This is a genomic window from Desulforapulum autotrophicum HRM2 (genome assembly GCF_000020365.1).
In the GTDB taxonomy this organism is placed as follows: Bacteria; Desulfobacterota; Desulfobacteria; order Desulfobacterales; family Desulfobacteraceae; genus Desulforapulum; species Desulforapulum autotrophicum.
This window is the reverse complement of record NC_012108.1, coordinates 3,055,739-3,171,081: the sequence shown is the minus strand read 5'-3', so window position 1 is coordinate 3,171,081 and position 115,343 is coordinate 3,055,739. Positions and strand designations below refer to the sequence as shown.

The following is a 115,343-nucleotide window of genomic DNA, read 5'->3' as shown; positions in this document are numbered from 1 at the left end:
TTTTACGTTTCATGGACGGATTTTATCGGGAGAACCGGTTGATGATGTCATTCCATTCCCCCCTGGTCTTAAGTATTAGTTCACACACCTCCCGGACGGCCCCACCCCCCCCGTTTTTACGGGTTACCAGGTGGGCTGCTTGTTTGACCTCGTCTGTTGCGTCTGCCACAGCTATGGCAAGCCCAACCCGTGCCATGACGCAGATGTCTGGAAGGTCATCGCCTGCAAAAGCGGTTTCAGAGGCGTTGAATCCGGTTGTGTCGAGTATGGTTTCAAGGGCTGTCACCTTGTTTTTAATCCCGTCGTACAGTAGATTGATCCCCAGGTTGTTGCACCTTGCAGTAAGGGCCTGGGATTTTCGGCCCGTGATGATTCCCACCCTGATGCCGGCATCCATGAGAAGCCGCAGGCCAAGTCCATCCTTTACGCTGAACCGTTTTATCTCATCGCCCTGGTCCGTGTAGGTAATGGCACCGTCGGTCAGGACGCCGTCCACGTCCAGGAGCAGCAGCTTGATCTGTTTTAGTTGGGCTTCAAGACTGGGGTGTGTTTCAACGTTCATGTCAGGATGCCTGGATCAGGGGGGCCACCACGGTTCGGATGGCAATAAGGGGTTCAAGAAACGACTGCATCTGAGCAAGGGGGACGGAGTTGGGTCCATCACAAAGTGCCCGGTCAGGGTCGGGATGGGTCTCAATGAAAAGTCCGTCGGCACCAGCTGCAATGGCGGCCCGGGCCAGGGTGGGGGCAAATTTTCGATCCCCTGCAGAGGTGGTTCCAGCGCCCCCCGGGAGCTGTACGCTGTGGGTTGCATCAAAGACAACCGGTACACCGAGGCTTCTGATGATGTCAATGGCCCTGAAGTCCACCACCAGGTTGTTGTATCCAAAGCTTGATCCCCTTTCAGTAATGCTTAACCGGGTGCATCCAGCTGCTTGGGCTTTTTTGATGATATTGCGGCATTCCAGGGGTGCCAGGAATTGACCTTTTTTGATGTTCAACGGTTTTCCCGTTCGGGCCGCAGCAGTGATGAGGTCTGTCTGACGGCATAAAAATGCAGGGATCTGAAGTACGTCAAGGACCTTTGCAGCAGGCCCTGCCTGTTCGGGCAGGTGGATGTCGGAAATGATCTTTACGCCAAGTTGTTGCTTGATGGCTGCCAGGATCTCAAGGCCCTTTTCAAATCCAGGCCCCCGGTATGAGTCGATGGAACTCCGGTTGGCCTTGTCAAAGGATGATTTAAAGATAAAGGGGATACCCAGCCCATCGGTTATCTTTTTAAGTTGGCTTGCCGTATGAAAGGTGGTGTCATAATCTTCGATAACGCAGGGGCCTGCAATGAGAAGAAATGAATCGCCGGCAGCGGGTGTCTGGGTGGAAAAAAAGGTGTCCATTTGTAAACGCTCCAAGGTAAATGTTTCACATAGGCTATCTTTTGGTGGTTGAAAAGTCAACAATGGAAAATGCCTTGATAACTTGGTCTATTGCTGTTATTTTACTCCAACTTTCATTGGGGTTAAATTTTTTTTGGTTATAGGTGTGTTGAGTGAAAAAGCTTTTGTTTATTACCTTTATTTTGGTGGTTGTCCTGCCTTTGGGATGGTTCTTTTTCAGCGAATTTGAGGGCAGGGCGCCGGTTGTTGAGGTGGCGCTTCCTTCGCCCTACTTAAAACAGGATTATACTGTTTCTCTCAGGGCTCGAGATGTCGGAACCGGTCTTCGCCATTTAAATGTGGCGCTTGTTCAAGCGGGCAAGGAAGTGACCCTTTTAGATAAGCATTTTCAACCCCTTGGTTACCAGGGGCTTTTCATGGGTTCCCAGGTGCTTGACCAGGCTGTTGAAGTGCCTGTGGCGTTTAAAAAGTTCGGGATGCAGGATGGTGAAGCTGTTTTAAAGATAATTGTCTCCGATTACTCCTGGCGGGGTTGGAATAGGGGCAATACCGTGACTGTCGAACGAACGGTGACCATTGATACCCGACCTCCCCGGATTGAGGTTTTGACCACCAAACACAATGTGACCCGGGGTGGAGTAGGGCTCATTGTGTACAGGCTTTTTGAAGACAACATTACCAGTGGCGTGGTGGTAGGGGATAATTTTTTTCCGGGCCACCCCGGTATGTTCAAGGATAAGAATGTTTTTGCCGCCTTTTTTGCCCTAAGTTTTGAGCAGGGGCCGGGGACAGAGATGAAAGTCAAGGCCGAGGATCTTGCCGGAAATGTTTCCAGGCGGGGGTTCTTTCACTACATTCGGGACCGGAAGTTTAAGACCGATACGTTGAATATTTCCCAGGGTTTTTTAGCCGAAAAGATACCCGAGTTTGACGTTGACATCAGTGGTACGACCTTTGACTCAACTGAAAATCCCCTGCTTGCAAAATATCTCTACATCAATACGGTGGTAAGAAAAGGAAACGTTAAAACCGTGCTTGAACCGGTAAAGGCAACTGAGAATACGCTCTTCTGGAAGAATGCGTTTTTACGGCTGCCAGGGTCTGCCAATCGGGCAAATTTTGCCGATCACAGAATTTACAAGTTCAATGGCAAGGAGATTGACAGGCAGATTCACATGGGTATTGATCTTGCCTCGGTTTCAAGGGCACCTGTCCCTGCTGCCAACAATGGACGAATCCTTGCAACTGAACATGTGGGGATTTTCGGCAATACCGTTCTCATTGACCATGGATTCGGACTCACCACCCTGTATGCCCATTTAAGTGCTATTTCAGTATCCAAGGGGGATATAGTCAAAAGGGGCGATATCATTGGAAAGACGGGGGAAACAGGCCTTGCCGGCGGAGATCATCTTCATTTTGGCGTAGCCGTCAACAACGTGTTTGTAAATCCTGTGGAATGGTGGGATACTACCTGGATCAAAAACAATATTGAGTACAACATAAAAGGGGTTGAAACCCAGTTGAAATAATTGGTAGGGCCGGAACATGGTATCTGTTCTGACCGTAGCAAATGATACACGCCTCTGATTGCAATGCATCCGATTGCAATACATCTGTGGGCGTTTCATATGAAAATGGGTCAAAAAAAAATATTTATCTCAAAATATTATCTCAAACAGAGGCATCAGTGAAATGGGTGATTATAAAATCAACAAGACCTATCAAGAGATCAACGAGCGGATCAGAAATGGCAAGGCTGTTGTTGTAACAGCCGAAGAGATTATAGACATAGTGAAAAATGAGGGTCCTGTCGAGGCGGCAAGGGCCGTTGATGTGGTCACCACAGGTACCTTTGCACCCATGTGCTCTTCGGGTGCATTTATCAATATCGGCCAGTCAAAGCCCCTTATTCGAACGACTGAAACCTGGTTCAACAAGGTGGCGGCCTACTCGGGTCTGGCAGCGGTTGACTGTTATCTTGGCGCCACCCAGACATCCGAGGATGATCCGTTAAACAAGCTTCACCCGGGTGAGTTCAACTATGGTGGCGGCCATGTGATCCAGGACCTTGTGGCGGGAAAAGAGATCGAGCTTGTGGCAAAGAGCTATGGAACGGATTGCTATCCCAATCGGAAAATTGAAAAGATTGTGACCTTTAATGATCTTCCCAGCGCAACGCTTTGCAATCCGAGGAACGGTTACCAGAACTATAACTGTGCCATAAACCGTTCCAACAAAATCAAGTACACCTATATGGGCACCCTTAAGCCCGACATGGGCAATGCCAGCTATTCCACCGCCGGGGCCTTAAGTCCCTTGTTCAATGATCCTTATCTCAAGACCATCGGACTTGGAACGAGAGTCTTTCTCGGGGGCGGCCAGGGGTTTGTCACCTGGCAGGGGACCCAGCATAAAACAGCCGTGGACCGGACCCCGAATGGGGTTCCAGTGACACCCGCTGCAACCCTCTGTCTCATGGGAGATCTTAAACAGATGTCACCCGAATGGCTGGTGGGTCAGAGCCTCCGGGGGTATGGGGTCTCTTTGTCCGTGGGACTTGGCATTCCCATTCCCATCCTCAACGAGGAGATGGTCAAATTTACGGCAGTGTCTGACGATGAAATTTTTACCCAGGTGGTGGATTATGGTCATGACTATCCCCTGGGAATTTCAAAGAGCTACGGCCAGGTAAGCTATGCAGAACTCAAGAGCGGAACCATCATGATCCAGGGCCGAAATATTCAGACCGTGCCCCTGTCGAGTATGGTCCGGGCAAGGAAAATAGCTGCCATGCTCAAGCGCTGGATCCAAAAGGGCGAATTTTTTCTGGGCGAACCCCAGTATCTTTTTAATAAATAAACGGCATGGTATTGGAGCAGGGTACCGGATCATGTTATTAGATCATGGTATTTGATCTGGCCACAGCGAAATTTGAAACGCCGCCAATGGTGATATTCCAGCGACTGTTTCCCCAAAGAGAAGACAATTAAATGAGTATTGAGAAAAAAAAGAGCAGTCTGCGTGAAAATCTGGAAGCCATCATTATCGCCGTGATCCTGGCCCTGTTCATCAGAACCTTTATTGTCCAGGCGTTCAAGATTCCTTCTGGATCCATGAAAAATACCCTCCTCATTGGAGACCATATCCTTGTCAACAAGTTTATTTATGGGATAAAGATTCCCTTTACCGACAAGACCCTTGTTCACATCACAGATCCTGAGAGAAAAGATATTGTTGTCTTCAAGTATCCGGAAGACCCGAAAAAGGATTTTATCAAACGGGTCATCGGCGTTGCCGGAGACACGGTTGAGATAAAAAACAAGCAGCTCTATGTGAATGATGTACTCCAGGAAAACGAAACCTACGCCATCCACAAGGATCCCCGGATCATTCCGGTTCAATTTACAGTACGGGACAACTTTGGGCCGGTCACCGTTCCTGCCCATTCGCTTTTCGTCATGGGCGATAACCGTGATAACAGCCATGATTCAAGGTTCTGGGGTTTTGTGGATCTAAAGGCCGTTCGGGGAAAGGCGTTTGTCATTTACTGGTCGTGGAACAAGGAAGCCTTCGGGGTCCGCTGGAACCGACTTGGAGATATTTTAAGATAGCAGGTAAAAACTTCAGTTTAAAATCAGGGGACAGGAAAGAGCAAATGCGTTTTGAACATAAAGACATCCTTGATATGGAATCCCTGTCGGTCCAGGATATAACCATGATTCTGGACACGGCCGAAGGAATGAAGGAAATTTCAAAAAGACCGGTTAAAAAGGTGCCGACCCTCAGGGGCAAGACCATTGTTCTCCTGTTCCAGGAACCCAGTACCCGGACAAAAAGCTCGTTTGACATTGCGGCCAAAAGGCTCAGTGCCGACTCAATCTCCCTGTCCAAAAGTACCAGCAGTATTGTCAAGGGTGAAACCCTGATCGATACGGCCAGGAACCTGGAGGCCATGAATCCGGATATCATTGTTCTTCGCCATCCGTCATCCGGAGCTCCCCATCTGATTGCAAAGCATGTAAATGCATCGGTCATCAACGCCGGAGACGGCATCCATGCCCATCCCTCCCAGACGCTTCTTGACCTCATGAGCGTGAGGGAGAAAAAGGGGGAGTTACAAGGCCTTAACATTTCCATTGTGGGGGATATCAGTCATTCCAGGGTGGCCCGGTCCAACATCACAGGTTTTACCAAGATGGGGGCCAACGTCACGATTTCGGCACCGGCAACCATGATTCCAAGGGGGATTGAGGCCCTTGGCTGCAAGGTTGCCCCGGACATGGACTCCTGCATTGAAAATGCCGATGTCATTATTATGCTGCGCATTCAGAAGGAGCGACAGGAGAACATTCTCTTTCCAACGGAACGCGAATATGCGGCCCTGTTCGGGCTCAATGCCCAACGGCTCAAGCTGGCAAAACCGGATGTGATTGTCATGCATCCCGGCCCTTTGAACCGGGGCGTTGAGATTTCAAACCAGGTGGCCGACGGCAGGAACTCTGTTATTTTAGACCAGGTGACAAACGGTGTGGCCGTAAGAATGGCCCTGTTTTACCTGGTTGCAGGAGGTAGTCGAAATGCTGATACGATTTAAGGGTGCACACATTGTTGATCCTGGTAATATAAATGAGCAAAAGGATCTCCTGGTAAAGGATGGGCTCGTCCATGCCCTTCTGGACCCCGGGGCCGCGGATCCAGAACCCGGGATTGACACCGTGGATGTCACAGGGATGTTACTTGTTCCCGGTCTGATTGATCTTCATGTTCACCTGAGAGAACCCGGCCACGAGTACAAGGAGACCATTCAAACGGGTCTCATGGCTGCCGCAAAGGGCGGGTTTACGGCAGTATGTCCCATGCCCAACACATCCCCTGTGAACGACAATGCCCAGGTGACACGGTTTATCCTGGACCGGGCAAAGGCGGCTGGTCTCAGCCGGGTCTATCCAGTGGGAGCCATCACCCTTGGACTTAAGGGCGAAACCCTTGCCGAGTATGGGGAGATGAAACAGGCGGGCATGGTCGCCATCACCGACGATGGACGACCCGTTGAAAATGCAAGGGTGATGCGCCGGGCCATGGAGTATGCCACAGGCCTTGGCCTTCCCGTGATGTCCCATTCAGAGGATCTTTCCCTTGCACGGGACGGGGCCATGAACGAGGGAAGCTTTGCCACAAGGATCGGCATCAAGGGCATCCCCAATGCTGCCGAAAGTATCATGGTCATGCGGGAGATTGCCATTGCAGAACTCACCCATGCCCGGGTACACATCGCCCATGTGAGCTGTGAAGAGTCGGTGGATGCCATCCGCCACGGCAAACAACGGGGGGTCCAGGTGACCTGCGAGACAGCTCCCCACTATTTCACCCTTACGGACAAGGCTGTGGGTGATTACGACACCCATGCCAAGATGAATCCGCCCTTGAGAAGTGAGGCGGACAGGCTTGCCGTCATCAAAGGCTTGCAGGACGGCACCATTGACTGCATCGCAACGGACCACGCCCCCCACTCTCCCCTTGAAAAAGCGGTTGAGTTTGACCAGGCAGCCTTTGGCATCATTGGTCTTGAGACGTCCCTTGTGCTCTCGTTAAAGCTTGTGCAGGATGAACTCCTCTCCATGGAAACCCTGGTGGAAAAGATGTCCAGAAATCCGGCCCGTTTTCTTGGCCTCGACAACCGGTTGATCCCTGGTAACCCTGCCGACATCACAGTTATTGACCCTGACAGGGTACACGTTATTGATCCTGAAACCTTTGTCTCAAAGAGTCGAAACACGCCGTTTGCCGGTATTGAGGTCAAGGGAGAGGTCTTGCTCACCATGGTTGAAGGGAGAATCATTTACCAGAGGGAGATTTAGGTGGCTTCTGCAGTTCCAAAAATTTTGGTGGTTGACGATGAGTTGAGCATGCGCGAGTTTCTGGAGGTGCTCCTGGTCCAGGAGGGGTATGATGTCAGCTTAGCAAACAACGGCAAGCAAGCCGTCGCCTTGATTGAAAAACACAGTTTTGACCTTGTTCTGTCCGACATCCGACTGGGGGATCTCACCGGGCTGGATGTGTTACGGGCCGCCAAAAAAAAAGATTCTGAAACTGTTGTGGTTCTTATCTCCGCCTATTCCACCACGGAGATAGCAGTCGAAGCCATGAACGAAGGCGCCTTTGATTTTGTTCCCAAGCCCTTTGACAACTCAGAGCTTAAAGCCACCCTTGGAAAGGCCCTGGAGTTAAAACTGTCGGGGGACAAAAAAACATCCCCTTCCACCCAACCTGAAATACACCTTCACTTTGGCAAGATCATCGGAAACAGCCCCGGCATGATGCGCATTTACGACATGATCAACCAGGTGGCAAAAACCAAAACCAACGTTCTGATTTCAGGGGAGAGTGGAACAGGTAAGGAGCTCATTGCAAGGGCCATCCACGACATGAGCGACCGTTGTGACCATCCCTTTGTGGTGGTCAACTGCGGTGGTATTCCAGAGACCCTGATTGAAAGCGAATTCTTCGGCCATGTCAAGGGCGCGTTCACAGGGGCTGTGGCGGAAAAAAAAGGCCTGTTTGAGGCGGCCCATACGGGAACTATTTTCCTTGATGAAATTGGGGAATTACCCCCCATGCTCCAGGTAAAGCTGCTCAGGGCGGTTCAGGAGACGGTTGTGAAACCCGTTGGGGGCACCCGGGAGATCACCGTTGACGTCAGGATCATTTCAGCCACCAACAAACGGCTGGAAGAGGAGGTGATTGACGGCAATTTCAGGGAGGATCTGTTTTTTCGCCTCAACGTGATTCCCCTCAAGGTACCGCCCCTGCGGGACAGAAAGGGTGATGTTCAACTCCTGGCCAATTTCTTCACGGAAAAGTACGCCAGAACAATGGGCAAGGATATCTCAAAGCTTTCGTCCTATGCCATTGATTTTTTGAACAAGTACAGCTTTCCCGGCAATGTCAGGGAACTTGAAAATTTGATCGAACGAAGTGTGGCCCTTTCTTCCACCAACATCATCCTGCCAGAGAGTCTTTCCATTTCCATGCACAAAAAACGACGATGGATCGAAGGCATCAAAGGGTGCCGGTACGACCTTGATGATGTGGCCCAGGGGGTTGATCTTGACAAGATTCTCCTGACCATTGAGGATGCCTATCTTAAAAAAGCCATGGAACTTGCCGGTGGATACAAGAACAAGGCGGCAGAGCTTTTGGGGCTGAGCCTCAGATCCATCCGGTATCGGTTGAGCAAGCAGGAGGAGGGGGAAGAAAAATAAAAAAACGATCAATCAGCATTGAGGTGTTTAAAGAAATCAGAATGGACAAGTTTGGTTGTGTTGATAACTCAAATTTAGCTTTTAATCCCATAGAGCAATGAAGGCATTGTTAAAGGTGAGTTTACAATCCTTTAAATCTAAATTGTTGATGGCGTTTCTTGTTTTACCCCTTGGTATCCCACCATTTTTTTATCAAGGCTCAACCTTTGATTTCAGGATTGTCCAGAGTTCTTTTGAATTGATCTTTATCCTTTTGTTTTCATTCGTTTATATTCAAAGAAAAACCTTTTATATTCTGCCAAAAACTGAATTTTATATGTTTATCCTATGGGTTGCATGGGCAATCCTTGCTGTGGCCCTTTCACAAAGAGTTGCACCCTCAATTGTCCGCCAGTGGGAATGGTTTTGCAAAATTTTATTTTCTTTTTGCCTCTGGGGATACCTTAGAGAAAGCCCAAACAGGGTTGTTTTTGTGCATGGAATAATTGTTGCGGGATTCTTGCTGATCTGTGCTGCTTTTTTTTGTTTTTGGTATTATCTGCCAAATCCTGTCACCTATAACTGGTTTAATTACCCTCCCCACTTCAATCACATACGACATTTTGGTCATTATTGCACGGCATCCCTATGTTTGAGTTTATCTCTGGTCTTTGTTGTGGATAAAAAATTTGGATATTCAGCATTGTTGTATCTTTTGCAGTCCATTTGCTGGGGATTCCTTCTCTGGAGCGGTTCCAGAGGTGGGATTGGATCGGCAGTCATTGGGGTTTGCATTGTGTTGCTGTTTAACACAAAAAACAGAAAAAAATTTTTGATGATTCTTTTCTTCGCCATCCTGACCGGCTTGATCTGTTCTAATCTTTTTGCCGTGGATCATCCTGGTATGGGGGGGATAAAATCCATTGAGAGAAGTTCAAATAGTATGATGACGGGAAGACCTCTTTTGTGGACGACTTCTTTTGCCAAATGCAAGGATTCATTGATACTGGGGTTGGGGCCAGATTCGTTTCGGTTTTTTCCTGAATTTAGATTTAGCATTTACCATCCCCACAACGCTTTGATTCAATTTATTCTTGATTGGGGACTGGTGGGTGCCTTTTTTTTCATCCTGATGTATTTTAAATTAATGCGCAGGGGAGTGACAGGCATCCTAGGTGAAAGGGATCAATTGTTGAAGGGGGTAAAGGTTTCTGCCTTTGCTCTTCTTTTAGCCTTTGTTTTTTATGCAACAGTGAGTGGTGTGTTTTATTTTGCCATCCCCTTGACGCTCATGGCCTATGCCTTTGCCGTTATTTTATTGCCGGCTTCCGCCAACCACAAAGAAAAAGTGAATCAATCCTATTTCAGGATCAATGGGATTGCAGTGCGATCCGTTGCCCTGATTTTAACCTTTGTGCTTGTCCTGCACCTGGGGGTGATTCAGAGTGTTAAAAGTACGAATGTTCCTTCTCCATTTAGTTTTAAGGGAAGATTGGTAAGATTGTTTCCATCTGAAACAAATGGTTTGGAGCGATGGGTTGAGGTCTGGAAAGAGACCAATCCCGACGTTGCTCTTTCTGCTTCAATAAAATTTGCCAATTCAAGCATGGAAAGTTTAAAATTCTGGAAAATTGCAGTTTCCTTATGTCTTGATAAAAAAGATTTCAACAATGCCAACCGCATGGCTGAAAAGGCACTCGATGACAGCAAAAAAAAGAAACGCCCAAAACTACTCAAGGAATTCCAGGCCCAGGGCTTACTTGTTGATTATACCATTGAACAAGATTAGTGCTGCTCGATCATTCGACTGGTGGTGTAGACCCGGTTGTTTTCCATGATAATGTATTTTCCGCCATGGGGATCCTTGGGAATGGCTGTTATAAATCCTGCTTTCACGAGATCCTCCAAATGTTTTGGAAAAAGGCCAAATCTGCCTTTATAATCCATCATGGCTTTTTCAAGAACAATCAAGTGGTTGATGGTCTCAAGTCTCATTTTGAGCTGTTTGACTAGGGCTTCGTTCCGGGTGGTCCTGATCATCTGTTCAAGAAATGCAGCGGCAGTCTTGTGGTTGGCAGAATAGACCGAGAGCCGGGTGGCAAGATAGGGCAGGTAGCTCGGGCTTCCAGGAAGCTTTGACGCCTTGATCATGTATTCAGCGGCTTTTTCGTTGTCCTTTAAAAAATAGTAATAGTTGAAGCCTTTAAAATATGAGGGTCTGTAGTCGTTGGGAAGATTGGTTTCCGCCTTGGTCAGGATGGTGTTGGCCTTTTCAGGCTCTCCAAAGTTCCAGGCAAGCATCAGGCTCGCAAACAGATAGGGGTCCCAGAATTTCGGGTCAAGATCTGTGATGGTGTCCACCGAAGCCACAATGTAGTTGATCATCTCCCTGTCTATCTTTTTTCCCCGGCCCAGTTCATCTCCTGCATCGGTGATGGCCTTTAAAAAAAGATAGTTTGCAACCACCCCCTTGAATTCAAGGGCGGCTGGTGCTGTAAAGCTTGATGGAATGGCATAGTGGATGGGTGTCTGATCCAGGAAGGCCAGGCGCTGGGTGGATACAAAGGTGTAGACCCCCCAGTAGGCGACCAGGGCAAGAGCTGTCAGCAAGATCTGTTTTCTGGCAGGCGGTTTTACAATGGGTTTTGTCATAAACAGCCCTTTTAAGAAAAATTGCGTTTGCCAAAGATAAAAGTGGATGCCCCGGCAAGAAGGCCTGAATAGACAAGGGCGTAAAGGGTGATTGCCAGCAGATAGGTGCCTGAAACGGGAAGACTGTGGGCGGCCATGGCTTTAAGATCAAACACTGACAGGTTAGGCGCTGCATAGTGGAGAAAATCAATGGTGGTTTTCACAAAACCCGACAGCGGAACGGTCTCGGACTGGTGCTGCAGAAAAAGATAGACCTCTTCAATGGTCTGGCCTGCAATATAGGTGGATACGCTGAATAGGAGTGTCAAGAAAGAACTTGATGTCAGGGTGCTGAAGAAAACCACAATGGCGTTTAAAACGGTCAGCATCAGGATGTGGCCATACACGGCAATGAAAAATCCCGGCCAGGTAAAATGACCAAAATGCTGGGGGTAGATACTCTTTGTGATGAGCACGCTGGCAAAGGCTGCAACGGACAGCACTCCAACGGCCGTAGTGCTCAGTATAATCAATCCGCCAAGCTTTCCAAGGATGTACTCCCCCCTTGAAAAGGGCTTTGACAGCACAAAAAAGATGGTTTTTCGTTCCATATCCTTTGCCATGAGGTTGACAGAAACAAAGAACAGCAGCAGCAAGGATGAAAACGAGACAGCTGCAAGGTTAAAATCCACGGAAATCTTGTCAAGGTCCCGCATGAAAAAACCGGTGATGGGAATGGAAACAGATGAAAAGACCAGGGCGGCAAGACCGATGCCGTAGATGGCCCGCTCCCGGATGCCTTCTTTAAAGGTGAGGACGGCAAGGGCCTGTATGCGCAGGATTCGTTTGTTCAAGGGGCTCATAGAAAGGCTCCTGACAGGGCAGTATCGGGCAGGGTTTGGGAAACGGCCTCAAGGAAGATGGTTTCAAGATCCCTGGTGTCCTCGCTAATTTCTGCTTTGGTGAGTTGTTTTTTAACCTTTCCCTTGGCCATGATCGTGATGGCATCGCATAGCTTTTCAACATCGGTCAGGATGTGGGAGCAGAAGAGAACGGTTTTTCCCTTTTCTTTTAGATCGATTATCAGGTCAAATACCATTTTTCTGCCAATGGGGTCAAGGCCAGACATGGGTTCATCCAGGATGACGATGTCCGGATCATGGATCAGGGCAAAGCAGAGGCCGGCCCGCTGGGTCATGCCCTTGGAGTAGGTCGAAAGTTTTGATCGCCTTGCTTCGGTCAGACCGGTGATCTCAAGAAGTTGGTTTGCACGGGTTGCAAAGTTTTCTTTGTCCATGCTTGCGGTTCTGGCGCAAAATAAGAGCAGCTCGTCGGTTGTGAGATGATCATAATAATAGGGATTCTCAGGAAGATATCCCATGGTATCTCTGGATTCAGGATCCAAAGGGGAAAGACCGTTGATCTTGATGCTCCCTGAGTTCGGGGCGGCAAATCCGAGGATCATCTTTAAAAGGGTGCTTTTCCCGGCACCGTTTGGGCCGATGATTCCGAAGATTTGTCCCTTGTCCACCTGGAGGGAGATTCCTTGAACCGCCTTGATCTCAGGTCTTCCGATGTCTGATTTAAAGGTTTTTTTAACAGATTTTATTTTTATCATGGAATCAGCGTCGTTCCCCATCGGTGAAACAGCCCACCAGAAGCTGTATTATAATTTCTGGTGAGCTGTTTAAATCAGTTTTGGCTTTGGTCGAAAGTTGATTAGATACTTTCTGATTGTTTATATGTTTTAGCTGCTGCTGCCCATGAGTGTCCAATTAGCTGGGGTGATCGTAGCCGGAGGAGCAGCATCGGCTGCTCCCTGTGTTTTTTGATAATATCCTGTAATGTCCTGCGACATCCCATATTCCATGCCGTTTGACATGTCTGTTTTTGAGCATCCTGAAGTTATGTCATAAGTCAACGCAGTGCTTGTTCCGTTTATTATTGTATTTCCAGAAGGTGTGAAGCTTAATGTGGCAAGGCCCTTTGTTCCTGCAAAAGTAACCGTATCGCCAGCACCACCCGTTTGTACAGCCGTACCGGCGTAAGCAAAGCCCGAAAGGCCAGTAATGATAACAGAAATAACTGCTATTTTAATTAAAGAATTCATAATTTGCTCCTAATTTAAGGTTTAAAATTTTAAAATGAAAAGATCTTATCAATTTGGATATGCATCCCAGGTTGCATTGTATCCTTCAAACTCGAGTCTCAAGTTGTGAAGGTCGGACAGGGAGCCTGCATTGTACGCCTTTGCCTTGTAGGTCATGAACTGGGGGATGGCAATGGCTGCCAGAATACCGATGATGGCGATGACGATCATCAGCTCGATCAGGGTAAAACCTTTGCTGTTTTTTGCCTTTTCTCTTAGTCTTTTAAACATGTGGTGCCTCCTCTTTGTTGTGGTTAATTTGGGTCTATTCTTGTTTCGTTGGTTTCTTACATTACAACAATGATGCCAACTTGAAAAAAATGTATTTATTTTCTTTCAACAGTCTGTTTTCTTAAGCTTTTTTATTAAAATGTTGTTTTTAATCGTGAAAAAACCGGCATTCTTTTACGGCCAACCGAACAAAAAATTGTAATGGAGGGTGCAAAAATTGTCAGCTGTCATTGTTCACTGTTTTTCGCTTTATGTCGTTAAAGTGGTTAAATATAGATGTGTTGATTTTTTTTGACTGGATGAAAAAAAGGAAATGCAAGCTAAAAGTAGTTGTGTTAACTGTTATTATCTGTAAAAATCAAAACTTGATAGTTCGTTTGCACTATTCTTGCAACTTTGATTTAACAACTTATATGGGGATATGCTTTAGAATGGTTTTGAATCATACATTAAAGGAACGTCAATGGGGGTTCACCCTGTTGGAACTGCTGATTGTTATTGCCATTCTTTCCATTTTAACGGCAATAGCAGTTCCGTCGATTATAAAAAGGATTCCTGATTATCGGCTCAAGAGTGCTGCAAGGGATGTGGTCTCCTGTCTCCAGCAGGCGAAAATGAGGGCTGTAAAAGACAATAGTGATGTTGTCATTGCCCTGGACCCGGCAAACAATCATTATATTGCCTATGTTGATATGGTAAAGGCAGCCTCCGGTAATCCGCCTGTGTTTGATTTTGATGGTACAGATCCGGATGATTTTAAAATTATGGAAAAGATTATGCCGGCCGGGGTGGATTTTTATAACTCCAGCTTTCAAACCCATGGGGCATCGGCCCTGACCTATGTCTCGTTTGACAGCAGGGGCATGCCCAGTCAGATTGATGGCGGAACTGGTTTTGGCAATGGGTCTATTTTTATGAAAAATAATAATTCCCTTTATCTTCGGGTCATCGTTAACTTATCAGGCAATATCAGGATTCAAAAGAGTATGGATGGTACCAACTGGCATTAACCTTGTTGCTTTAGGGAAAAGATAATGGATTTCGGGAAAAACAACCAGGGGTTTACATTGATTGAGCTAATCATTGCCATGTCCATTTGCGTAATGGTAATAGCCGGTATTGTTTCAGCTTTTCGAAGTCAGGAAACCACCCAGCTCACCCAGGAACAGGTTGTTGAAATGCAGCAGAACCTCAGGGGGGCCCTTGAAATAATGTCAAAGGAGATCCGGATGGCAGGGTATGATCCAGATGTCAAGTATGGCGCAGGCATCAACAGGGCAGGAGATGGAACTGCGGCAGATCCTCTGATTTTTTCCATGGTTGCCGATGATGATGGTAATGATAATTATACCATGAATGCGGCCAATGACGATAATCAAATAAGCGTTAACGGTGCGGATGAAAAGGGGGAGCTTAAATACATCATCTATTCCCTTTATGATGCATACGGGGATGGTGACCTTGACCTTGGCAGAAAAATAGATGGTCAAAAAGAGGCCATTGCCGAAAATGTTTCAGGATTGATCCTTGCCTATTATGATGAAGACGGAAACGTCACAGCAGATACCACTGCCATTCGGTCGATAAAAATCACCCTTGAAACCCAGCCGGACGTGAATGCAACCAATTTTGTGGGTGGAGGCACCCGTACACTCACGGAAACCATTAAATGCCGTAATTTGGGATTAAAATGATTTTTAATAAAAAAAACAGAACCTGCCTGGTTAAAACTGACGCCTGTGGTTTTACCCTTTTGGAGGTAATCATTGCCATGGCAATTCTTGCCATTGGCATTCTGGGCCTGACTAAAATGCAGATGTCTTCCATCAAAGGAAATGACACTGCAATGGAATTTACCAGGGGCGCGACCTGGGCTGCTGACAATATAGAGACCTTGATGGGGGTTGACTATGCTGACCCCGGATTTGTGGATGGAACGGACAATGAGGGAAAATTCACCATAAATTGGACAATCACCCCTTCAGACCCTGTGCCCAATGTTAAAAAGATAACCATGGTTGTCACCTGGAACGACAAGGGACAGGCTAAAACCTTTACTGCAGATTATTATAAGGCCATTACTTTTTGACGATGACAAGGAATAGAACAGGTATGGATTTTGTAAACAACGACAGCGGTTCTGCGCTGATTATGGCCCTTTTAATTCTCACTGTCTTGACCATCATCGGCATCTCTGCCGTGACCACTTCAACCATTGAAACCAAGATCGCCTCCAACGACATGCTCCACAAGAAAGCATTTTATTCAGCAGACGGTGGAACCGAAGTGGGAAGGGAAGTCCTTGAACAGAACGTTGCCTGTCCTGCAGGGTTTAAGACAGAGCCCCTGACAATCGGAACTGCTGTGATTGAAAATAAAAGTTTTGCTTTAGAAGAAAATGAACCGGGAAGTGAATACCCCACTGACACTGTTCGGGATGTTCATTTTCCTGCCGATGATACCCAGCCCCATACCAACATCATTGCCTTTGGAAATACACAGCTGTCCAAGGGAAGCGCCCTTCAGATGGCAGCAGGGTATGAGGGAAAAGGCAAGGGGGCTGCAGGCGGCGGCGGAGAGATTATTTATAGTCTTTATGCCAAGTTTCAGGGCAAACGTAACAGTCGGTCATGCATTATGATTCATTATCGCCATTTGATAGGCCATGAGGGGGAATGCAACTATTGACCCTGTTTAAAACGTTTAAAATGTTATTCAGATTATTATTCTTTCGAAGGAGGAGAAGGTGCCAAAGAGATTAATTAGATTACTGTGTATTGGATATTATACGTTAATGGCAATTGTCTTTTCCGCTGTCTGCTTGCCCTTATCTTCTTTTGCAGCCAAATCATCAGATTATAAGTCGGTTCCTCCCTTTGTTACCGCAGGCGTTCCCCCCCTTGTCATGCTTGTTATGGGCAGAGATCATAAACTTTATTATGAAGCATATAATGATGCGTCGGACTTGAATGACGATGGTACGCTTGATGTGGGTTACAATCCCTCCATCGAATATTATGGATATTTTGATTCCTATAAAGAGTATGAGTATGATTCGGGAAACAAACGATTTGAACCAGTTGATTATACCACAGATAAGAAAGTAACTGCCGCTGGACGATGGAGTGGTGATTTCTTAAACTATTTGACCATGTCACGGATCGACTGCATCAGGAAGGTTCTTTATGGAGGAAAAAGATCTGTTGATACTGCAACTGAAACAGTTCTTGAAAGAGCTTATATCCCCAACGACGCCCATTGCTGGGGAAAAGAGTATGTTGATGGGTCTGGTTATTTAATCTCTGATTATACTCCATACACCCAGCCGACAGCAGGAACCCGTCATCTGTTTGCAAGCGGTTCGCTTGCAACCAATGGTCCACCGTTGTTGAGGGTGAAACTAAATAGTAATTATCGCATATGGAAATGGGTTTCGGCTGAAAGTGGTGACGGCATCCTGGGCGATGGACTTGTGGGTAAACCTGTATCTCAATATGAGGTTCGGGTCAAAGTTGGCGTTTCCTCTTTGCCTGATTTGGAAAGTGAAAGATTATACACCGATCACAACACTTCGGCAACTGTATATAAGCCCACCGGTTTTCTACAAAACAAAGGTGAGTCCAATCAGATTTATTTTGGTTTAATTACCGGCTCTTATGAAAATCATCTCTCCGGTGGTGTTCTGCGTAAAAATATCAAATCCATAAATGATGAAATCAATCCTGATACCGGAGAGTTCAACTATAAAGATACCAATGGTATTGGCGGTATAATTAAGACAATCGATAATTTTCGAGTCATCGGCTTTAACCATAGTACTCATAAATGGGACCATACAACCTATGCGGGTCCGATTGCAGAGGGTCAAAATTATATGTGGGGCAATCCCACGGGTGAAATGATGTATGAAGCGTTGCGTTATTTTGCCGGGACTAAATCGGCAACCACGAATTTTGTTTCTGGAGTTGGTGACGGTAATGATCGGGGTATTGATCTGCCTTTGGAAAGTGCATGGGATGATCCCTATGAAACAAACTATTCCTACTGCGCTAAGCCTTTCATGATGGTAATCAGTGATATTAACCCCTCCTATGACACCGATCAACTGCCCGGCGTCGACACCAATTTCAGCACAAGTTTTACCGGCACATTGGGAACGATGAATGTCAGCAACCTGGCAGATACCATCTCCATTGGTGAGGGAATAAATGGAAGCTATTATATAGGCCAAAGCGAAGCAGATTTTGATACTGCCTGTTCACCCAAAACTGTTACAGGTTTAGGCAACATTCGTGGATTATGTCCGGAAGAGCCGACCAAACTTGGCGGTTACTATTCTGCTTCTGTTGCCTATTATGGAAATACAACCGATATTAATACCAATGCCTCGCAGAACCAGAAGGTCTCAACCTATGCGGTAGGTCTTGCCTCAACCCTGCCAGAAATTGAGATCTCAATGGATGGCAACAATCTTATTACATTGGTTCCCTTTGCAAAAACAGTTTATTCAACGGCAGGGGGAGGGGTTACTGCAGCCCGTGGGGATTTTCAACCCACCTGTGCCATTACCGATTTTTATGTCGATAATATTGGACCGGCTTCTGGAAAATTTAGAGTGACATACGAACACGCTGAACAGGGGTCTGACTATGATATGGACTGCATGGTTACGTATGAATATACAAAAACTTCTGCCACCACCGTGCAAATTAAAATATCCAGTTTGGATGCCGTATACGGTGGTGGTTCGAAACAGCATTTTGGATATATTATATCTGGTACCACCGCAGACGGCGTTTATCTCGAGATAAAAAACAATACCCAACCGGACCATGAGGATAAAGATTACTATTTGGATACTCCGGGTACATTCGGACCGAATCAAGGTGTGGCTGATACCAACTGGGATGACAACACTAATTTGCCCAATGAAAAAACCCGTGTGTTTACCGCAAGTTCTTCTGGTTCAACGGCAACTCTTCTAAAAAATCCTTTATGGTATGCTGCCAAATGGGGGGGGTTTGAGGATTCTAACGAGAATAACCTTCTTGATCTTAATGAGGAGTGGGATAAGGATAATGATGGAGTCCCGGATACCTACTTTTACATACAGAATCCTTTGATGCTTGTGGAGAAGTTCGACAAGTCATTTGAAGATATCTTGAAAAGAACCGCTTCAGGAACGGCAGCTTCGGTTATCTCCCAGACCCGGTCGGGCGAGGGGGCCGTTTACCAGGCCGTATTTTATCCTGAATTTAAAGGTCCCCTTGGTAATACCGTAACTTGGGTCGGGGAGCTTCATTCTCTTTTTGTCGATTCCTATGGAAACATGAGGGAGGATACCAACGGGAATGCCAAACTTGATATAGACAGCGACAGGGTTATTGTCTTTGACGGTACAACGATTTTTAAGTACGACGACCATGACGGAAATGAAATCATAGATGAAGACCAAACACCTGTCTTTACAGGTACCATAAATGACGTTAAATATCTGTGGTCCTCTTCAAACTGGCTCAATGAGATGCTTGATAACGAGGCCGTATCCCAGAGGATTTACAAGACTGCCACAAGAAACAGATACATTTTCACCTTTGTTGATGTGAACAATAATATGGTTGTGGATTCAGGTGAGCAGATTCCTTTTATATCCGAAAACCCTCCTTCAGTGGCAAATCTCACCGACACCTCAACCATTTACCCCTATCTCACCCTTTTCCCCACCTTTGGCGATGAACCTTCGATCGTTTCTGATGGCAACGATGTTTCCATAGACAATCTCAGAGCCAATTCAGGTTTGTTTAATGAGTTTCTCATAAAGCAGAGCAGCAGGGTTGCCAACTACATCCGGGGTATTGACCAGCCTTCTTTTACCTCAGCTACCACCCCATCTTATACCCTGCCCGAATTCAGGTCTCGCCAGGTTGATTATGACGATGATGGAACCCTTGAGACCTGGCGCATGGGAGACATTGTTTACTCAACCCCCACAATTGTGAGCAGACCCGCAGAAAACTATCATCTTCTGTACCGGGACGCTTCCTACGCAACCTTTGCCGACCGTTTTAAAAACCGGCGTCACGTGGTTTATGCAGGTGCAAATGACGGTATGTTCCATGCCTTTAATGGAGGCTTTTACGACGCTTCCAACAAAGAATTTAAAAAAAGTTTTAAAACCGGGGGGGACAAAGAGGTTGAATACGATTTTGGTGCAGAACTTTGGGCCTATGTGCCCTATAATCTGCTCCCACATCTATACTGGCTGACCGAATCAGATTATCCCCATGTCTACTATTGTGATCTTAAACCAAAGGTTTTTGATGCAAAGGTTCTGCCGGATGGCTCGTTTGACTGGAACAATGATGGGTTTATCGATGCGGGTGATGAGGATGGAGAACCCGATTGGGGAACATTTCTGGTTGCGGGCATGCGTTTTGGCGGCGGTGAAATTGTGGCTGATATGGATAAAAGCGATGGCGATAGTGCCAATGTGGACAAGGATAGAACCATGTCTTCCGCCTATTTTATTTTTGATATAACCGATCCTGAATCGGAACCAACGGTCGTTGCTGAGATCAAGATGGAGGATCTCGGGTATACCACATGCTATCCGGTTGTCGTTCCCATGAAGGATAAAAGGGATGTGTCTGACCCCCTGGATGGCAAAGAAACTATTAATGAGAACGAGTGGTATCTGGTCTTTGGCTCAGGCCCGGCCTCGGCCGATGGAAAGGCTGATGGGAACAATCTTTCTGGAGCCTTAGAACAGGCAATAAGCAAGCAGAAAGGCAAGTTGTATGTTGTGGATTTTAAAAAGCTTGTTCTTGAGGATGAGCTTAAAACCCTTGAGGCCGCCAATGGGGTTTTCACAACCGCACCTGCTGCAACAGGTCACGATTACTATCAGGAGCTTGATGATAATTCCTTTATCTCCGATCCGGTTGCAGTTGATTTTGACCTTGATTTCAATGCCGATGCCGTCTATTTCGGAACTGTCAGTGGTGACGGCACAGGTGCAAACCCGTGGGGGGGAAAACTGAGGCGTATTGTAATTGACAATCAAACAGATCTATCCCAATGGGATGGGGACAGCATTTTTATGAACCTTGATTCGGAGTCTGTCCCGGCTCTTACTCCGGGCCAGCCCATCGTTGCTGCTTCGTCCGTGGGATTGGACAATCAGGGGAATAGATGGGTGTTCGTTGGCACCGGGCGTTTTTTTTCCAGAAACGATTCCGCCAATACCGATCAGCAGTCTTATTACGGGCTTAAAGAACCATTCACAGATGCTAATAATAATAAACTCTGGGACTCGGGTGAACTCATGACCTGGGGCACGGTACCCAGATCATCCCTTTTGAACGTGACAAATGGCCTTGTTTCTGATGACAGGACGGTTGAGGGTGTTGTGTCGCCAACTGCCGTTGCCATCACAGATTGGGACACCCTTGTAAAGGAGGCGGAAGAAACCACGTCCAATGGCTGGCATATGAATTTTCTTCCTTCGGCAAACAAGGAGAGAAACCTTGGCCAAGCAACCCTTCTGGGAGATCTTCTCACCTTTACCACCTATATCCCCTCGGCTGACATCTGTTCTTTTGAGGGGAAAAGTAACCTGTACGCAGTTTATTATAAAACCGGAACATCCTATTTTGAGTCTGTCATAGGGTATCTCGATTCAAATGGCAACGGCGACATCGATGCCGGTGAAAACAAACTTCAAAAGAAGATTTCCCTTGGCAAGGGACTATCCGTGACTCCCAATGTTCATGTGGGTAAACAAGAGGGTTCCAAAGCCTTTGTTCAAACCAGCACCGGCGCCATCAAAACCATTGAACAGAAAAACCCCGGGACAACCAAGTCTGGTGTTACCTCATGGGAGGACGTGGAATAATCCATAGGGGCGATTTTAAATCCGTGCCCATGGGGCTTCTGGGATTTGACTTTTAGACCAAATAGTTTTAGAAGTGATCTGTAATTTGGTCGTTTTTTGTTTGTCCGGTTAAACTATATTAGGCAATTACCCAAGGAGATTTTATGAAAATTACAAATAGCGTTCGACCCTTTGCCCCCATTCTTTTTGCCCTGCTGGTATCGGTTGCCGTAACAGGCTGTTCCAACCTGAACCTGGGAGGGAATAAGAATGCCTCAAACACCACCCCGACCATGACCCGGGAGACAACAGCCGTGTACTATGACTTCAAGGATGTCCTGATTCCAAAAGAATTAAAGGTGCTGGATGGTTCAACCGTTGTTGTGAGCACTCCAGGCTACACCTCGGGAATCATCTCCCTTAAGGGCAGGATCGAGTCCCGGTCCCTGTTTAATTTCTTTTCCAACAACATGATCAAGGACAACTGGAACATGATTTCAAACATCAAGAGTCCGGCTTCCACCATCATGATATTCCAGAAAGAGTCCCGCTGGGCAGTCATCACCATCCGTGAAAAGGATTTCAATACCTATGTTGAGGTGGGGGTGGCTCCGACCATTGGCAAGGTTGAGAAGGCTCCGGAATCTAATCTTTTCAACTGAGGCCTTCCATGACGCTCAAAGGAAAAAACGTCATCCTTGGGGTGTGCGGCGGCATTGCAGCCTACAAGGCTGTGGAACTTTTGAGGCGCTTAAAAAAAGCCGGTGCACACGTTCAGGTGGTGATGACCCGGGCGGCCCTGGCCTTTGTGGGCGAGACCACCTTCAGGGTATTGTCTGAAAATGAGGTGTGCACGGGGCTGTTTAACACCAATGAGTCATCGGTGAGACATATTGAATGGGCAACTGCAGCAGACCTGGTGGTGGTTGCGCCTGCCACGGCCAACTTTATCGGGAAAATGGCCCATGGTATTGCCGATGATGCCCTTACCACCATGCTCATGGCTGTGACGGTTCCCGTGGTTGTTTGTCCGTCCATGAATACCTATATGTACGAAAATCTTGCCGTTCAGAGAAATCTGGACACCCTTGAGGGGGACGGGGTGTCGATTGTGGAGCCCGGCACTGGGGAGCTTGCCTGTAAAACCACCGGGGCAGGACGATTGCCCGACCCTGCCCTTATCCTTGATCGAATGGTTGCAGCCCTTACGAAAAAGGATCTTGAGGGGATAAAATTTCTGATATCGGCAGGCCCCACAAGGGAGGCCATTGATCCTGTGCGCTACATCAGCAACCACTCGTCGGGTAAGATGGGGTATGCCATTGCAGCGGCAGCAGAGAAACGGGGTGCCATTGTAACCCTGGTGTCGGGTCCTGTTTGCCTTGAACCGCCCTTTGGGGTTGATTTGATAAATGTGGTGTCTGCCAGGGAGATGGCCGACGCCGTGCTTGACTGTTTTGACGGTTGCGATGTGCTTGTCAAGGTTGCCGCTGTTGCCGATTATCGTCCGTGTGATCCGCAGACAAAAAAGATCAAGAAAAACGCTCAGAACCACAACCCGGAACACTCCCAACAACACTTTACCCTTACCCTGGTGGAAAACCCCGATATATTAAGGCTTGCAGGCCAGAGGAAAACCCATCAATTTGTGGTTGGATTTGCCGCTGAGACCAATGATCTTGAGGCAAATGCCCTGATCAAGATGGAGAAAAAAAACCTGGACATGATTGCTGGCAATCTTGTGGGGGTCGAAGGCTCCGGATTTGGCAGTGATTTCAACAAGGTTAAACTTTTTTTCCGGGACGGCACCGTGCGGGATATCCCTGCCATGGAAAAGGAGGATGTGGCCAATCATCTCCTTGACGAGATCCGATCAAGGAGATTGGGCAAGGCTGGCATGGAACAATGAATGTTGCCAATCCAAAAGCCGCCTTGGGGGCTGAATTTCTTGAATTGATTAAAGGGGCCAAAGCGTACCTTATGTTCAGACAGGGGATCTCTCCCTGTGATCTTGACATTTCCAGGCAATCCCTGGATATTGTCCGTTCCTGGAATCTTGCCGCCAAAACTGCTGAGCCCCAGGGTTCCAAAAGGGTTGCTCCCGGTTTAAGGGGAGAGGGAGATCCCAATGCTGAGCTGTTTATTGTTACAGAACAAAGCCAAAGGGGTGTTTCCCCCTATGCAGGCGATGCAGGCGAACTTTTTTTAAAAATTCTTGGAGCCATTGATCTTACCCGGGAAAAGGTTTATATCACAGCGCTTCCAGCGTCCGGCCCCATGACTGGCGCCCTTGAACGTATCAAGCGGGAAATTAATCGGGTCAACCCGACGGTTATCTGCACCCTGGGCGGCCGGGCCGCACAGGCCATGCTTGACCGGCGAGACCCCCTTCAGGAGTTAAGGGGCAGGTTCCATGATTTTAATACCATTCCTTTGATGCCCACCTTTCATCCGAAAACCCTGATCCATGACGTGGCGCGTAAAAGACCGGTGTGGGAGGATATGAAGATGATCAAGGCAAGGCTTGGATCCTGACATGGTTGTTACTCAATTCCTGCAGACACTCTCGTCGGAAAAAGGATATTCCCCCCACACCATCAGAGCCTATGGGGGTGACCTTACCGCCTTCCTTGGATTTTGTTTTCCCGGTAAGCCGGTGGCGGCCATTACGGATGAACAGCTGCTGAAAGAGATTCGCGACAGCGAGACAAACCCTGTTCGGGGGTTTTTAATGGACCTTGCAAAAAAAAAGGTCACACGTAGAACCATTTCACGGCGGCTTTCAGCCCTTAAGAGTTTTTTCAACTATCTGGTGGTCGTTGGAAAAATCGAGGTTAACCCTGCCCAGGGCGTCTCAGCACCTAAACTGCCCCGATCCATTCCCCAATTTCTAACGGTGGACGAGCTGTTCACCCTCCTTGATTCCATCAAGACAAGAACCGTGGTGGATAAGAGGAATCGGGCCGTGTTTGAACTTTTTTATTCTACGGGCATGCGGGTGTCGGAACTGTCCAACCTCAATGTTGGAGACATTGACCGCGAGAGTCACCTGGTGCGGGTCAGGGGAAAGGGAAACCGTGAACGGCTGGTGCCGGTGGGTGATCGGGCCTTAAAGGCTGTTGACGACTACCGAACTTGTATTGACGGGGAGTTTGGGGCACTTTTTTTGAACCGGGACGCCCATCGGTTTTCTGACAGCTCCATTCGAAGGGTGCTTTCCGTGCTTGTCAAGGCGTGCGGGCTGGGTGTGCCAGTTTCCCCCCACACCCTTCGCCACAGCTTTGCAACCCATATGCTTGATGCCGGGGCCGATCTTCGGGGGATTCAGGAGATTCTTGGCCACGCCAGCCTCTCATCCACCCAGATCTACACCCATGTGACCTATGCACGGCTCATGGAGGTCTATGACCGGGCCCATCCACGACGTTAATTTTACGAGGTAATTTCAATGACAGATACATTTCATGGTACAACCATACTCGCTGTTCGCCACAAGAATTGGGTGGTTGTGGCAGGTGACGGCCAGGTGACCCTTGGCACCATTGTTACAAAACACAAGGCAAAAAAGGTGCGGCGGATTTACAACGACAAGATTATCACGGGATTTGCCGGTGCCACGGCCGATGCCCTCACCCTTTCTGAAAAGCTTGAACAAAAACTTGAACAGTATAACGGCAACCTCACCCGCAGTGCAGTGGAGCTTGCAAGGGAGTGGCGCACGGACAAATATCTAAGACGCCTCGAGGCCATGATGATTGCGGCGGACGAGAAAAATACCTATCTGCTGTCCGGCAACGGGGACGTGATTGAGCCTGACGACGGGGTGATCAGCATTGGCTCAGGCAGCACGGCAGCCCAGGCTGCGGCCCAGGCCCTGGTGGTTCACACCGACCTTGACGCCCGGACCATCGTGACCGAGGCCATGAAGATTGCTGCGGCCCTGTGTATCTACACCAACAATTACATAACCATTGAAGAGATGAAACAATGAGTGACCTTAAGCCCATGGAGATTGTCCGGGAACTTGACCGGTACATCATCGGTCAGAAAAACGCCAAAAAATCCGTAGCCATCGCCCTTAGAAACCGGTGGCGCCGCCGCCAGGTTCCCGATGATTTAAGGGACGAGATCGCTCCCAAGAACATTATCCTCATCGGCCCGACCGGTGTTGGAAAAACCGAGATTGCACGTCGGCTTGCCCGGTTGACGGACTCTCCCTTCTATAAGGTGGAGGCCTCCAAGTTCACGGAGGTCGGGTATGTGGGAAGGGACGTGGAGTCCATGATCCGGGACCTTATGGAATTGACGGTGAACACCCTCAAGGTCCGGCAACAGGAAGAAGTCCAGGAAAAGGCGGCGGCCATGGCCGAGGAGAGAATCCTTGATCTGCTGCTGCCCGAGTCGGGCGGGCCTGAAGGTGCAACCCTTACAGAACCCCATCTGGAGGTCGTTTCGTCATCCTCGTCCAAGTCTTCCACCCGGGAAAAGCTGAGGAAAATGTTAAATAACGGCAAGCTCGATTCTCGGTTTGTTGATATTGACGTGACGGGAAAGGCTTCGCCCATGATCGAAATTTTTTCCAACACGGGCATGGAGGAGATGGGTATCAACATGAAGGACATGCTGGGAAATCTTCTGCCCAAGAATACCAAGCGTCGTAAGGTCAAGGTGGCCGAGGCCATGAAGATTCTTACCCAGGATGAGGCGGCCCACCTGGTTGACATGGAAAAGGTAACCGCCGACGCCGTTGAAATGGTTGAACAGTCAGGCATCATTTTCCTTGACGAGATCGACAAGATTGCCGGCAAGGGAAATTCCCAGGGGCCGGAGGTGTCCAAGGAGGGGGTCCAGCGGGATCTTTTACCCATTGTCGAGGGAAGTTCAGTCCCCACCAAGTATGGCACGGTAAAAACCGACCATATTCTGTTCATCGCCTCGGGTGCCTTTCACATTGCCAAACCCTCGGATCTCATTCCCGAACTCCAGGGCCGGTTTCCCATACGGGTTGAACTTACAAGTCTTGGCAAGGACGAGTTCGTAAGGATACTCACCGAGCCCAAGAACGCCTTGATTCTTCAGTATATTGCCCTTTTGCGAACAGAAGGGGTTGAGCTTGAATTCACCGAGGATGCCATCGATAAAATTGCCTCCATTGCCGTTGACGTGAACGAAAGAACCGAAAACATCGGCGCCAGAAGGCTTCACACCATCATGGAAAAGCTGCTCGAAGAAATTTTGTTCCACGCTCCGGATGTTGAGGAGAAAAAGATGGTTGTGGACGCAGACTTTGTGGACAAACAGCTCATGGAGATTGTCAAGGATGAGGATCTTTCGAGGTATATCCTATGATGAACATGAATGTGGCAGACATTCTGATCGAGGCCCTTCCCTATATCCGGCAATTTGCAGGTAAAACCATTGTGGTCAAGTACGGCGGCCATGCCATGGTGGATCCGGGACTTAAACGTGACTTTGCTCGGGACATTACCCTGTTGAAGTACATCGGGTTCAACCCCGTGGTGGTCCACGGGGGCGGCCCCCAGATCAACCGGGTCCTTGACGCCATGGGCATCACCTCCACCTTTGTCAGGGGGATGCGCTACACCGACGATAAAACCATGGATGTGGTGGAGATGGTCCTTGGGGGCAAGGTCAACAAGGAGATTGTGTCCGGGATCAACGCCCAGGGTGGCAGGGCCGTGGGGTTAACCGGAAAGGATGGGGGGCTTATCATTGCTGAAAAGATGACCATTGTGGACGCGTCCAACACGGAAAAACCGCCTGAAATCATAGACCCCGGAATGGTGGGGCGTGTCACGGCTATTGATCCGGAGATTATTCATACCCTTACCTGCAAAGGGTTTATTCCGGTAATTGCCCCGGTGGGGGTGGGTCGATCAGGCGAGACCTACAATATCAATGCGGATCTGGTGGCGTCAAAGATTGCATCGGCCCTGAAGGCGGAACGGCTTATCCTGATGACGGATGTGGACGGCCTGCTGGATGCTTCAGGTACCCTTGTGTCATCGGCAGCGGCAGAGAAAATTCATACCATGATCGAACGAGGTGAAATAAAGGGGGGTATGATTCCAAAAATGGAATCGGCCCTTTCCGCCCTTGAAGGCGGTGTTGAAAAAACCCATATCATTAACGGAACAAGACCCCATGCCCTGCTGCTCGAACTTTTTACAGATTCCGGCATCGGCACCCAGGTCTTTTTGCAGGGCCAGGAGGATTAAAGAAACAACCCATGGATACTATCGAAAAAACCAACACCTATGTGTTTAATACCTATTCCAGAATTCCCACTGTGTTTGTCAAAGGGGAGGGGGCGACCCTCTGGGATGACCAGGGTAAGGCCTATACGGACTTTCTTGCAGGGATTGCCGTTGTCAGCCTTGGCCACTGCCATCCCCAGGTAACACGGGCCATTGCTGATCAGGCCGCAACCCTTGTACACGTGTCAAACATTTTCTATACCGAACCCCAGGCTGAGCTTGCCCATCAGCTGGTGGAAAAAAGTTTTGCCGACAAGGTCTTTTTTGCCAATTCCGGTGCCGAGGCCAACGAGGCTGCCATCAAGCTTGCCCGGCGCTATTTTAATGAAAAAGGGGAGCCTGAACGGTTCAGGATCATTACCATGACCCAGTCTTTCCACGGCAGGACCATGGCCACCTTGTCCGCCACGGGTCAGGATAAGATCAAGCAGGGGTTCTCCCCGCTGGTGGGCGGGTTTGTCCATTGTCCGTTCAACGATATTGGTGCCTTAGATGCCCTGGTGGACAACACGGTTTGCGCCGTTATGATGGAGTGCATCCAGGGGGAGGGAGGGATTATCCCTGCCGATCAAGATTATATTAAAGCCGTGCGCAGGCTGTGCAATGAAAGGGGAATTTTCCTCATCTTTGACGAGGTCCAGACGGGTATGGGGCGGTGCGGTTCCCTGTTTGCCCATGAGCTCTTTGGCGTTACGCCTGACATCATGACCCTTGCAAAGGCCCTTGGCAACGGGCTTCCCATCGGGGCCATGCTGGCCTGCACTGAAGCGGCCAAGGGGTTCACCTTTGGCAGTCACGCAACCACCTTTGGCGGTACACCCCTTGTGACCCGGGCTGCCCTTGAGGTTCTAAAGATCATTTCGGACCCTGATTTTCTCCAACAGATAAGGGCGAAGGGGGCATACCTCAAACAGGGGCTCACGGCCCTTATGGCCCGCCATAAAACCATCAGGGCCGTCCGGGGTGAGGGGCTGCTTGTGGGCATGGAACTGGATGGAAATGCAGGAGAAATTGTGGTCGAGGCCATGAAAAAAGGCTTTATTCTTAATGCGATTCAAGGTAAAGTTATCAGATTTGCTCCTCCCCTTGTCATCACACGGGAGGAAATTGATGCCGTTGTCAAGGCCCTTGACGACCTGCTTGAATAAGGAGAATTTTAATGAAAAAAGACCTGCTCTCTCTTCTTGATCTTGAGAAGGACGATTTTATCCATCTGTTTGAACTGGCCCTTCAGTTTAAAAAAAGGTCCCGACAGGGCATCTCTGACAGGCATCTGGCCGGAAAGAGCCTGGGCCTGATATTTGACAAAAAATCCACCCGCACCCGGGTGGCCTTTGAGACGGCCATGATTCAGCTGGGGGGGACGCCCATCTACATGAGCACCCAGGATACCCAGATTTCAAGGAACGAACCTGCCTGTGACACGGCCAGGGTGCTTTCCCGCTACATAGACGTCCTTGCCATGCGAACCTTTGACCACGGGTTGGTGGAAGAGTTTGCAGCATCCTCGACCATTCCTGTGATAAATGCCCTGACCGACCTTTATCATCCCTGCCAGATTTTAAGCGACATCATGACGGTGATCGAGCATAAGGGTGGTTTCCAGGGCAAAAAAATCGTATGGGTGGGCGACGGCAACAATGTTGCCAATTCATGGGTCAATGCGGCGGCGGTTCTTGACCTCAACCTTGTGGTGGCAACCCCTGAAGGGTACGGCGTCAAGGACGAAATCAAGGCAAAGGCCCTTGAACGGGGAGGGCGGCAGATTGTTTTCACCCATGACCCCAAGGATGCAGTTAAAAATGCCGATGTGGTGTATACGGACGTGTGGGCCAGCATGGGACAGGAAGAGGAACAGGCAAAACGGGTTACTGCTTTTAAAGGCTTCCAGGTGAACCGATCCCTTCTATCCCAGTCAAAGCCAGATGTGACGGTTTTGCACTGCCTTCCTGCCCACCGGGGGGAAGAGATCTCAGAGGATGTCCTTGAAGCGCCCGATGCCGTGTTCTGGGACCAGGCTGAAAACAAACGCCACATGCACAAGGCCATTCTTGAGACCCTGATACTGGCCAATGGAAAATAAGCTAACTTGTCAAAAGAACAATTAAAAAATAAAGGATATTACCCATGTCTGACATAAAAAAAGTGGTCCTTGCCTATTCAGGCGGCCTGGATACCTCGGTTATTTTGAAATGGTTGATTGAAACCTATCACTGTGAGGTGGTTACCCTTACGGCGGATCTTGGCCAGGAGGAGGAGCTTGACGGGCTTGAGGCAAAAGCGCTTAAAACCGGTGCTGTTAAGGCCTATGTCGAGGATTTAAGGGAAGAGTTCATTCGTGATTATGTGTTTCCGGCCTTCAGGGCCAATGCCATCTATGAGGGGCAATACCTGCTTGGTACCTCCATTGCCAGACCCTTGATCGCAAAACGACAGATCGAGATAGCTGCAGCCGAAGGGGCCGATGCCGTAAGCCACGGTGCCACGGGCAAGGGCAACGATCAGGTACGGTTTGAGCTTGGCTATTTTGCCATGAATCCAGCCATCAAGATCATCGCCCCCTGGCGGGACTGGGATCTAACCTCCAGGACCCGCCTGATGCAGTTTGCAAAAGAACACAACATACCCGTACCCCAGACCCCGTCAAAACCCTACAGCACGGACCGGAACATGCTCCACATCAGCTATGAGGGAGGCGTGCTTGAGGATCCCTGGGCCCAGGCCACCGACGACATGTACACCATGTCCGTTAAACCTGAGGATGCTCCGGACAAAGCTGAAATTATCGAGATCGATTTTAAGAACGGTAATCCTGTGGCCATCAATGGCCGGCCCATGTCCCCTGCAACCCTTTTCAAGGAACTCAACACCCTGGGCGGCAGGAACGGCATCGGCCGTATCGACCTTGTTGAAAATCGTTTTGTGGGAATGAAATCAAGGGGCGTTTACGAGACACCCGGCGGCACCATTCTGAGGCTTGCCCATTTAAACATGGAGTCCATCACCCTGGATCGTGAGGTGGCTCACCTCCGGGATTCTCTTATCCCCAAGTATGCCGAGCTTGTGTACAACGGGTTCTGGTTTTCTCCTGAAATGGCCCTTCTCCAGAAGATGGTTGATGAAACCCAGACCTGCGTTTCAGGAACGGTAAGGCTTAAACTCTACAAGGGTAATTGCTATGTTCTGGGTCGGCGATCCGACCAGAGCCTGTATGACGAATCCTTTGCCACCTTTGAGGATGACAATGTCTACGCCCAGAAGGATGCTGAAGGGTTTATCCGTCTCAACGCCCTTCGGCTGCGAATCAGAAAGATTGCCAATGACAGGAGAAAGGTGTGACATGGGAAAAAAACCGTGGAGTGGCAGGTTCTCCCAGGATACGGACGCCATGGTCGAACGGTTTACCTCGTCCATTGACGTTGACAAGGCGCTCTACGCCTATGACATCGAGGGCAGCATTGCCCATTTAACCATGTTGGCCCACGTGGGGATTATCACCCAGGATGAGGCGGCAGCGCTTCGCACGGGGCTTGGCCGGGTCAAGGCGAAGATCGCCGGCGATGACTTTGAATTTTCCGACGCCCTGGAAGACATCCATATGCATGTGGAGAGTGCCCTGGGAGATGAAGCAGGAGATGTGGCAAGGAAACTGCACACGGGAAGGAGCCGCAATGACCAGGTGGCCCTGGACATCCGCATGTATTTAAAGGCCGAAATCAAGGGCATCATTGCCCGGCTGTTTGCCCTGCAGCGGGTCCTGGTTAAAATGGCAGATCAGTACAAGAGAGTGGTCATGCCAGGTTACACCCATCTGCAGCGGGCTCAGCCTGTCCTTTTTGCCCACCATCTCATGGCCTATTACGAGATGTTTAAACGCGATCAGGAGCGCATGGCAGATTGCCTGAAGCGCACCGATGTAATGCCCCTTGGGGCTGCTGCCCTTGCCGGTACCACCTTTCCCCTGGAGCGGGAGTATACCCGGCAGCTGCTCGGTTTTGCAAAGGTGTCGGACAACAGCATGGATTCAGTGTCCGACCGTGATTTTGCCATGGAGTTCATCTCGGCCGCCTCTATTGCCATGATTCATCTGTCTCGATTTTCCGAGGAGCTGGTGCTCTGGTCTTCGTCTGAGTTTGCCTTTATCACCATTTCGGATGCCTTTACAACCGGATCGAGTATCATGCCCCAGAAGAAAAATCCGGATGTCGCAGAGCTTGTCAGGGGGAAAACTGCCCGGGTGGTGGGCAATCTCATGGCTATTATCACCCTCATGAAATCCCTGCCCCTTGCCTATAACCGGGACATGCAGGAGGACAAGGAGCCGCTGTTTGACACGGTCAACACGGTCAAGGCCTGTCTGGACGTTTACACCCGGATGCTGCCCAACATCAAGGTGAACAAGGAAACCATGCTTGCAGCCTCGGAAAAGGGGTTTCTCAATGCCACGGATCTTGCCGACTACCTTGTTTTAAAAGGTGTGCCCTTCAGGCAGGCCCACTCCATTTCTGGAAAGGCAGTGGCCTTTGCCCTTGAACATTCAAAGGAGCTTCACCACCTTACGGTCCAGGAGTTTAAAACCTTTTCAGAGGTTATTGAACCGGATATTTTTGAGTATCTTTCCATTGAGCATATGATTTCAAGGCGTGGGACCCATGGTGGCACTGGATACGATAATGTACTCAAGGCCATTGATCGGGCAACCCGGGATCTTGATGAACAAACAGCGGGAACAGAGGGATGAACCCATTTTCAAGGAATGTTTTCAGAATTTTTGTTCTGTGCGCGTTTGCCATTGTTCTGGCTGTAACCGGTCTGGGTTGTGGCAAAAAAGGACCTCCCTTGCCGCCCATCCAGGAGATGGTAGCCCCTCCCAGTAACCTGGCATTGTCCCTTGCTGGAACAACGGCAACCCTTACCTGGTCTTATGGGGTAAAAAAGGGTGTACCTCCCATTGCCGGGTTTGAGGTCGACCTGGCAACCCAAGGGGGGGGGGCAGACGATTGCAAGGGATGTCCCCTGCGGTTTACCCCCCTGGATACCACCGGTGCTAAAACCTTTGAATTTGCCGTTGAAATTAAGCCTGGAACAAGCTACTACTTTCGTGTCAGGGCCTATACCGGCTCAGGGGTGTTCAGCGGTTCTTCTAATACTGTTCAGGTGGAACTATAAAAATGAATCCCATGGCGATTGCATATCTCTCCATCGGCTCAAATCTGGGCAATCGATACGATAACTGCATCAGGGGCAGAAAAACGGTTGACACACTTGACCAGACCCGTGTTGTGGCGACCTCACCTTTTTACCGAACCGAGCCCGTGGGTTTTCTCGACCAGGCATGGTTTGTCAACGGAGCACTTAAGATCGAAACCCGCCTTGATCCTTTTGAGCTTATTGACGGATTAAAAAAGATCGAACTGCTTTTGGGGCAGGGTGAAAAAGAGGTGAGGTTTGGTCCCAGGATCATTGACCTTGATATCATCCTTTATGGGGAAAGGGTTGTCCAGACCGACAGACTTATTCTTCCCCACCCGCGCATGCACAAAAGGTGCTTTGTCTTGAAACCCCTTTGTGATATAGCTTCTGGAATTGTCCACCCGACAATGGAAAAAACCATGGAGCAGCTTTTACTACAAATAGAAAATAACCCCGGCCAGGAGGTCAGGGTTTATGTCAAAGGAGACGCATAATGAAGTTTTTTATAGATACAGCCAACATTGATGAGATCAAAGACGCCCTTGCCATGGGCATGGTTGATGGAGTCACGACCAATCCGTCACTCATCGCAAAAGAGGCCGGCGAGTTCACCGACATCATCCGGGAAATCTGTTCGATTGTAGAGGGGCCTGTGAGCGCCGAGGTGATCAGCCTTGATTATGACGGCATGGTCAAGGAGGCAAGGGATCTTGCCAAGATTGCCGACAACATTGTTGTCAAGATTCCCATGACCGTTGACGGTCTCAAGGCCGTGCGGACCCTGACCAATGAGGGCATCAAGACCAACGTCACCCTGATTTTTTCTGCAACCCAGGCCCTGATGGCAGCTAAGGCCGGTGCCACCTATGCAAGTCCTTTTGTGGGTAGAATAGACGATCTTGCCCTTGACGGTATGAACCTTATTGAGGAGATTGCCGAGATCTATTCAAACTATATGTTTGATACCCAGATCATTGTTGCAAGCGTCAGGAACCCCCTGCATGTGTTGAACTCTGCCCTGATCGGGGCTGACATTGCAACCATACCCCACAAGGTGTTGAGCGCCCTTGCATCCCACCCCTTGACAGACAGGGGCATTGAGTCCTTTATGGCAGACTGGAAAAAAAAAGAGAATAAATAATCCCTATGACCTGGCAGGAAACGATTAAAAAAAACGTGGAAAAATGTCCGGAAAAATTTAAGAGTACCATGGGGAGCTGGATGCGCAGGCTGATGAAGATTGTCATGAATCCCAACTTCATGACCCTGTCAAGGATTGTGGCTACCCCCATTCTTGTGGGCCTTTTGATGTATCCGGGTAAAATGACGGCATTTCTGGCGGCCCTGGTCTTTTCCCTGGCCGCCATCACCGATTATTTTGACGGCTATCTTGCAAGAAAGCTGGGACTTGTCTCAACCCTTGGAAAAATCCTGGACCCCCTGGCGGATAAACTTCTGGTCTCATCGGCATTTATCATGCTGGTCTCCCTGGGGTTCATGCCGGCCTGGATCGCCTGTGCCATCATCGGCAGGGAACTTGCCGTCACAGGGCTTCGGTGCGTCATTATTGAGCAGGGAGAGGATGTGGCAGCCTCCTGGCTTGGGAAATACAAGACAGGCTTTCAAATAGCCTGTATTATTCCCCTCCTCATCCATTACCCCTACATGGGGATCGATTTCCACGCCATTGGCATGGTGCTTCTCTATGGCGCCCTTGTCTTTACCCTCTGGTCCGGGGCGGATTATTTCATCCGGTTCAGAAAACTGATATCCTTTTAGAATTATGGGTTGACAAACCCTGGGGATAAGGGTATAAACCTTTTGTTTCAACGCTGAGCGGGAATAACTCAGTGGTAGAGTGCGACCTTGCCAAGGTCGAAGTCGCGGGTTCAAATCCCGTTTCCCGCTCCACCCATGGCGGCTTGGCCAAGTGGTAAGGCGACGGCCTGCAAAGCCGTTATTCTCCAGTTCGAATCTGGAAGCCGCCTCCAAAAAAAACAAGGGGTCAGGATGAAAATCCTGATCCCTTTTGTTATTGGGCTTTTGTCGTTGCTGATTATCATTGCATTAATCATATAAGTTTTGGTCTTGAAAATAATTTATTTATACTATTCAAATAGTGAATATTCTTGCAAGGTTTTGACAGATGATCAACATATGGATCCTTTTTCATCAAATATTTAATAGACTCTAAAAATTCTATATTGCCTGAAATAAACAGGATCGGAATGGTTTTGTCTGACGCTCTGATATGATGATACATATCCATCCCATTAATATCTCCCGGAAGAATATAGTCCAAACTTATGAGGTCATATTCATTTCTGTCAAACAAATCCATTGCTACCTGACCATTATTGGCAATATCAACTTTGTGGTTACAGGGCGCCTGCGTTAGTATCCTGTATTGTACATCTGCGATAGCTGTTTCATCTTCAACAAGAAGGATATATTTTTCAAAATATGCCGTTCCTGTTTGAGTTTTTATTCTCTCATCACTTGTCAATTCTTTTTTAATGACCGGCAGACTGATTGTAAACTTAGTCCCTGAGCCATATTCCGACTCAATTGAAATAGTTCCCTTGTGTTGCTCAATATATTTTTTTACATTCGACATCCCATAACCAGTCCCTTTAATGCCGGTTTTATATGAACCTGCTACATCCCTGCTTCCTTTTAAAGTAAAGGATGGTTCATAAATATTTTCCAGGTTTTCTTTTGAAATGCCACATCCATTGTCTTCGATTTCAAAGCATATCTGGTTCCCACGGCTGTATGTTCTAACAGTGATTCTGGGGTGTTCAACCATACTTAAGGCATGGATTGAGTTTTGTATCAGATTTACAAGTGCATGCTCTATCATTCCAGGGTCGGCGAGCAGTTCGGGAACACCCGGGCTTTCTTGTTTTATCAGCTCAATTCCTTCCAGATCCTTTCTCATCAGATTTATAACAAGATTAATTTTTTCGCTGATTCTGAAAAATTCCTGTTTAAGTTCCTGGTCTTTAGCAAAAGCAACCAGGTTTTTTGTCAAATTTTTACCACGTATGGTTTGTTCATAGATCAATTCAAGCGTTTTTTTCGTTTTGGGTTCCTTGCAATATAACAAGGAGAGTTCGGTATTGCCCATAATAATTCCAAGGATATTATTGAAATCATGGGCCATTTTCCCTGCTATCTGGCCAACCAAAGCCAGTTTCTCATTGTCACCTGCAATTTTCTGGGCTGCAATCTTCTCTTTTTCAGCCTGTTTACGATCGGTAATATCCTGATAGGTTCCCAATATCCCTATGATCTTCTGCTGTGCATCCCGCATGGGCACCTTGCTGGTCAGAAGCCAGTTTGTTTTGCCGTCTGGTCTGTCCTGGGGTTCTTCATAAAATAATTTGGATTTCCCGGAACGGATTACTTCTTTTTCATCCCGTTGGAACACTCCTGCCTGTGCAGAAAATGCAAGATCATGATCGGTTTTCCCAACCAGATCGTCGGGTGAACGCAAGCCGGCATCTTCGGCAAAAGCCTGGTTCCCGCCCAAATAGATGCTTTGTGTATCTTTCCAAAACACCCGAACCGGAATACTGTTTAAAACAAGTTTCAGTATTCGATTGGATTTTATTTGTGCCTCTTCAGCGTCTATCCGATTGGTTATGTCCATCAGGATGCCGTGATAATGGGTGATCTCTCCTGTATCATTTCTTTTGATGTAGGTACGGTCTTCTACCCATCTGATGTTTCCGGATTTTGTAATGATCCGGTAGGGCCTATGGATGAAATTATTACTTTTTTTCTCAAAATTGGGTTTGCCAATTTCATGTCCAACTCTTTTCAAATCATCCGGAAAAACAATCTGGTCGTACCGAATGGTATGGCTTAACAATTCATCAGGATGATATCCAAATACATTTTCTATATTTTCAGTCACAAACTCAACCGGCCATCCCTGTTCGTTCTTCCAGATAAACGCCACCAAAGGACTGCTGTTGATGATGCCATATGCATCATCCCGGGCTTTTTCCAAAATTTTATGTTCATTGATATCTGAATGGGTACCGATGAAACGAACAGGTTTGTTCTGTTTATCCCGGACAGCTATCTTACCTTTTGACCGTATCCATTGATAGTCACCATTCTTATTTAACATTCTGAATTCCTGATGAAAAATGTCGATTTTCCCGGATAGATAGTTTTCTATTGCATTTTTTACCCCGACAATATCATCTGAATGAACTCGTTTTTCAAACGCTTCAAAGCTACTTTGAAATTCATGGGGTTTATATCCAAGCATGACGTAATAGCGGGTGTCATAATGAACAGAACCGGTTTCCAAATTCCAATCCCAGATTCCATCATTGGCACCGGCCAGTGCCATTTCAAGCCGTTCTTCACTCAGCCTCAGGCGGTTCTCACTGGCCTTCAGATCGGCTGTACGTTCAATTACCCGGTCTTCAAGCGTCATCTTTGCCACTGTCAAATTCAGAAAAAGCCATACCGCCATCAAAACTAAAACCAGACAAAGGAAAATATAAAAATAGGTAAAGACAGCTCTGTTCTGCCAGTCGATTGTAATTTTTCCAATATGCTTTTTGTTATAAAATATATTTTTTTCCAAATGGTACACCGGTAAAAGCCCGGCATTGGTTAAAAAGTCTTCTGCTGTTTCTTTGTCGGTATTTTTTATTTCAATAAATGCATTGCTGGAATCATCGAATACAGATACCTTTTTATAGTGAAGTGCTTTGGCAGCCAGTTTCAGGTACTCAATCGGTGTGCTTTTCTCATATCTCCAGAGGGCATCCGCTATGATAACCGCATGGCCGTCAAGCGCAAGATCAGCCTTGTGCTGGGTCGATTTCTGGTAATATACAACAAACGAAAGAAAAATCGCTGTAAGGACAATCAAAACAACCGTAAATATAACTTTATAATTTTTTATCATCTAAAAAAATCGCCGTTTTATCATTTGAGGGCAGATACCGGTAATCACATTATTTAATAATATTTTACAATAATTCTTTTTATCGTTCCATCATCCAGCATTCTTTGTATGACATCGTTAAATCCGGCAAGGATATGTGTATAACCGGATTGCTTGCCAATCAGCAAATGAAATGGCATGGATGAAAGCAATACACCGGTTTCAACAATCTTATCGGCCAGGCCGTCCTTGTCAAGGCTGGCCTTTACCCCAACCGGCCATTCAATGACAAGATCTCCTCTTTTTGCCGCCAGCATTTTCCAGACATTATGAACCTCACTTGTTTCAAAAGAGGGAATACCCAGAGTGGTGATATTATCCGTGTTCCACCCGTTGCCGCTGTATGTGATAACGGTATAGCCTCCTTTTTTGATATCTGCTATGGATCCAATCTGCTGTATCTCGTTAAGTCGTTTATGCCCTTTATAGGTAAATAGTTTTAACTCTTTCAGGTAAAACGGGTCCGGGTGGGTATCACAATACGTAAGCCGTTCCTCTGTGGGGAAGGTGATCATTGCATCCATTTTGCCGATTCGGACCTGGTTTTGACACCTTTTCCACGGCATTTGAAACCATTGTGTATGAATTACCATGCGATGTTCCAACGCTTCTGTCAGAATCTCATAGAAAAAACCTTCTATTTTTCCGTTTTGGGGCTTTGAAAAAAACGGATAAAATTCCGGATACGCTATCTTCATTGTATTTCCAGAGATGGAGCATATGGGGAAAAAAAATAAAAAAAGGATGACCAAAACTATTATTTTCACCCTAGGGCGGGTCATATTTTATCCTCCTCCTCAAATTCATGCGATTCCATTTTTGGAAAAGCATTTTTACTGTTAAGTTCAAGCAGTTCTCGACGAATTTAAATCATATGCTTTAAGTATTGTCCGGCAAAAGTGAATGGAAGTAGAAAAAAGATCAATCAAGAAGATCCTGGGTATGGGTTTTTTATTTTTCAGGTTAAATTTAATTGATTCAAGGATACAATAAAAAATTGGGAGCGACCATATATTTAGGCCCATGATCAAAATAAAACCTCCCACATGGCTTGTCTTTTAAGCCGTCTTCTTCGTTGCCTTAATGGGCACATATTTCAATATGCTCCCATTAACGCGCCTTGAGTACGACTTAAAATCCTACGCCATGTTTTGGAAGATTTTATTCTGATCATGGGCCTTAATGAAACTGATTTCCATGAAAAATATGGCCTCAACCGTCCGTAAAGTGCTTGATGGTGCTCGGCTGAGTTAGGACTGCAACGTTGTTTGGTTCCTATTTTAACGAAAACGTCACCCGGCATGATTGATCTGTGGTTGAACTGTCCGTTTCAACCGGTTCCAGCAAAAAGATTCTCTCTTTTTCCACCTTGCCGGTTGAAATGAGATAGCCTTTGATTTTTTCTGAACGGGTCATGGCCAGAAGGCGAAGGTCATCTTTTTTTACATCAATATTTGTCATTAAAAGTTTTTTCTTTTCGTTCAGGTCAAGTTCTTTTTCATTGCCGGCCTCATCCCTTGGTTTTGGAAATTGGGCCTGCTCATAGGTTGTACTGATATAGCTGTCCATGTCCTGCTGATCGATTGCCACCTGGTCCACTGTTCGAGGAGCAGTTCCCGAATCTGTGAGATTTTTTAGTTTCACAGCTTTGATGGCATCTTCAAATTGTTTTACCCTCAGGACTTCAGCATCCCTTAATGTGTCGTAAACGCCCTTTATTTCAAATCTTATGGATGGTTTCTCCTTGAGGATTTCTGCAAGCTTGTTCAACTTGTCATGGTTGCCTTGTGTCAGTGCAGATTCTCCATGATCAAAATCAACATACCCCAGTTCCTCGCCCCCGCCAAACATTGAACCAATGATGGAAAAAGGAGATGTCACCACTTTTATAATCAGGTTCTTAAGGGTATTCAAAACAATGGGACCGATTCTAAATTTTGGATCATCCAAAGCGCCTGCAACAGGCACATCAAGATTAATTTTTCCCTCACGGTTTTTTAACAGGGAAATGGCAAGTCCGAGGGGCAGAGAAGTGGGCTTTTGGCCGGTTACTTGGTCGCCCAGGGACAGATTATCAAGCCGTACCCGGTTTTCTGATTTTAGCGTGTTTCCGTTTATTTTGTATTCAAGGTCTAAAATGAGTTTTCCTTTTTGGATCGTATATCCCAGGTATTTAGATGAATACGGGGTGAAATTTGCAAGCTCAATGTCTTTAAAAGAAACAGCAACATCGGCATACTTGTTCTGGGCCAGAGGATTGATGGTTCCGACAATATCAAGGGGGGAAGACTGACCGTAAATTCCCTTTAAAACCAGTTTTGCCCGGGACAATTCCTCGGATGAAAGGCCATTGACAGACCCTGCTATCTGTTTCATCCCGGCATTAAAATTGGGCTGGTTAAAGTAATCGGAAAAACTGATATGCCCTCCTTGGAGCGTAATGCTTTCCACCTTGATCTGGGGCGGTTCAGTCTCTGTTTTTTCAGGCTTTTTTTCAGACTCCTCCACCTGGTCCTGGGGGGTGTTCGTATTTAAAAGGGCGGCCAGGTTCATTTCACCTGTTTCATTGACAAAGATCCGGGAATAAAAATCTGTTAAAGAAATATTTTTGATATTGATCTTAACCGGGAACAGGGATAGGTCAAGCCCTGAAAGATACAAGGATTTGCATTTAAAAAGATCTTTGGCCGAGGGTTTGTCTGTGGAGATGAATTTATTCAGGGATGTTTCACCGGTAAATTGAATGCTGCTTCCAGGGCTATCCCCCATATTCAAGTTCAGCCGTCCTTTTGTGCCGACATTTCCGTCCAGGACATTAATGGCCACCGTATCTGTAAAGTAGGATTGCAAGGATTTAACATCAATTTTTTTTAAATCAATACCTAAATCCGCCTTCAAGGTTGAAGGCGTCACGCTACCACTGATATTTATCCGGCCTTCCTTTTGCCAGTTCATTTCAACAGAGACCATTGCCTGTTCATCACCAAAGTTTTTAACATTGTCCGCTTTGATGGAAATTTTTGACAGATCAATTGTGACTGGATTTGATGGGGTCAGATCATTGAACCGAAGATTCATTTGCTTGGCATCAAATGAGGTCATTGTGAGGGCCCAGGGGGGAGTATCGACTTTGGAGGGTTTGTCCTGGGGCGCCAATACAGGCGTATTGGGTTTTTTTGTCTCCTTATCGGGCAGGAGGCCTTTAACAAGATTCAACTCGCCTGCCTTGTCCCTTTGAATAAAAAAATTTGCATCTCTGAGCGTTATCACTCCGGTATTTATTTGTTTGCCGCTAAGGTCAATGGAGGCCCCCTTGATGTTAAATTCAGGGATCTCAACCATCTGTTCTTTTGCATCGTGGTCTGAAATCACCAGGGATTGAACCATGAAATCCACGGTGTTGATCGTTGTCTCCAATTTGTCTGGTTTTTCGGATATGTCAAAATTTGCTGAAAGAGTTGCTCTGCCGTCGTTAACATCAAAATTGATCAAGCCTGCATAGTAGGGCAGGTATTTATTCAACACAAGGTTTGACAGGTTCATACTGCCCTGGGCCTGAACCGGATGGGTCTGGAACCGGCCGCTGGTTTCAAAATCCTCTTTGATTTCACTAGCCAGGGTCAGGCGGTATTCTCCTGAAATTGTGCTGCCTGCCTTTACATTTTTAATCAGGACGTTGATGGGAAAGAGGGTGGTGTTAAATGCCTGTTCATTGGATAAATCCTGGAAGCCAACGGTTGCATCTTTGATTTCGAAATTATCCAGGTTTAGACTAAAAGGGTCCGAATGGGTTTTGTCTGCCTTGTTGTCGGCTACCTTGTTTTCAGCCTGCTGCGGTGGGGCTTGTTTCTGGGGAATATAGGTTAACAGGTTCACGGTGCCGGTTTTGTCTCGGCTTAAATTTAATTGCGGGGTTTGCATTAAAATTTTTGTGATATTTAATTTGCCCGCAAGGATATCAGATGGTGAAATATCAACGGTCAGAGAGGGAAATTTGATGATCTCCTCTTCGGCAGCCCCTTTTATCTCAGCATTGACTGCAGTGACTTTTCCCTGAATCTGAAGGGAAGGTTTTGGCGTTGTTGACCGATACGCTGCATCAAGATCCAGGTTCATGCCCAGGCTTTTTAACTGGATGGTTTCAGGGATGGGCAGGTAGGAAAGATAGTGAACCACATCCACATCCGATATTTTTATTTCAACCTGGGTGGCCATATCCGCTGCAAAGGGGGTTGACTCAACATGGACGTCCACGGTTGCCTGGTTTACAACAAAATTGATATCCATGCCGGCGGCCTCATGCCGGCTTTTTTCCCTGCTGGTTAAAAGGGGAAGCATTAAAGAGAAATCGGTTACAGCATGGGAGACGTTGGTGAATTGGTCTTCAAACTTAAATTCACCCTGGGTGATGTGAATGTTTTTCAAGGTGAACCTTATGGGACCTTTATTCTCCTCGTCTTTTTCCGGGGCATCCGTTTTGTTGTCTTGACCCAAAGCCAACAGATCGGAAAAATTAAAGGTGGCATCCCTATTTCTGACGATACTCACCCGGGGATTTTCTAAAGAAAATTCAGACACATTAAGTCCAAGGGTAAACAGGGAGGATAGACTGAGATTGGCAAATATTCTTTTAGCAAAAAACAAGGCGTCTTTGTTTTGCTCTGCCACAGAGAATTCTTCAATCGTTGCTGTAAGGGCATAGGGATTGACGGCTATCCGTTCAATGGTGACCTGCCGGTTAAGGGCTTTGCCCAATGATTTGCAAAGAATGTTTTTTCCCAGCACAGGTACCAGAAAAAATCCGACCAGGGTATAGAGCACCATGATTATGACCGGGATTAAAATTCTCTTTTTTAGAAATATCTCTTTGATTGCCATATCCTCCCCCTGCTAAATAACTTATAAAGGGTAAACCCGGTGTCTTGCCGATGACCGCTGCGGGAATACAAACTAGGCCTCCAAGGCTGAAAATCAATCAAAAAACAGAAGAAAGATTTTCGATGAATTGGGATAAAAATTAAACCATACGATCTGGGATTGCAAGTATCATCTGGCTTGGATTCCAAAATATCGGGAAAGGAAGGGGATTGAAAGGTAAGGAGAACTATTTGGCCGGATCTGTTGCGCTGCCGGGTGACTATAACCACATGCCCGGCGTCTTGCATATCTATCCAGCTGCCGCTTGCAACTTTCAGGTATCATTGTGTTGCTCCGGTGAAGGTTTTTTATAAGATAGGTGTGGCCGGAGCGGGTATGGGCTCATGGCCACACCGAAGTTTGAAATGCCTCCTGGAAGATGCTTTGGTGGGCATTTAATAAAAAAAATCAATCATTGGCATAGGTGGGTACCGTACCACCGTCAAAGAGAAGGTCTCCGCCGATAAGATAGTTTGAAAATCTTGAAAAACCAAAGACAAACAGGTTGCCGACGTCAATGGGAGACATCATCTCTTTTTTCCTTGAAAATCCCATCATGATATCGGTCACCACCTCTTGTTCTGTGATCCCGAGCTGTTGCGCCTGGGCTGCCACCTGTTTTAATGCAAGACCTGTTTTTACAAAACCTGTACTCACTGAAAATCCCCGGATTTTGCCTTTCCCTTCGGCTGAAATGGACTGGGCCAGGGCCCTGAGTCCAAATTTGGCGATGTTGTAGGACGCCTTGTTAAGGGTGCAGATATGGGCGTGGATGGAGGCCATGTTCCCGACAGCCCCTGTACCGTCACTGGTCTTTTTCATGTGGGGGATGGTTTTTTGGGCCATAAACATTGGTGCCCTGACCATGAGCCTTTGCATGTAATCATATCTTTCCATGGGAAAGTTCTCGATGGAATCAATGTGCTGAATCCCTGCTATGTTTGCCAGGTACTTGATGTTTCCCAGGGTTGCCGCCTTGGTTACAGCCGCTTCCATATCGCTGTCCCGGGTAAGGTCAGCCCTGATGAACTGCATGTTGCCACCCATTTCTTTAACGAGCTGACAGGTCTCCTCTCCATTTTCTTCCATGACATCAAGCCCCACAACCGTTAACTGGTTTGCCCCAGCGGCAATGGCGGTAGCCCTTCCGATTCCGCTGCCGACACCGGTTACAATGCAGACATTGGCTGGCTTGAAGTTGTTGTCGTTGAGGATTAATATCTCTTCTTGTTTTATTTCAGGTTCCAAGATTTCCATTTTAATCGTCCTTGTTTAAAAAATCAATTCACAATCAAAGAGGGCAGCCACAGGACCGCTTCTGGGAATACAGCACACAGGATCAGTCCAACGATCATCAGCAGAACAAAAGGTACAATACCTCGGTAAATATCCATGAGGGTGACATCCTTGGGAGCTACCCCCTTGATGTAAAAAAGAGCGTATCCAAAAGGCGGTGTCAAAAAGGATGCCTGGAGGTTCACAGCGATCATCACTACAAACCAGACCGGATTAAACCCAAGCTCTTTGGCAATGGGAAGGAACAAAGGAAAGCAGATTAACACGATTCCGATCCAGTCAATGAACATGCCAAGGATAAAGACAATGGCCATCATGACCCAGAAAACACCCCATTTGCCAAGGCCGAGTCCCAGTACGAACCTTGTCACGACCTCGCCACCGCCGATTCCGAGAAAGACACCGGTAAAACAGGTGGCACCGCATAACAAGAAGATGACCATTGTATTTATCTTGACCGTACTGATGGCAGCATTTTTGAGCACCTGCCATGAAAATTTACCATAGGCCACAACCATTAAAAAGGCAAGAAACGCCCCTACACCAGATGCCTCAGTGGGGGTTGCAATTCCGGCAAATATACTGCCAAGAACCCCGAGTACAAGAACCATTGGCGGAACCAGGGATTTCATTACCATGACAAATATCTGGGTATAGGTTACCCCTGCTAGTTCTTCTTTGCTTATGGCAGGCCCCAGTGATGGATTTAAAAGGCAGCGGATAAAAATGTAGATCAGGTAAAGTCCAGAGAGGATGACCCCGGGAAAAACAGCTCCGGCAAAGAGTTTGCCAACGGAGATGGTTGCCTGGTTTGCCATGACGACCAGCATGATGCTTGGCGGAATAAGGATGCCAAGGGTTCCGGAAGCTGAGATTGCGCCGCAGCTGAGTTCTTTTTGATAACCATAGTTGAGCATCATGGGCAATGCCAGAAGGCCCATTGTCACGACCGAAGCGCCGACAATGCCGGTGCAGGCGGCAAAAAGTGTGGACACAATAACAACGGTTAAGCCAATGCCTCCGGGCATTGGGCCTAGCAGATAGCGCATTGCCTTGAAAAGTCCGCCTGCAACCCCTGATGACTCAAGCAACTGGGCCATGAACACAAAAAGCGGTATGGCAAGGAGAACATAGTTGTCCATAACGCCCCAGATGCGATTCATGAACAGATAAAAAATGGACGGTCCCCAGCCAAGCATACCGAAAACAACCGCAAGCCCACCCAGTACAAAGGCAAGGGGGTGCCCCATGAACAAGCCGATCAAAAGGCCGGAAAACATCAGAATGGTGAGCAATTCAGGACTTATATCAATCATATTTCCAATCCTTGATGATAAAGACGCGTTTGATGACTTCACATATCCCCTGGAGAACGAGCAGAATAAAGGTGATGAGGATAACGGTTTTTATGGGGTATAGGGGGGGAGCAAAAACACTCCAGGTGTGTTCAAACATTTTCCAGGAGGTTTTTGCGAAGATAAATCCCTGCCATACACAGATGATGCAGAAGGGAAAAAAGAAAATGAGATATCCCAGGATCTCAATGGCGGCTTTTTTTTTACTGCCTAGCATATGGGTGAAGATATCCACGGATACATGGGAATTGTGAAGCAGTCCGTAACCTGCAACAGCCATAAAATGAACGGCATAGATCTGCTTTAGAACCTCAAAGCTCCATATGGTAGGCGCATCAAAAAAACGTCGCAGTATGACTTCCATTACGGTGAGCAGGACAAGGGGAACAATCAGCCAGCACAGTACGCGACCTATCCAGTCGTTGATTGAGTCGAACAGTTTGCCGGTTTTCAATAAAAATTTCATCTCAAGACCTCCGAAGGCATCCCTGGTAAAGAGGGATTACAACGCATGGTTTTTATTGTAATCCCCCTGGTGCACATTCTAAATCAATTGGGACGGGTCTATTTGTCCAGGTCAGGATAGGTCTTTGGGTTGTACCCAAACCCAAACGGTCCTTCCATTTCGCGCCATTTTGCAAATTTTTTTCTGAATTCTATCTGGGACTGCATTGATTTCTTAAACAGGGGTTCTTCCTTTGCAATTTCTTCGGTATGTTTGTTGATTAGGGACTGAACCCGTTCAAGGTCTTCGGCAGGATAGTTGTTGATTTCAATGCCCTTATCGATAAATTTGTCCGTGTATTCGATTACATCATAATACTGCTTGCTTAAAAATTCCAAGGTGGCCACCTTGGCGGCATATTGAACGGTTTGCTGGAGTTCCGGATCCAGTTCTTCCCACGCTTTTTTATTGATCATTACCCCCATGACCGAGGCAGGCTGATGCCAGCCGGGAACAGCCCAGAATTTGGTGACCTCGGCAAATCCCATTCCCCAGTCAGAAGAGGGACTGCTGAATTCACAGGCATCAATGGTACCCTTTTGCATGGCCTGGTATATTTCCTGGCCTGCCATTGCCACCTGGGCCGCTTCAAGATCCTTTAAAAGATGTCCCTGGGTCTTGCCGGACATTCGTATTTTCATTCCCTTTAGATCTGCCAGGGTTTTTATGGGTTTGTTGCTTCTGATACCACACTCCATGGGGGTTATGCCGGTGACAAGATAATACATCCCAAATTTCCCATAGGCTTCCTGGTAAATATCGAGCCCTTTGGCACTGTATATCCACAACAGATAATCCATTGGGGTCAATCCCATGGGATAGGACCCAAGGGAGTCAAACACCCTGTCTTTTCCTGCCCAGTAATTGGGCCAGTCTCCCGAGGCCTGGATAACGCCGTTGCTGACCGCGTCAAACACTTCATAGGAGGGCATGAGCGTGCCGCCTGAAAAAAATTGAATCTGTAATTTGCCTTTGCATAGATGGTTCACGGCTTTTACAAAGGCTTGATCTGCTTCAATAAGTGAAATCGACGGTGGCCAGGTGGAGGTCATCTTCCATTTGATGACCTTGGCATTTGCCGTGACCGCCAGGGAGATACCGACAACGATAATCAGGGCGAACATTAATGTGTTTCGTTTCATTCCAAAGCCTCCTTACCATTAAAAGTAAAAAACAATAGGGCCTGCAAAAAATGAATATGATATATTTATTTAGCAATCATCATACCACCACTGTTGAATTGTGAACGCTGTTATCAGATTATCTTGAAAAACAAGAGATTAGGCAAAGAAAGCGAAAAACAGACTGGTACCTCTTTGGCTGCAGGTGTTGTTTAATAGATACACCCTCCCACGGGTTAGCCCAGGGGGATGTTGTGTTTTTTAAGCTTTTTGTAAAGCAGGGTGCGATGGATGCCGAGCTTTCTGGCTGCCCTGCTCTTGTTGTTGCCAGTTTCTGCCAATGCCTGCTTCAGGGCAAGCTTTTCAGCTGTCTGCTGGAGATCATGGAGACACAATGTCGGTATTTTTTTTAGATTTTTTCCCTTTCCATGGAGGTGAGCGGGCAGGTCCTTGGCATGGATGGTATCGCCATTGAGATTGGCGACGGTTCGTTCCAGTACATTGACAAGTTCCCTGACGTTGCCCGGCCAGTGGTAACTGGACAGGCAATTTTTTGCTTTTTCTCCGAGTTTGATATTTAACCTGCCGGTTTTTGCCGCTATTTTAATGAGAAACGCTTCGGACAAAAGCAAGATGTCACAGCGTCTCTCCCGTAACGGGGGTACATGAAGGGGGATCACGTTGAGACGATAAAAGAGATCGCTTCTGAATGATTTTTCTTTGACCATGGTTTCAAGGTTTCGATTGGTGGCCGCAATGACCCTGAAATCCGATTGTATCACCTTGATTCCGCCCACCCTTTCAAATTCTCTTTCTTCAATGGCTCGCAGGATTTTGGGCTGCATCTCCAGTGCCAGATCGCCAATTTCATCCAGAAAAAGGGTCCCCCCGTCGGCAAGTTCCAACTTGCCCGGTTTTCCTTTTTTTCGGGCACCGGAAAAGGCTCCCTCATCATATCCGAAAAATTCTGATTCAAGCAAATCCTTTGGAATTGCAGCACAGTTGATTTTCACAAATGGATCCCGTTTTCTAAGGCTGTAACTGTGGATTGCCTGGGCAAACAGCTCTTTTCCCGTACCGCTTTTGCCGGTTATCAGCACTGGCAGGCTGTTGGCGGCGGCAGCTTTTGCCTGCTCCTTGAGGGTGACGAGGATATCGCTTTTACCCAGGATTGAGTCAAAGGTAAAACGGGTTGAGGAGAGGGCTAACAGTTTTCGTTCATAACATTTAACCTTTGTTTTCAGATCGTCTATCTTTTCAGCAAGTTTTGTGACGCTTTTTACATCGTCAAACATGACCCGCCCAAAAACCGCGATCACCCTGCCTGCTCTTTTTACAGGTATTCGTTCCACAACGATGGTTATGCCGTTAATTTTTTGAATCTGATTAAGTTCAGGTCTGCCTGTCCTTCCAACGATGTGCATTCTACTGTTTTCAATAACCTCGGAACAATGCCTGCCGATCTGCTGTTCAGGATCAATGTTGAGAAATCTTCCATAGGAACGGTTCAGGTAGGTGATGTATCCGTTGGGATCCGTAATGATGATGCCGTTCTGGATGCTGTCAAAAATTCGAAGATAGAGCTCAACCTGATCCTCTGGAACGGTAATCTGATTCAAAACGACCTGGGTCTGTCTTTTTTCAGTCATATCCACCCGTCAGTGTATCATTTTGTCTATATGTAGATGGGGTACTACACTTGATTAACCATCTTCCCCGGTAAAGATCAAGCAAAAAACCCGTCCAGGAACATCTGCTCTTTTTTAGGTGGAACAAAAACCATAAATTTAGTATGTATGTCAAAAAATTCGATTGATTTTGTCATCTATGGTGTGTGCAGGGTCGAACAAATATGAGAGGGGTATGGAAATGATCAATACCAAGCGGTTGAGTCAGCGTTTTGTCATGCTTGCCCAGACAGATTCTGTGTCCAGGCAGGAGGCAGCCGTTGCTGAAAAACTTGAAAAAATATTAACGGGTTTAGGTGGTGGTGTGGTTTTTGACAATGCCGGAGAACGGGTTGGCGGCGATTGCGGAAACCTGGTTGCAAAGTTCAAGGGAACGGTTGATTGTGAACCCCTTTTGCTTTCGGGCCATATGGATACAGTTGAGCCGGGCAGGGGCGTCAAGGTCATTTTTAAGGATGGCGTGTTCACAAGTGATGGAACAACTATCCTTGGTTCCGACGATAAATCTGCCCTTGCCATTATTCTTGAAGTTATGGATGTGATCCGGGAAAATAAACTGCCCCATCCCCCCATTGAAGTGGTGTTCACCATCTGTGAGGAAATAGGACTCTTGGGGGCTAAAAACCTGGATTATTCCCTGTTGGATTCAAAGATCGGTTATATCCTTGATTCAACCGATACCGACGGGGTGGTGACCCGGGCACCGGCATCCACAAGATTTACCATTAACATCCATGGACGGGCTTCCCATGCGGGGGTCGCACCTGAACTGGGAATCAATGCCATTTGTGTTGCTGCAAGGGCCATTGATTCGTTGACCCTTGGCAGAATTGACGCTGAAACCACCTGTAATATCGGCAAAATTCAGGGGGGCAAGGCAACAAACATCATTCCTGAATTTGTAAGTGTGGACGGTGAGGCAAGAAGCCATGATACCCAAAAATTGAAAACCATAACCGACACGATGATCAAGGCCTTTCACGATGCAGCCCGTGCCTTTAGACAAAAGGGGGAAACCCTTCCCCGGATCGAGGTGATGGTTGATCAGGATTATCCTGCCACCCATATTCCCGATGACCACGAAGTGGTTATGCTCGCCCGAAAGGCGGCCCAGAACCTTGGAAAAAAGATGGAACCGAAAACCATTGGTGGCGGGGCAGATGCCAACATCTTTTTCAACAAAGGGATTGTGGCAGGCGTTCTTGGTACCGGCATGACGGATGTCCATACGGTAAAGGAAAACATCAAACTTTCAGATATGGTCGACACGGCTGAAATTCTTCTTGAAATAATTGCCATCAAAGCCGGGCAAGGGATATAAATCCATGATTGCCTATTTTGATCTTATCTCAGGCATCAGCGGCGACATGACCCTGGGAGCCCTTGTTGATCTTGGGGTTCCTGTTCCCTGGCTAAAAACGAGACTGTCCGCCCTTCCCCTCAATGGTTTTGATATCAGAACCAAAGCCGTGTGGCAGAACGGCATCCGGGGAGTGGACCTCTTTGTGGATGCTGACACCCATGTCCATTCAAAGGATTATAAGGGGATCAGGCAATTGATCGCAGATGCACCGCTTTCAGACAGGGTAAAGGCCCAAAGCCTTGAAGCCTTTGAGAAAATTGGTGTTGCAGAGTCAAAAATTCATGGGGCAGACCTTGAGACGGTCCATTTCCATGAGGTGGGGGGAATAGATGCCATTGTCGATATTGTGGGGTCGTTTCTCTGTGTTGAATACCTTGAAATAAATGCGGTCCATGCATCTGTGGTTCCCCTGGGGCACGGTTGGGTTGAATGCAGCCATGGCAGTATCCCCGTTCCTGTTCCTGCAACCCTTGCCATTCTCAAGGGGGTTCCCGTTCGTGACGGCGGTGTTGAAATGGAAATGGTCACCCCCACCGGTGCCGCCATAATCACCACCCTTTGCGATTCGTTTGGCCCCATGCCCGAAATGACAATTACGGGCATTGGCTACGGTTCTGGAAAGAATCGACCCGAACCTGGATCAGGCCCTGGACTGCCCAATCTTTTGCGCGTGGTCATGGGTGCCTCAACCCCTCCTGGAAAAGAGACCGGGACCATATCCACTGAAAAGGTGGTTGTGATCGAAACCTCAACCGATGACATGAGTCCTGAGATATCCGGTTATCTCATGGAAAAACTTTTAAAAAAAGGTGCCCTTGATGTTTGCCATATTCCCGTTCAGATGAAGAAGAACCGTCCGGGAACAAGGCTTGAGGTGGTGTGCCGAAAAGATCAGGTTGATACCTTTGTGCGGTTGATTTTGAGTGAAAGTTCTTCAATAGGGGTGAGATTTCAAGAAGTTGAAAGGGCGGTTCTGGCAAGGCGTGAAATCCTTGTGAGCACTACCTTTGGAATGCTTCAGGCAAAGCAGATCACCCGACCGGACGCAAGTGTACAAATAACCCCTGAATATGAGGTGTGTCGAAAAATTGCTGATGAGCGGGGAGTCCCACTGGGGGATGTGTATGCGCAACTATTGCTTGACATGAATCCGGGCAGATTATAAAAAACAGGACTATGAATTTTAAAGATAAGTTGATCCTGGCCGCAGCCTTGGGAGGGGGGCTTGGGCGGATACCCCTGGCTCCTGGCACCTTTGGCACCCTGGCGGCAATTCCGTTTATATTTGTGTTTGAAAGACTTGCCCAGGGATGGGCAACCCTTGGGGTGGTGACCCTCATGGTTGTTTCCATCTGGATCTGTGACAGTGCCGAGGCCATGATCGGTTCAAAGGATCCAGGGTGCATTGTCCTTGACGAGGTGGCCGGTTACACGGTTGCCATGGCAGGCATGCCCGTTACCCTTTCCACCCTGGTGGCAGGATTTTTTATTTTCAGGTTTTTTGATATTGTAAAACCTGTGCCCGTTAGAAATTTTGAACGGCGTTTTGCAGGTGGTCCGGGAATTGTTCTTGATGATATTGTGGCGGGCCTCTTGAGTGCCGTTGTTTTACGAATGTTGTTTTAACCTGTGGGGTTTGGGGGATCAAATAGATGGCTGAGTTAACAGAAAAAGATAAGGCAATTCAGACGGCAATGGGCCAGATTGAGCGACAGTTCGGCAAGGGCTCGATAATGAAACTTGGCGCCAGGGAAATCCAGGCCGTGCCGATTATCAGCACAGGATCCCTGGCCCTTGACAAGGCACTTGGGGTTGGCGGTTTTCCCAGGGGCAGGGTGATTGAAATTTACGGCCCGGAATCGTCGGGAAAGACCACCCTTGCCCTCCACGCCGTTGCCGAGGCCCAGCGCCAGGGTGGAATTGCCGCATTTATCGATGCGGAACACGCCCTGGATGTGGCCTATGCCCGAAGGCTCGGGGTGAATTGTGATGAACTTCTGGTATCCCAGCCGGATACGGGAGAGCAGGCCCTTGAGATAGTGGACATGCTGGTCAGAAGCGGTGCCGTGGATATTATTATAGTGGATTCCGTTGCGGCCCTGGTACCCCGGGCCGAGATCGAGGGGGATATGGGAGACTCCCACATGGGACTCCAGGCACGCCTCATGTCCCAGGCCCTGAGAAAGCTCACGGCAACCATTGGAAAAACCCACACCACCCTGATCTTCATCAACCAGATTCGAATGAAGATTGGCGTCGTTTACGGAAATCCTGAGACCACCACCGGTGGTAATGCCCTTAAATTTTACGCCTCGGTCCGCATCGAGATTCGAAAAGCCACGGCCATCAAGGACGGTGAAAATATCCTTGGCAACAGAACCAAGGTCAAAGTGGTGAAGAACAAGCTTGCACCGCCTTTTAAGAGTATTGAATTTGACCTCATGTATGGTGAGGGTATTTCAAAGACCGGTGAGCTTCTTGACATGGGCGTAGATATGGGGATCGTTGACAAGAGTGGCGCCTGGTACTCCTATGACGGTGAGAGAATTGGCCAGGGTCGTCAGAATGCCAAGGTGTTTTTCACTGACAACCCCGAGATTTTTAATCAGATCCAGGCACGGGTCAGGGAAGCCCTTGGGCTCTCTTCCCCGACTCCCAAGGAAAATGGCAAAGAAAAAGGCAAAGCAAAGCCCTAACACAGGTTGGCAGTAACTTTTAGGAGCAGACAATGACAGGCAATGAAGCGCGCAGGCTTTTTATCGAATATTTTGAGAAACACCACCACCACCATGTGAGAAGTTCGTCCCTTGTGCCCAGCGACGACCCGACCCTTTTGTTTACCAATGCCGGCATGGTTCAGTTTAAAAGGGTCTTCACCGGAGACGAGAAAAGGGATTACAGCCTTGCCGTTACTTCCCAGAAATGCGTGCGTGCAGGCGGTAAGCACAACGACCTTGAGAATGTGGGGTATACGGCCCGGCATCACACCTTTTTTGAGATGCTCGGCAATTTTTCGTTTGGTCAATACTTCAAGGACAAGGCCATTGAATTTGCCTGGGATCTTTTGACCAACGGATACGGGTTTGATCCGGAGAAACTCTGGGTTTCGGTTTATCTTGATGATGATGAGGCCTATAACATCTGGCGGGATAAGATCGGGGTGCCAGAATCAAGGATCGTCCGGCTTGGAGAAAAGGACAATTTCTGGTCCATGGGAGACACAGGCCCCTGCGGACCGTGCAGTGAGATTCACATTGACCGGGGTGAAAAGTATGGATGCGGCAGTCCGGACTGCGCAGTCGGGTGTGAGTGCGACCGCTATCTGGAACTGTGGAATCTTGTTTTCATGCAGTTTGACCGGGATGCCACAGGCAAGATGACGCCGCTTCCAAAACCGAGCATTGACACGGGTCTTGGCCTTGAACGGGTGATCTCGGTTCTCCAGGATGTTCCCACAAACTATGAGACAGACCTTTTTCTGCCGATCATGGAGCGGGTCGAGGTCCTTTCCGGCTTGAAAAAGGATGCTTCCAGGGAAAACAGTGTTGCCATGAAGGTCATTGCCGACCATTCCAGGGCCGCAGCCTTTCTCATCTGTGACGGCATCCTTCCTTCCAACGAGGGCAGGGGGTATGTGCTCCGCCGTATCATGCGCCGGGCCATCCGGTACGGCCGAAACCTGGGACTTGTGCGTCCATTTCTCCATGAAACGGTTCAACAGGTGTTTGAGATCATGGAACAGGCCTATCCCGAACTCAAGGAATCGTCGGCCTTTATTCTCAATGTGGTAAAAAACGAAGAGGCAAAATTTTCCGAAACCCTGGACGTGGGACTGCGCCTTCTCAACGAAACCATTGAGAAGACCGAGGCATCCGGGGCAAAACAGATTGCAGGTGATGTGATCTTTAAGCTCTACGATACCTTTGGATTTCCCGTGGACATCATTAATGATGTGGTTGCAGATCGAGCGATCACCCTGGACATGGATGGCTACAACCGGGCCATGGACGATCAACGGGCAAGGTCAAAGAGTTCTAAAATCTTTGCAGGGGTGGGCGAAGCCTACAAGACGCTCACCTCCCAGGGGGTAAAGACCGAGTTTACCGGATACACCGATCTTGAAACCACATCTGAGGTCCTGCTTATCGTCAAGAATGATGTTGCTGTTACAACGGCCGGGCAGGGGGATCAGATTGAGATCGTTACCCGGGCCACCCCGTTTTATGCCGAATCAGGTGGTCAGGCAGGTGATTCAGGAGTCATCAAAACCAAGGGCTGTACCGTTGCTGTTGACAACACCCTTGCCGATCCGTCAGGTCTCAGGATTCACCATGGCAAAGTTGTTTCAGGAGCTCTGCAGACAAAGGCAAATGTGCTGATGGTTGTTGACCAGGAGCAACGGGCAGCAACAGCTATGAACCATACGGCCACCCACCTTTTGCACGCAGCCCTCCGAAAGGTGCTCGGTGACCATGTTAAACAGTCTGGATCCCTTGTGACCAAGGATCGGCTTCGGTTTGACTTTACCCATTTTGCCGCCATTACACGCCAGGAGATTGAGGCTGTAGAGTCCGAGGTGAATTTGCGCATTCGGGAAAACGTCCCGGTGGCCACCATTGAAATGGACATGGATGAGGCTGTTAAATCCGGAGCAACGGCTCTTTTTGAGGAAAAATACGGAGATCGGGTCAGGGTGGTTTCCATGGCCGGTTTCAGCAAGGAACTCTGCGGAGGGACACACACGGACCGCTCGGGCAACATCGGCCTGTTTCAGATTGTGTCTGAAGGAGGGATTGCGTCGGGCATAAGGCGCATTGAGGCCCTGACCGGTGCCCGAGCTCTGGATTATGTCCATGGCATCACTGCTGATATCCTGGAGACATCCAGGGTGCTGAAGAGTGCAAGGGGCGAGGTTGTAGAAAAGGTTAAAACACTTGTTGCCGACAAAAAGGCGGCTGACAAGGAGATTGTTTCCCTCAAGGCAAAAATTGCCTCAAAATCCGTTGAAAATATGGATGACGATATACGGGAGATTGACGGGGTACGCATCGTGTCAAAGCTGGTCCAGATCGACAATCCTTCCCAGCTGAGGGATCTTGCAGACAAGTTTAAGGCAAAGATCGGTTCGGGCGTTGTACTTCTGGGGGCTGAATCAAATGGAAAGGCACTTCTTGTCTCGGTTGTCTCCGATGACCTGACCAAGAGATTCAAGGCGGGTGCCATTGTTAAAAAAGCCGCTGCCATTGTGGGCGGCGGAGGCGGTGGCCGGCCGGATATGGCCCAGGCAGGGGGGTCAAAACCGGAGTTTCTTGAACGAGCTTTGGCATCGGTATTTGCCTCTGAATGATCGCCTATTTCATACGACGCCTGTTTCTGGTTATTCCGACCTTTATCGGCATCACCATTATGGTGTTTACCATTACCCGATTTGTGCCTGGCGGGCCCATTGAAAGAATCATTGCAGATGCAAGACAGATGCAGACCACGGACAGGGCTGGGGCTTCCGGAAACGGCGGGGCTGGGGCAGGACAGCCCCTTTCAGAAGAACAGATCGAGAAGTTGAGGGTCTACTACGGGTTTGACCGGCCTGTCCTTGAGAGCTATTTTCTCTGGCTGTCCAAGGTGCTAACAGGGGATCTGGGGCGGTCGACCCGGTACTATGATCCCGTATGGGAGATGATCAAAGAGAGAATCCCTATTTCGTTGTACTTTGGCGTGCTGACCATGGTTATTGTTTATGGGGTATGCATTCCCCTTGGCATTGCCAAGGCCGTGGGCCACAAGAGCGGGTTTGACAATTTTTCTTCGATTCTCATCTTTACCGGTTATGCCATTCCAGGATGGGTGGCAGGGGTGATGATGCTGGTGGCCTTTGCCTCTTGGATTGATATCTTCCCCCTTGGGGGGCTTGTATCCGATGGTTTTTTCGAACTGTCATTTCTGGACAAGGCGATGGATCTTTTCCGGCATACCCTGCTGCCACTGCTCGCCTATGTGCTGGGGTCGTTCACGGTTATGACCCTTTTGATGAAAAATACCCTCATGGATAACCTTTCCGCCGACTATGTGCGGACGGCAATTGCAAAGGGGATGTCATTCAAACAGGCTGTCTTCCGCCACGCCCTGCAGAACAGCCTGATTCCCATTGCTACCCATTTTGGTAACAATGTGTCGATCATCCTCACGGGTTCGTTTCTCATAGAAAAGGTGTTCAATATCAACGGCATGGGCCTTCTGGGGTACGAGTCCGTGGTGGACAGGGATTATCCCGTTGTCATGGGGATCCTTGTGATTTCTTCCCTGCTCTTCATGCTGGGCAATATTCTCTCGGATCTGTGTGTGGCCCTTGTGGATCCCCGGGTGAGGTTTAAATGATAATTTCGCCTTCCAGGAAAAAGTGGCGACGGTTTGTCTCCATCCGCAGGGGCTATGTCTCGTTTATTCTCTTGACCGTGATGGTGGTCTTTTCTCTCTTTGCCGAGCTGTTCATCAACAGCCGTGCCCTTGTGGTTTCCTATGAAGGGGAGCTTTTTTTCCCGACCTATGGCCCGATGATTTCGGGTACCGTTTTTGGGCTTGATTATGGGTATGAGACCGACTATCGAAAGCTTCAGACAGCTTTTAAGGCCCAGGAAAATGGTGAGAACTGGGTACTTATGCCCATGGTTCCCTTTAACGCCTATGAAAATGATCTTAAGGAGGGAAGCTATCCGCCGTTTCCGCCGTCTTTTGCCCAGCGTCATTTTCTAGGCACTGACAACGTGGGCCGGGACATTTTGGCAAGGCTTGTCTATGGGTTCAGGACGGCCCTTGGGTTTTCCGTGATTCTGCTCGTATTCAACTACTCTGTGGGCATTTTTCTTGGGTGTGCCATGGGTTACTTTGGCGGGAAATTCGATCTTTTTGCCCAGAGAATCCTTGAGGTGTGGAGCAACATCCCCTTTCTCTATGTGGTGATCATTGTCTCATCCATTGTCGTGCCAAGCTTTATGGTGCTGCTTCTTATCATGGCCTTTTTCGGCTGGATCCAGATGACCTGGGTGATGCGGACCATGACCTACCGGGAAAAGGAGCGTGAATATGTGCTTGCGGCCCGTTCCCTGGGAGCCTCCCATGCAAGGATCATCTTTCACCACATCATTCCCAACACCATCTCGGTCATTGTCACCTATGCGCCTTTTGCCATTTCGGGCGGTATTGTGGCCTTAACCTCCCTTGATTATCTGGGGTTTGGCCTTCCGGCGCCCACCCCCTCCTGGGGAGAGCTTCTCCAGCAGGGGTGGACCAATATGGAGGCATGGTGGATCTCAGCCTCGGTGGTGGCGGCCCTGGTCATTACCCTCATGACCGTCACCTTTACGGGTGAGGGTATAAGGGAGGCTCTGGATCCCAGGATGCACACCACCTACGAGTAAAAAAAATTATTAAACTGTTTCTTTGCTGTCCATCAACTCAAGATAGTCGTCAAATCCCATGGTTTGATCAATGACCCCCTTGGGAGTGATCTCAATGATTCTGTTGGCAATGGTTGAGATAAACTCATGGTCATGGGATGAGAAGAGCAGCACTTCCGGAAAAGCTGTAAGCCCATCGTTCAGGGCTGTTATGGATTCAAGATCCAGGTGATTGGTGGGCTGGTCAAGGACAAGGGCATTGGCGCAGGTGAGCATCATCCGTGCGAGCATGCAGCGGACCCGTTCTCCTCCAGAAAGGACAGTGGTGCTTTTCATTGATTCTTCGCCGGAAAAGAGCATCCTGCCAAGAAAGCTTCTGGAAAAGGATTCGCCTTCGGTGTGGTACTGACCGAGCCAGTCCACAAGGGTCATCTCCTGTTTGAAAAACAGGTCGTTTTCCCTGGGGAAGTCAGAGAGGGTAATGGTGGCGCCCCACCGAAAGGTGCCACTATCGGGTTCAATGGTTCCATTGAGGATTTGAAAAAGGGTGGTCTGGGCAAGGGTATCGCTGCCCACAAAGGCGATCTTATCTCCTTTGTTGACCACGAGGTTGAAATCTTTGAGCACATCCACGCCGTCAATGGTTTTTGTCATGTTCTCGATCTCAAGGATAATGTTACCGCAGGGCCGCTCGGGTTTGAAGCTGATATAGGGGTAACGTCTGGAAGAGACGGGCAGTTCTTCGATGGTGATTTTTTCCAGCAGCTTTTTTCTGGAGGTTGCCTGTTTTGACTTGGATGCATTGGAGCTGAACCGCTGGATAAAGGATTTCAACTCGCCTGCCCGGTCAAGGGCTTTTTTATTTTCATTTTGACGCTGGCGCATGACAAGTTTGCTTGCCTGACACCAGAAATCGTAATTGCCAACAAACACCCGGATCTGTCCAAAGTCGATGTCAGCTATGTGGGTGCACACCTGGTTGAGAAAGTGGCGGTCATGGGAGACGACAATGACCGTATTCTGGAATCGGAATAAAAATTCTTGAAGCCAGACGATTGATTTATGGTCCAGATGGTTGGTGGGTTCGTCAAGGAGAAGGACATCCGGGTTTCCAAATAGGGCCTGTGCCAGGAGGACCCTTACCTTGTCCGTTGCTTCAAGAGCCTTCATCTTTTTTTGACACAGGGATTCGTCAATGCCAAGGCCATGGAGCAGCACAGCAGCTTCAGATTCAGCCTCATATCCGTTCATGTCTGCAAAACGAGTCTCAAGATCAGCCGAAAGGATACCGTCCTCTTCAGTAAAATCTGGCTTTGCATAGATGGCGTCCCGCTCGATCATCACCTGAAAAAGATCTGGATAACCCATGATCACAGTTGCAATGACGGTTTCTTCATCAAAGGCAAAGTGATCCTGCTTAAGGACGGCAATCCGTTCAGTGGGGCCAACGCTTACCCCGCCCTGGTCAGGATCAATCTCTCCTGCGAGAATTTTCAGAAAGGTGGATTTTCCAGCTCCATTGGCCCCGATCAGGCCGTAGCAGTTTTGCGGGGAGAACTTGATGCTGACTTCTTTAAACAGAACCCTTTTTCCGTAGGCAAGGGTCAGGTTGGACGTGGTGATCATAAAAGATTCCTCTATAAACCGGCATGGCCAAAGCAGGGTATCGGCTCTGGCCACAACGAATGGTAAAACTGCGCTGATGGTTATTCATCAGCAAGCGTTTCATATGAAAAAATAGGGCGGGCACCTCTGTGAAAGTATCCCCCCGTGAATTCAGGTGAGTTTGAACAAAATGATCGGGATTTCCTTGCCATTGGATTTCATGGTTTGTTTTTTTATGGCAAGAGTGTAGTGGTTTTCCATGTGCTTGACAAATGCCATGGTGGTTTTTCTCATTCCTTCTGCCAGGATAATGGTGCCCCCGGGTTTGAGGTAGCGCTGGAAAAGCTGGTGAAGCCCCAGGATGTCCTTTTCCTTGAATACAACTTCAGAACCGATGATATAGTCAAACTTTCCCTCGATCAGGGGGTTGTTCCAGTCAAGTTCACGGATGTCCACGGTGTCAATATTGTTGAGAACGGCATTGGCCCGTGCGAATTTAATGGCATCTGTGTTGTATTCGGTGATGGTCATGCTGTGGCCGAGTTTTGCACCCACAAGACCTGCCACACCCATGCCGGCACCAATTTCAAGAAAGCGTTTGCCGGGATCAGGTGTAATGGTGGAGAGGTGAAACGACAGAACTGCAGTGGCCTCCCAGATTTTGCTCCACAGGGGAAAGTTTGTGAACAGGTCGTCCTGGTTGATGAAAGGGTCTATCTTTTTTGGAACAAAAAAATCAAATGAAAGGCCTGCCACTTGGTAGCGGGTTTCTTCCACATTGTACTCTTCTCGGAATCTTTCAAGGGAAAACATGCTGTCCGTATACATCCTTTTTTCAACATTGATTAATATAAGTCGAAGGATATTATCAGACTTTTTGCCAGGAGGCAAGGATTTCTCGGGGAAGTGGTGGGGAAGTCTGGGTCAATCCTGCACCCTTGGGGGTGCAGGACTGACCACAATGTGTTCTGTTACTGAATGGGAAGAAGTTCTACGCGCCGGTTTTTGGCACGGCCTTCCTTGGTCTTATTGGTGTCAACGGGTCTTGAGAAACCAAAACCCTCGGTTTTGAGTCTTTCGCTTGGAACGCCCTTGGATACAAGGTAGGTCTTTACGGCAGCGGAACGTTTCAGGGAAAGTTTCATGTTAAAATTTTTGGAGCCGATGTTGTCCGTATGGCCTTGGAGATCAATCTTCAATGCAGGATTCTTTTTAAGAATCATAGCCACATTGTCCAGCTCGTCAAAAGAGGTGGGTTTGATGTCTGCCTTGTTGTAGTCAAAGAGCAGTTCAGCAAGAATCCAGCAGCCAAGGTCGTTTACATTTGCACCTAAAGGTGTTCCCGGGCACTGGTCCTTGTAATCGTAAACGCCGTCTTTGTCTGAGTCAAAGGGACATCCTGAAGCATCAACGCTAACGCCATGGGGTGTGTCAGGGCATTTGTCCAATGCATCAATAACGCCGTCACCGTCGCTGTCCATGGGAGCTGCAACAACGGGTTTTACCATCTTCTTATCTAAAAAGACTTTTTCAACAAAGGCGGCCATGGCAGGTGCGGTCATGAGGTCGTCGGCATTTGATGAGAAACCGCAGGTGCTGACATTGGAAATATTATCCAGCAGGGCTGCACCACCAGCGTCATTGCCCACAAGAACCGTATAGATGCACAGTGATGAACCAAATTTATCCTTGAGCTGTGTGGCGGCATCAATGGATTTTGGTGAAATGTTTTTACCATCGCTGACGACGATTACAGCTGTCTTTGTTAGAACGCCGTCAAGATCCATTGCTGCGGTATTAAGGGCCAGAGGCAGTGCACTGGTTCCGCCGGGTGCGGCGACACGATCAAATTCGGCAGCAAAACCGGCAGTGGTGTAAGGTTTCATTCCATCTGTATTCAGGGTTGGTTTTCTGGAGATCGAAGGGTCATGGCCAAAGGAGATTAAACCTGCATTCTGGCCCATCTCTGGAAGGACCTGGTTCATGCGGTCAACAAATGCCTTGGCAACGGTGAATTTTTCCTGACCATTGCTAAATTCTTCCATGGAGCTTGATGCATCAAAAATTACGATAAAATTATCAACAGAAGGTGCATATGCTTGTGAGTCAAAGGGCTGGGGTTGAAATACAGGCAAGGGGGTTACAGGCCCCTTTGCGGCACATGCCGTAAATAGAAAAAACATTGAGACAACGAGAAGAGACTTTAAAACAGATTTTTTCACAATTTTTCTCCTTATTTTTGTGGTGGCAAATCTACGATAATAGGTTTTATCCTTTGGGGATGAGCATTTTGTACGAACCAATCTATATATTATCGGGCTGTCTGTCAAGTGGTTATGCAAAAGTTCCATGGCAAAAAAAATAAAAAAAGTCGTTCGGGAGAATATACCATTTTCCCCCGGTAATTTGTTTTTCCTTGGGGAATTCCCCAGGGCGGTTAATCGTCTAAACTTTCCTTGTATGTACACTCTTTGTTCGGGCATTTCAAAAACTTACCCTCTTTTTTAGTCTGTTTCTCAATAAGATACGAAGAATTGCACTTGGGACAGGGTTTGTTGACAACAGGATCCCAGGAGGCAAAGGTACATTCGGGATATTTGTTGCAGCCAAAAAAAGTTTTTCCACGGCGGGAGCGCTTTTCAACAATGACCCCGTTGCACAGAGGTTCCGGGCATTTAGCACCCGTTTCCCTGCCACCTGCGTCACCGTTGACGGATTCAGTGTGTTTGCATTCAGGGTATCCGGTGCAGGCAAGAAATTCGCCAAATCGGCCTTCTTTTTTGACCATTGGACTACCGCACTTGATGCAGTCTTTTACCTTTGTGTTGTCGGTTTTGGTTTCAAGGATTTGAATGGCTCCCTTTTCGTCCCTGGTGTAGTTACTTGAGAAACTGCATTCGGGGTAGCCTGTGCAGGCGATAAAATGGCCGTTTCGTCCCATTTTGATATTCAAAGGTTTGCCGCACAGGGGGCATGACAGGCCCGTAGGAATGCCCACGCCTTTGACACTGAGCATGTTTTCCTTGGCATGGTCAAGCTTTTCCTTAAAAGTAGAGTAAAAGGCTTTGAGGACACCCAACGAATGTTTGGTTCCGCTTTCGATTTCGTCCAGGTCGTTTTCCATGCGTGCTGTAAAGTCCGTATCAAGGATTTCAGGAAAGGATGTCATCAACAGATCGTTGACGATGAATCCAAGCTCGCTCGGCACGAAATAACGGTTGATGAGTTCCACATACCCCTTGTCCCGGATGATTGAAAGAATGGACGCATAGGTGCTTGGCCGTCCAATGCCGTTTTCTTCGAGCTCTTTGACAAGGGATGCCTCAGAAAATCGTGGTGGCGGCTTGGTAAAGTGCTGTTTTGGAATAATGGCTTTTCTTTCAAGCCCCATGCCCTGCTCAATTATGGGCAGTTTTTGCTTGGCTTTGTCCGCCTTTTCATCAATAGCGGCATAGAGGGCCATGAAACCCGGAAATTTTACCGTTGTTCCGCCAACGGTAAAGGTGTAATTCAGCGCCTGGATGGAGATGGTGTTCTGATCAATGATGGCCTGGGCCATCTGGGAAGCGACAAAACGATTCCAGATGAGCTCGTAGAGCTTGAACTGATCCTCGCCAAGAAAAGATTTCAGCCGTTCCGGTGTGTTGAGGACCGAAGTTGGCCTGATGGCCTCATGGGCATCCTGGGCCTTGTTTTTATTTTTGAAAAAACGCGGTGTTGCCAGGGCGTATTCCGGTCCAAACGTCTGCCTGATATGCTCGAGTGCCTCCTGGGCCGCTTCATCGGCAATTCGTATGGAGTCAGTACGCATGTAGGTAATCAAACCCTCAGGGCCGCCCGTGCCTATTTCAATGCCTTCATAGAGTTGCTGGGCTACCAGCATGGTTTTTTTTGCCGTAAATCTCAGCCGGTTGATGGCATCCTGCTGGAGTTTACTTGTAATGAACGGGGGCAGGGGATTTCGCTTGATTGTTCTACTGACGATTTTTTCAACAACAAACGCTGCATTTTCAAGTTCTCCGACGATCTTTTCGGCAGTCTGCTGGTCGGGAATAACGGCCTTTTTGTTGTCAATCCTGGCAAGGGCCGCAGTAAAAGTTGGCGGAAGGTCCGTGGCAAGATCGGCAGTGATGGTCCAGTACTCCTCGGGTTCAAAGGCCCGGATAATCCTTTCCCGGTCGCATATGATCCTGACTGCAACGGACTGGACCCTCCCTGCACTTAATCCACCCTGGACCCTTCTCCACAAAAGAGGGGAGATCTGGTAGCCCACGAGTCGATCCAGAGATCTCCTTGTCTGTTGGGCTTCGTAACGGTCATGGTTAAGGTCGAGGGGATTTTCAAGGGCTTCGCTTATTCCTTTCTGGGTTAGTTCATGGAACAGAACCCGGTAGAAAGTTCTGCCCTTTTTCTTTAAAACCTCGGCGGCATGGAATGCAATGGCTTCACCTTCACGGTCAGGGTCAGGGGCAAGATAGACAGTGTCTGTGTCTCCTGCCGCACTCTTCATGGCCTGAATCACCTTGGTCTTTCCCTGAATGGTGATGTACTTGGGCTTGAAGTCGTCCTCAATATCTATGCCAAGCTCCTTTGGCGGAAGATCCCTGATGTGACCGACGGTTGCCGTCACATTGTAATCTTTGCCAACGTATTTCTTAAGGGTTTTCACCTTGGTGGGTGACTCGACAATGAGCAGGGGTTTTTTCACGGTTACTCCTCTTTGATGGAAAACAGCTTGCCTGGAAGCTGTCTGACCATGCCTTTTAGTTCCAGATCCAGGAGTGCAGCAGATATGCTTGCAATGTCAAGATCTGTTTTTTCAACAATTTTATCGATGTGCAGCGGATAGGGCTCAAGAATGGTCACAATGGCCAGTTCAACCCTGGTGAGTTCTTTTTTGTTTTCATTTTTGCCCCTTGGTTTGGTCAATGGGTCAAGGGGTTCGGTATGGACCATGTGGTGCAGTTCCTGGATGACGTCCCTGTGGGTCTCAACAAGGGTTGCACCCGCGCGTATCAGGGCGTGGGTGCCATGGCTTCGATGGGAATTGATGCTTCCAGGAACGGCAAACACCTCCCTTGAAAAGTCTGCAGCAAGCCTTGCCGTAATCAATGATCCACTCTTGTTGGCAGCTTCCACAACAATGGTTCCTGTTGATATTCCGGCAATGAGCCTGTTTCTGATGGGAAAATTTCTGGGCTCGGGTCTGGTGTCTGGTGAAAATTCTGAAATAACAACTCCTGTTTGGCAGATTGCTTGAAAAAGCGATTGGTTCTCCCTGGGATAGATCCAGTTAAGGCCGCTTCCAAGGATGGCCATGGTTTTGCCCTTTGCGGCAAGTGCTCCATGGTGGGCAGCCGTGTCAATGCCCCTTGCCATGCCGCTCACCACCTGGAATCCCAGTACTGCAAGGTCATATCCAAGCCGGTAGGCTGATTCAAGTCCGTAGGCGGTTGCATTCCTTGATCCTACAATGGAAATGCAGGGCAGGTCCGCATTAAGTTCGCCCTGAAAGGTAAAAAAGGGCGGCGGGTCGGCAATTTCCCTTAACAGCGGCGGATAGGTCGGGTCGTTCATGGTCACGACCCGGATCTTTCCACGAAGGACGGTTGCAAGTGCAATTTCTGCCTTTTTTTTGACTGTGCAGTGGACGATGCCCGTGATGGCCTTTTGTGACATTCCCCGTATGGTTTTAAGCTCTGCTGCTTTTGCTGCAAGGATATTTTCCGGTGTTTTGAATCGATTGATAAGGCGCTTGTACAGATGATTGCCAATCCCGGGGATTGATTTTACGATAAACCAAGGCAGATAATTGTCATTTGTGATCATTGGCTTGCAGCTTACTGAAAGGCTTTAAGTTTTTGTTCTGCCTTTTCTCCGGCCGGTGTAAACGGGTATCCCCTTACCACAAGTTTGAGATAGTGGTGTGCCCTGTCCGCATCATCAAGGCTGAGATAGGCATAGGCTGTTTTTAGAAGTGCGTCAGGAACTTTTCCTCCCTTTGGGTAAAGCGTGACAACATCCTTGAACGTATTGATGGCCTCTTGAAAATTTCCCAGGGAGTAGTGGCACTCACCAAGCCAGTAAAGGGCGTTGTCTGCAAGTTCTGAATTGGGATATCTGGTCAAAAATTCCCTGAACAGCCGGGCTGCTTCGTGGAAATTTTCCTCAAGGACCAGGCTTCGGGCACTGTTGTATAAAAGAATGGGCTCCCCATACACGGGGTGGGGATTATTTTTTTGGGGAAATTCTATATCCCTGGGGGATGGCGTCACTGGCCGTTCATGGTCAGCGGTGCCGTGGTCCGGAGTATCAAGGGTTGTGATCCTGGGTTCAAGACGCTCAAGGGCCGAGAGTCGATGGTCAAGATTCTCAAGCTTGGACTGAATTTCTTCCAAATGCGTATTTGTATCGTCGGGCAACACCGTCTTGTGGGCCGCCGGCCCGACGGGCTTTGACTTCATTGTGCATGAGGCGAGCATCACTCCTGAAAACAGGAGTGATGCCGCAAGGAACGCTGTGGACTTATACCCCATCAGGCTCGTTTGCTCCATGCCAGAAGGATGGGGCTTGCAACAAATATGGACGAGTAGGTGCCGATGATTATCCCGACGATCATGGAGAAGGCAAAATCATGGATGATTTCTCCGCCAAGAAAGTAGAGGGAAAAGAGAACGATCAGGGTTGTCAGAGAGGTGAGTGTGGTTCGGCTCAGAGTTTCGTTGATGCTTCGGTTGATGATGGTTTCCAGGGGTACTTTGTGTAACTGTTTTGTGTTTTCCCGGATTCGGTCAAATACGATGATGGTATCGTTCAACGAGTACCCGATGATGGTCAGAAGGGCGGCAATAATGGACAATGAAAATTCAAGATTCAGAATTGAAAAAAGACCCACAGTAATGGTTACATCATGTATCAGTGCCACAATGGCACCCATGGCGTATTTGAGTTCAAGGACCCAGAACAGTACCAGGGTAACCGCAAGGGCAGCGGTTATGAGAACCACCATGTTGCTCCAGCTGAAGAGTGACAAAAAGTATACAGCTGTCATGAGAGCGCCTGCCATGACCCCCGAAAGCATCCACTTCATCTCAAATCTTCCCGAGATGTAGATGGTGATGAAGAGCAGGGAGTAGAACACGGCTAACAGGGCTTTTTTCCTGAGGTCCTTGCCCACCTGTGGACCAACCATCTCCACCCGTCGGATTTCAGGTGTCATGCCTGTGGATGCTTTCAGGGCATCTGATATGGACTGTGAAAATCCTTCACCTGTCATCGCAGGCATGCTTGTCCGGATGAGGAACTCGTTGTCATTTATTTCTCCGAAGTTCTGGACAGACGAGTTCTCAAGTCCTACCTGGCTGAGGCCGGTCCGAATATCCTTGGTGGACGGCAGGTCTGAAAATTTCACCTGAACAAGGGTGCCGCCTGAGAAGTCAATGCCGTAGTTAGGGCCATTGTGGATAATAAGGGACACGATGCTGATGGCTATCAGGGCAAAGGAGAAGATGAAGCCCACGCGCCTCCGGCCCGTAATGTTTAAATTAATGTCGTTGCTTATAAACTGCATTGAATTGCAAGCTCCTTTTAAATACTTAAGGTGGACACCTTTTTTCCAGATATGAAAAAATCAAAGCAACTCTTTGACAGCACAAGGGCTGTAAAAAGACTTGCAACAATGCCAAGGCCCAGGGTGACTGCAAATCCCTTGATCGGTCCTGTTCCAAACTGGAAGAGAACCACGGCAACGATAAGGGTGGTCACGTTGGCATCAAGCACCGTAAGGGTGGCCCTTTCAAAGCCAGCCTTGACTGAAGCCGCAGGTGTCTTTCCAGAAAAGAGCTCTTCCCTGATTCGTTCAAAAATGATGACGTTGGCGTCAACCGCCATTCCAATGGTCAGAATAATACCTGCAATTCCCGGAAGGGTCAGGGTGGCCTGGAATGCGGCAAGTCCCCCGCCTATGAGAATGATGTTCATGATAAGGGCAAAGTCTGCTATAAGGCCGGAGCCCTTGTAATAGATGGCCATGAAAATAATGACCAGGAGACCGCCGACAATCATGGAAACAATGCCCATGCGAATGGAGTCTGCCCCAAGGGTGGGTCCGACGGTGCGTTCTTCAAGGATTTTTACAGGGGCGGGCAGGGCACCGGCCCTGAGGGCAATGGCAAGATCTCTTGCCTCTTCAGTGGTGAAATTTCCCGTTATACGCGCCTTTCCCCCCGCAATCCTGTCCTGGATCACCGGGGCCGAATAAACGGTCTTGTCAAGGACGATTGCCAGACGTTTTTTGATGTTTTCCCCTGTGATACGTTCAAAGAGTCTGGCCCCTTTTCGATCAAACTCGATGCCCACATAGGGCTCGTTGTACTGGGAATCAATCATCACCCGGGCGTCGGTCAGGGAACTGCCGTCAAGGAGTACCCGATTCTTGATGAGAAAGGGGGTCTTTATTGTCTGGCCGGTCTGGGGATTTGTCTTCACCTGGTAAAGGATACTGTCTCCCGGAGGTGGCGTGCCCTTGAGGGCTGATGCCACATCACCCGTTTCATCAACAAGCTGGAAGTTGAGCCTTGCAGTTCTACCGATGAGATCCTTTGCCCGCTGGGTATCTGTGACGCCTGGGAGTTGTACCAGGATTCGGTTTTCACCCTGGATTCTGATGTCAGGCTCGCTTACGCCAAATTCGTCAATTCGGTTTCTGATGGTCTCAAGGGCCTGCTCAGTGGCCATCTTACGGATGGATTCCTGCTCCTTGTCCGGCAGTTTCAGGACCATGGTGGTCGCCTCTCCCTGCTTTTGTGTGGAGTTGATCATCAGGGTATTAAAATTTTCGGAAAGGATCTTGTTGAAGCCGTCAATGTTCTCCTTACCCGAAAGGACCGCCGTGATGGTGTTGCCGGCATTCAATGAAATGCCACTGTGCTTGACATCCCCGTCCCGCAGTTCTTTTTTCAGTTCGTGAATAGTTCGTTCAAGGGTCGTTTCAACGGCTTTTTCGCTTTGAACTTCAAGAACAAGGTTCATTCCGCCCTGGAGGTCAAGGCCCAGGTTGATCTTCTTGTGGGGCCAGCAGTCCGGACAGACGGTGGGAAGAAGATATACCAGTGCTATAGCCAGTATTGACGTGATCAGGGTTCCTCTCCATGTAAGTATCTTCAATCTGATTGCTCCTGGAATTTGGTTTATTTATCTGTTTTTTTATCTTTTTTACGGGGGGTTGACCCTTGCAGTGCCGTTCCCACATTGCCTCGATTAATCTTGATCTTAACGTTGTCCGAGATCTCAAGGTTGATGGTGGTCTCATCAAGGGAGACGATGGTGCCGTGTATGCCACCCGAGGTGATGACCCTGTCCCCTTTTTTAAGGCTGTTGATCATGTTCTGGTGCTCTTTGGCTTTTTTCTGCTGGGGTCTGATGAGCAGAAAATAGAAAATTACGAACATGAGTATCAGGGGTACAAACGCTGTAAATCCACCTGCCTGACCACCCTGTGCTCCTGACTGTCCCATTGCAAATGCTGTATTTATCAAAAAAAACCTCCTTAGTTCATAGCCTTTTTATCGGGCTGTTGTGCGGGAATCCAGATGGCCTCGCCATCGAACCGGATTCGATCCACATTGTCATAGTCTATCTCTTGTAAAAGAGAAAATACTTCTGTCATGTTATAAACAACAATTTTGCTCAGGGGTTCCAGAAGGTTGATGTCCTTTGCAACGTCCTCATCAAGGATGTTGTAAATGGTTACAATGGTTTCTGAAAATTTGAGTAGCTTTCCTATGCCTGAGCTGAGCCCACCGTTCCTTGGTTCATCTGCCTTGTTTGAGATGGGTACTCCCCGAGCTTTGTAGTAATCCTGAAGAATTCCAAAGTGGATATTCCAGATGTTGTCTCCCTTCCGGACAACATGGATGCCGTATTCGGAAGTCGACTCAGGAACAACTGCTCCAGATGCCTCTATGGTCTCCCCAACGACCCGGTTCTTTGTGAGGAGACTCTTTTTGAGAATGTCCTTCATGTATACGATGGTTCTGCCGACCTTGAAGGCTTCGTCTGACCCCACAATCATATCAAGGCTCTTGCCAATGCCAAGCTCCTGTTTTCTCCTGTCCATCATCCGTGTGAGTTCGTTTGCCTTTTCAAGTTTGGAGAAGTCAATTTCCGGGAGTTGTTCAATGGTGCCACTTACCACTGAAGGACCATTCCCCGATTGAACGGGGCTTGGGGTAACCTGTGTTGCCATGGTTGACTCTTTTTTCTCCGGCATTAGTCTGTCCCCGACCCAGAGCATCAGTCCGAGAACTGCAAATAAAGCAATAATCAAGACGTAAAACCATTTTGCCCTGTTTCTTTTCAGTGCTCGAGGCATGACTCCTCCTTGATAAATCAGGTCGCGACTGTTTCAGATACACAAAACTGAAATGTATGTCAAGCGTCACATACGATTCTACTCTCCCCTAAAAGCAAAGAATCATCACTTTCAATCACCAGGGTGACGTTGCGTTTTGCCTCAATATTTACGAGTTCTTCCCTTTTTTTGTTGAGAAGGTAAGAGGCCACTTTTTCAGGCACCAATGCCTTTACCGTTTTATTCTCTGCCTTTATGGTTTCAAGGCTTAGTTTTCTTAACAAGGCATGGCCCAGGGTTTCAGTGTTGGGTACAAGGCCCCTTCCCTTGCAGTGCTTACAGGTTTCAAAACTGCCAAAGGTGATGGCCGATCTGATCTTTTGCCGGGACATCTCAACCAGACCAAAGGCTGATATTCCGCCAACCTTGGTCTTGGCCTTGTCGGATTTTAAAAATCTTTTCAGGGTTTTGGTGACCTCAGCCTTGTGTTTTTTTTCTTTCATGTCGATGAAGTCAATTACAATTAAACCGCCCATATCCCGGAGTCTCAACTGTCTCGCCACCTCTTCGGCTGCCTCGATATTGGTGTGAAAGGCAGTCTGTTCAATGTTTTTTCGTCCGGTGGATTTTCCTGAATTGACATCAATTGCGACAAGTGCCTCGGTCTGGTCGATCACAATGGCACCGCCTGACTTTAGCAGGGCCTTTGTTTCAAAAATCGATGCAATCTGTTCTTCGATCTGGTATTTAGTGAAGATCGGTTTCTCACCTTTGTACGGTTTGACGATCTTTTCTTGTTTTGGGGCAATGACTTTCATGAAGTCCTTTACCTCTTTATATACGTCTGGATCATCAATGAGAATTTCTGTTATATCTGCGGTAAAGTAGTCCCTGAGGGATCGAACGGCAAGGTTTTGTTCTTTGTAAAGCAGAGAGGGTGTGGGCTCATTAACCGCCTTTTTGTTGATTTCCTTCCAGGCCCGCATGAGGTAGCGGGTGTCGTTGGTCAACATGGTCTTTGTGGCATCCAGGCCGGCTGTTCTCACGATAAGTCCGAACCCTTCGGGGAGTTTTAATTTCTCGGTGATCTCCTTGAGACGTCTTCGTTCTGCCTCATCATCGATCTGTCTTGAAACCCCGCGGGTGGAGCTTCCCGGCATGAACACAGACAGTCGTCCGGGCAGGGATATGAAGGTGGTGAGCATTGCACCTTTGTGCATGATCGGGTCCTTGGTGACCTGAACAATGAGCTCCTGCCCCTTTTTGACAAGTTTGGAAAAGCTTCTGTCTCCAGAGTCATTGTCCAGAAAATAGTCGCTGTGGATTTCCTGCTTTTGCAAAAAACCATTTTTTTCCGTACCGTAATCGACAAAAACCGCCTGAAGACTTGGCTCTACACGGGTGATGACCCCCTTGTAAATATTGCCCTGGGTCACTTTCCTGGCGGCTGTCTCAATATGAAATCCTTCCAGTTTATTGTCTTTGATTTGAACGATTCTGCACTCGTCAGAATCCAGGGCGTTGATAAGTATCTTGGTTGTCATTAAGTGTGCCTTTGGCCTCCTCCTGTTATCTATATTTAATTCAGGATTAATTAATTCAGGATTAATCAGGGTTATTGATTTTTTTTATAACTCTTTAAACTATTCGATCAGTCGTCTCAAGTCAATTTATTTTATCTTGTCAGGGAATGAGCAGTCTTGCTATTTAACGAAGATTGTGCCATTTATGAATTTTTTCAGCATACAGGGCTCAATTTTAAATTTTGCTCTAGATGAATATTTAGATTGGAGATTGGACATACGGGGACAGGGTGTGAACCCCCTTCCCGATTACGCGGAGGTGATCAAAGGATTATGGAGGAGCGATACAACCCGGAAAAAGTTGAGCCGCTTTGGCAGGCGTATTGGAATCAGCACCAGACCTTTAAGGCAACTGAAGATGGGTCAAAGCCGAAATATTATCTGCTGGAGATGTTTCCCTATCCTTCGGGAAAAATTCATATGGGGCATGTCAGAAACTATACCATCGGAGATGTGGTTGTCCGTTACAAACGCATGAAGGGGTTTAATGTGCTTCACCCCATGGGGTGGGACGCCTTTGGTATGCCCGCTGAAAATGCCGCCATTGACAACAACACCCATCCTGCTGCCTGGACCTATGAAAACATTCGAACCATGCGTCGGCAGCTCAAACGAATGGGGTTTTCCTACGACTGGGACCGGGAGATTGCCACCTGCCGGCCTGAATATTACCGTTGGGAGCAGTGGTTGTTCTTGAAAATGCTGGACAAGGACATGGTCTACCGGAAAGAGTCCTATGTCAACTGGTGCGATCACTGCCAGACGGTGCTTGCCAATGAGCAGGTGGAGCAGGATATGTGCTGGCGGTGCGGTAAACCTGTGCAGCAGAAAAAGCTGTGGCAGTGGTTCTTCAGGATTACCGACTTTGCCGAGGATCTGCTGGTTCATTGCGACAAGCTTCCGGGCTGGCCCGACAATGTCACCTTGATGCAGAAGAACTGGATCGGCAAGAGCCAGGGATCTGAGATCCGATTTCCCATCCAGGGAATAGATGAGAATATTCCCGTCTTTACAACCCGCCCGGACACCCTTTTTGGGTCAACCTTCATGTGTCTTGCGCCGGAACATCCCCTTGTGGAAACCCTGTCAAGGGGGACGGATCAGGCTGCGGCCGTAACTGAATTCACCACAAGAGTGCTCAATCAGGAGCGTTCGTCAATCGCCCTTGAAAAGTATGAAAAAGAGGGCGTTTTTACCGGGGCCTGGTGTATTAATCCTGTAACCCGTGAAAAAATGCCCATCTATACGGCTAATTTTGCCCTGATGGAGTATGGAACGGGAGCGGTCATGTCTGTTCCGGCCCATGATCAGCGTGATTTTGATTTTGCTCGAAAGTATGGGCTTCCCATCAAGGTTGTGATCCAACCCCCGGGTGAACCCCTTGACCCTGCCACCATGATTGAGGCCTATACAGGCCAGGGAACCCTTGCCGATTCAGGAGAATTTTCCGGGCTTGGTAACCTTGAGGCCATGGGTGCCATTACCCGCTGGCTTGAAAATAAGGGGTTGGGTAAAACCACGGTGAGTTTCCGTCTGAGGGATTGGGGAATCTCCCGCCAGCGCTATTGGGGTACGCCGATTCCGGTCATCCATTGCCCGGATTGCGGTATTGTTCCGGTCAAGGAAGAAACCCTTCCGGTGGTTCTTCCCGAGGATGCGGCCCTTCTTGACAATGGCGGCTCTCCCCTGGCTACCCTTGATGGGTTTGCACGGGTGAACTGTCCTGTGTGCAACAGAGCCGATGCAAGGCGTGAAACAGACACCATGGACACCTTTGTCGAGTCCTCCTGGTACTTTGCAAGATATTGCAGTCCACGGTATGATAAGGGCATGTTTGACCCTGCTGCCGTTGCCTACTGGATGCCTGTGGATCAGTATATCGGCGGGGTAGAACATGCCATACTCCACCTTCTCTACTCGCGCTATTTCATGCGTGTGCTCAACACCCTGGGATTGATCGATTTTAAGGAACCCTTTGAGCGGCTTCTCACCCAGGGAATGGTCTGTAAGGAGACTTTGACCTGTCCCGAGCATGGCTTTATTTATCCTGACGATGCAGAAACGGTCAATGATAAGGTCATTTGCAAACGGTGCAATTCTGATGTTGAAGTGGGCCGGGTCATCAAGATGTCCAAGTCAAAGAAAAACGTAATTGATCCCAATGCACTGCTTGATCAATACGGTGCAGATATCACGAGACTTTTCTGCCTCTTTGCTGCGCCTCCTGAAAAAGACCTTGAGTGGAACGACGACGGGGTGGAAGGATGCAATCGATTCATTAACCGTGTGTGGCGGCTTGCGGATCGCTGTAAATCCACCTACATAGACCTTTTACCCTATTCAGGTGTTGTTGCAGACCTTAAAGGGGAGCCCAAAAAACTCTTTATCAAGGCTAATCAGACCATTAAAAAAGTAACCGATGATATTGAGGAAAGTTTTCATTTCAATACGGCCATTTCTGCTGTCATGGAACTTGTCAACGCCATGTACTCAGCTGATCTTGATCCAGATCAGACAGATATGGGTGAGGTTGCTCTTTTTTGTATAGAGAACATTGTCCTGCTTCTTTCTCCCATTGTTCCCCATTTTTGTGAAGAACTCTGGTCTATCCTGGGACATGGACCGTCCATCGTTGATCAACCCTGGCCTGATTATCAAAAGGATGCACTTTTAACCGATGAAATCCTTATTGTGGTGCAGGTGAACGGCAAATTGCGATCGAAGTTTTCTGTTGATGCGGCTGTGTCCGATGACTTTATTCGTAAAGCAGCCCTTGCCGATGAACAGGTTGAGAAATACATCAAAGGCAAAACCATTAAAAAGGTGATTGTTGTGAAGAAAAAACTTGTAAACATCGTGGTATAAAGATGATGAACGATAGGTTTGTGATTAGGGGCCTTCTGGCACTGGTTTTTATTCTTTCAGGTTGCGGCTATACCCTTTCAAACGGCGGGACTCTCCCGGGTAAGGTTACACGGGTTGCCGTGACCATGTTTGAGAACCAAAGTTTTGAAAGCGGCGCAGAAACAACATTTACCTCCTCCCTGATGAAAGAACTCCTTCAAAAGAGCAGCGCCATGGTTGTTGAAAGAAATGGGGCGGATGCAGTCATCACTGGAACCATCCGGTCCATAACCATTGCTGCCTTTACCCGGACAGCAGATGATGAGGTCGTGGAACGTCAGGTGAGTGCTGTGATTGATCTTGATATGGTTGACGCCAACGGAGAGACACTTTGGTCTGTGCACAATTTTTCAGCAAAAGAGGTCTTTACGGTAACAAGTTTCAATCTCCTGGATGAGGCGGCCAAGGCAGAGGCCATTGAACGAATAGCCACCAGGGTTTCAGAACGAATCGTTGACCAGATGAGGGATGGGTTTTAAGAACGGTTGAAATAGAAACAGGATTTGTCATGTGAGGAGCTTTGACAAATCCTGTTTTTGCAAAAACTTTTATGGAAGCTTAAAGGTCGCTTAGCCCAGGCTTTTGGTGAGCCTTGAAATTTTACGTGCGGCAGTGTTCTGGTGAATAACACCTTTTTTTGCTGCTTTTGCGATCAGGGATTTTGCAGAGTTAAGAAGATCGGTTGCATTGTCAGTGCCTGCCTCTTTTGCCGTTCTGACCTTTTTCACTGCGGTGTTCATTGAGGATCTAGTAGATTTGTTTCTAAGGCGTCTTGCTTCGCTCTGCTTTGCACGTTTTGCTGCTGATTTGTGGTTAGCCAACTTTGATATGCTCCTTGTTTTGATTTGTATTATGTGTTGATTTGGAATTGATATAATTAAATTATTATATTAGTTCATATTTATGACTTTTGTCAAGGGGAAAAATGGATTCAGTCGTGCCGAAAAAAACGTCTCAGCTGTTAAAAAAAACCGGCGTTGTCGGAGGGCTTACCCTGGTGAGCCGCATGCTTGGATTTGTCCGGGATGCCTTTATTGCATGGCTTCTGGGGGTTGGCCCGGGAAGTGACGCTTTTTTTCTTGCCTTTAGAATACCGGATCTTTTGCGGAAGTTCTTTTCAGACGGGATGCTGACCCTTTCGTTTGTTCCGGTTTTTACCACCTGCTTGATTGAAGATGGACCCAAACGGGCCTTTGCCATGGCCCGGGCCTGTTTTTTATCTGTCTCAACAGCAGGTGTACTGCTGGTTGTTGCCGGTATTGTTGCTGCGCCCATGGTTGTCAGGGTTATTGCTCCTGGCTTTTCCCCGGATTCTTATACCTATGATCTGGCTGTTCAACTGATAAGGGTTATGATGCCTTATATTGCCATTGTTGCACTTCTGGCCGTGTCCATGGGGGTTCTCAATGCCATGGGAGAGTTTGCCGCTCCCGGGGCTGGGCCAATTGTGTTCAACCTGTCGATCATCCTGTCTGCTTTTTTTCTTTGTTCTCGGTTTTCATCTGCAACCCTGGCTCTTGCCCTGGGAGTGGTCCTTGGAGGCCTTTTTCAATTTCTCTTGCAGGTTCCCTTTCTGCTGAAGAAGGGGTTTAAATTCTTTGAAAGAACCGCTTTCCATCATCCAGGAATGTCTGAGACCGGACGAAGGCTGCTTCCCTCCCTTGTGGGAGCTGCCGGATTTCAAATAAACCTGTTTGTAGCGACCATTTTGGCTTCAACACTCTCCAGTGGAAGTATCTCTTTTCTCTACTATGCGGAACGCCTTGTGCAATTTCCCATGGCGCTTTTTGCAGTTTCAATTTCTACTGTCCTTTTGCCTGAACTGTCCATGGAAAAAGTTCAGGGTCCCGCTGCCGTTGTATCGGGTGTTTTTGCAAGGGCGGTTAAGGCGGTCTGCTGTGTTACCCTGCCTGCCATGTTTGGACTTGCGGCCCTGAGGGTGCCTGTGGTCTCTCTTCTCTTTGAGCGGGGAGCCTTTGACCGTTTGTGTGTTGAGGAGACTGCCTCGGCACTTCTTTTTTTCATCCTGGGTCTTTGGGCTTTTTCAGGAAATCGTATTTTTGTTACCCTGTTCCATGCGCGGTCAGATGTTGCAACACCGTTTTGGGCCAGTGTTAAAGGTATTGGGTTTAACCTGCTGGCCGGCTTGCTGTTTGGTCAGGTTCTGGGATACAGGGGGATAGCCCTAAGTGTGTCGGCTGCTGCTGCCCTGAACTTTTTTTTTCTCGTGCCCGGGGTGTGGTCGTCCATGGATCGTTTAATGAAGAAAAATATTGGCATTTGGACTTGCAAATCCCTTTTTGCCTCTGTTATAATGTATGGTTCAGTCACCTATGGGGTTTCATTCATTCCGGATGGAATTTCCAAGGCCGCACTTCTGGTGAGGGTTGCCGGGATGTTGATTCTGGGGGTGGTTGTTTATACGGGAACATTTGTTTTGACTTTCAAAAAAGGCCTTGGACAACTGGCACAAGAATTGGATAACCGGGCGGATTAATGCAGAAAACTATTTTTCAGCGACTGTTGCTTTTCTCGACCATCATTGTCATGGTGGTGATTCTTTTCATGATCGTCTACAGTGAAAACGGGTTTAACGACTGGTGTCACCTCAACCGGGAAATCATTGATATCCAGAGTGAAAATAAAAAGCTTGACCTTGCAAACAGGGAACTTGCAAGAACCATCGAACGGCTCAAGACCGATATGGGGTATATTGAGCATGTGGCACGCCATGAGCTTGGCATGACCGGCAAGAATGAAATTGTATTCAGGTTTAAGGAAAAATAGGGGGCAAAGCCATTGGCTGACAGGGAAATCTATACGTTAGAACTGGGTCTCGTCCATGAGGCCCAGGGGCATTATAAAAAGGCAACGGCCCATTTTTCAGGGGCACTTAAGAATGATCCCGGCAACCAGATATTGATTTCAGCCCTTGATCGGGTGGCTTCCCGACACAAGGACTCAGCTGATTTATCAGCCCTTTCAGGGCTTGTTGAACAATGGGTTTCCCTTGTCCTTTTAAGCCAGAGGCTGGCAATTCTTGGTCGCAACCTGGACGCATGATGGTAACCCGGCATGACATCAAAGGCATTGTTATTCTTCTCATGATTTCCCTTTGTTCAGCCTTTGCCTTTAATTTCTGGTCAAATGAAGGTATTGCGTTTTTGGGTCAATGGGATAAGAGCCGCGGGGTTGTTTTTCCAAAGGAAAAAAATACGGTTGTGGATAGCCACCGGGAGATCAATAACCTTGACACAATGGCAAGGTTTGTGAAAGATCGGGCATGTACCATTGTGGATGTTCGCACAAAGGTCCAGTTTGATCAGGGGCATCTGCCTGGTGCGGTTTCAGTGCCCATGGCAGACTATGATCAAATGATCGGAGATTTTTTTGTCAATTATCCCCCTGGCCTCTGCCTTATTGTCTATTGTTCCGGGCGCGAGTGTCATGACAGCCATCGTTTTGCCGACCGGCTGGAGACATTGGGATACACCGATCTCAGGGTGTTTTCAGGTGGGTTTCCCGAGTGGGAACAGGGAGGATTGACCGTTGAAACACGATAAAAAACAGATGCTGACCCTGGGACTGAGGCTTCTCCTGGGCATCACCTTTGTCATCGCTGCTATTAATAAAATTGGTGATCCAGGACGGTTTGCCACCATCATTTACGGATATTACCTTTTTCCTGGCTGGATCATCAACCTTGCTGCAATTGTGCTGCCCTTTGTTGAGTTGTTTTCCGGAATGGCCCTTGTCGTGGGTGTTTTTCCAAGATCTGCTGTGATAATTATCAATACATTGTTATTTGTTTTTATTCTGGCCATTGCCACTAATCTTCTGCGTGGCCATCAGTTTGACTGCGGCTGTTTTTCCCTTGCTGAAACCACTTCTTTCTCGGCTGCATCCTGGCTCCTTGTCAGGGATATGGGGCTTTTTGTGTGCGGGATTTACCTTTTGCTGCAATTGCCCTTGAAAAAGACCGGTTTTGCCGGCTGAATTCTTCTGATCGACAGCAATAACCCTTCCTTTAAAAAAGGACAGCCACACAGACCCTAAATAATTCCAGGGTCCGTGTGGCTGGTAAGATCAATGTGATTCCAGTGCCTGCCAGGGTTTATGCAGGTCTCTTTTTCTTCATGGTTGATCCTTGTTTTTGTTCGGAGGTGTTGATCAGATTTCGAAGTTTTCCAGAACACTTGAAGGTTATCACCCGACGTGCCGGAAGTATCATCTCTTCGCTGGTTGCGGGATTCCTTCCTTTCCTGGCTTTTTTTTCATTGACGCAGAATTTGCCAAAACCGCTGATCATGACATCTTCTCCCTGCTCCAGGGTCTCTTTTATGATTTCAAGGAAATCCTCCATGATATCGTAGGAAGTGTTTCTTGAAATATCTAGAGCCTTTTGAAATCTCTCTGTTATCTCTGTTTTTGTTAATGCCATATGTACCGTCTCCTGAAACAAATAGGCTTATTGATGCCTGTGTAAAAATCATGCAAAGATACTTTAGAAACCGATTGTTTGTCAAGCAAATTGAATGGGTTTTACAGATTCATGGCATATCTGTTGCTCATGGCAAGTACATGGGTTTCCCAGACACGGGTGAATCTTTCCAGGTCTTTTTTTGGTTTTTTGATCATGGCAAGGCTCATTTTCATCTGGCCTTGTGTGCTGCTTTCCTTGGAGTAGAGCTGAAGGGCGTATTTGGAAAAATCACGGACCATGAAGTCAAAGATCTGGTCGATGACATCATCTGCAACCTTTCTTAACTGTGCATTTTCAATGATGAGTTGTCCGTAAACCACCAGGGCAAAGAGTTCTCCCATAATCAGCAGAAAATCAATGTCCTTTGTCTGGCTTTTTTCAGGGGGGGTCGTCACAAGAAAGGATTTAAGGGCATTTATCTGTTCCTTGAACACTGCAATGTTGGGAAGGTCAAGGCTTGTGTAAGCTGCTTCAAAGTCGTGGAACAAGGTTTTTGAGAGTCCGTGGGTGGTGCCTTGGTTAAAGAGGAAGTCATCATTGCCCGGCTGATCCATGGTGGGAACATCAGGCATGTCGGCAGGGGCAAAAAAATAGTTTGCCATGAATTTGACGATGAGTGCCATATTTACATGGACTGTTCCCTCAAGTTTGGGAAGTCCCCTTATTTCAATGGCAGCCATTGTAAAGTAGGTGTCTTTTTCAAACCCCTTGGCGGCAATCACGTCCCAGAGAAGGTTGATTACCTCCTCTCCCTGGGTGGTCACTTTCATCTTGGTCAGTGGGTTGTAGAGAAGATACCTTCTGTCATCCTTTGAGGCGGTTCGCATGTAGTCTGCGTTTCTCCTTGCAAAGAGTTTCATGGCAAAGAGCCTTGACCAGGCATCAGTCATGAGATGTTTTACATGGGGAAAGTCTGTAACATGTTTGCCGTAAAGTGACCGCTCTGAGGCGTGGGTGATGGCTTCAAAAAAGGCGTGGGTGCAGATGCCGATGGCCGCCCACCCCAGGTTGTACTTGCCCACATTGATGGTGTTAAGGGCCGAATCCCAGGCATGGTCCCCCTTTGAAAGAATGTCAGCCTCGGTTACGGGATAGGCACTGAGGCCGAATTCCGCCACATAGGACTGGTTGCTCACCACATTTTTAACCAGATCATAGTTTGCATGGGTGGGATTTGCTGTAAAAAAAACATATTCGTCCGTGTCTGAATCCTTTGCAAATATCGACACAAGGCCAGCCTTGTTGGCGTTGCCGATATAGTATTTGCCGCCATCGGCCATGTAGGTGCCTTCTCCCATTGGGGTCAGGGTCATTTCGCTCGAATAAAGGTCTGCGCCGTGTTCTTTTTCAGAAAGTCCAAAGGCAAAGATATCCCCATCTTCAAGCCGCTGGGCGGTTTCTCGTTTTTTTTCCTCGTTTTTCCCCATCCAGATGGGTCCAAGGCCAAGAATGGTCACCTGCCAGGTATACCAGTAGGGAAGGCCGTAAAATCCAAGAATTTCATTAAAGTCGCAGATTCTGGCCGTGTCCCACCGGCAGTCTTTCTTTCCATACCCTTCCGGGGTGAGAAGCCTTGCAAAGATTCGTTCGTTTTTGATAAATTCTATAAAATCCCCATACCACACCTTGGCGTGGTAATCTTCTGTGAGTTTTGTCTTTCCCTTTGCCTCAAAAAAGGCGATGGTTTTTTTCATTATATCCTGGGATTCCTGATCCAGGTGTTTAAAGCTTTCCTCTTTGGGATTTAGAAGTCTCAATTTATCCTCCGTCCAAAAAAAAGGTTAACAGTAAAAAACGTTGTTTAATCAGCTAGAACCACCATTCTATTGTTGTGGCGGATTGTCAAGCTTTTTGTGGTGAAAATCATCGTTTTTTGACCCCATAGGCCCACAAAGCTTAGCTGGGGGTCGTTTTTGTTAAATGGTTTTAGATAATTTTCCTTGGATGGAAAAGAATTGACAGTTCAGGCATCTTCCATTAAAAGTATGATGATTGAATTTTACGTTTTTTTATTAATTATGTGCAGGTGGTGTACAAGGAGATAACAGTGGGTATCAAGGATCTTTCTGTTCTTGATGGCAGATACAAGGCGTTGACGGTAGAACTTGGTGAAATTTTTTCCGAATTCGGACTGATTCAGCACAGGGTATATGTCGAGATTGAATGGCTGAAGTTTATTTTAAAGGATCTTGCCCTGGTCAAGGTTGATCCCTTTCTTTTGGAAAAGCTTGACCGGTTTACCATTGATTTTACCGAGGCAGATGCGGCAGTTGTTAAGAAGATTGAACGAACAACCAACCACGATGTCAAGGCTGTTGAATATTTTGTCAAGGAACGTCTTGAATCGGCGGGACTTTCACCCCTTAAGGAATGGGTCCATTTTGCCTGTACCTCCGATGATATCAATAATATTTCCTATGCCCTGATGCTCAAAAAGGGAAAAAAAGTCGTAGCGGATTTTTTGGAAACATTGCTTAAGGCCCTTGAGGAGACGGGACTTAAACACAAAAGTGTTCCCATGATGGGCAGGACCCATGGTCAACCTGCAACCCCGACGACGGTGGGCAAAGAATTCATCAATTTTGCCTGGCGCATCCGGCATGAACTTTTCATCCTGCAGGGTGCAACGGTCCAGGCCAAGATCAATGGTGCAACGGGTAATTACAATGCCCATTATTTTGTCTATCCTGAGATCGACTGGATATCGGCCGGGGAACGGTTTCTTGGACAGTCCCTTGGTCTTGAACCGTTGTTGTTTACAACCCAGATCAACCCCAATGCTTCCCTTTCCTTTATTCTCCATTCACTGGTTCGATCCGCCGCTATTATCATTGATTTTGACAGGGATATGTGGGGTTACATCTCCCTTGGTTATTTCCGGCAGCAGCTCAAAGCGGGGGAGACAGGATCTTCAACCATGCCCCATAAGGTCAATCCCATTGATTTTGAAAACAGTGAGGGAAACATGGGCCTTGCCATTGCCATGATGGATCACCTTGCCGTGAAGCTCCAGAAGTCAAGATTCCAGAGGGACCTGAGTGACAGCACGGTTTTGAGAAGCCTTGGATCTGCCCTGGGGTACTATGTCATCGGGGTCAAGAATGCCCTCAAGGGTATGGGCAAGATAGCCGTTGATCCCTCGGCCATGGTTCGTGATCTTGAGGCCAATCCAGAACTTCTGGCTGAACCCTTTCAAACGGCCATGAGGGTTTTTGGTGAAGAGAATCCCTACGAACGGTTAAAGGATCTCACCCGGGGAAAGCGAATCGGACGTCGGGAACTCGACGGTTTTGTCGATGGGCTTGAAAAGGTGCCGGAGGACTTTAGATTGCGGATGAAAGCCCTTAGCGTACCCCAATACACCGGGCTTGCAGAACACCTGGTTGATCTTTATTTTCAACGTGAAAAAAATTAGCTGAACATGGCAGCTGACAATGAAATGGTTTTGTTTGCCGACGAGGATATTTGTTTGCCGGGCAGCGGTCGTATCCCAGGAAAATCCTGGAAAATTCTTGTTGCCGATGATGAACCCGATGTCCATGAGATCACCCGGATTGCCCTGGCAAGTTATCAGTTTGACGGATGCAAGGTCGAGCTCCTTGCTGCCTATTCTGGAGCGGATGTCAAAGAGATTCTTGCCAGGGAGAACGATGTTGCTCTGATATTGCTCGATGTTGTCATGGAACGGGAAAACACAGGGCTTGCCCTTGTTCAGTATATTCGAGAAGAGCTCAACAACGACTTGATCCGCATTGTCATAAGGACAGGTCAGCCGGGAAAAGCTCCCGAGCATGAGGTGATCACCCGGTATGACATAAATGACTATACGGCCAAAACAGAATTGACCGCGCAAAAGCTTTTTACTGCGGTTACCGCTTCCCTCAGGGCCTATGCGAGTCTTAAAACCATTGAAGCAAACCGCCAGGGGCTTGAACGGATCATCCATTCCAACGCGAGTCTGTTTGAGTCAAGGTCCCTGTCTCAATTTGCCACGGGTGTGCTGGATGAGCTTAAGGGTATTCTTAAATTAAATTTAAGTACCGCCTGTTGCCAGACCAGCCTCTACGCCGCGACAACGGGTGGACAGGACATTATTGTCCTTGCCGCCAGGGGTGATTTCAAAGACAAGGAAGGGTTGCCCATCCAGGCGGTTTTTTCTCCGGAACTCATGGCTCGGTTTCAAAGGGTTTGGGATGGGGAAGAAAATCTGTTTGCAGGGGATGAATACCTGGGAGGGGTGCAGACAAAGGAGGGGGCCCGCTGCCTTCTTTATTTTGACGGATGCAGCACGCTTTCCACGGTGGAGCAGAATCTTGTGAGAATATACACCACCAATGTGGGCATCGGGTTTGATAATCTGAGCCTGACCCGGGAAATCGTTGAAACCCAGAAGGAGGTGATTTACACCCTTGGCGAGATTGTTGAAACACGATCCAAGGAGACAGCCAACCATGTGATCCGGGTTGCAGAGTTCTGTTATTTGCTTGCCCAGAAATATGGGATTGACCCCACCTGTGCCGAAAGGCTGAAGCTTGCGTCACCCATGCACGATATTGGAAAAATTGGCATTCCAGAAACGATTCTGCACAAACCAGGTCGTTTGACAAAAGAAGAGTTTGAAATCATCAAGACCCATGCAGAGACCGGGTACTACATTCTGAAAAATTCCAAACGGCAGATCTTGCAGACTGCAGCCATTGTTGCGTGGCAGCACCATGAAAAATGGGATGGTTCAGGCTATCCCCAGGGCCTTTCCCGGGAGGATATTCATATTTACGGAAGGATCACAGCCGTTGCCGATGTCTTTGATGCTTTGAGCCATAAACGCTGTTACAAGGATGCCTGGTCCATGGACAGGATCATGGAACTGTTCAAAAAGGAGTCGGGCAAACATTTTGATCCAGCGCTGATGGATATCTTTCTGGCTGAGAAGGAACGGTTCGTTGAAATAAATGAGCGTTTTCCCGAGTGACTATGGGTGAAGCCAGCGTTTTATAATCCCATTTTTTTGATAAACGCCTCATCCACCTCTCCCTTGGTTGACTTTTCCTCCTCCTGGTGCCGGCGTTTGGCTTCCATGAAGATTTCTTCAACATCCTCCTCTTCCTCCTTTTCATAGGGGAACAAAAGTTCAAATTCGGTGTCTTCAATTCCGAGTTCCAGAAAAAAAGGACGGTGCTTTTCTGTTTCAAAGGAAACACGTCGATATTGGGGATCATCGATCTGGGTATCAATGGAGATGGATATGTCCTTGCTGATTACAAGCATTTTGGGCTGGTTCTGTTTGATGGTCACGTGGAGTTCATTTCTCAGTTCCGTCTGAAAGTGACCCATGACCTGGTTCATCAGTTCCCCAAGGACATTGGCCACGTCATCCGAGGTGTGGAGAATGGAGAGTTCATCCTCGGGCATTCCCATGTGGATCATGTAGCTTCTGTAAATATCAAGGGCCGCCTTTTTGGAGAAATTCATGACAAGGAGCCCTGAAATTCCGCCTTCAAAGATGGTAAAGCAACCGATGTCCGGCTTTAGGCAGGTTCGTTTTATTTTTTGGACAAACGGTGAAAAGGATATCTCCTGTGCCGAGGCTTTTTGCAATACTTTTTGAACCGTTTTGCAAAGGATCAGGAGGATATCGTCCGTTGATTTGGTTGATTTATCAATTACCATGGCCAACTCCTTGAATTGTTCTTCTTGTGAAATTTTATACCATGATTCATATAGGGCGGCGGGTCTGATGTCAAGCACCTTGGAATGACGGTGGAATTTTTTATTCTGGTTTAATTGACTTATTTTGACTATTTCGCTACCTTTAGCATGATTTACGGCAAAGGAGAACCAATGGGGAAAAACGTAAATTCCGTTGGGGTTTGCTGAAGATCCCTTTTGGATCTATTCCAAAATGACAAAGGTGGATATGGAATATTTTGCAAGGTGGTAATCCTATGGATAAAAACAGAGACATGGGTTTCAGGTATTCTGAAAAACAGGGAAAGATTCTTGCCCTCCTTGCCCGGATCACCATTGGTAAACGCCTGGGCATTGGTTTTGAAAAGGCCGGGCTGGAAAAAGTCGGGTTAGACAGGGTTGGACTGGACCGTATAAGGCCAGCGGATTTTGAACTGCAGTTGAAGTTGCCGGTCTTTGACCGGAAGCAGGGGGTTTTTGTTACACTTCACCTTGACGGACAGCTCAGGGGGTGCATGGGCAGTCTGGAGTCCGATGAGTCGGTCAGAAAAGGGGTGGAACGTAACGCTGTGAATGCGGCTTTTAACGATCCAAGGTTTTCTGCCCTTACGGTGGCTGAGTTTGCCCGTGTGGATGTGGAGGTGAGCGTTCTTTCAAGACCTGAACCTTTATTCCCGCAAACGCCTGAAGCGATTGCTCTAGAGCTTGTTCCGGCAAGGGACGGGGTGGTCATTCAAAAGGGGACGGCCAGGGCTACATTTTTACCCCAGGTGTGGGAACAGCTTCCCGAGGTGTCTGATTTCCTCTCCCATCTGTGCATTAAGGCGGGTCTTGCCCCTGATGAGTGGACAAGACCCGGTCTTGAATTCAGCACTTACCAGGTTCAGCATTTTTCATGAGATTGGGTTCAACCCTTTTTTTCGTTTGCCAGGGTTTTTAGCACATCTTCTTTTCCGATGATTCCCACAAGTTTGTTTTGATCCACAACAGGAATGGTGTGGAAGTGTTTTTCAACCATGAGTGCCGCCACCTGGGTGATTGACGTTTTAGGACCCACTGTGATGGGGTTGTGAACCATGGCCTGTTCAACCGTGGTAGCGGCAATTTTCTGAAATTCTTTTTCAAACCGCTTGGAGGATGACAGGGGGATGATACCGTCCAGAAAGGTCAGGATCGGCGGTAGGGAAACCTGCTTTTGCTGGAAAATAAGATCGCTCTGGCAGAGAATTCCCTTGAGGTCTCCATTTTCATCGACAACCGGTACGCCGTTAATATGGTTTGAGAGCAGAATCTCAACGGCCTTTGCTATTTCCCAGTCTGCCTGAACAACAATTAACTCACGTGTCATAATATCTTCGGCTTTGATCATATTGTCTCCTTGGTTCAATTTGGAACAGGGTGTAAAAACTATACCGGAACAGGGTGTAAAGTACAATCTTTAAGAAATAGATAGAGTGCACGGGATGCGCGTTGGGTGGCAAGGTCAATTTGCCAGAGTTGTTTGTCTCGATTGCCAACCCTGTTTGAACCTGCCCTTATCTCCATGAAATCGACATTGTAAAGGGTTGCCACCTGGGCCGATGCTGCCCCTTCCATGGATTCCATGCACGGTTGAAATGTGGCGTAGAGCCTGTTTGCTGTGGTGTCGCTGGCCGTGACCGTGGATACGGTGATAAAACCTGCCTTGACGATGGTTAACTCAGTTTTGGAAAAACCTTGTTTTAAAATTTCCAATCCATGGCTGGCAAGTTCCTGATTGACAGAGAATTTTCCCTGGCGGCTTTCGGGTTGGCCGTCCACAAGATCAAAGGGCAGGGGAAAAAATCTGTGGGTGGACAGGGGGTTTTCAACCCCCGTGGGAACGTAGGTTTCTGAATCTGCAACGCCAACGTCCCCCGGCTCAAGACCTGCCTGGTCAAACACACCTGCAATGCCTGTCTGAATGACCAGTGTCGGTTTAAAGGCCTCCATGGCCCCTGTCAGGGCCTGGGCTGTATTGACAACGCCGGGTCCTGTGATGACGACCGTGGCCTGTTGTCCTGCAACGCTGAGCTCAATGATGGCCCTTCCCACAGGGGAGAAGGTTTCTTGTATGATCCCGCAATGTTCAAGAAAGGGGGCAATTTCCATCCGGGTTGCCACAAGTATAACAATCCTCTGATTCATCCCATCAGCTCTTTCAAAGCCCCCAGGGCGAGCCTGTAGCCCAGGGAGCCAAGGCCCGTTATCTGGGCTGTGACCACATCCGATACCATGGACTGGTGTCGAAATGCTTCCCTTTTGTAGATATTGGAGAGGTGAACCTCAATCACAGGGCAGTGAAGCAGAAGCAGGGCATCTTTGATGGCAACGCTTGTATGGGTATAGGCTGCTGGGTTGATGATGACTCCGTCGATTTTTTGTTCAAAGGCCTGGTGTATGGCGGTCACGATGGCACCTTCAGAATTGGACTGAAAGTCGGTGACCTCAATGCCAAGCTGGCAGCCAAGGGCTTTCAGGGCCTGATTGATGGTGTCAAGGGTTTCAACCCCATAGGTCTCAGGCTCCCGCTGGCCGAGCATGTTAAGGTTTGGTCCGTGGATGACAACGATGCTGTATCTTTTGCTGTCTGGGGTCATATTATGCTCCGGCTGAGACTTCTGCCTGTTGGCGAAGCATTGTAATGGTCTGTGCATAATCAGGGGTGCTAAAGATGGCGGATCCTGCCACGAACGAGGTGGCCCCCGCCTTTGCCACACCATTGATGGTGGTCGGTCCCACACCACCGTCCACCTGGATGATGGCCCTGGAGCCGGTCTCTTCGATCAGGGCGGCGAGTTGCTCAATCTTGTCAAGGGTTGACTGGATGAACTTCTGGCCCCCAAACCCTGGATTGACGCTCATGAGCAGAACAAAGTCAAGCTCTTCAATGATCCACTCAAGGCAGGTAAGGGGGGTTGCCGGATTTACGGCCACTCCGGCTTTGACCTTTGACTCCTGGATCAGCTGTACGGTTCTGTGCAGGTGGGTGCATGCCTCGGCATGGACAGATATGAGGTCTGCCCCTGCCTTGACAAAATCGGGAATAAGGTGGTCTGGATGCTCGATCATGAGATGAACATCCAGGGGCAGGGTGGTGACCTTTTTGCAGGCATCCACAATGATTGGCCCATAGCTTATGTTTGGAACGAAACTGCCGTCCATGACGTCGATGTGTATCCAGTCAGCCCCGGCTTTTTCAACGGCTGAAATCTCTTTTCCAAGTATGGTGAAGTCAGCCGACAGTATGGAAGGTGCAATGATTGCCATGGTAAATCTCCTGAAGTATATTTAGTTTTTTTTCATGGTTGCGGCAAAAAAACCGTCCATGCCAAGGGGGTGGGGATAGGTTTTGAAAATCCCATCCTGGGACGCCAGGTCATGGGATTGTGGAACAAGGGCGAAGGACTTCTGGTTATTTAAAAACCAGTCAATCACCCCTTCATTTTCCTCGGGCTCGCACGAGCAGACGGCATAGACGAGTATCCCGCCGGGTTTTACAAGATCTGCAAGGTTGTTAAGGATTCTTTTCTGAAGATCAGCCAGACGTTTGATATCTCCCAGGGTACGGCGCCAACGGGCGTCCGGGTTTCTCCTCAATACCCCAAGGCCGGTACACGGTGCATCGACCAGAACCCTGTCAAAGGGGGTATTGCATTCTGCAGGATCAATGTCCAGGGCATCCATCTGTTTTGTTGTGACATTGGTAATGCCCAGCCGTTTCATCTCATTGCCAAGGACGGCAAGTTTTCGAGCATCAAGATCCCAGGCCTCAATCTTGCCCTGGTTGTTCATGATCTGGCCCATGTGCCCGGTTTTCCCGCCAAGGCCTGCACAGGCATCAAGGATTCTCTCACCAGGCTGTGGGGCAAGAAGTGTGGTGACGATCTGGGTGGCTTCGTCCTGGACCTGGAACAGCCCTTCTTTAAACGCCGTGGTGAGGTGCAGGGGGGTTCTGGGCCGCGTGACAGACAGGCCGTCAGGGGTGTGAAATGTGGGAACAATGGTTTCGACATGGGGTTCCAGGGCCGTTGCAAGGGATGCCCTGTCTGTTCGAAGGGTGTTGGCCCTCAGGGTGATGGGGGGGATGGTGTTGATGGCATCAAGGAGGGCGATGGATGCATCAAGGCCGAACCGTCGTATCCATCGCCGGGAAAGCCACAGGGGAATGGATTGGCTTTTTGAAATAAACAGGGCCGGATCCTTCTTGCTGTCGGGCATGGCAACGTCCATGTACCGGGTGGTTGCCTTTCTGAGTACGGCATTGACAAAACCCGCAGCCCCGGTGTTTGATAATTTTTTCGCTGCATTGACCGCTGTATTGACTGCGGCTGAGACAGGGATTTTATCCATGAAAACAGTCTGGTATAATGCCGTTCGAAGGGTGTAGCATATGGCTGGTTCGATCTGGTCAAGGGGTCTTTTTGAAAAAGGAGTGATCAGCCAGTCAAGGTGCTCTTTCCACCTGAGGGTGCCGTAAATAATGGCATTGGCAAGGGCTCTGTCCCGATGTGCGAGGGATTCAAGCTGGGCTGAATAACGTTCAAGGATTTTGTCCAGAGTGAATTTTGAACTTTCGTTTTCAATGAGAATGGTCAGGGCCAGAAATCTTGGGTCCTTGATCGGTTCTGTTTTTATAGGGCGTCTTTTTTCAACCATGGAGCACCACGCCCGGTTTAACGGGTTTTCCCCTGAGGAAATCAGCGGCTGTGAGCCGTTTTCCTGAGGCCCCCTGGAGTTCAACAATGGAAACGGTTCCATTGCCTGCAGCCACAAGGATCCCCTGGTCATCACAGTCAAGTACGGTTCCAGGTTCGGCCCTGGTAGGAGTCGTGTGACAGGTTACCCGAAAAATCTTCAGGCGTTGACCGTTTAAATGGGTAAAAGCACCCGGCCAGGGGGTCATTGCCCTTACATGGGCTGAGATTTTTTCCGGCGACAGGGTCCAGTCGATCCTGCCGTCGGATTTTTTCAGCATGGGCGCATGGGTGGCAAGGGCATGGTCCTGGGGGATGGGGGTGAGTTGGTCATCTGCCAGTGCATCCAGGGTCTTGACGATGAGATCTGCGCCCATGGCGGATAGCCGGTCGTGGAGATCCTGGGCGGTATCTGACACCTGGATTGGCGTGACAGACCTGAGAAGCATATCTCCTGTGTCAAGATTCTTATCCATGAACATGGTGGTCACACCGGTTTCTTGATCCTGGTTGAGCAGTGCGGCCTGGATTGGAGACGACCCCCTGTGGGCTGGAAGCAGGGAGGCGTGGATGTTAATGGGATTAATGGCCGGGATGTCCAGGATATCCTGGGAGAGTTTGTGACCAAAGGCCACCACCACAAAGAGATCTGGTTTAAGGGCCAAAAGGGTCTCTTTGATCCCAGGGGTGCCCATTTTCTCCGGCTGGATCACCCTTAGCCCCAGTTCCTGGGCCGCTACCTTGACCGGCGGCGGCACCATTTTTTTCCCCCGTCCCTTGGGTCGGTCCGGCTGGGTGATTACCAGCAGAATTTCATGACCCGCTTTTGCCAGTGCCAAAAGGGGGGGCACGGAAAAGTCAGGGGTTCCCATGAACACTATTTTAAATGGTTTTTTCAATGGTTGGTCAGCCCCTTTCTCACCTTTTTTTTGTACATATTTCGCTTAAGAGTACTGATCCTGTCGATGTAGAGAATACCATCCAGGTGATCAATTTCATGCTGCATGATCACGGCCAAAAGGCCCTGGGCATCAAATTCAAGTTTTTTGCCTTCAAGGTTTAAGCCCCTGACTGTAACGGTTTCAAATCGTTTCACATTACAGCTGTAATCTGGCACGCTCAGGCAGGCTTCGTTTTCAGACACGATGCTGCCCGATGATGCAATAATCTCTGGGTTGATAAGTGCCTTGAATTCTTTTGTATCCTCATTGGCATTGGAACTCCCCGCCTGGGGGTTATATACGATAATCCTTCGGGATTGTCCCACCTGGGGGGCTGCAAGGCCGACACCCGGAGCCTCAAACATGGTCTCGCCCATATCGTTCACAAGTTTGATCACGGTGTCGTCTATGGTCTCAACCTGCAACGCTTTTTTAAGCAGAACTGCTGCAGGGTACTGATAAATTTCAAGTAAAGCCATGGTGGTCAACTACCTCTATAAATATTTTAAATGAAACACCCACTGAGGCATCACCTGCAGAGGCGTTTCAAATGTCGTTGTGGCCGGGGCAGAGACTCTGCTCCAGATGCCGGTTATATTAGGCAAGGATCTCCCTTGCCAGTTGAATGTCGTTTCGAATCTGGTTTGAAAGTTCTTCAAGATTTGAGAATTTTTTTTCATCCCTGAGTCTTTTTATCATATTGATCCGGATCCTGGTATTGTATAGATCTCCTGCAAAATCCAGAAGGTGAACCTCAATGGTAAAAATATGGTCGTCAAAGGTTGGGCTGTATCCGATGTTTGCAACCCCCTTGAATTTGCCGGTTTGCGTTTCGACGGTGACTGCGTAGACCCCCATCTTGGGGCTGAGTTCATCGTGGAGTTTGATGTTTGCCGTGGGAAAACCTAGCTTGCTGCCTCCCCGTTGACGACCCTTTACCACCTTGCCCCTGATCTGGTAGAATCTGCCAAGGAATTTGGGTGTTTCATCCACCCGGCCTTCCATGACAAGCTCCCTGATTCTTGTGCTGCTGATTCTTTCACTTCCGGTTTCAGTGTCATTGATCCAGTCGGCAATGAGGACCTCAAATCCAAGTTGCTTTCCTGCCTTTTGCATGAGTTCAAGGTTACCCTCCCGGTTTCGTCCAAACGAGTAATCCAACCCCACCACAATGGCCTTCATGCCCAGTTGATTGATAAGAAGGTCCTTTATAAATTCCTGGGCTGAAATTGCTGCAAATTCCCGGGTAAAGGGAAGGCAGAGAATCTTGTCAATGCCGGTTGCCGAGATCAGTTCTATCTTCTGGTCTTTTCGCGTAATCAAGGGTGGCCCGTTGTGCCCCAGCACCTTTAAGGGATGGGGATCAAAGGTCATGACGACCGAAGTGCCGCCGATCTCCTCGGCCTTTTCTATGACCTGGTGAAAAATGGCCTGGTGGCCCTTGTGAACCCCGTCAAAATTGCCAATGGTGATGACAGCCTTATTAAAAGGGGTTTTTATAAATTTAAGGTCTTCTATCAGTTCCATAATGTCCTTTGTTTGTAAAAGCATAAATGGGCTTGACAAAGCCCATAAAGCTCTATATATAGAACACCTATTGACGCAAATCAATGCTTTTTTGGTTTGCGTCGGGTTGGAATAAAGGCGGGCCGAAGTGGCGGAATTGGTAGACGCGCTTGTTTCAGGGACAAGTGGGCGCACGCTCGTGGGAGTTCGAGTCTCCCCTTCGGCACCATCTTTTTCTGACCTATCTGTTTTTCTAAGCATTCGCCGAAGTGGTGGAATTGGTAGACACGCTAGACTTAGGATCTAGTGCCGCGAGGCGTGAAGGTTCAAGCCCTTTCTTCGGTACCATTGTTAAATAAAGGGGTTAGAGAAAAAAGTTAATTTCTCTAACCCCTTTTTGTATTCTCTATTCTTCTTTACTCTACTCTCTCTTCCTTCCAGAAGGATATTGTCCCGGGTTCTACCTGTCAGGCCAGAAAGGACAAACCCAGAACAAACAGGCAAACCCCAAGGGCTTTGGTGTCGTAACTTGAAGAAAAAAACACAGGATCGGTTCGATCGTCATTGTAACACCTTGCTGCCATGGCAATGGCGAGTTGGTCTGCCGATTGAAAGGTTTTTTTTAAAAGTGGTATGGAAAGGTTGATCGTGCGTTTGAATGGATTCTTTTGAAGCGCAGAACAGCGTGCCTGCTGGGCCTGGGAGACTTCCGACGCCTGTTTGACAATCAGGGGCAAAAACCTTAAAAACAGGCTGACCATCACGGCAACCCTGGCCTGTGGAACAAGGGGAATGGGTTTGAGGAACCACTGGACAGCGCCCTTGACCTGGGAGGGTTTTGTGCTTTTTGAAAACACGATACCCAGGATCATTACAATCAGAAACCGCCACGAGATAAAGGCCCCGGCAATTATTCCCGGGCGGGTTGCCGTTATTCCCCAGACCTCCATAACTGTCTGTCCGGGGGTGGTGATGGACTGTGAGACAAAAACAAGGGTCAGTAGTAAAAAAAAGGGTTTTAATTGGGTTAAAAAGGGGAGGGGCTTGAACTTGAGGGAGGCTGTCAATCCAAGGACAATGGCCGAGTTCAGTGCAAGAACCAGTAGACCGCCCTGGAGGGTTGCAATGCCCATGAAGCTCATGCAGAAGAGTTTATAACGGACATCAAGACCATTGGGAAAGGCGTCTGATGCTACATAGGCAAAGGCGTTCACTCGGCCCAAGGCAGAACCTCCAGGCCAAGGCGTGAGGCGCAGGGTTCCCTCACGCCAAAGGTTTCAAGCTGTTTGAGGAGAAGGTGCGGGGTGTCGTCTGCAACTAATTTGCCTTGATCAAGGATGATCATCCGGGTTGCCAGGGTAAACACCTTTTCAATCTCATGGGTGGAAAGAATGATTGTGCAGCCCGAACGGTGAAGTTTCTCAATGCAGGCGATCAGGTCAAGGGTGCCTGCATGGTCAAGGTTGGAAAAAGGTTCGTCCAGCACCAGCACCTCGGGTGCCATGGCCATGACCCCGGCAATGGCAAGGCGGCGTTTTTCCCCACCCGAAAGGGATGCGGGATTTCGATCTCCCAGGGTCTCAAGGCCAAGGGCTTCAAGGGCGGATTCTACCCGGTCGTGGATTTTTTCCCGGGAGAGCTTCAGGTTTTCCGGTCCAAAGGCAATATCATCCCAAGCTGTCTCCCCCACAATTTGAGTATCGGCGTCCTGGAAAACAAGGCCAACGCTTTTTGTGGCTGAAAGGGGGTTGGTGCGTGTAGAGATGTTGTTGACGCGTACCTCTCCTGTGGTCGGCATCAAAAGGGCGTTAAGATGTCGGAACAGGGTGCTTTTACCTGAACCGTTCCGGCCGGCCACCAAAATAAACTCCTGTCTGAAGATTTGGAGGCTGATACCTTTGATTCCGTTGCCCTTGCCGTCGTAATCGTGGCAGAGCTGATCGATCTCAATCAGGGGATGTTCTTTCATTTCACCACCTGTCTTATGATTCGGGCGGCAAAGATTGCGGCACCGATTTTAATCAGATCACCTGGAATAAACGGAACCATACCAGCCATGAATGCCTTGTCCCAGGCCATACCCGTGGCAAATTTAAGCCAGGGAACACCAGACACATAGACAATGACAGACCCTGCAACCATGGCGACTGCATCACCGGTTCGGGTTTTTTTGAGTTGATGTGAAACAAGGCCTGCAACAAAAACTGCTGGCAGATAACCAATCAGATACCCACCGGTGGGTCCGAAAAGCCGCCCGATGCCCCCGGTTCCCCCGGCAAACACGGGAAATCCGAATCCGCCCATGAGCAGGTATAGGGCCACGCTGTAGACCCCCCAGCGGGGGCCAAGGATCAAACCGGCAAGCAGGACAAAAAGATTCTGGAGCACAATGGGGACAGGACCCACAGGGATGGCAATAAAGGCACCCGCGGCAATGAGGGCCGCAAACAGGGCGGCGTACACGGTTTTTCTGAGCTGGTCGTTGGAATTCATGATTGGGTCTCCTGGTAAAAGCAGTCTCCGTAAATCACCCGTCTTGTGGTATGGTCCTCGTCCATGAGGATAAGGGCGCCTGTGTCATCCACATCAAGGGCCAGTCCCTGGAAATGATCTTTGAAGGTCTCGATCCTGACCTGTCGTCCAATGGTTGCAGTCTGCTCTTTCCACAATTCAATGATGTTTCGTTCAAGGATATTGTCAAGGGTCCTTTGGAACCGGTCAAGAAATGCCGCCAGAATTTTTGTCCTTGATACCTTTTGGCCTAGAAGGGTTGAAATGGAGACGGCATTGGGCTGTTCCTTTTCGGGCTGGTTGTTGACATTGATTCCGATGCCGACGTTGACAAACGAGATCATGTCTCCCCGGGTCTCCATCTCGGACAAAAGGCCCACAAGTTTCTGGTTGTTGATCAGAATATCATTGGGCCATTTGACCTTTGCGTTGATGTTAAATAGTTGGTTCAATGTCTTGGCAAGGCACAGGGATGCGGCAAAATTGACCTTAAAACTTAACTGGGGGGGCAGATCCGGCCTGAGGATGATGGTGAACCACAGTCCCCCCTTCTGGGAGGACCAGGCGCGGTTGAGTCTTCCCCTTCCTTTTGTCTGCTGTTCAGCAATCACCACTGTAAAATGGGGGACCCCCTCCCTTGCAAGGCGCCTTGCCTCGTCCATGGTGGAGTCAATGCTGGGGGAAAAAAGGATGTTTTCTGTGGTTCGCTCAAGGCTGAAACGGACAAGGTCACGACAGGTCGCTAAACCATATCCCCTGGGGGAGGATTCAATGTCATACCCTTCGTTTACAAGGGTTTTAATGTGTTTCCAAACGGCCACCCTGGAGATGTCGAGGGCGTTGCTCATTTCAACGCCTGAGACAAATTTGTCGTTGGCCCAGGCCAGATGCATTAAAACTTTATCCTTCATAACTCCTGCTCCATGGATGGTTAACCTGTTTTTGTAAGGATGGTTAACAGAGAACCTTTCAGGGGTCAAGGATAAACTTTTTCCATGTTCAAAAACAGTGGCTTCTGGTATTCTGATTGAAAACAATCAATAGTTAAAAGGAAGCATTTATGACCAAGCCAGTGCAACGAAAAATCTTATCTGAATCCCGTGATTTTAAACTTTTCTGGCAAAAACAGGGTCCGTTCCGGTATGCCCTGACAAGCAGTGAGTATCCAACTGTTTTGCTGGCCCTTGATGAATGGATCTTTTCAGATGACTTGAAATCGCTGTTAAAGGCGTTGATGGAATGGGATGAGAGAAAAATGAAGCTTGTCCCGGCACCCTTTAACCCCAGGAAAACGAACATTCTAAAGCCCCCGGAACTGACACCCTGGAAAATTTTGAATTTTCCCAAGGAGTGGGAGATGGCTGTATGTTCAGCATTTACCCCTGTCGGCTACCTGACAGAGCAGGTGACCGGTGCGAGTAGAAGCAATGAAGCAGCGGATATTGAGGAGGCTTTTTTTGATCTGCTTGGTGGGCAGATCAATACCATCGGGTATGAGTTGCTAAGCCCTGAACCCCTGCTTTCCCCTGATGTGGCCTATGTGGATGAGTATCTAAAGGAGTGGGCGGCGGATGAAGAATAAAGGATGGGAGGGATAAGCGGGGACAGATGTCGGACCTGCCCCCATGGGGATTTTAGTTAATGGAAAATATCACGGGTAGAAGGTGAAGCGAACGGTCGACTTCAACGGTGTTTTTTACTTCCCAGCCCGTGCACAGGGCCGTGCCGTCTAGGAGGGTGTTGATTTCGCTTGTGATTCTGTCAAGGTTGATGATGGGGTGACGTGAAAAAACCGTTGGAAGCCCATAGGTCAGGTTGCAGGCAAGGCATTTCCCTGGACGCTGTTTCAGGTGAAATTCAAATATGAGTTTGTCGGCTTCAATTTTTGAAAAATTGAGGCTGATATCATAGGCACCTTCAGAGGCGTCCCCATAAAGGGCCTCAAAAAAGGCGTCAGCCCGATCCGCCGGAAAAATTTCGTCCAACCGTTTTTTTGTAAAAAGATTCATAGCATCAGTCATGTCCATGATGATAATATCTCTCCAGAGGTTAACATTTAATCTATTTTGGCCATCTGATAAGGCTACAATATTTATTTTTTTTGTGCAAGAGCTTAAAGGCCATGGAAACAATAAAGTGTACCATCCAACTTGTCTTTTTACCTGTTTTCTGCGTTACGTCAATGGGCACATATTTCAATATGCTCCCATTGACGCGCCTTGAAACCAGGTAAAAATCCGGCGTTGGTCTGGCGCATTTTAAAATTTCCATGGCCCTAAATTTTTCCAGTGAGGATGAGACGTTCGAGCAGTTTTTGGTAATCGATTCCAGCGGCTTTAAAGCCCTGGGTTCCGTATTTCATGTTGGCCTCGATCACCATGGGTTTTCCCTGGTGCTCCATGATGTCGATCCCCACGTCGTTCCAGTTGCAGCATCTGGCCGTTTGAAGGGCGAGTTCCAGGGCCTGACTGGGGAGATTGGAAAAACTAATTTTTCCTCCCTGGGAGAGGTTGGTTCGAAACTCGTTGTCGGCTGCCGTGCGCCAGAAGGCAAGAACGATTTCCCTGCCGATGATGAGGATTCTCATGTCTCGTTGGGTTGGAATGTACTCCTGGATATAGGCCGGGCCAGGAATCTTTAAATAGGTGATAAGATCGTTTTGCCCTTTAATGAGAAACACGCCCTTTCCCCTGGATGATCCCCTTGGGATTTTAGCAATAAAGGGAAACTTGAAAAGATCGGTGATACGCTGCTTCTGGGTCTTTCCATAAAAAAGTTTTGTCCGGGGATGGGGGAGATCAAGGAGTTTGAACATGGCAGTCTGCTTGATCTTGTCAAGGGCAAAATCGTAGTTGTTAACGCTGGGGAAAATTTTTTTGTTCATGGCACTGAACAGACCTGCATAAAAGGCCGTGGGCCAGTAAATGGTATCGGCACGACGAATGAGATCCATCTCCCCATGGGTATAATCGCAGAAGTTAGGCTTAAATCCAAGGGTCTTGACCACCTGGCTTCCCTTGAGGCGGGCGCCAAGGGCAATCAAAGGAGGGCCGCCTTTTTCACCAGGGGGAGGGAATATGTTTGGGCCCTGCCGGAAATTCAAAGATTTCCTGGACTCCGATTCCGGCGCAAAGACTCCCAAGTTTGTTGCCCATGAATGCCTGTTGAAGGGTTGAGATGACAAAGGTAAGCTCCCTTGGCAGATAGTGTTTTTGAATTTGCAGGGCAAATTCAACAAAGGTGGTCCCGTTGAGAAAAAGGTCGGAGACAATGAGTTCAGGTGCTGCTTCAGCAATGCTTTTTAATGCATCCTGGCAGGACAAAAAGAGCAGGGGTGCATATCCCTTCCGGTAGAGCAGTTTTTCATAAACGGCCAGTACGGTTTTCGATCTGCCAAGGACAAGGGCAGTGGGTCGGTTCTCTTTTAATCTTCGTTCAAGGGTGAGGCTGAATTTACTTGCTGTGGCCGTTAATCCCCGGCCCATGAGTATGTCAATATAACCCTGGAGGGGAGAGATTGCTGCCTGTTTTAACAGGTAGTTTGAGGCAATATAGGCAAAGGTGTCCGAGACCATCAAAGACTCAATGATGTTTCCGGCCTTGATGTCCAGTATGGTCTCTGCAAGCATTTCCCCCTTTTTTCTTCCCGTTTCTATTCGGTTCTTAATCTCGGACAGGACAAGGTCCGTGGGGGTTTTATCAAGCAGGTTGATGGCAGCCATGCGAAGGTGGAGGGCAGGGGCATCCATATCGTCCAACAGGAAAGGTGCCGGTTCAATAAATTCTGGAAAGGCTCCCAGGGCCTCGTAGGCGGCAAATCTAATGGTGTTTGGAATTGTTTTATCGGCAAGCAGACGATAGAGGGGAGGGACCATTGTCGTTGAAATGGTCGTTCCAATTATCTCAATGGTGTTAATGACCAGATCATGGTTGGTCGACAAAAGATTTTGCTTCAACCAATGGATACTTTCTCCGTCAAGGACTTGAAGTCTTGTAAAGGCATTGAACCGGGTCTCAAGGTCCGTGGATTCAAGTTCTCTGCAAATATCCGCTTTGTTGCAGTCTTTGTTTCTGGGGGGTGCTACTTTCTGGACCAAGTCTGGGGATGACTTTAAAATAGAAATTGCATCAAGGATGCTCGGGTCGCATTTGACCGTTGTGGCCGCATTTTCCAAAAGCCTGAGTGCCCTGGGGGTTCCAATACGTTCAAGGGCCTGAATCGTATGTGTCTTGAGTTCCTCATTATCAAAGTAGATATATTCGCTGATCTCATCCACAAGCGCTGTAATTTTATATTTTCCCACGGCCCGGATGGTTTCCATGAGGATGCCTGTATCTATTTCATTGGAAAGAACCTGTTTCATGAGGGGAGTGGATTCTTGGATTATTTTCTGGGTTCCGGCCCGGTAGAGAATGGGCAGAAACTGGAAGTTGAGTTCTGCCCTGTTCTGGATGACTTTAAATAGCCTCCCACGGATATCAGGTGTTCTAAAGCTGATTTCTGATAGAAACATCAGAAGTTCCCAGGCCGTATCCTCCGGCACAAGTACGAGCCTTTGAAACACTTCCCGGCACACCCTGTCCGGTTCACCGGGAAGATTTGCCAGGATATGTTTTGCACCCTTGAGGTTGGACGACTTTAAACTGTCGTTGAACCGGGCAGTAAAATTGTCCATGGCGCTCCTATTGGTAACCGTTGGGATTGTTTTTCTGCCATTTCCAGGAATCCCGGCACATATCGTCAAGGGATTTTTCCGCCCGCCAGCCAAGGGCTTTTTCAGCTTTAGATGGATCGGCCCAGCAGGCGGCAATATCACCGGCTCTTCTCGGGGAAATGACAAAGGGGATATCCTTTTTGCAGACTCGCTGAAATCCTGCTATCATTTCAAGCACTGAATTTCCCCTTCCTGTACCAAGGTTATAGGTAACAACCCCCGGATTCGTCAACAGTTTTGGAATTGTTTTGATGTGTCCGGCCGCAAGGTCTGAGACGTGGATATAGTCCCTCACCCCAGTGCCATCCGGGGTGTTGTAATCATTGCCAAATACGTTTACTTTGTCGAGTTTTCCAACGGCTACCTGGGTAATGTAGGGAACAAGATTGTTGGGAATTCCATTGGGATCTTCCCCGATAAGTCCGCTTTCATGGGCTCCAACGGGGTTGAAGTACCGCAAAAGGGCAATATTCCAGCTGTTGTCTGACAGGTAAAGGTCCTTGAGTATTTCTTCGATCATCAATTTTGTCCGGCCATAGGGGTTGGTGACACTCAGGGGAAAATCCTCACGGATGGGCAGAGTGGCGGGATTGCCATAAACCGTTGCTGATGAGCTAAATACTATGTTTTTAACTGAAAACTCATCCATAACCTCGAGGAGTACCAGGGTACCTGTGATATTGTTGTGAAAGTAGGCAAGTGGAATTTCAACTGATTCGCCCACGGCTTTTTTTCCAGCAAAATGGATTACCGCGTCAAATGGCTGATGGGCATGGTCCTTGAAAACAGCTGTCAGGCTTTTTCTGTCAAGCAGATCTGTTCGGTGGAAGGTGAGGTGTTTTCCAGTGATGGACTCCACCCGTTGTAAGGACAGTTCGCTGCTGTTTGACAAATTGTCCACCACCACAACCTCCCAACCCTGGTTTAAAAGAGCCACACAGGTGTGGCTTCCAATGTATCCGGCTCCGCCTGTTACAAGAATTTTCATGTAAAATTGTCCCCTGTTTATTTTCCTTGAATCGTCCAAGATGAGTTGATACCCTGATCCAATATACCATACATGGATTCTGATACAATACCCAGGAGGTGTCAATGATCACTTTTAATGAAATAGGAATAATCCATTCCCCCCACAAGGAACGAAGGGGGGCACCCATTCAGCCTGCCGGTGCAGATAAATTCCAGGGAGAGGTTGAGGTTTATCCAGAGTTCCAGGAGGGCCTTACGGATCTGAAGGGGTTTGAAAGGATAATTCTGATCTATCATTTTCACCTTTCAGAGGGGTTTGATCTCATGACAAAGCCTTTTCTGGACAATCAAAAGCGGGGGCTTTTTTCCACCCGGGCACCCAAGCGTCCCAATCCCATTGGGCTGTCCATTGTTCGTCTCCTCGGGGTTGAAAAGAATATTCTCCTTGTCCAGGGGGTTGATATTGTGGACAAGACCCCCTTGATCGACATTAAACCCTATGTCCCTCAATTTGATGCATTCCCAGGTTCCAAAGCTGGGTGGATTGATGCTGCCCGCCTAACGGCCCAATCGGTTCGAGCCGACGACCGGTTTACCAGGGAGTGATTCGAACTCTTTAGCCTGGAAATCTTGACATCGTTTTTTATTGGGAGTAGTTATTAAGTTTTAATACAACCAACCAAATAGGGAGAATACAATGACTGAGATCATAGATGTCAAGGCAAGGGAAATTCTTGATTCCCGGGGCAATCCCACCGTTGAGGTCGATGTAGTTCTGGCCTGCGGTGTACAGGGGCGTGCGGCAGTACCTTCGGGCGCTTCCACTGGAACCCGTGAGGCCCTTGAGATGAGGGACCAGGACGCCAGTCGTTTTCTTGGCAAGGGGGTTCTCAAGGCCGTTGCCAATGTCAACGAAGTGATTGCGCCTGAAATCATTGGTTTTGATACCATGGATCAGGCCGGGCTCGACAGAACCATGATCGATATGGATGGCACGGAAAATAAATCCCGACTGGGTGCAAATGCAATCCTCGGAGTTTCCATGGCAGCGGCCAGGGCAGCGGCCAAGGCTGCTGAGATTCCACTGTACCGGCATATCGGCGGGATCAACGCAAGAATTCTTCCGGTACCGATGATGAATATCATCAACGGCGGTGCACATGCGCCCAATAATCTTGATATCCAGGAATTCATGATTCTTCCCTTTGGCGCACCCTCCCTTTGCGAGGCTGTGCGCATGGGTGCTGAAACGTTCCACACCCTTAAGAAGATCTTGAAAAAAGAGGGGCTCAGCACGGCCGTGGGTGACGAAGGCGGATTTGCTCCGAATCTTAAATCCAATGAAGAGGCCATCGAGTTCATCATCCGGGCCATTGAGGAGGCGGGCTACAGGCCGGGCAAGGACATCGGTATTGCCCTTGATGCTGCGGCAAGCGAATTTTATAAAAACGGAAAATATGTGTTTGAATCAGAGGGTCAGGTGCTGACATCCGAAGAGCTTGTGGATTACTATGAATCCCTTGTGACCCGATATGCCCTATACTCCATTGAGGATGGCCTTGCAGAGCAGGACTGGACAGGGTGGCAGATGATGACTAAACGGCTGGGGGATTCCCTCCAGATCGTGGGCGATGACGTCTTTGTGACCAATCCGGATATCTTCCGCAAGGGAATCTCAGAAGGCATTGGAAACTCGATACTCATCAAGCTCAACCAGATTGGAACGGTGACGGAAACCCTTGATACCATCCAGATGGCAAAAGAATCCGGCTATACCACGGTGATTTCCCATCGATCGGGGGAAACTGAAGACACCTTCATTGCCGATCTGGCTGTTGCCGTCAACGCAGGTCAGATCAAGACAGGCTCCCTTTCCAGAAGTGACAGGGTGGCAAAGTACAACCAGCTCATTCGAATTGAAGAGGCCCTTGGCATGGGCGGCATCTTTCCGGAAGATCTTTTTGTATGAGAATAGGTATGGATCACATTCTTGACCGTTTGCCCCAAATAGTAACTAAAACAACCTAATTTATATTAGAAGAGGAATCAATGTCTGATACGACCAAGTATATTTTTGTCACAGGAGGGGTCGTCTCCTCCCTTGGTAAGGGCCTGGCTTCGGCTGCCATCGGAATGCTCTTAGAGAGCCGCGGACTCAGTGTAACAATTCAGAAACTAGACCCGTATATCAATGTGGACCCCGGCACCATGAATCCGTTTCAGCACGGCGAGGTCTTTGTGACGGATGATGGAGCGGAAACAGACCTTGACCTGGGGCATTACGAACGGTTTACAACGGCAAAGCTGGGCAAGAACAACAATTTTACCACGGGGAAAATTTACCATTCCGTCATTACCAAAGAGCGGCGGGGGGAGTACCTCGGCGGCACCGTCCAGGTGATTCCCCACATTACGGACGAGATCAAGCGCAGCATCTCCCTTGTGGCCCATGGGGTGGATGTGGTCATTGTTGAAATCGGTGGCACCATCGGTGACATTGAGTCCCTGCCGTTTCTTGAGGCCATCCGTCAGCTCAAGGCCGATCTGGGCCGTAACAACGTTATCTACATCCATTTGACGCTTGTGCCTTATATTGGCACGGCAGGAGAGCTAAAGACCAAGCCTACCCAGCACAGTGTCAAGGAATTAAGGAGTATCGGTATTCAGCCGGACATTCTTCTCTGTCGTACGGACCGCTATCTTTCACCGGAAATCAAGGCAAAGATCGCACTTTTCTGCAACATAGATGATGATGCCGTGTTTACAGCAAAGGATGTGGACTGCATCTATGAGGTTCCCCTGGTCTACAACAAGGAAGGGCTGGGTGACAAGATTCTTCAGAAGCTCAACATCTGGGCCCGGTCACCAAGGCTTGATGAGTGGCGGGACATGGTTGACAAGTTTAAAAATCCCCGGTCAAAAGTTACCATTGCCATTGTGGGCAAGTATGTGGATCTTACCGAATCCTACAAGAGTCTGAACGAAGCCCTGACCCACGGCGGCATAGCCAACGAGTCAAGTGTAGAGCTCATGTTTGTGGATTCTTCGACCCTTAACCTTGAAAACTATGGCGAAATCCTTGAAAAGGCCGATGGTATCCTGGTCCCCGGCGGCTTTGGTTCCAGGGGGGTTGAGGGGAAAATCCTGGCTGTCACCTATGCCAGGGAAAATCGGGTGCCTTTTTTCGGCATCTGCCTTGGCATGCACATGGCTGTTGTGGAATTTGCCAGAAACGTGGCCGGCATGGAAGATGCCAATGGGACTGAATTCAATCCACGCACCCCTTATCCGGTGATCTATCTCATGACCGAGTGGTACGATGAGCGCTCAAAAAAGATTGAAAAACGGGACACCCTGTCTGACAAGGGTGGTACCATGCGCCTGGGGGCCTATCCCTGTGATCTTGTGGAGGGAACATTAGCCATGGCGGCCTATGGAGAAAAATCCATATCTGAAAGGCATCGCCATCGGTTTGAGTTCAACAATGAATATCGAAAGACGCTTGAGGAGGCAGGGCTCATGATCAGCGGCACTTCACCGGATCAAACCCTTGTGGAGATTGTGGAAATAAAGGATCATCCCTGGTTCCTGGCCTGCCAGTTTCACCCGGAGTTTAAATCCAGACCCAACAATCCCCATCCCCTTTTCAGGGATTTTATCAAAGCGTCCTTGAAAAATAAATAAAGGCTGACAGGGTCAGGCTTCAAGCCTGACCCTTGTCGTTTTATCCCCTGGCCTCAATCTGCTCGGCAATTTTTTCGGCCGAGTCGCCAAAAAGCGTCTCAATGTTCACAAGGTCAAGGAGGTTGTCGTCCCATTTGAGGCGGCCTGATTCAAGGATGGTATCCTTTATCCGGGCATGCTTACCGCCAAGGGCCTTGATCTTTTTCAGTAGCGAGACCTCGTTTGCCGCCTTGAACCCAACATTCAACGAGAGAAGATACTCAATGGCGGCCGATCGATTGGCTGCAGACGAGAGAACCGGTATCACAAGGATGCTGCGGCCATCCTTTCGTCCCCTGCCAATATAGACATTCCCCTCTTTTACGATGATATTTTTGGTTCCCTTGAGCTGGGGGTCATTTTCCACCCTCGAGATTTCGTTTGCAAGGGAGCCGGTTTTCCTGGCAACCTTGATCCTGGTTTCAGGCGAGGGCTCTCCAAGCAGGGTAAGCCCGGAAATTTTGTAGAGAAGTCCTCCCTTGATTTCGCCGATTACCTGCTGGAGATTTTTCAGCACCATCACATTCTTGTTGGTGAGCTGGGATATGCGGATGTTGTGCAGGGCAAGCTCTTCAAACACAATGCCTTCAAAGGTTTCGGTGATTCGGCTGGTTCCGACGGTCACGGTCTTTGCCTGGTGTTTGATGGCATCCACAGGTCTTGCCATGGCGTTGATGGCTTTGCCCATGCTCTGGAAAAAAGTGTCCAGCATATTGCTGGGGGTTCCCTTTCGGGCAAAATCCACCTCAAAGTCAGACACAGGAAGCCTGCCCGAAAGGTATTTCAATACAAGGGTGATGTTGGTTGCATTGTCAAGGCCCAGGGCCGATGGAAAAAGGGTTTCCCTGCGCCGTTTTGAAAATTGCGTATAGAAGGCGGCAATGCTTTCCCTGAACTTTTTTTCAAGGATCACCTCGTAGATGTCCCGGCCCATGATTTTAAATTCATCCAGAAGATCTTCAATGTGGTTTTTTGCCGTGTACATGAACTGCGACCCTTCATTGATGGAAAGTGCAGCATAGTATCCCCAGAGATGCCCGACCAGGGTGTTGAGGATGGGGGCCAGGTGTTCGGGTGCGTGGGGAATTTTAAACACATCATCGCTGTAGGGGTCGAACCTGTCTTCTCCCTCCGTGGTGATGACCACTGGAGCGGCCTTGTGGGCATGGAAGATGGCCGTATCCTTTATGATGTCGCCAAGTACGCTCTCCCTTGTTCCTGCGGCGCAGATGATGATCAAAGGCTCGCTTGAAAGATCGATATGTTTTTTGTCCTCAACAAAATCAGAGGAGATGGTCTTGTAGCAGAGTTCAGACAATTTAATTCTGATCTCATCGGCAGAGGTCTTGTTGGATCCGCTGCCAACTGTGGCCCAATAGTTTTTCTTTACTGCAAGGCGTTTTGCTGAACGGTTGATGGCCTGTTTCATGGTCAGGATTTGTCGCATCTTTTCAGGAATTGTTGCAAGCTCCTGAATCTCCCGGGTGATTTCTTCCCCTGTCATGGTTCCGAGAATGGCAGCAAGGTGGAGGCCCAGGATGGCGCCTGCTGTGATCTGGGAGTAAAAAGCCTTGGTCGAGGCCACGGACATTTCAATGTCCCTGCCGCTGCTCGTATAGAGGACCCCGTCGGTTTTAAAGCTCAAGTCAGAATCCCTGCGGTTCACTATGGCAATGGTGTGGGCTCCCCTTGATTTAACCATGTCAACGGTCCGGTTGGTGTCAGTGGTGGTTCCCGACTGGCTGAGGGCCACGATAAGGTCTTCGGTCATGGTTTCTTTATCGCCATCCTTGCCCCGTAAGGCAAATCCAGACAGTTCAGATGACTTCATGGCCTTGATGGCAATGTCTGTTCCATCAAGGTAGGAGGCAAGGATGTGGGCACACCCCTGGGCCGCAATCCCTGCCGTTCCCTGTCCGATGAAGTGGATTCTTTTTATGCTGCCACGTTTGAGTTCGGTTTCCAGGTTTTCCGGGATGACTGATCGGGTTAAGGTGGTTGCGTAGAGCCCTGTCTGGGGTGAGGTTTTCCATTTGTTCTGCAGGGTCTTTTCAACGGACGTCGGGGCTTCTGAGATTTCCTTTAGAAAATAGTGGGGAAAGTTCTGGCGATCAATGTCCCTTCCTGTGATTTCACTTGTCTGGATTCTGGTTTCATTGATTTCAATGGGTGTGCCGTCATAGGTGGTTGACTGGATCCCTTCAACGCCTCCTGGACTGTTCTGGTCAAGGATGAGGATCTGTCCCCTTCGTTCTCCATCAAGCTTGAAAAAGGACTGGGTCTCCTCCACAATGCCGTAAAGCTCAGATGCAGCGATATAGTGGTCTTTACCAATACCGATAAACAGGGCCTGGCCACTGCCCTTTCTTGCAAGAAAGAGTTTTCCAGGAGCAAGGTCCGTGTGCATGCTTATGGCATGGGAGCCACGGAAGTCGTTGACGGCCAATCGAAAGGCTTCTTCAATTGTTTCCCCCTGCCTCAGGAAGTGCTCGATCTGAAGGGGAATGATTTTTGTGTCTGTGGTGATTTCAGGGGGAATTGCATCATAGCGGTGTTCATATTCGTTTTTAAGTTCAAGATAGTTGTCAATATCACCGTTAAGACTGACATGGATGATGCCGTTTTTCTGGATTTCCTTGTCCGTTGGCATATTGTCAACCGGGTGGCAGTTGGCCTCGGTAATGTCACCCACCGAAGCCCACCGTGTGTGGGCAGAAACCGTGTTGAACATCGCATTTGAACGGGCAAGCAGGTGAAGGATCTGATCGTTTCTGATCTGGTTGCGAAGAAAGGAAACATTGTCTCCCAGTGCTCCGATCTCTGCTGCAAATTTATAGACAATGGCGATGCTCACCAGGTGACTTCCATCCAAAGGATGGGTGTCGCTGATCGTGATGCTGTTGTTGGTCAGAACAGTTCTGTTGGTCCTGAGCTTTAACTGCTCTTCAAAGCCTGCCGTGATAAGGGCGTCGCGAAAATGCTCAAACGCCTCCTTGGAAAGGACAAACAAGAGGGAGATGCCTGCTGAATCCCGGCCTCTGACCTCAAGCCGGTCGATGCTGTTAAGAACGGCATTGATTTTTTTGAATGTTATGATCTCTTCCATGGTTGCCCCCGTGGGGGGGGCAAGGGAAAGATCGTGAACTTTTTTAAGGTTTTCCAACACCTCGTGTTCAATACACCAGATGATGTCCTGCAGAGTCTCAATTCGCTGTGTTATCGTGTCGACTTGAACCAGGGAAAGGTCAACCATTCGCTGTTTTAATTCGTCAGTTTCCTTTTCAACAAGACGTTTCATGGCCGCTACAAGGGTTGAAAGCGCTGTCTGTCGGGAAGCGTCGGAAAAGAGTTCAAAAAAAGGTGTCCGGGTTCGAAGGGTCTGGGTCTGATGGAGAAAATTCAGGAGGGAGTCTTGTCCGGCAAGGTAGCTCTGTCCAAGGTCAATTGCTTTAGCAAGGCATTCGGTCAGGCTGTTTTCCCTTAAACAGTCAACCTTTTGTTCCATGGCTGGTAAATCCAGGTGTTCATCTGCCGTGGCCGGCGCTTTGTAGCTCACAAGGGCCGAGAGTCCGCAGCAGAGGGTGTTGGGTTCAACAGGAAAGAGGATGAGGGTATTCTCCTCTGCATGATTAAGGGAAACACCCAATTGAACATGGATGGTAAACAGTCGTGAAATCTTATTTTTCAGCATGGAAAGGTTTTGGGTGAATCGTACCATGGTGTCCTCCGGTCCAGATTTTAGCCGCGGTTGGCGGTTGTCTTGTTAGATGCAAAATAGGCGTTGAAATAGTGCTTGAAAATCATTTTTCCATAGGTTGACGCCCGGGTGCCGATATATTTTCGATGGCCGACAACAACGGCCAGAGCCAATGCTTTTTCTCCATTTTTTTCCTTGGCAAATCCCGTAAACCAGTCATATCTGATGGTGTTATCCCTGCTGTTTATGGAACCTGTCTTGCCGCCGATCTCAAGTTTTGACAGGGTTGAATCCCGTTGTGCCCCTCGGAAAGCCTTTCTGGCCGTGCCCTGTGTGATTGTTCGTGACATCATGGTTCGCACAGCCCGTGCCGTTTTAGAATTCACAGCCCTTTGGGTGTGGGGTGGCGCGCTGGCATAGACAACCGTGCCTTTTGTATCTGTTACCCGCTCAACCACTGAAGGTACGATTCGGTTCCCCTGGTTCACAATGGTCGAAGAGAGCATGGCCCCAAACATGGGGGAGATGGTGGTTGTCTTGTTGAATCCGCAACCCACTTCGGCCTGCTGATAGGTGCTGTCTGTAATGAGCATTTTTCCAGAATCAAAGGAAAAATCAGAATCCATTGCCTGGTTGAATCCAAATGCTCTGGCATAGAGGGTAAGGGTTTCAGGATCTAACCGTGTTGCGGCAATTTTGCCGAAAATCGGGTTGATGGATTCGGCAAAGGCCTTGGCCAGGGTCACTCGTGTGGTGTAGCGGTTTTGGGTCTCCTTGAGTTGCCGTTTGTACAGGGTGTATTTCCCGCCGTTAAAATAAAGGGGGGTCTCGGGGGAGTAACCAATGGTTTCCACCACGGCCGATGCAGTCACAATTTTAAAGATACTTGCAGCTGGATAGTCGTCCATGGTGCAGGGATTGGCACTGGGATTACCAAGGTCAAATCCTGCCATGGCAACGATTTTTCCGCTAAAGGGTTCCATGGCCACAAGGCCAATCCGCTGGGGTTTCCCCCGGGTAAGGGTTTTGAGTTCGTCAAGGTTCCGAGTGAGCAGCCTTTGAAGAGAGGGGTCAAGGCTGGTTTCAACAAAGAATTTTTCAGTGGTCCCCTGGATCATAATTTTTGACGTTTCAGTGTTAAAAATCAGTGAGGGGTTCAAGAGCGCCCTTAAATCCTGCTTTGTCATAGGTGTCTGTTGTGTTGTTTTTTCACTTTTTTCCCCGGGGGAGTCGATTAAATCTGCCGGCTGGGTTTTTTCCATGGGGAGGTGGTTTTTTACAGTGGCAACGATTTCAGGAAGGCTTTCAAGGGAAACAATGTCGATTGCGACTATGATCCCTGCGGTTATCAGAACAAGAGAAAAAAACTTTATCAACCTCGGTAAGCGTTTTTTTCTCCTGGAGGTCAACCTCAGTTCTGATTGAAATTCTCGCCAGCCGGGCTGTCTGTTGTAATTGAACAACCTGTCTCCTAATTTATTCTGTTCGAACTGGCCACTGGGACCAGGTGTATTTGATCTAAGTTCTGCTGCTGTCCCAATCTATCTGATTTGGTTTCCAGGTTTGATCTTTTCGTTGAATTCGATCAAGCTCAGTGTTTTGCTCTGTTTAACAGCAAGGACCATGCCCTGGGAGGTTTCACCCATGATGGTGGCCGGTAAAAGGTTGGCAACCACGACAACGCCCTTCCCAACAATCTGGTCCGGCGTATACTCTTTTGCAAGGCCTGCAATGATCTGGCGGGGGGTCTTTTCCCCAAGGTCAACCGTGAGTTTTAAAAGTTTATTGGAGCCTTCAATTTTTTCTGCTGAAACCACAAGGCCGCTCCTCAGGTCTATTTTTGAAAAATCCTCAATGGAAACGGCAGGTTTTGGATCCTTGAGTCCGGTCTTGCCCACTTGTTTTTTTGAAGGTTTGGTATCAGCCGTTTTTTTGCCGACAGGGACATCAATTCGTGGAAACAAAACAGGGGCCTTTTGGATCAAGGTCCCGGCCTTGACCCCATGCCAGGGGAAAATTTCAGCCATGGTATAAAAGTCTCGGTCCCGGGGTGGTTGAATGTTGAGAATGGTCAGCATCCTGTGGGAGGTGTCGGGCATGATTGGATAGATAAGGCAGGAGACGGTTCTCAACCCCTGGACAAGGTTGTACATGACTGTTTCCAGGGCCGGTTTTTTTTCCGGATCTTTTGACAGAGTCCATGGGGCCTGGGTGTCAATGTACCTGTTCATGGTGCTGATGAACTCCCATACCGAAATGAGAGCCTTGTGGAATTCGGTTTCCTCCATGTGAAGGGTGAATTTTTCAACACACTCCCAGGCCTGGTGCTCAAGGGAGAGATCCTTGTCCAGACCCTTGTCAACCCCGGGGGTCTCGCCTTTAAAATAACGGTGGACCATGGATACCACCCTGGAGAAAAGATTCCCAAGATCGTTGGCAAGATCTGAATTGATCCGTTGAACAATGGAGTCTTCGGTAAAATTTGAATCAAGTCCGAACACCATTTCCCGCATGAGAAAATAGCGAAAGGTGTCAACCCCGTAGGTGTCGATGATCTCAACCGGGTCGGTGACATTGCCGATGCTCTTTGACATTTTTGATCCGCCCACGTTCCAGAATCCGTGGACATTGAGGCTTTGGTAGGGGTCTATCCCGGCAGCCTTGAGCATACAGGGCCAGTAGATGCCGTGGGGTTTGATAATGTCCTTTGCCACAAAGTGCCGGGTGTGGGGCCAGAAAGTCTTAAACCGCTCTCCATCGGGATATCCCAAGGCCGAAAGATAGTTGGTCAGGGCGTCAAACCACACATAGGTGACATAGTCATGGTCAAAGGGGAGGGTGATTCCCCAGGTGAGCCTTGATTTTGGGCGTGAGATGCAAAGATCCTCCAGGGGTTCCTTGAGAAACGAAAGCACCTCGTTTCGATATCGTTCCGGCCTTATAAAATCGGGGTTTCTGGTGATGTGATCAATGAGCCAATCCTGGTATTTGCCCATGGCAAAGAAATAGTTGGATTCTTTTATCTTTTTCGGAACAGTCCCGTGGTCAGGGCATTTCCCGTCCACAAGTTCACGTTCCTGGTAAAAACGTTCGCATCCAAAGCAGTAGATACCTTCATACTCACTGAAGTAGATGTCCCCTGACTCGTGGATCCGGGTGAGCAGATTTTCCACCACCTTGATATGGTCCGGATCTGTTGTCCGGATGAAATGGTCGTTGCTGATGTTGAGCCTGGGCCAAAGGTTCTTGAAAAGGGCACTGATTCTGTCCACATAGGCCTTGGGTGATGTCTCTTCCCGGGTTGCAGCCTCGACGATCTTGTCACCGTGCTCATCGGTTCCAGTCAGAAAATAGGTTGGTCTTGCGCACATCCGGCTGTAACGGGCTGCAACGTCGGTTGCAATGGTGGTATATGCATGCCCCAGGTGGGGTTTGGCATTCACATAGTAGATGGGGGTTGTGAAGTAACGGGGATCACTTGTCTTCATTGATCGAATCTTTCCCTTTGCTTAACTCTTTATTGTCAGCTTCAAATTCAGAACCATCCTCAAGGCGTAGAGTGACCGTCTGTCTGAGAACATTCTGGCGAATTACCTTGCCGGGACCCTTGGGGGTCTCAACAATTTTTCCAGGTTTTGGGAGCTCTTTTTTGAGCAGCTTGTAGGTCTTGTTCTCAAAGGTCAGACAGCACATCAGTCGTCCGCAAAGGCCGGAGATTTTGGTGGGATTAAGGGAGAGCCCCTGTTCCTTTGCCATCTTGATTGAAACTGGGTCAAAGTTCTTCATGAACGAAGAACAGCAGATTTCACGGCCGCACCTGCCGATGCCGCCGCATTGTTTTGACTGGTTCCGGATACCCACCTGGCGCATCTCAATACGGATGCGGAATTCCTTGACAAGAATTTTGACAAGTTCCCGGAAGTCCACCCGGCCCTCGGCCGTGTAAAAAAAGGTGAGTTTGACCGCATCAAAGGTGCTTTCAACGGTGAAAAGATTCATCTTCAGACCAAGCTTTGAAATACATCCCTGGCAAAAGGCAAAGGCCCCTTTTTCCATCTGTTTGTTCTTTTCCCGCTTTTGAAAATCTGCTTCCGTTGCAATCCGAAATACTTTTTTGAGCTGTTTCTTTTTTTTGTCCGGGTCAAGAACAGACGGTGGGATGGTGACAACGCCAAACCCAAGTCCCTGTTCAGTTTCAACGATCACCTTATCACCTGTGTTAAGGACAAAGGCACCGCAGTCAAAATCGTATATTTTACCGGCAGGTTTGAAACGAATACCTGCAATTTTTGTCATGATCTTCTCCTGTGGAGCGTTATGGAGTCAGGCCAATTGCCTGGCAGGTATAAGCTTAAACAAAAAAGCCTCCAAGGTCAATCGGATGCCTGCATTGGCCTTGATTTTTTTTTCAACATGGTGGAGTTCAGTGATCCATGAAAGGACCCTTTGAGTTGAAATCCCAGAATCTGTTTCGGTTAAAAGGGTTTGAAAGTCTGAATTGATTATCTTTTCGGTATTGTATTTAAACACAACCATATCCCTGAAAAAACTTTCAAGAATGGCCAGGGTTCCACCGAGAAGCTCAGGATTCTGGTTGATTTTTTCCGCAAGGAGGAGGGCTACTCCTGGGTTGGCACCGCGGATCAGCGTGGAAATTGCCGTGATCATCCATCTTCTTCTTTCCGGCCAGTCCGTGGTGTCATCACTCTTCACAATACCTGTAAATTTAAGGGCCTTTTGAAGGCTTCCCTGGGACCATGAAGCCGCAATCCCTGCCGTAGTTGTGTCAATGCCGTGGTCTCTGACCAGGATCTGTTCGATTTTTCCCTGGTCCATGGGGGAAAATGTCACCTGTCTGCAACGGGACAGGATGGTTGGCAGAAGACCGTCGGTTCGTTCCGTCGTCAGAATGAAAAAAGTACGTTCCGGTGGCTCTTCAAGGATTTTTAACAAGGCATTTGAAGCTTCGGGGTTCATGGCCTCGGCCCCTTGAATCAGAACCATGCGGAACTTTGCCTCATGGGGCTTTGCCTTGATCTGCCCGTAAATCTCCCTGATCTGTGAGATCTTGATTCGCTCCTTTACAGGGGCCACACAGATGATATCCGGATGCATGGACGAAAGAATCTTTTTACATGACCTGCACTGGTCGCAGGCGAGTCCGTCGTTCCTTTTTTCTCCCTGGCAGTTCAGGGCCCTTGCAAAGGCAAGGGCCGTTTCAACTTTCCCAAGATCCGGGTTGCCTACAAACAAAAGTGCATTGGGAATTTTAAGTGTTGCAAGCAGGGCTACAAGATCCTGGGGCAGGTTAACCCCACCCTTGATACTGAGACAGGTATCTGGCTGGTCATGGAACTGCATGGATTAGAAGTCTACTCGCTCTTTCAATTCTTTTCCGCACTTGAAAAAAGGAAGTTTTTTTGCGGGAATGGTTACCTTGGCACCGGTTTTGGGGTTTCTACCGGTGTAACTTTTGTACTCTTTAATAAAAAAACTGCACAGTCCTCGGATTTCCACACGTTCATCATTGGCAAGGGCTTCGGTCAACGAGTCAAAAAAAATTTCAACAATTTCGGCGGCTTCAGTTTTTGTAAGATCAGCCCTCTGTTTCAGGACGGAGATCAGCTCAAGTTTATTCATAGATCCTCTTTCATGTTATCTGGAACTGGCATTTGCGCAAACCAGTATGCGAGACCATTTTTCCGTAAAAAAAATTAAACCCCAGGTGGGGTGTAAAACTCTATCTAAACAAATTTTTATACTATGTCAAGGGGTTAGGATAGTATGGCTGGTAATATCTCCAAATCTTCCCTGTCAATTTCAACTCCTGCAAACTGGCCTAGGGTTTCGATCTTTATGATTACACGATCCTTGCCCTTATGGCGCAGAAATTCTCCTTTGACCCCTGAAAAAGGGCCTCGGACTACAAGCACCCGTTCCCCTTTTTGAAGGGTATTAATAGTCCCGCTGACCACGTCAAGACCTGTCCCCGTAACGATTTTAAGGGATTCAATATGGGCTGATGGAACAGGAACCGGACCCGACGAATATCCTAAAAGCCGAACGGCCCCCGTGGTCTTGACCACGCTTAAATGTGTCACTGGGTCAAGGGTTATGTTGACAAAAAGATAGCCCGGAAACAGGGGGACATCGATCATTAATTTTCTGTCTTTCCGCTGGCTTCTTTTTTTTATCTTTGGAAGAAATACCTCAATGGATTTCTTCTGGATATCGTTGAATACAACGTTTTCAAAGCGGCTCTTGGTTAAAAGGGTGTACCATGATTTTTCTTGACTCATTCTTGTCCAAACTCTCCGATGCCGTATAAATTTATGAAAAAACCAACGGACCTGTCATCAGGTTGGTCTCGATAGGTCAGGACCATGGACCAGCACTGCCTGTGGTACCCGATACCTGTGGAGGTTTCAACCCGTTCGTTGTTATATAGATCCTCTTCATGGGATATAAATGCGTTAAGACTTGGGGTGATGACTACGTTTGTTTTTACATACAGCGTCTCTGAGGGGTCCACGTCTACGAGTTCACTCTCTTCACTTTGGTAGCGATATCGGAATTGAACTGTGTCTTTTCTGTTGTCCTTCAGGGTGAAACCCGTGTTACACATTGTGAATTGATTGTCCTGGGCAGACCAGTCAACATCCATTTCAAGGGAGAGCCAGTTATACGGGGAAAACTCGCTTTCAAGACTGAGGTCTGAAAAGGATTTGTCTATGTCGTATCGTGTGACATCATCATCGTCATCATCATCATCATAATAGGTCAGGTCATCAAAATAATAGGTTTGATAGAGCTTTACCCAGGCAAATTCATGGTAGACGACTTGGGTTTCGGGCGTTTTTGGGGTGGCGTTCACCGGGGTATCAGCAATGGAAGTAACGGATGTTTTTCTGTCCAATGGGACGGGTTTGATCTTTCGAGTGGTAAATCGGTTTGTCACGGACCAGGTTACCTGGTTCTGCCTTGCAACCCTGTCCTCGTCATCAAAAAAGGGGAGGTCGTCCTGGTCAACATCCGGAATATAATTATACTCCAGGGCGGGAACAATTTCGTGCTTAATTCTTTCGGCAAAATCGTTGCCAGGGGTAAAAATCCGGGAGAACCGGGTGGACATTTCAAGGTTTAAATCCACAAGTTCTCTGTGACTGAATCCTCCAGAACTCTCGTCCTCGCCCGAGAGGGTGTAGTCGTCGGAATACCAGGCTGTCTGCCTGAGGCCGACGGAAGGTTCAACGTTAAGGTATCTGCCGGCTTTAATGGGATAATAAAGGGAGGGGTGGATATCGGCCCGCTGGCCATTGACCAGGGCCGAGGTGGTATCCTGGCGAAAAAAATTCTTGTATCCGGCATCAAGATCAAAATAAACGTCAGACCGGTTGATTCTTTGATACACGGTATTGAGGGTAACTGCCGGCAGGGTCTGAAGTGTTGTGTCGTCTTCATTTAACTGTCTGGCTTCCACATCGTCATACCAGTCAACGTCCACATTCAGGCTGTAGGTATCCCAGGTCCTGTTCAGGTTCAGCTGGTTTGTCCGGGTGGTGTCATCATAGTCGTCCAGGTTTCTGCCAAAGTTGTCGGCAAAGGTGTTCTGGGTGTTTGTAAACCCTGTGTATCCGTCCTTGAACTCGTGGAGATAGTCAGCATCGCTCACAACATCAAGATCAAGTTTGGCCTTCCATCCCATGGGAAGGGCCTGGTCGTGCTTCATCCTGAACCAGTAACGGTCCGTGTTTGTTCTATCGGGGGTGGTGCTATAGCTGTAATCTGATGTGGCATCAGTTCCGTCATCGATTTTCTGGTCATCAAGATAATCAAAGAATAGTGTTCCCTTTGATTGACTGCCCAGAATATACCGATATTCAAGGCCAAGTTTTGTTCCTCTTTTTTCCATGTAATCGGCATACAGAGTAGCATCGCTTGCTCGATTGATGGCCAGAAACAGGGGCAGGTTCAGCTCAAATCCTTTTCGGTCAGAAAGGCTGTATTCTGGGGTAAGAAGACCGGTCTGACGACGTGTTTTAGCTGGAAATCCCAGAAAAGGCGTGTAGAGGGCAGGGATGTTACGGGCATAGAGGGTGGCATGCTTTGCAACCCCATACCCGCCAATGGTCACCCGAACATTTTTTGCCGTAATTTTCCAGTCAGGGGTTTCGGTGTTGCATGAGGTAAGGGATGCCTGTTGGGCAAGGTAACTGTCCTTTCCGGTCTTTGTTATTTTTTGTCCCCGGATATAAAAATTGTTCTCCTGAACAAAGATGGTGCCGTCATAGATGGTGCCGGTCTCTGTGGTAAGGTTGATGGTAAGGGCCTCGCAGGTGACCGTA

General features: G+C 48.3%; 103 protein-coding genes, 4 tRNA genes and 1 pseudogene (2 of these 108 running past the window's edge). 53 read left to right on the top strand and 55 right to left on the bottom strand.

The features are described from left to right. The 3 genes in view from lptC to kdsA are tightly spaced (at most 9 nt apart) and all read right to left on the bottom strand, a layout consistent with a single transcriptional unit that may run on beyond the window. Positions 1–13: the 5' portion of an LPS export ABC transporter periplasmic protein LptC gene (lptC, locus tag HRM2_RS13780; RefSeq protein ID WP_015904637.1), read on the bottom strand. The gene continues 593 nt to the left of window position 1, outside the view; the window shows 13 of its 606 coding nt (coding positions 1–13); the start codon lies at positions 11–13; its stop codon lies beyond the left edge, outside the window. A 9-nt stretch (positions 14–22) separates the two neighbouring features. Continuing rightward, the gene (locus HRM2_RS13775; RefSeq protein ID WP_015904636.1) at positions 23–562 is read right to left on the bottom strand and encodes a KdsC family phosphatase; all 540 of its coding nucleotides are present in this window, start codon (positions 560–562) and stop codon (positions 23–25) included. A 1-nt stretch (position 563) separates the two neighbouring features. Continuing rightward, positions 564–1,394: a 3-deoxy-8-phosphooctulonate synthase gene (gene kdsA, locus HRM2_RS13770; RefSeq protein WP_015904635.1), complete on the bottom strand. Its 831-nt coding sequence runs from the start codon at positions 1,392–1,394 to the stop codon at positions 564–566. Positions 1,395–1,546: 152 nt separating this feature from the next. Between kdsA and HRM2_RS13765 the strand changes: the two genes are divergently transcribed. The 8 genes and pseudogenes from HRM2_RS13765 to HRM2_RS27705 all read left to right on the top strand — a co-directional run bounded on the left by HRM2_RS13765 (position 1,547) and on the right by HRM2_RS27705 (position 10,427). Further along, a complete protein-coding gene (locus HRM2_RS13765; protein WP_015904634.1) occupies positions 1,547–2,926 on the top strand; it encodes a M23 family metallopeptidase in 1,380 nt (459 codons plus the stop codon). Between the two features lie 163 nt (positions 2,927–3,089). Next, positions 3,090–4,256, top strand: coding sequence for a homocysteine biosynthesis protein (locus tag HRM2_RS13760; RefSeq protein ID WP_015904633.1), 1,167 nt, complete (start codon positions 3,090–3,092; stop codon positions 4,254–4,256). Between the two features lie 131 nt (positions 4,257–4,387). Further along, positions 4,388–5,008, top strand: coding sequence for a signal peptidase I (lepB, locus tag HRM2_RS13755; protein WP_015904632.1), 621 nt, complete (start codon positions 4,388–4,390; stop codon positions 5,006–5,008). A 44-nt stretch (positions 5,009–5,052) separates the two neighbouring features. After that, positions 5,053–5,991: an aspartate carbamoyltransferase catalytic subunit gene (locus HRM2_RS13750; RefSeq protein WP_015904631.1), complete on the top strand. Its 939-nt coding sequence runs from the start codon at positions 5,053–5,055 to the stop codon at positions 5,989–5,991. Then, positions 5,975–7,255, top strand: coding sequence for a dihydroorotase (locus HRM2_RS13745; RefSeq protein WP_015904630.1), 1,281 nt, complete (start codon positions 5,975–5,977; stop codon positions 7,253–7,255). Before HRM2_RS13750 ends, HRM2_RS13745 begins: the two co-directional genes overlap by 17 nt. Continuing rightward, a complete protein-coding gene (locus tag HRM2_RS13740) occupies positions 7,256–8,659 on the top strand; it encodes a sigma-54-dependent transcriptional regulator (protein WP_015904629.1) in 1,404 nt (467 codons plus the stop codon). Between the two features lie 97 nt (positions 8,660–8,756). After that, positions 8,757–9,755: pseudogene (locus HRM2_RS28360) on the top strand (O-antigen ligase family protein); the annotation flags it as partial. Positions 9,756–9,770: 15 nt separating this feature from the next. Continuing rightward, the gene (locus HRM2_RS27705; RefSeq protein WP_232364030.1) at positions 9,771–10,427 is read left to right on the top strand and encodes a hypothetical protein; all 657 of its coding nucleotides are present in this window, start codon (positions 9,771–9,773) and stop codon (positions 10,425–10,427) included. Here the strand turns inward: HRM2_RS27705 and HRM2_RS13730 are convergent. The 5 genes from HRM2_RS13730 to HRM2_RS28075 form a co-directional block, all read right to left on the bottom strand. Further along, positions 10,424–11,290 (bottom strand): hypothetical protein, encoded by an 867-nt coding sequence (locus HRM2_RS13730; RefSeq protein WP_015904627.1) that lies wholly within the window; start codon positions 11,288–11,290, stop codon positions 10,424–10,426. The genes HRM2_RS27705 and HRM2_RS13730 overlap by 4 nt on opposite strands. A gap of 11 nt (positions 11,291–11,301) precedes the next feature. After that, on the bottom strand, positions 11,302–12,132 hold the full coding sequence (locus tag HRM2_RS13725) for an ABC transporter permease (RefSeq protein WP_015904626.1): 831 nt from the start codon (positions 12,130–12,132) through the stop codon (positions 11,302–11,304). Then, entirely contained in the window at positions 12,129–12,887 is a 759-nt protein-coding gene (locus HRM2_RS13720) for an ABC transporter ATP-binding protein (protein ID WP_148214628.1), read from the bottom strand. Before HRM2_RS13720 ends, HRM2_RS13725 begins: the two co-directional genes overlap by 4 nt. Positions 12,888–13,016: 129 nt before the next feature. After that, a complete protein-coding gene (locus tag HRM2_RS13715) occupies positions 13,017–13,379 on the bottom strand; it encodes a hypothetical protein (RefSeq protein WP_015904624.1) in 363 nt (120 codons plus the stop codon). 48 nt (positions 13,380–13,427) lie between these two features. Then, the gene (locus HRM2_RS28075) at positions 13,428–13,649 is read right to left on the bottom strand and encodes a prepilin-type N-terminal cleavage/methylation domain-containing protein (protein ID WP_015904623.1); all 222 of its coding nucleotides are present in this window, start codon (positions 13,647–13,649) and stop codon (positions 13,428–13,430) included. A gap of 413 nt (positions 13,650–14,062) precedes the next feature. On the opposite strand from HRM2_RS28075, the gene HRM2_RS27695 reads away from it, so the two are divergent. The 22 genes from HRM2_RS27695 to HRM2_RS13600 all read left to right on the top strand — a co-directional run bounded on the left by HRM2_RS27695 (position 14,063) and on the right by HRM2_RS13600 (position 34,984). Beyond that, on the top strand, positions 14,063–14,659 hold the full coding sequence (locus HRM2_RS27695; RefSeq protein WP_232364029.1) for a GspH/FimT family pseudopilin: 597 nt from the start codon (positions 14,063–14,065) through the stop codon (positions 14,657–14,659). A gap of 24 nt (positions 14,660–14,683) precedes the next feature. Continuing rightward, a complete protein-coding gene (locus HRM2_RS13700; protein WP_015904621.1) occupies positions 14,684–15,343 on the top strand; it encodes a PilW family protein in 660 nt (219 codons plus the stop codon). Next, positions 15,340–15,738, top strand: coding sequence for a type IV pilus modification PilV family protein (locus HRM2_RS13695; RefSeq protein ID WP_015904620.1), 399 nt, complete (start codon positions 15,340–15,342; stop codon positions 15,736–15,738). The genes HRM2_RS13700 and HRM2_RS13695 overlap by 4 nt, the downstream gene beginning before the upstream one ends. Before the next feature lie 23 nt (positions 15,739–15,761). Continuing rightward, a complete protein-coding gene (locus tag HRM2_RS25320) occupies positions 15,762–16,337 on the top strand; it encodes a pilus assembly PilX N-terminal domain-containing protein (RefSeq protein WP_015904619.1) in 576 nt (191 codons plus the stop codon). Between the two features lie 106 nt (positions 16,338–16,443). Beyond that, on the top strand, positions 16,444–21,543 hold the full coding sequence (locus tag HRM2_RS25315) for a pilus assembly protein (RefSeq protein ID WP_049770451.1): 5,100 nt from the start codon (positions 16,444–16,446) through the stop codon (positions 21,541–21,543). A 143-nt stretch (positions 21,544–21,686) separates the two neighbouring features. After that, on the top strand, positions 21,687–22,184 hold the full coding sequence (locus HRM2_RS13680; RefSeq protein WP_015904617.1) for a hypothetical protein: 498 nt from the start codon (positions 21,687–21,689) through the stop codon (positions 22,182–22,184). Between the two features lie 8 nt (positions 22,185–22,192). After that, positions 22,193–23,431 carry a bifunctional phosphopantothenoylcysteine decarboxylase/phosphopantothenate--cysteine ligase CoaBC gene (coaBC, locus tag HRM2_RS13675; protein WP_015904616.1) on the top strand — a complete coding sequence of 413 codons (1,239 nt, stop codon included), beginning with the start codon at positions 22,193–22,195 and terminating at the stop codon, positions 23,429–23,431. Then, entirely contained in the window at positions 23,428–24,057 is a 630-nt protein-coding gene (locus HRM2_RS25310; RefSeq protein WP_015904615.1) for a uracil-DNA glycosylase, read from the top strand. The genes coaBC and HRM2_RS25310 overlap by 4 nt, the downstream gene beginning before the upstream one ends. Position 24,058: 1 nt before the next feature. Further along, on the top strand, positions 24,059–24,952 hold the full coding sequence (xerA, locus tag HRM2_RS13665) for a site-specific tyrosine recombinase/integron integrase (RefSeq protein ID WP_015904614.1): 894 nt from the start codon (positions 24,059–24,061) through the stop codon (positions 24,950–24,952). Positions 24,953–24,970: 18 nt separating this feature from the next. Further along, on the top strand, positions 24,971–25,513 hold the full coding sequence (gene hslV, locus HRM2_RS13660; protein WP_015904613.1) for an ATP-dependent protease subunit HslV: 543 nt from the start codon (positions 24,971–24,973) through the stop codon (positions 25,511–25,513). Then, on the top strand, positions 25,510–26,871 hold the full coding sequence (gene hslU / locus HRM2_RS13655; RefSeq protein WP_015904612.1) for an ATP-dependent protease ATPase subunit HslU: 1,362 nt from the start codon (positions 25,510–25,512) through the stop codon (positions 26,869–26,871). The genes hslV and hslU overlap by 4 nt, the downstream gene beginning before the upstream one ends. Next, entirely contained in the window at positions 26,871–27,761 is an 891-nt protein-coding gene (gene argB / locus HRM2_RS13650; RefSeq protein ID WP_041273972.1) for an acetylglutamate kinase, read from the top strand. The genes hslU and argB overlap by 1 nt, the downstream gene beginning before the upstream one ends. A gap of 11 nt (positions 27,762–27,772) precedes the next feature. Further along, positions 27,773–28,948 carry an acetylornithine transaminase gene (locus tag HRM2_RS13645; protein ID WP_015904610.1) on the top strand — a complete coding sequence of 392 codons (1,176 nt, stop codon included), beginning with the start codon at positions 27,773–27,775 and terminating at the stop codon, positions 28,946–28,948. 11 nt (positions 28,949–28,959) lie between these two features. Next, positions 28,960–29,883, top strand: a complete 924-nt coding sequence (gene argF / locus HRM2_RS13640; protein WP_015904609.1) for an ornithine carbamoyltransferase — start codon at positions 28,960–28,962, stop codon at positions 29,881–29,883. 44 nt (positions 29,884–29,927) lie between these two features. Then, entirely contained in the window at positions 29,928–31,139 is a 1,212-nt protein-coding gene (locus HRM2_RS13635; RefSeq protein WP_015904608.1) for an argininosuccinate synthase, read from the top strand. Between the two features lies 1 nt (position 31,140). Then, on the top strand, positions 31,141–32,541 hold the full coding sequence (gene argH, locus HRM2_RS13630) for an argininosuccinate lyase (RefSeq protein WP_041273271.1): 1,401 nt from the start codon (positions 31,141–31,143) through the stop codon (positions 32,539–32,541). Beyond that, a complete protein-coding gene (locus tag HRM2_RS25305; RefSeq protein WP_015904606.1) occupies positions 32,538–32,969 on the top strand; it encodes a fibronectin type III domain-containing protein in 432 nt (143 codons plus the stop codon). The genes argH and HRM2_RS25305 overlap by 4 nt, the downstream gene beginning before the upstream one ends. Positions 32,970–32,980: 11 nt before the next feature. Next, the gene (folK, locus tag HRM2_RS13620; protein WP_232364028.1) at positions 32,981–33,487 is read left to right on the top strand and encodes a 2-amino-4-hydroxy-6-hydroxymethyldihydropteridine diphosphokinase; all 507 of its coding nucleotides are present in this window, start codon (positions 32,981–32,983) and stop codon (positions 33,485–33,487) included. Further along, complete coding sequence (gene fsa, locus HRM2_RS13615; RefSeq protein WP_015904604.1) at positions 33,487–34,134, top strand: fructose-6-phosphate aldolase; 648 nt, start codon at positions 33,487–33,489, stop codon at positions 34,132–34,134. The genes folK and fsa overlap by 1 nt, the downstream gene beginning before the upstream one ends. A gap of 5 nt (positions 34,135–34,139) precedes the next feature. Continuing rightward, positions 34,140–34,772: a CDP-diacylglycerol--glycerol-3-phosphate 3-phosphatidyltransferase gene (pgsA, locus tag HRM2_RS13610; RefSeq protein WP_232364027.1), complete on the top strand. Its 633-nt coding sequence runs from the start codon at positions 34,140–34,142 to the stop codon at positions 34,770–34,772. Positions 34,773–34,829: 57 nt separating this feature from the next. Then, positions 34,830–34,904 (top strand) — tRNA-Gly (locus HRM2_RS13605). Positions 34,905–34,909: 5 nt separating this feature from the next. Further along, positions 34,910–34,984: transfer RNA gene (locus HRM2_RS13600), tRNA-Cys, on the top strand. Between the two features lie 80 nt (positions 34,985–35,064). Here the strand turns inward: HRM2_RS13600 and HRM2_RS13595 are convergent. The 8 genes from HRM2_RS13595 to HRM2_RS13560 all read right to left on the bottom strand — a co-directional run bounded on the left by HRM2_RS13595 (position 35,065) and on the right by HRM2_RS13560 (position 48,811). After that, on the bottom strand, positions 35,065–37,929 hold the full coding sequence (locus tag HRM2_RS13595; protein WP_015904602.1) for a hybrid sensor histidine kinase/response regulator: 2,865 nt from the start codon (positions 37,927–37,929) through the stop codon (positions 35,065–35,067). 53 nt (positions 37,930–37,982) lie between these two features. Further along, entirely contained in the window at positions 37,983–38,666 is a 684-nt protein-coding gene (locus HRM2_RS13590) for a substrate-binding periplasmic protein (RefSeq protein ID WP_232364026.1), read from the bottom strand. Positions 38,667–39,243: 577 nt separating this feature from the next. Continuing rightward, positions 39,244–42,846, bottom strand: a complete 3,603-nt coding sequence (locus HRM2_RS13585; protein ID WP_015904599.1) for a DUF748 domain-containing protein — start codon at positions 42,844–42,846, stop codon at positions 39,244–39,246. Positions 42,847–43,293: 447 nt separating this feature from the next. After that, positions 43,294–44,142: an SDR family oxidoreductase gene (locus HRM2_RS13580; protein WP_041273270.1), complete on the bottom strand. Its 849-nt coding sequence runs from the start codon at positions 44,140–44,142 to the stop codon at positions 43,294–43,296. A gap of 23 nt (positions 44,143–44,165) precedes the next feature. Then, positions 44,166–45,497 (bottom strand): TRAP transporter large permease, encoded by a 1,332-nt coding sequence (locus HRM2_RS13575; RefSeq protein WP_015904596.1) that lies wholly within the window; start codon positions 45,495–45,497, stop codon positions 44,166–44,168. After that, positions 45,490–46,002: a TRAP transporter small permease subunit gene (locus HRM2_RS13570; protein WP_015904595.1), complete on the bottom strand. Its 513-nt coding sequence runs from the start codon at positions 46,000–46,002 to the stop codon at positions 45,490–45,492. Before HRM2_RS13570 ends, HRM2_RS13575 begins: the two co-directional genes overlap by 8 nt. Before the next feature lie 98 nt (positions 46,003–46,100). Continuing rightward, a complete protein-coding gene (dctP, locus tag HRM2_RS13565; protein ID WP_015904594.1) occupies positions 46,101–47,183 on the bottom strand; it encodes a TRAP transporter substrate-binding protein DctP in 1,083 nt (360 codons plus the stop codon). Between the two features lie 215 nt (positions 47,184–47,398). Continuing rightward, positions 47,399–48,811 (bottom strand): sigma-54 interaction domain-containing protein, encoded by a 1,413-nt coding sequence (locus tag HRM2_RS13560; RefSeq protein WP_015904593.1) that lies wholly within the window; start codon positions 48,809–48,811, stop codon positions 47,399–47,401. A 220-nt stretch (positions 48,812–49,031) separates the two neighbouring features. On the opposite strand from HRM2_RS13560, the gene HRM2_RS13555 reads away from it, so the two are divergent. From HRM2_RS13555 to HRM2_RS13525, 7 genes are read left to right on the top strand one after another with little or no spacing between them, the layout of a single operon-like run. Next, positions 49,032–50,171: a M20/M25/M40 family metallo-hydrolase gene (locus HRM2_RS13555; protein WP_015904592.1), complete on the top strand. Its 1,140-nt coding sequence runs from the start codon at positions 49,032–49,034 to the stop codon at positions 50,169–50,171. A gap of 4 nt (positions 50,172–50,175) precedes the next feature. Continuing rightward, on the top strand, positions 50,176–51,378 hold the full coding sequence (gene larC, locus HRM2_RS13550; RefSeq protein WP_015904591.1) for a nickel pincer cofactor biosynthesis protein LarC: 1,203 nt from the start codon (positions 50,176–50,178) through the stop codon (positions 51,376–51,378). Positions 51,379–51,389: 11 nt separating this feature from the next. Next, positions 51,390–51,839: a phosphatidylglycerophosphatase A family protein gene (locus tag HRM2_RS13545; RefSeq protein ID WP_015904590.1), complete on the top strand. Its 450-nt coding sequence runs from the start codon at positions 51,390–51,392 to the stop codon at positions 51,837–51,839. Between the two features lie 26 nt (positions 51,840–51,865). Continuing rightward, the gene (recA, locus tag HRM2_RS13540; RefSeq protein ID WP_015904589.1) at positions 51,866–52,909 is read left to right on the top strand and encodes a recombinase RecA; all 1,044 of its coding nucleotides are present in this window, start codon (positions 51,866–51,868) and stop codon (positions 52,907–52,909) included. Positions 52,910–52,941: 32 nt separating this feature from the next. Beyond that, positions 52,942–55,560, top strand: coding sequence for an alanine--tRNA ligase (alaS, locus tag HRM2_RS13535; protein ID WP_015904588.1), 2,619 nt, complete (start codon positions 52,942–52,944; stop codon positions 55,558–55,560). After that, complete coding sequence (locus tag HRM2_RS13530) at positions 55,557–56,588, top strand: ABC transporter permease subunit (RefSeq protein WP_015904587.1); 1,032 nt, start codon at positions 55,557–55,559, stop codon at positions 56,586–56,588. The genes alaS and HRM2_RS13530 overlap by 4 nt, the downstream gene beginning before the upstream one ends. Further along, positions 56,585–57,628, top strand: coding sequence for an ABC transporter permease (locus HRM2_RS13525; protein ID WP_015904586.1), 1,044 nt, complete (start codon positions 56,585–56,587; stop codon positions 57,626–57,628). The genes HRM2_RS13530 and HRM2_RS13525 overlap by 4 nt, the downstream gene beginning before the upstream one ends. A gap of 9 nt (positions 57,629–57,637) precedes the next feature. Here HRM2_RS13525 and HRM2_RS13520 read toward each other — a convergent pair whose 3' ends face one another. The 11 genes from HRM2_RS13520 to HRM2_RS13470 all read right to left on the bottom strand — a co-directional run bounded on the left by HRM2_RS13520 (position 57,638) and on the right by HRM2_RS13470 (position 71,107). Then, positions 57,638–59,233: an ABC-F family ATP-binding cassette domain-containing protein gene (locus HRM2_RS13520; protein ID WP_015904585.1), complete on the bottom strand. Its 1,596-nt coding sequence runs from the start codon at positions 59,231–59,233 to the stop codon at positions 57,638–57,640. Between the two features lie 150 nt (positions 59,234–59,383). Continuing rightward, a complete protein-coding gene (locus HRM2_RS13515) occupies positions 59,384–60,025 on the bottom strand; it encodes a class I SAM-dependent methyltransferase (protein WP_148214626.1) in 642 nt (213 codons plus the stop codon). A 158-nt stretch (positions 60,026–60,183) separates the two neighbouring features. Further along, a complete protein-coding gene (locus tag HRM2_RS13510; protein WP_049770450.1) occupies positions 60,184–61,434 on the bottom strand; it encodes an OmpA family protein in 1,251 nt (416 codons plus the stop codon). Between the two features lie 215 nt (positions 61,435–61,649). Next, complete coding sequence (gene topA / locus HRM2_RS13505) at positions 61,650–63,920, bottom strand: type I DNA topoisomerase (RefSeq protein ID WP_015904582.1); 2,271 nt, start codon at positions 63,918–63,920, stop codon at positions 61,650–61,652. Positions 63,921–63,922: 2 nt separating this feature from the next. Continuing rightward, the gene (gene dprA / locus HRM2_RS13500; protein WP_015904581.1) at positions 63,923–65,041 is read right to left on the bottom strand and encodes a DNA-processing protein DprA; all 1,119 of its coding nucleotides are present in this window, start codon (positions 65,039–65,041) and stop codon (positions 63,923–63,925) included. An 11-nt stretch (positions 65,042–65,052) separates the two neighbouring features. Next, on the bottom strand, positions 65,053–65,748 hold the full coding sequence (gene ybgF, locus HRM2_RS25300) for a tol-pal system protein YbgF (RefSeq protein ID WP_015904580.1): 696 nt from the start codon (positions 65,746–65,748) through the stop codon (positions 65,053–65,055). Next, entirely contained in the window at positions 65,748–66,782 is a 1,035-nt protein-coding gene (gene secF, locus HRM2_RS13490) for a protein translocase subunit SecF (protein ID WP_015904579.1), read from the bottom strand. The genes ybgF and secF overlap by 1 nt, the downstream gene beginning before the upstream one ends. A gap of 17 nt (positions 66,783–66,799) precedes the next feature. Beyond that, positions 66,800–68,377, bottom strand: a complete 1,578-nt coding sequence (gene secD / locus HRM2_RS13485; protein ID WP_015904578.1) for a protein translocase subunit SecD — start codon at positions 68,375–68,377, stop codon at positions 66,800–66,802. A 23-nt stretch (positions 68,378–68,400) separates the two neighbouring features. Beyond that, the gene (gene yajC, locus HRM2_RS13480) at positions 68,401–68,748 is read right to left on the bottom strand and encodes a preprotein translocase subunit YajC (protein ID WP_015904577.1); all 348 of its coding nucleotides are present in this window, start codon (positions 68,746–68,748) and stop codon (positions 68,401–68,403) included. 11 nt (positions 68,749–68,759) lie between these two features. Further along, positions 68,760–69,584: a hypothetical protein gene (locus HRM2_RS13475; protein ID WP_015904576.1), complete on the bottom strand. Its 825-nt coding sequence runs from the start codon at positions 69,582–69,584 to the stop codon at positions 68,760–68,762. 59 nt (positions 69,585–69,643) lie between these two features. Then, complete coding sequence (locus tag HRM2_RS13470) at positions 69,644–71,107, bottom strand: Rne/Rng family ribonuclease (RefSeq protein ID WP_015904575.1); 1,464 nt, start codon at positions 71,105–71,107, stop codon at positions 69,644–69,646. Between the two features lie 312 nt (positions 71,108–71,419). Between HRM2_RS13470 and leuS the strand changes: the two genes are divergently transcribed. Both leuS and lptE read left to right on the top strand, forming a co-directional pair. Beyond that, positions 71,420–74,011 (top strand): leucine--tRNA ligase, encoded by a 2,592-nt coding sequence (gene leuS / locus HRM2_RS13465; protein ID WP_015904574.1) that lies wholly within the window; start codon positions 71,420–71,422, stop codon positions 74,009–74,011. Between the two features lie 2 nt (positions 74,012–74,013). Continuing rightward, entirely contained in the window at positions 74,014–74,529 is a 516-nt protein-coding gene (lptE, locus tag HRM2_RS13460) for an LPS assembly lipoprotein LptE (RefSeq protein WP_015904573.1), read from the top strand. Positions 74,530–74,619: 90 nt separating this feature from the next. Here lptE and rpsT read toward each other — a convergent pair whose 3' ends face one another. After that, entirely contained in the window at positions 74,620–74,871 is a 252-nt protein-coding gene (gene rpsT / locus HRM2_RS13455; protein ID WP_015904572.1) for a 30S ribosomal protein S20, read from the bottom strand. Positions 74,872–74,975: 104 nt separating this feature from the next. Between rpsT and murJ the strand changes: the two genes are divergently transcribed. The 5 genes from murJ to HRM2_RS13430 are packed head-to-tail and all read left to right on the top strand — an operon-like array spanning position 74,976 to position 78,046. Next, positions 74,976–76,547 (top strand): murein biosynthesis integral membrane protein MurJ, encoded by a 1,572-nt coding sequence (murJ, locus tag HRM2_RS13450; RefSeq protein WP_015904571.1) that lies wholly within the window; start codon positions 74,976–74,978, stop codon positions 76,545–76,547. Next, entirely contained in the window at positions 76,547–76,837 is a 291-nt protein-coding gene (locus tag HRM2_RS13445) for an FtsB family cell division protein (RefSeq protein WP_015904570.1), read from the top strand. The genes murJ and HRM2_RS13445 overlap by 1 nt, the downstream gene beginning before the upstream one ends. Before the next feature lie 12 nt (positions 76,838–76,849). Beyond that, on the top strand, positions 76,850–77,113 hold the full coding sequence (locus HRM2_RS13440) for a hypothetical protein (protein WP_015904569.1): 264 nt from the start codon (positions 76,850–76,852) through the stop codon (positions 77,111–77,113). Then, on the top strand, positions 77,110–77,613 hold the full coding sequence (locus HRM2_RS25295; protein WP_187149250.1) for a rhodanese-like domain-containing protein: 504 nt from the start codon (positions 77,110–77,112) through the stop codon (positions 77,611–77,613). Before HRM2_RS13440 ends, HRM2_RS25295 begins: the two co-directional genes overlap by 4 nt. Beyond that, a complete protein-coding gene (locus HRM2_RS13430; protein ID WP_015904567.1) occupies positions 77,600–78,046 on the top strand; it encodes a MauE/DoxX family redox-associated membrane protein in 447 nt (148 codons plus the stop codon). Before HRM2_RS25295 ends, HRM2_RS13430 begins: the two co-directional genes overlap by 14 nt. 118 nt (positions 78,047–78,164) lie before the next feature. On the opposite strand, the gene HRM2_RS13425 is transcribed toward HRM2_RS13430, so the two are convergent. Next, positions 78,165–78,491: an integration host factor subunit alpha gene (locus tag HRM2_RS13425; RefSeq protein WP_015904566.1), complete on the bottom strand. Its 327-nt coding sequence runs from the start codon at positions 78,489–78,491 to the stop codon at positions 78,165–78,167. A gap of 101 nt (positions 78,492–78,592) precedes the next feature. After that, positions 78,593–80,290 carry an acyl-CoA dehydrogenase family protein gene (locus HRM2_RS13420; RefSeq protein ID WP_015904565.1) on the bottom strand — a complete coding sequence of 566 codons (1,698 nt, stop codon included), beginning with the start codon at positions 80,288–80,290 and terminating at the stop codon, positions 78,593–78,595. A 290-nt stretch (positions 80,291–80,580) separates the two neighbouring features. On the opposite strand from HRM2_RS13420, the gene purB reads away from it, so the two are divergent. After that, positions 80,581–81,948 carry an adenylosuccinate lyase gene (gene purB / locus HRM2_RS13415; RefSeq protein WP_148214625.1) on the top strand — a complete coding sequence of 456 codons (1,368 nt, stop codon included), beginning with the start codon at positions 80,581–80,583 and terminating at the stop codon, positions 81,946–81,948. Positions 81,949–81,954: 6 nt separating this feature from the next. Beyond that, the gene (locus HRM2_RS13410; RefSeq protein WP_015904563.1) at positions 81,955–83,505 is read left to right on the top strand and encodes a DUF3369 domain-containing protein; all 1,551 of its coding nucleotides are present in this window, start codon (positions 81,955–81,957) and stop codon (positions 83,503–83,505) included. Positions 83,506–83,525: 20 nt separating this feature from the next. On the opposite strand, the gene HRM2_RS13405 is transcribed toward HRM2_RS13410, so the two are convergent. Continuing rightward, entirely contained in the window at positions 83,526–84,203 is a 678-nt protein-coding gene (locus HRM2_RS13405; protein WP_015904562.1) for a DUF3334 family protein, read from the bottom strand. Positions 84,204–84,478: 275 nt separating this feature from the next. Here HRM2_RS13405 and amrA point away from each other — a divergent pair, with 275 nt between their 5' ends. Continuing rightward, positions 84,479–85,120 carry an AmmeMemoRadiSam system protein A gene (amrA, locus tag HRM2_RS13400; RefSeq protein ID WP_015904561.1) on the top strand — a complete coding sequence of 214 codons (642 nt, stop codon included), beginning with the start codon at positions 84,479–84,481 and terminating at the stop codon, positions 85,118–85,120. Between the two features lie 8 nt (positions 85,121–85,128). Here amrA and HRM2_RS13395 read toward each other — a convergent pair whose 3' ends face one another. From HRM2_RS13395 to HRM2_RS13360, 8 genes are all read right to left on the bottom strand, one after another. After that, positions 85,129–85,590, bottom strand: coding sequence for a CBS domain-containing protein (locus tag HRM2_RS13395; RefSeq protein WP_015904560.1), 462 nt, complete (start codon positions 85,588–85,590; stop codon positions 85,129–85,131). Between the two features lie 38 nt (positions 85,591–85,628). Beyond that, a complete protein-coding gene (gene mqnB / locus HRM2_RS13390) occupies positions 85,629–86,387 on the bottom strand; it encodes a futalosine hydrolase (protein WP_015904559.1) in 759 nt (252 codons plus the stop codon). Further along, a complete protein-coding gene (aroQ, locus tag HRM2_RS13385) occupies positions 86,384–86,839 on the bottom strand; it encodes a type II 3-dehydroquinate dehydratase (protein WP_015904558.1) in 456 nt (151 codons plus the stop codon). Before aroQ ends, mqnB begins: the two co-directional genes overlap by 4 nt. Before the next feature lies 1 nt (position 86,840). Continuing rightward, positions 86,841–87,509, bottom strand: a complete 669-nt coding sequence (gene rpe, locus HRM2_RS13380) for a ribulose-phosphate 3-epimerase (RefSeq protein ID WP_015904557.1) — start codon at positions 87,507–87,509, stop codon at positions 86,841–86,843. 21 nt (positions 87,510–87,530) lie between these two features. After that, positions 87,531–88,898, bottom strand: coding sequence for a 16S rRNA (cytosine(967)-C(5))-methyltransferase RsmB (rsmB, locus tag HRM2_RS13375; RefSeq protein ID WP_015904556.1), 1,368 nt, complete (start codon positions 88,896–88,898; stop codon positions 87,531–87,533). Next, entirely contained in the window at positions 88,891–89,835 is a 945-nt protein-coding gene (fmt, locus tag HRM2_RS13370; RefSeq protein WP_015904555.1) for a methionyl-tRNA formyltransferase, read from the bottom strand. Before fmt ends, rsmB begins: the two co-directional genes overlap by 8 nt. Beyond that, positions 89,832–90,356 (bottom strand): peptide deformylase, encoded by a 525-nt coding sequence (def, locus tag HRM2_RS13365; protein WP_015904554.1) that lies wholly within the window; start codon positions 90,354–90,356, stop codon positions 89,832–89,834. The genes fmt and def overlap by 4 nt, the downstream gene beginning before the upstream one ends. A gap of 118 nt (positions 90,357–90,474) precedes the next feature. Then, complete coding sequence (locus HRM2_RS13360) at positions 90,475–91,404, bottom strand: bifunctional riboflavin kinase/FAD synthetase (RefSeq protein ID WP_015904553.1); 930 nt, start codon at positions 91,402–91,404, stop codon at positions 90,475–90,477. A gap of 121 nt (positions 91,405–91,525) precedes the next feature. On the opposite strand from HRM2_RS13360, the gene HRM2_RS13355 reads away from it, so the two are divergent. Together HRM2_RS13355 and HRM2_RS13350 are read left to right on the top strand one after the other, a co-directional pair. Next, a tRNA-Leu gene (locus HRM2_RS13355) sits at positions 91,526–91,612 on the top strand. 34 nt (positions 91,613–91,646) lie between these two features. Continuing rightward, positions 91,647–91,731 (top strand) — tRNA-Leu (locus tag HRM2_RS13350). Between the two features lie 119 nt (positions 91,732–91,850). Here HRM2_RS13350 and HRM2_RS13345 read toward each other — a convergent pair. From HRM2_RS13345 to HRM2_RS13330, 4 genes are read right to left on the bottom strand one after another with little or no spacing between them, the layout of a single operon-like run. Continuing rightward, on the bottom strand, positions 91,851–92,597 hold the full coding sequence (locus tag HRM2_RS13345; protein WP_232364288.1) for an energy-coupling factor transporter transmembrane component T family protein: 747 nt from the start codon (positions 92,595–92,597) through the stop codon (positions 91,851–91,853). Then, complete coding sequence (locus tag HRM2_RS13340; protein WP_015904551.1) at positions 92,594–93,352, bottom strand: energy-coupling factor ABC transporter ATP-binding protein; 759 nt, start codon at positions 93,350–93,352, stop codon at positions 92,594–92,596. The genes HRM2_RS13345 and HRM2_RS13340 overlap by 4 nt, the downstream gene beginning before the upstream one ends. Further along, entirely contained in the window at positions 93,349–93,876 is a 528-nt protein-coding gene (locus HRM2_RS13335; RefSeq protein WP_015904550.1) for a biotin transporter BioY, read from the bottom strand. The genes HRM2_RS13340 and HRM2_RS13335 overlap by 4 nt, the downstream gene beginning before the upstream one ends. After that, on the bottom strand, positions 93,873–94,805 hold the full coding sequence (locus tag HRM2_RS13330) for a biotin--[acetyl-CoA-carboxylase] ligase (protein WP_041273269.1): 933 nt from the start codon (positions 94,803–94,805) through the stop codon (positions 93,873–93,875). The genes HRM2_RS13335 and HRM2_RS13330 overlap by 4 nt, the downstream gene beginning before the upstream one ends. 149 nt (positions 94,806–94,954) lie before the next feature. Between HRM2_RS13330 and HRM2_RS13325 the strand changes: the two genes are divergently transcribed. Then, positions 94,955–95,476 carry a hypothetical protein gene (locus tag HRM2_RS13325; RefSeq protein ID WP_015904548.1) on the top strand — a complete coding sequence of 174 codons (522 nt, stop codon included), beginning with the start codon at positions 94,955–94,957 and terminating at the stop codon, positions 95,474–95,476. A gap of 52 nt (positions 95,477–95,528) precedes the next feature. On the opposite strand, the gene HRM2_RS13320 is transcribed toward HRM2_RS13325, so the two are convergent. The 4 genes from HRM2_RS13320 to galE all read right to left on the bottom strand — a co-directional run bounded on the left by HRM2_RS13320 (position 95,529) and on the right by galE (position 99,597). Beyond that, positions 95,529–95,921, bottom strand: a complete 393-nt coding sequence (locus HRM2_RS13320; protein WP_015904547.1) for a hypothetical protein — start codon at positions 95,919–95,921, stop codon at positions 95,529–95,531. Between the two features lie 248 nt (positions 95,922–96,169). Then, complete coding sequence (locus HRM2_RS13310) at positions 96,170–96,937, bottom strand: ATP-grasp domain-containing protein (RefSeq protein WP_232364025.1); 768 nt, start codon at positions 96,935–96,937, stop codon at positions 96,170–96,172. Between the two features lie 16 nt (positions 96,938–96,953). Continuing rightward, positions 96,954–98,570, bottom strand: a complete 1,617-nt coding sequence (locus HRM2_RS26635; protein WP_015904545.1) for a HEAT repeat domain-containing protein — start codon at positions 98,568–98,570, stop codon at positions 96,954–96,956. A gap of 7 nt (positions 98,571–98,577) precedes the next feature. Next, complete coding sequence (gene galE, locus HRM2_RS13305) at positions 98,578–99,597, bottom strand: UDP-glucose 4-epimerase GalE (RefSeq protein ID WP_015904544.1); 1,020 nt, start codon at positions 99,595–99,597, stop codon at positions 98,578–98,580. Positions 99,598–99,701: 104 nt separating this feature from the next. On the opposite strand from galE, the gene tsaA reads away from it, so the two are divergent. The 3 genes from tsaA to HRM2_RS13290 all read left to right on the top strand — a co-directional run bounded on the left by tsaA (position 99,702) and on the right by HRM2_RS13290 (position 103,262). Further along, a complete protein-coding gene (tsaA, locus tag HRM2_RS13300) occupies positions 99,702–100,184 on the top strand; it encodes a tRNA (N6-threonylcarbamoyladenosine(37)-N6)-methyltransferase TrmO (protein WP_015904543.1) in 483 nt (160 codons plus the stop codon). A 91-nt stretch (positions 100,185–100,275) separates the two neighbouring features. Further along, positions 100,276–101,547, top strand: coding sequence for a phosphopyruvate hydratase (gene eno, locus HRM2_RS13295; RefSeq protein WP_015904542.1), 1,272 nt, complete (start codon positions 100,276–100,278; stop codon positions 101,545–101,547). A gap of 80 nt (positions 101,548–101,627) precedes the next feature. Next, a complete protein-coding gene (locus HRM2_RS13290) occupies positions 101,628–103,262 on the top strand; it encodes a CTP synthase (RefSeq protein WP_015904541.1) in 1,635 nt (544 codons plus the stop codon). 40 nt (positions 103,263–103,302) lie between these two features. Here the strand turns inward: HRM2_RS13290 and HRM2_RS13285 are convergent, their stop codons facing one another. The 8 genes from HRM2_RS13285 to HRM2_RS13250 form a co-directional block, all read right to left on the bottom strand. Beyond that, entirely contained in the window at positions 103,303–107,019 is a 3,717-nt protein-coding gene (locus tag HRM2_RS13285) for an SIS domain-containing protein (RefSeq protein ID WP_015904540.1), read from the bottom strand. 20 nt (positions 107,020–107,039) lie between these two features. Beyond that, positions 107,040–108,374, bottom strand: coding sequence for a penicillin-binding transpeptidase domain-containing protein (locus HRM2_RS13280; protein ID WP_232364024.1), 1,335 nt, complete (start codon positions 108,372–108,374; stop codon positions 107,040–107,042). Between the two features lie 165 nt (positions 108,375–108,539). Next, on the bottom strand, positions 108,540–110,486 hold the full coding sequence (gene metG / locus HRM2_RS13275; protein WP_015904538.1) for a methionine--tRNA ligase: 1,947 nt from the start codon (positions 110,484–110,486) through the stop codon (positions 108,540–108,542). Beyond that, on the bottom strand, positions 110,473–111,294 hold the full coding sequence (locus HRM2_RS13270) for a PSP1 domain-containing protein (protein ID WP_015904537.1): 822 nt from the start codon (positions 111,292–111,294) through the stop codon (positions 110,473–110,475). The genes metG and HRM2_RS13270 overlap by 14 nt, the downstream gene beginning before the upstream one ends. A gap of 27 nt (positions 111,295–111,321) precedes the next feature. Beyond that, positions 111,322–112,359, bottom strand: a complete 1,038-nt coding sequence (gene holB / locus HRM2_RS13265; RefSeq protein WP_015904536.1) for a DNA polymerase III subunit delta' — start codon at positions 112,357–112,359, stop codon at positions 111,322–111,324. Positions 112,360–112,362: 3 nt separating this feature from the next. After that, complete coding sequence (locus tag HRM2_RS13260; RefSeq protein ID WP_015904535.1) at positions 112,363–112,638, bottom strand: HU family DNA-binding protein; 276 nt, start codon at positions 112,636–112,638, stop codon at positions 112,363–112,365. A 134-nt stretch (positions 112,639–112,772) separates the two neighbouring features. Continuing rightward, complete coding sequence (locus tag HRM2_RS13255) at positions 112,773–113,297, bottom strand: UpxY family transcription antiterminator (protein WP_015904534.1); 525 nt, start codon at positions 113,295–113,297, stop codon at positions 112,773–112,775. After that, on the bottom strand, positions 113,294–115,343 hold the 3' portion of the coding sequence (locus HRM2_RS13250) for an LPS-assembly protein LptD (RefSeq protein ID WP_187149249.1). The gene runs 254 nt beyond the window's last position; 2,050 of the gene's 2,304 nt are visible here — the last part of the coding sequence; its start codon lies beyond the right edge, outside the window — the gene reads right to left on this strand; the stop codon is at positions 113,294–113,296. Before HRM2_RS13250 ends, HRM2_RS13255 begins: the two co-directional genes overlap by 4 nt.

What these genes read in the sequence shown, in the direction of transcription:
- HRM2_RS13775 (WP_015904636.1), bottom strand. Translation starts at nt 562, where the DNA reads ATGAACGTTGAAACACACCCCAGTCTTGAAGCCCAACTAAAACAGATC.
- kdsA (WP_015904635.1), bottom strand. Translation starts at nt 1,394, where the DNA reads ATGGACACCTTTTTTTCCACCCAGACACCCGCTGCCGGCGATTCATTT.
- HRM2_RS13760 (WP_015904633.1), top strand. Translation starts at nt 3,090, where the DNA reads ATGGGTGATTATAAAATCAACAAGACCTATCAAGAGATCAACGAGCGG.
- lepB (WP_015904632.1), top strand. Translation starts at nt 4,388, where the DNA reads ATGAGTATTGAGAAAAAAAAGAGCAGTCTGCGTGAAAATCTGGAAGCC.
- HRM2_RS13750 (WP_015904631.1), top strand. Translation starts at nt 5,053, where the DNA reads ATGCGTTTTGAACATAAAGACATCCTTGATATGGAATCCCTGTCGGTC.
- HRM2_RS13745 (WP_015904630.1), top strand. Translation starts at nt 5,975, where the DNA reads ATGCTGATACGATTTAAGGGTGCACACATTGTTGATCCTGGTAATATA.
- HRM2_RS27705 (WP_232364030.1), top strand. Translation starts at nt 9,771, where the DNA reads ATGTATTTTAAATTAATGCGCAGGGGAGTGACAGGCATCCTAGGTGAA.
- HRM2_RS13730 (WP_015904627.1), bottom strand. Translation starts at nt 11,290, where the DNA reads ATGACAAAACCCATTGTAAAACCGCCTGCCAGAAAACAGATCTTGCTG.
- HRM2_RS13725 (WP_015904626.1), bottom strand. Translation starts at nt 12,132, where the DNA reads ATGAGCCCCTTGAACAAACGAATCCTGCGCATACAGGCCCTTGCCGTC.
- HRM2_RS13720 (WP_148214628.1), bottom strand. Translation starts at nt 12,887, where the DNA reads ATGATAAAAATAAAATCTGTTAAAAAAACCTTTAAATCAGACATCGGA.
- HRM2_RS13715 (WP_015904624.1), bottom strand. Translation starts at nt 13,379, where the DNA reads ATGAATTCTTTAATTAAAATAGCAGTTATTTCTGTTATCATTACTGGC.
- HRM2_RS28075 (WP_015904623.1), bottom strand. Translation starts at nt 13,649, where the DNA reads ATGTTTAAAAGACTAAGAGAAAAGGCAAAAAACAGCAAAGGTTTTACC.
- HRM2_RS27695 (WP_232364029.1), top strand. Translation starts at nt 14,063, where the DNA reads ATGGGGATATGCTTTAGAATGGTTTTGAATCATACATTAAAGGAACGT.
- HRM2_RS13700 (WP_015904621.1), top strand. Translation starts at nt 14,684, where the DNA reads ATGGATTTCGGGAAAAACAACCAGGGGTTTACATTGATTGAGCTAATC.
- HRM2_RS13695 (WP_015904620.1), top strand. Translation starts at nt 15,340, where the DNA reads ATGATTTTTAATAAAAAAAACAGAACCTGCCTGGTTAAAACTGACGCC.
- HRM2_RS25320 (WP_015904619.1), top strand. Translation starts at nt 15,762, where the DNA reads ATGGATTTTGTAAACAACGACAGCGGTTCTGCGCTGATTATGGCCCTT.
- HRM2_RS25315 (WP_049770451.1), top strand. Translation starts at nt 16,444, where the DNA reads ATGGCAATTGTCTTTTCCGCTGTCTGCTTGCCCTTATCTTCTTTTGCA.
- HRM2_RS13680 (WP_015904617.1), top strand. Translation starts at nt 21,687, where the DNA reads ATGAAAATTACAAATAGCGTTCGACCCTTTGCCCCCATTCTTTTTGCC.
- coaBC (WP_015904616.1), top strand. Translation starts at nt 22,193, where the DNA reads ATGACGCTCAAAGGAAAAAACGTCATCCTTGGGGTGTGCGGCGGCATT.
- HRM2_RS25310 (WP_015904615.1), top strand. Translation starts at nt 23,428, where the DNA reads ATGAATGTTGCCAATCCAAAAGCCGCCTTGGGGGCTGAATTTCTTGAA.
- xerA (WP_015904614.1), top strand. Translation starts at nt 24,059, where the DNA reads ATGGTTGTTACTCAATTCCTGCAGACACTCTCGTCGGAAAAAGGATAT.
- hslV (WP_015904613.1), top strand. Translation starts at nt 24,971, where the DNA reads ATGACAGATACATTTCATGGTACAACCATACTCGCTGTTCGCCACAAG.
- hslU (WP_015904612.1), top strand. Translation starts at nt 25,510, where the DNA reads ATGAGTGACCTTAAGCCCATGGAGATTGTCCGGGAACTTGACCGGTAC.
- argB (WP_041273972.1), top strand. Translation starts at nt 26,871, where the DNA reads ATGAACATGAATGTGGCAGACATTCTGATCGAGGCCCTTCCCTATATC.
- HRM2_RS13645 (WP_015904610.1), top strand. Translation starts at nt 27,773, where the DNA reads ATGGATACTATCGAAAAAACCAACACCTATGTGTTTAATACCTATTCC.
- argF (WP_015904609.1), top strand. Translation starts at nt 28,960, where the DNA reads ATGAAAAAAGACCTGCTCTCTCTTCTTGATCTTGAGAAGGACGATTTT.
- HRM2_RS13635 (WP_015904608.1), top strand. Translation starts at nt 29,928, where the DNA reads ATGTCTGACATAAAAAAAGTGGTCCTTGCCTATTCAGGCGGCCTGGAT.
- argH (WP_041273271.1), top strand. Translation starts at nt 31,141, where the DNA reads ATGGGAAAAAAACCGTGGAGTGGCAGGTTCTCCCAGGATACGGACGCC.
- HRM2_RS25305 (WP_015904606.1), top strand. Translation starts at nt 32,538, where the DNA reads ATGAACCCATTTTCAAGGAATGTTTTCAGAATTTTTGTTCTGTGCGCG.
- folK (WP_232364028.1), top strand. Translation starts at nt 32,981, where the DNA reads ATGGCGATTGCATATCTCTCCATCGGCTCAAATCTGGGCAATCGATAC.
- fsa (WP_015904604.1), top strand. Translation starts at nt 33,487, where the DNA reads ATGAAGTTTTTTATAGATACAGCCAACATTGATGAGATCAAAGACGCC.
- pgsA (WP_232364027.1), top strand. Translation starts at nt 34,140, where the DNA reads ATGACCTGGCAGGAAACGATTAAAAAAAACGTGGAAAAATGTCCGGAA.
- HRM2_RS13595 (WP_015904602.1), bottom strand. Translation starts at nt 37,929, where the DNA reads ATGATAAAAAATTATAAAGTTATATTTACGGTTGTTTTGATTGTCCTT.
- HRM2_RS13590 (WP_232364026.1), bottom strand. Translation starts at nt 38,666, where the DNA reads ATGAAGATAGCGTATCCGGAATTTTATCCGTTTTTTTCAAAGCCCCAA.
- HRM2_RS13585 (WP_015904599.1), bottom strand. Translation starts at nt 42,846, where the DNA reads ATGGCAATCAAAGAGATATTTCTAAAAAAGAGAATTTTAATCCCGGTC.
- HRM2_RS13580 (WP_041273270.1), bottom strand. Translation starts at nt 44,142, where the DNA reads ATGGAAATCTTGGAACCTGAAATAAAACAAGAAGAGATATTAATCCTC.
- HRM2_RS13575 (WP_015904596.1), bottom strand. Translation starts at nt 45,497, where the DNA reads ATGATTGATATAAGTCCTGAATTGCTCACCATTCTGATGTTTTCCGGC.
- HRM2_RS13570 (WP_015904595.1), bottom strand. Translation starts at nt 46,002, where the DNA reads ATGAAATTTTTATTGAAAACCGGCAAACTGTTCGACTCAATCAACGAC.
- dctP (WP_015904594.1), bottom strand. Translation starts at nt 47,183, where the DNA reads ATGAAACGAAACACATTAATGTTCGCCCTGATTATCGTTGTCGGTATC.
- HRM2_RS13560 (WP_015904593.1), bottom strand. Translation starts at nt 48,811, where the DNA reads ATGACTGAAAAAAGACAGACCCAGGTCGTTTTGAATCAGATTACCGTT.
- HRM2_RS13555 (WP_015904592.1), top strand. Translation starts at nt 49,032, where the DNA reads ATGATCAATACCAAGCGGTTGAGTCAGCGTTTTGTCATGCTTGCCCAG.
- larC (WP_015904591.1), top strand. Translation starts at nt 50,176, where the DNA reads ATGATTGCCTATTTTGATCTTATCTCAGGCATCAGCGGCGACATGACC.
- HRM2_RS13545 (WP_015904590.1), top strand. Translation starts at nt 51,390, where the DNA reads ATGAATTTTAAAGATAAGTTGATCCTGGCCGCAGCCTTGGGAGGGGGG.
- recA (WP_015904589.1), top strand. Translation starts at nt 51,866, where the DNA reads ATGGCTGAGTTAACAGAAAAAGATAAGGCAATTCAGACGGCAATGGGC.
- alaS (WP_015904588.1), top strand. Translation starts at nt 52,942, where the DNA reads ATGACAGGCAATGAAGCGCGCAGGCTTTTTATCGAATATTTTGAGAAA.
- HRM2_RS13530 (WP_015904587.1), top strand. Translation starts at nt 55,557, where the DNA reads ATGATCGCCTATTTCATACGACGCCTGTTTCTGGTTATTCCGACCTTT.
- HRM2_RS13525 (WP_015904586.1), top strand. Translation starts at nt 56,585, where the DNA reads ATGATAATTTCGCCTTCCAGGAAAAAGTGGCGACGGTTTGTCTCCATC.
- HRM2_RS13520 (WP_015904585.1), bottom strand. Translation starts at nt 59,233, where the DNA reads ATGATCACCACGTCCAACCTGACCCTTGCCTACGGAAAAAGGGTTCTG.
- HRM2_RS13515 (WP_148214626.1), bottom strand. Translation starts at nt 60,025, where the DNA reads ATGTTTTCCCTTGAAAGATTCCGAGAAGAGTACAATGTGGAAGAAACC.
- dprA (WP_015904581.1), bottom strand. Translation starts at nt 65,041, where the DNA reads ATGATCACAAATGACAATTATCTGCCTTGGTTTATCGTAAAATCAATC.
- ybgF (WP_015904580.1), bottom strand. Translation starts at nt 65,748, where the DNA reads ATGGGGTATAAGTCCACAGCGTTCCTTGCGGCATCACTCCTGTTTTCA.
- secF (WP_015904579.1), bottom strand. Translation starts at nt 66,782, where the DNA reads ATGCAGTTTATAAGCAACGACATTAATTTAAACATTACGGGCCGGAGG.
- HRM2_RS13475 (WP_015904576.1), bottom strand. Translation starts at nt 69,584, where the DNA reads ATGCCTCGAGCACTGAAAAGAAACAGGGCAAAATGGTTTTACGTCTTG.
- HRM2_RS13470 (WP_015904575.1), bottom strand. Translation starts at nt 71,107, where the DNA reads ATGACAACCAAGATACTTATCAACGCCCTGGATTCTGACGAGTGCAGA.
- leuS (WP_015904574.1), top strand. Translation starts at nt 71,420, where the DNA reads ATGGAGGAGCGATACAACCCGGAAAAAGTTGAGCCGCTTTGGCAGGCG.
- lptE (WP_015904573.1), top strand. Translation starts at nt 74,014, where the DNA reads ATGATGAACGATAGGTTTGTGATTAGGGGCCTTCTGGCACTGGTTTTT.
- murJ (WP_015904571.1), top strand. Translation starts at nt 74,976, where the DNA reads ATGGATTCAGTCGTGCCGAAAAAAACGTCTCAGCTGTTAAAAAAAACC.
- HRM2_RS13445 (WP_015904570.1), top strand. Translation starts at nt 76,547, where the DNA reads ATGCAGAAAACTATTTTTCAGCGACTGTTGCTTTTCTCGACCATCATT.
- HRM2_RS25295 (WP_187149250.1), top strand. Translation starts at nt 77,110, where the DNA reads ATGATGGTAACCCGGCATGACATCAAAGGCATTGTTATTCTTCTCATG.
- HRM2_RS13425 (WP_015904566.1), bottom strand. Translation starts at nt 78,491, where the DNA reads ATGGCATTAACAAAAACAGAGATAACAGAGAGATTTCAAAAGGCTCTA.
- HRM2_RS13410 (WP_015904563.1), top strand. Translation starts at nt 81,955, where the DNA reads ATGGCAGCTGACAATGAAATGGTTTTGTTTGCCGACGAGGATATTTGT.
- HRM2_RS13405 (WP_015904562.1), bottom strand. Translation starts at nt 84,203, where the DNA reads ATGGTAATTGATAAATCAACCAAATCAACGGACGATATCCTCCTGATC.
- amrA (WP_015904561.1), top strand. Translation starts at nt 84,479, where the DNA reads ATGGATAAAAACAGAGACATGGGTTTCAGGTATTCTGAAAAACAGGGA.
- HRM2_RS13395 (WP_015904560.1), bottom strand. Translation starts at nt 85,590, where the DNA reads ATGATCAAAGCCGAAGATATTATGACACGTGAGTTAATTGTTGTTCAG.
- mqnB (WP_015904559.1), bottom strand. Translation starts at nt 86,387, where the DNA reads ATGAATCAGAGGATTGTTATACTTGTGGCAACCCGGATGGAAATTGCC.
- aroQ (WP_015904558.1), bottom strand. Translation starts at nt 86,839, where the DNA reads ATGACCCCAGACAGCAAAAGATACAGCATCGTTGTCATCCACGGACCA.
- rpe (WP_015904557.1), bottom strand. Translation starts at nt 87,509, where the DNA reads ATGGCAATCATTGCACCTTCCATACTGTCGGCTGACTTCACCATACTT.
- rsmB (WP_015904556.1), bottom strand. Translation starts at nt 88,898, where the DNA reads ATGGTTGAAAAAAGACGCCCTATAAAAACAGAACCGATCAAGGACCCA.
- def (WP_015904554.1), bottom strand. Translation starts at nt 90,356, where the DNA reads ATGGCTTTACTTGAAATTTATCAGTACCCTGCAGCAGTTCTGCTTAAA.
- HRM2_RS13360 (WP_015904553.1), bottom strand. Translation starts at nt 91,404, where the DNA reads ATGGAACTGATAGAAGACCTTAAATTTATAAAAACCCCTTTTAATAAG.
- HRM2_RS13340 (WP_015904551.1), bottom strand. Translation starts at nt 93,352, where the DNA reads ATGAAAGAACATCCCCTGATTGAGATCGATCAGCTCTGCCACGATTAC.
- HRM2_RS13335 (WP_015904550.1), bottom strand. Translation starts at nt 93,876, where the DNA reads ATGAATTCCAACGACCAGCTCAGAAAAACCGTGTACGCCGCCCTGTTT.
- HRM2_RS13330 (WP_041273269.1), bottom strand. Translation starts at nt 94,805, where the DNA reads ATGAAGGATAAAGTTTTAATGCATCTGGCCTGGGCCAACGACAAATTT.
- HRM2_RS13325 (WP_015904548.1), top strand. Translation starts at nt 94,955, where the DNA reads ATGACCAAGCCAGTGCAACGAAAAATCTTATCTGAATCCCGTGATTTT.
- HRM2_RS13320 (WP_015904547.1), bottom strand. Translation starts at nt 95,921, where the DNA reads ATGGACATGACTGATGCTATGAATCTTTTTACAAAAAAACGGTTGGAC.
- HRM2_RS26635 (WP_015904545.1), bottom strand. Translation starts at nt 98,570, where the DNA reads ATGGACAATTTTACTGCCCGGTTCAACGACAGTTTAAAGTCGTCCAAC.
- galE (WP_015904544.1), bottom strand. Translation starts at nt 99,597, where the DNA reads ATGAAAATTCTTGTAACAGGCGGAGCCGGATACATTGGAAGCCACACC.
- tsaA (WP_015904543.1), top strand. Translation starts at nt 99,702, where the DNA reads ATGATCACTTTTAATGAAATAGGAATAATCCATTCCCCCCACAAGGAA.
- eno (WP_015904542.1), top strand. Translation starts at nt 100,276, where the DNA reads ATGACTGAGATCATAGATGTCAAGGCAAGGGAAATTCTTGATTCCCGG.
- HRM2_RS13290 (WP_015904541.1), top strand. Translation starts at nt 101,628, where the DNA reads ATGTCTGATACGACCAAGTATATTTTTGTCACAGGAGGGGTCGTCTCC.
- HRM2_RS13285 (WP_015904540.1), bottom strand. Translation starts at nt 107,019, where the DNA reads ATGGTACGATTCACCCAAAACCTTTCCATGCTGAAAAATAAGATTTCA.
- metG (WP_015904538.1), bottom strand. Translation starts at nt 110,486, where the DNA reads ATGAAGACAAGTGATCCCCGTTACTTCACAACCCCCATCTACTATGTG.
- HRM2_RS13270 (WP_015904537.1), bottom strand. Translation starts at nt 111,294, where the DNA reads ATGACAAAAATTGCAGGTATTCGTTTCAAACCTGCCGGTAAAATATAC.
- holB (WP_015904536.1), bottom strand. Translation starts at nt 112,359, where the DNA reads ATGCAGTTCCATGACCAGCCAGATACCTGTCTCAGTATCAAGGGTGGG.
- HRM2_RS13260 (WP_015904535.1), bottom strand. Translation starts at nt 112,638, where the DNA reads ATGAATAAACTTGAGCTGATCTCCGTCCTGAAACAGAGGGCTGATCTT.
- HRM2_RS13255 (WP_015904534.1), bottom strand. Translation starts at nt 113,297, where the DNA reads ATGAGTCAAGAAAAATCATGGTACACCCTTTTAACCAAGAGCCGCTTT.